This is a genomic window from Streptomyces sp. SCSIO ZS0520 (assembly GCF_025643355.1).
Classification (GTDB): Bacteria; Actinomycetota; Actinomycetes; order Streptomycetales; family Streptomycetaceae; genus Streptomyces; species Streptomyces physcomitrii.
In genome coordinates this window covers 7,723,312-7,838,654 of record NZ_CP092644.1, presented here as the reverse complement: position 1 = coordinate 7,838,654, position 115,343 = coordinate 7,723,312, and the positions used below count along the sequence as shown (strand labels likewise).

Sequence of the window (115,343 nt, the reverse complement as noted above, 5' to 3'; positions counted from 1 at the left end):
GCCCGCCTCGCCGAATGCGAGTCCGCACTCGCGGAGTTCGTGGACTGGTCGCTGACGGGAGTGCTGCGCGAAGCCGAAGGTGAGCCGTCGCTGGAACGGGTGGACGTGGTCCAGCCCGCCCTGTGGGCCATCATGATCTCGCTTGCCGAGGTATGGCGGGCCTGCGGTGTCACCCCCGCCGCCGTCGTCGGACACTCCCAGGGCGAGATCGCCGCAGCCGTCGTCGCCGGAGCCCTCTCCCTCCAGGACGGCGCACGCGTCGTCGCCCTGCGCTCCCAGGCCATCGGCCGCCAACTCGCCGGACGCGGCGGCATGATGTCCGTCTCCCAACCCGCAGACCAAGTACGCGAACGCCTCACCGCCTGGGACGGAACCCTATCCCTCGCCGCCGTCAACGGACCCGCCTCCACAGTCGTCTCCGGCGAACCCGACGCCCTACGAGAACTCCAAGAAGCCTGCGAAGCCGACGGCATCCGCGCCAAAATCATCCCCGTCGACTACGCCTCCCACTCCGCCCACGTCGAAGAACTGCGGGCCGAACTCCTCGACGTCCTCGCCCCGATCCGGGCGCAGAGCGCCGAGATCCCGTTCTGCTCCACGGTGACCGGTGAGCTGGTGGACACCGCCTCGCTGGACGCGGGCTACTGGTACCGCAACCTGCGCGAGACCGTCGAACTCGACACGGCCATAGGCGCGTTGAGCGAGGCCGGGTTCGCCCTCTTCGTCGAGGCGAGCCCCCACCCGGTGCTGACGATGCCGGTGCAGGAAGCAGCCCCCGAGGCCGTGGTCGTCGGCTCCCTGCGGCGCGGGGAAGGCGGACCGGCGCGCTTTGCCGCCTCGCTCGGTGAGGCCTTCGCACGCGGCGCCGAGGTCGACTGGACCGCGTTGTTCGCCGGAACGGACGCCCGGCCGGTCGACCTGCCCACCTACGCCTTCCAGCGCCAGCGCTACTGGCTGGAGGGCCAGGCCGCCGCCCCCACCGCGGCCGACCCCGAGGACGCCGCGTTCTGGGAGGCCGTCGAACGCGAGGACACCACCCAGCTGGCAGGCCAACTCGACCTCGACAGCGAGGCGTTGACCCACGTCCTGCCCTCCCTCGCCGCCTGGCGGCGGGGCCGCCGCGAACGCGCCGTACTGGACTCCTGGCGCTACCACGTCACCTGGGCACCGCTGGACGACACCCTCGCCTCCCCCCATACGGGAGTCCTCCAGGGCGGCGACTGGCTGCTCGTGGCCCCCGCCTCGGCGGGGGCGGAGGGCGAGCAGATCGCCGCGGCGCTGCGCGTGCACGGCGCCCGCGTACGGCTGTGGGAACTGACCCGGGAGGAGGCCGGGCGCGAGGAACTGGCCGCCCGGCTGGGGCAGTTGACGGCCGAGGGCGCGCCCACCGGGGTGCTCTCGCTGCTCGCGCTGGACGAGGAGCCGTGGACGGCCGGTGAGGCGCAGCCCGCCGGGTTCGCCCAGCATCTGGCGCTGCTCCAGGCGCTCGGTGACGCGGGAGCCGATCTGCCGCTGTGGTGCGCCACCCGCGGCGCGGTGGCCACCGGCCGGGCCGAGACGGTGGCCCGCCCGCTCCAGGCCCTCAACTGGGGACTGGGCCGGATCGCCGCGGTGGAGTACCCGCAGCGCGGGGGCGGCCTGATCGACCTGCCCGAAATCCTCGACGAGCGGGCCGCGGCCCGGCTGTGCGGGGTGCTCGCCGGGCAGGCGGCGGGCGAGGACCAGCTCGCGCTGCGCGCCTCGGGCGTGCAGGGGCGCAGGCTGGTGCGCGCCACGGCAGCCCTCGCCGCCGAGGGCTGGCAGCCGCGGGGCACGGTCCTGGTGACCGGCGGCACCGGCGGGCTGGGAGCGCATGTGGCGCGCTGGCTGGCCCGCAGCGGCGCCGCCCGCCTGGTGCTCACCAGCCGCCGCGGCGAACAGGCGCCCGGGGCGGCCGAGTTGGCCGAGGAACTGCGCGCGGCGGGCACCGAGGTGCTGCTCGCGGCCTGCGACGTGTCCGACCGGGCGGCGCTGGCCGCGCTGCTCGACCGTATCGACGAGGAGGGTCCCGCGCTGGACGCCGTGGTGCACACCGCGGGCGTCCTGGACGACGGTGTCCTCGACACGCTCACCCCGGCGAGGGCCCAGGGCGTGCTGCGCCCGAAGGTGGACGCGGCGCTGCACCTCGACGAGCTGACCCGGACGCGTGAGCTCTCGGCGTTCGTGCTCTTCTCCTCCTTCGCGGGCACCCTCGGCGGCCCCGGGCAGGGCAGCTACGCCGCCGCCAACGCCTTCCTGGACGCCCTCGCCCAGCAGCGGCGCGCCCAGGGCCTGCCCGCCACCTCGGTGGCCTGGGGCGCCTGGTCGGGCGGTGGCCTGGTGGACGAGCAGGTCAAGGCGCGGCTGCGGGCCACCGGGATGCCCGCGATGGCTCCCGACTCGGCCGTCGCCGCCCTCCAGCAGGCCCTCGACGCGGGGGACGCCTATGTGGCGGTGGCGGACATCGAGTGGGACCGGCTGATCGCCGCCACCCCCGCGCTCGGCTCCGCCCCCGTCCTCGCCGCGCTCCCCGAGGCGCAGCCCGCCCCGAACACCACGGCCACCGGCGCCGGTACGGAGGGGGCGACCCCGCTGGCCGAGCGGCTGGCCGGACTCTCCCGCACCCAGGCCGAGGAGGCGCTGACCCAGCTGGCCGCCACCGAGGTCGCCGCGGCCCTCGGCTACGCCGATCCGAGCGAAGTGGAGGCCGGACGCGCCTTCCGTGAGCTGGGCTTCGACTCCCTCACCGCGGTCGATCTGCGCAACCGGCTCAGCACCGCCACCGGACTGCGGCTGCCGGTCACCCTGGTCTTCGACTACCCGACCGTCAGCGCGCTGGCCCGCTTCCTCCTCGACGAGAGCGGCGCCGCCCCCGAAGCCGCCGCGACCACCGCTGTCGCCGCGGGCAGCAGCCCCGGCGCTCCTGCTGCCGGGGACGATCCGATCGCGATCGTGGCGATGAGCTGCCGCCTGCCGGGCGGGGTGAGCAGCCCCGAGGACCTGTGGCAGCTGCTCACCGAGGGCCGGGACGCCATCGGCGCGTTCCCGGCGGACCGCGGCTGGGACATCGAGGGCCGCTACCACCCCGACGCCGAGGTGCCGGGCACCTTCTACGCCACCGGCGGCGGCTTCCTGTACGAGGCGGGCGCCTTCGACCCCGAGTTCTTCGGGATCTCCCCGCGCGAGGCCCTGGCCATCGACCCGCAGCAGCGCCTGCTCCTGGAGACCACCTGGGAGGCCTTCGAGCGCGCCGGGATCGACCCGGCCACGGTCCGCGGCAGCCAGGCCGGTGTCTTCATCGGCGCCAGCTACAACGACTACGGCTCCCGCTTCCAGCGGGCACCGGAGGAGTTCGAGGGCTATCTGGCCACCGGCAGCGCCAGCAGTGTCGCCTCCGGCCGCATCTCCTACACCTTCGGTCTCGAAGGCCCCGCCGTCACCATCGACACCGCCTGCTCCTCCTCCCTGGTGGCCCTGCACCAGGCGGCGCAGGCGCTGCGGCAGGGCGAGTGCAGCCTCGCACTGGCGGGCGGGGTGGTGGTGATGTCGACCCTGGACACCTTCATCGAGTTCAGCCGCCAGCGCGCGATGGCCCCGGACGGCCGCTGCAAGGCCTTCTCCGCCGATGCCGACGGCGCGGGCTGGGCCGAGGGCGTCGGCATGCTCCTGCTGGAGCGTCTGTCGGACGCGCGGCGCAACGGGCATGAAGTCCTCGCTCTGGTACGGGGATCGGCCGTCAACCAGGACGGCGCCAGCAACGGCCTCACCGCACCCAACGGCCCCTCGCAGCAGCGCGTCATCCGCCAGGCCCTCGCCCACGCCGGGCTGGCCGCCGACGAGGTGGACGCGGTGGAGGCGCACGGCACCGGCACCTCGCTGGGCGACCCCATCGAGGCCCAGGCGCTGATGGCCACCTACGGCCAGGGCCGCGCGGCCGACCGGCCGCTGTGGCTGGGCGCGCTGAAGTCCAACATCGGCCACACCCAGGCCGCCTCCGGAGTGGCCGGAGTCATCAAGACGGTGCTCGCGCTGCGCAACGGCGTCCTCCCGCGGACCCTGCACGCCGAGGAGCGCTCACCCAACGTGGACTGGTCGGCCGGTGCGGTCGAACTGCTCACCGAGTCGCGCGCCTGGCCCGCCACCGGGCGCCCGCGCCGCGCCGGGGTGTCCGCCTTCGGCGTCAGCGGCACCAACGTCCACGTCGTCCTCGAACAGGGCCCCGCCCACGACCCCGACGACCTCGCCCATGACCCCGCCGAGAGCCCGGTCGAGAGCCCGGTCGAGGGCCTCGCCGACGACCCGGCCGGAGAGTTGGCCGGGGTGGAGGCGGCCTCGGTGGCCGGAGACCTCACGGTCTGGCCGCTGGCCGCCCGCACCGAGGACGCCCTGCGCGCCCAGGCCGCCCAGTTGCACACCCACCTCCAGAACCGCCCCGAACTGCAACCCCTGGACGTCGGCTACTCGCTGGCCACCGGCCGCGCCTCCTTCGCCCACCGCGCCGTGCTCGTCGGCACCGACCGGGAGAAACTCCTCGCGGACCTGGCGCACCTCGCCTCCGGCACCCGCCCGGACACCGTGGCCGGCTCCGGCCGCACCGCCTTCCTGTTCACCGGGCAGGGTGCCCAACGCCTGGGCATGGGCAGCGAGTTGTACGAGACGTTCCCCGTCTTCGCCGCGGCGTTCGACGCGGTGTGCGCGGAACTCGACCGCCATCTGGACGTCCCCGTACGGGATGTCGTCTTCGGGCAAGACGCCGAGGCACTCGACCGCACGGTGTCGACCCAGAGCGGCCTCTTCGCCCTCGAAGTGGCCCTGTACCGGCTCCTCGAATCGTGGGGCGTGGCACCGGACTTCGTCATGGGCCACTCCATCGGGGAGATCGCCGCCGCACACATCGCCGGGGTGTTCTCCCTCGAAGACGCCGCCACCCTGACCGCCGCTCGCGGCCGCCTGATGCAGGCACTGCCCCAAGGCGGCGCCATGGTGTCCCTCCAACTACCCGAAGCCGACCTCCTGCCCCATCTGGAGGGCTTCGAGGACCGGGTGAGCATCGCCGCCATCAACGGCCCGGCCTCGACAGTGATTTCAGGCGACGAAGCGAGCGTCCTTCAGATCGCCGAAGCAACAGGCGCGAAAACCAAGCGACTTCGCGTCTCCCACGCCTTCCACTCCCCCCTCATGGAGCCCATGCTCGCCGAATTCGGCAAGCTCGCGGCCACCCTCACCTACCACACCCCCCACCTCCCCGTCGTCTCCAACGTCACCGGCACCCTCGCCGACGACGACATCGCCACCCCCGACTACTGGGTACGCCACGTCCGCCAAGCCGTCCGATTCGCCGACGGCATCGAGGAGTTGGCGACCCGTCAGGTCACCCGCTTCGTGGAGGTGGGTCCCGGCGGTGTCCTGGCCGCGATGGGGCAGGACTGCCTGCAGGAGGGTGCGTTCTGGCCGCTGCTGCGCAAGGACCGGCCCGAGGCCCAGGCGCTGTTCGCCGGGATCGGTCAACTCCACGCCCACGGCGGGCGGTTGGACTGGCACCGGGTCTTCGCGGGGCGTGGTGCACGGCGGGTGGAGCTGCCCACGTACGCCTTCCAGCGGAAGCGGTACTGGCTGGACGCGCCGATGGAGTTCACCGATGTGACCTCGGCCGGTCTGGGCGCGGCCGGGCATCCGCTGCTGGGGGCCGCGGTCGAACTGGCCGGCAGTGAGCAGCTGGTGTTCACCGGGGTGCTCTCGGTGCGGACCCAGCCGTGGCTGGCCGACCACGCGGTCTCGGGGTCGGTCCTCTTCCCCGGCACCGCCTTTGTCGAGCTGGCGCTGCAGGCCGGATACCAGGCCGGTTGCGCGCAGGTCGAGGAGCTGACCTTGCAGGCCCCGCTGATCCTCGCCGAAAACGGCGCCGCCACCGTGCAGATGGTGGTGGAGGCGCCCGACGAGAGCGGGCGGCGTTCGCTGGGCCTGTACTCCCGGCCGAAGGACGCGGGCGGTGAGGTGCCCTGGCTGCAGCATGCCAGCGGAGTGCTGGCCGTGGACGAGGCCGAGGCCCCCTACGAGCTGGGGGGTGCCTGGCCGCCGCCGGGGGCCGAGCCGGTCGACGTCGCGGATCTGTACGAGCGGTTCGCGGCGAACGGCTTCGGCTACGGGCCGGCCTTCCAGGGCCTTCGGGCCGCCTGGCTGCAGGGCGAGGACGTCTATGCGGAGATCCGGCTGCCCCAGGAGCAGCAGCAGTCGGCCACGGACTACGGTCTGCACCCCGCCCTGCTGGACGCCGCACTGCACACCATCGCGCTCGGTCCGACTCTGCAGGCGGACGAGGGGCGGCTGCCGTTCTCCTTCACGGGCGTGTCGCTGCACGCCGCCGGGGCGGGCGAGCTGCGGGTGCGGCTGAGCCCGAAGGGCACCGACACGGTGGCGCTGACGGTGGCCGACGCCATCGGGCGGCCGGTGGCGAGCGTGGCGTCCCTGGTGCTGCGCAAGCGCCCCGAGCGCCTCGGCGAGAACACGGGCGGCGGTGAGGCGCTCTACCGGCTCGACTGGACCCCGGTCACCGAACTCCCCTCCGCGGACACCGAGTTCGGGAACGACGGCTGGGCGGTGCTGGGCGACGACGATTTCAAGCTGGAGGGGCTGGACGAGTTCGGGGTGCGCCGTCACCCGGATCTGGCGGCACTGCCCGACGAGCTGCCGGGCACGCTCCTGGTCCCGCTGGCTCCGCTGCCGGGTCCCACCGCCGAGGCGGTACGGGCGGCCTGCGAGCGGGCACTGGCGCTGGTGCGGGCCCACCTGGCCGAGGAGCGCTTCGCGCAGATGCGGCTGGTGTTCCTCACCCGGGGCGCGGTGGCCACCGATCCCGACGCGGAGGTGGCGGACCTGGCGCATGCCGCGATGTGGGGGCTGGTGCGCTCCGCGCAGACCGAGAACCCCGGCCGCTTCGTCCTCGTCGACCTGGACGAGCACCCGGACTCGGCGGTGGCGCTGCCCGCGGCCCTCGCCCTGGACGAACCCCAACTGGCCCTGCGCGAAGGCTCCGTACGGGCCGCCCGACTGGCCACGCTACGGCCCGAGGAGAGCCCGGAAGCCGTCTGGGATCCGGAGGGGACCGTGCTGGTCACCGGGGCCACCGGGACGATCGGCGGGGTCATCGCCCGGCATCTGGCCGCCGAGCGGGGGGTGCGGCATCTGCTCCTCGCGAGCAGGCGCGGGCCCGACGCCGAGGGCGCGGACGAACTCCTCGCGGAGCTGGCCGCCGCGGGCGCGGATGCCCGCCTGGTGGCCTGCGACGCGGCCGACCGCGGCGCGCTGGCCGAGCTGCTGGCGACGGTGGACGCGGCGCATCCGCTGACCGCCGTCGTGCACACCGCGGGGGTCCTGGACGACGGTGTCGTCTCCTCGCTCACCCCCGAGCGCCTGGAGCGGGTGCTGCGGCCCAAGGTGGACGCGGCACTGAACCTGCACGAGCTGACCCGGGAGTCGGGCCGTACCGCGCTGGTGCTGTTCTCCTCCATCGCGGGCACCTTCGGCGGCATGGGGCAGGCCAACTACGCGGCCGCCAACGCCTTCCTGGACGCCTTCGCCCAGCACTGCCGCGCCCAGGGCCTGCCGGTGCAGTCGCAGGCCTGGGGGCTGTGGGCCGAGCGCAGCGAGATGACCGGCAAGCTGGACGGCACGGATCTGAAGCGGCTGGCCCGCGGCGGCATCCTGCCCTTCTCCTCCGCGGACGGGGCGCGGCTGTTCGACACCGCCGGTGCCCTGGACGAGGCGGTGGTGCTGCCGATGCGGCTGGACACGGCCGCGTTCGCCGCGGGTCCGGTGCCGGCGCTGCTGCGCGGCCTGGTCAAGGCGCGCCCCGTACGCCGCCGGGCGAGTGCCGGGGCGGACGCCGGAGGAACGGGTCGTGCCGGGGGGCTCAAGGAGCATCTGGCGGGGCTGGCGGAGGCGGAGCGGGGCATCTTCCTGCTCGATCTGGTACGCACCACCGTCGCCGGTGTGCTGGGCTTCGAGAGCGCGGCCGCGGTGGAGGCCGAACGGGGCCTGCTGGACCTGGGCTTCGACTCGCTGACCGCGGTGGAGCTGCGCAACCAGCTCGGCCGCGGCACCGGGCTGCGGCTGCCGGTGACGCTGCTGTTCGACTATCCGACCTCCCGGGCGATCGCCGAGCACCTGCAGGCCGAGATCGCGCCCGCCCCCTTCTCCGGGGCGCAGGCCTCCTTCGCCGAACTGGACGCGCTGGAGGGCCACTTGGCCGAGGTGGCCGCCGACGAAGAGGCGCGCACCCGGCTCGCCGCCCGGTTGCAGGACCTGCTCGCCCAGCTCGGCGAGGTCCCGCAGGACGCGCTCGGCAGCCGTATCGACGCCGCGTCCGACGAGGAAGTCTTCGACTTCATCGAGAACGAACTCGGCCTGTCCTGACCCCTGCCCGCAAGCAAGAGATTTCTGACGTGAACGGCGGTAAACGGTGAGCGAGGCAAAGCTCCGCGACTACCTCAAGCGGGTGACCACGGATCTGGCGCGTACGCGCCAGCGCCTGAAGGACAGCGAGGACCGGGCCCAGGAGCCCATCGCCGTCATCGGCATGGCCTGCCGCTACCCGGGCGGGGTCGCCTCGCCCGAGGACCTGTGGGAGCTGGTGGCGGGCGGCCACGACGCCGTCTCGATGTTCCCCGGCGACCGGGGCTGGGACCTGGACGCGCTCTACGACCCGGACCCGGACACCCCGGGCACCAGCTACGCCCGCGAGGGCGGATTCCTCGACGAGGCCGCCCACTTCGACCCGGCGTTCTTCGGGATCTCCCCGCGCGAGGCCCTGGCCATGGACCCCCAGCAGCGCCTGCTCCTGGAGACCGGCTGGGAGGCCTTCGAGCGGGCCGGGATCGATCCGGCGCGGCTGCGCGGCAGCCGTACCGGGGTCTTCGCGGGCGTGATGTACCAGGACTACGCCACCCGGCTGCGGCAGGCGCCGGAGGATGTCGAGGGCTATGTCGGCAGCGGCGGTTCGGGCTCCATCGCCTCCGGCCGGATCGCCTACACCTTCGGCCTGGAGGGGCCGGCGGTCACCGTGGACACGGCCTGCTCCTCCTCGCTGGTCGCGCTGCATCTGGCGGCGCAGGCACTGCGGCGGGGCGAGTGCTCGCTCGCGCTGGTGGGCGGGTCGATGGTGATGTCGACGCCGGTGGCCTTCGTGGACTTCAGCCGCCAGCGCGGGCTGGCCGCCGACGGCCGCTGCAAGGCCTTCTCGGCGGCCGCGGACGGCACCGGCTGGGGCGAGGGCGTGGGCATGCTCCTGGTGGAGCGGCTGTCCGAGGCCCGCCGCAACGGGCACGAGGTCCTCGCGGTGCTGCGCGGCAGCGCCACCAACCAGGACGGCGCCAGCAGCGGACTGACCGCGCCCAACGGGCCCGCCCAGCAGCGGGTGATCCAGCAGGCGCTGGCCGACGCGGGCCTGGGCCCGGCCGAGGTCGACGCGGTCGAGGCGCACGGCACCGGCACCTCGCTCGGCGACCCGATCGAGGCCGGGGCGCTCCTCGCCACCTACGGCAAGGACCGCGACGGCGGCGATCCGCTGTGGCTGGGCTCGCTGAAGTCGAACATCGGGCACACCCAGGCGGCCGCCGGGGTCGGCGGCGTCATCAAGACCGTCATGGCCCTGCGCCACGGGATCCTGCCCAAGACGCTGCACGCCGAGGAGCCCTCGCCGAGCGTGGACTGGGCCTCGGGCGCGGTGGAGCTGCTCACCGAGGCCCGCCCCTGGCCGGTGGTGGAGGGCAGACCGCGCCGGGCCGCGGTCTCCGCCTTCGGCTTCAGCGGCACCAACGCCCACGTCATCCTGGAACAGGCACCCGCCGAGGAGGCGGCTGCCGACACGGCCGCACCCGAAGGGGCCGCGGGGGGAGTCGGCGAAGCGGCGGCCGCCCTGCCGCAGGACGGCACCCCCGCCACCGCGGTGGTGCCCTGGCTGCTGTCGGCGCGCTCCCCCGAGGCGCTGCGGGCGCAGGCGCTGCGGCTGGCCGAGCGGGTGGAGGCGACGCCCGAGGCGAGTGCGGCCGACATCGGGTACTCGCTGGCGCTGACCCGTTCCGCGCTCGGCCACCGGGTGGCCGTGGCCGGCGCCGGGCGGGACGAACTCCTGGGCCGGTTGCGGCAGATCGCCGCCGGCCAGGCGGAGGGCGCGGTGGCCGACGCGGGCCGCACCGCGTTCCTCTTCGCCGGGCAGGGCGCCCAACGCCTGGGCATGGGACGGGAGTTGTACGAGGCGTTCCCGGTGTTCGCGGCCGCCTTCGACGAGGTGTGCGCCGCGCTGGACACGCACCTTGCGGGGCATGTGCCGCTGCCGCTGCGCGAGGTGGTCTTCGGCGGCGACAAGGAGCTCCTCGACCGTACGGTGTACACGCAGACCGCGCTGTTCGCGCTGGAGGTGTCGCTGTTCCGGCTGGTGGAGTCCTTCGGGCTGGTCCCGGACTTCGTGGTCGGCCATTCGGTGGGCGAGCTGGCGGCCGCGCAGGTCGCCGGGGTGTTCTCCCTGGAGGACGGCTGCGCGCTGGCCGCCGCCCGGGCCCGGCTGATGCAGCAGGTCGCCCAGGGCGGGGCGATGGTCTCGCTGACCGCCTCCGAGGAGGAGGTGCTGGCCCATCTCCGGGGCCGCGAGGACGAGGTGAGCCTCGGCGCGGTCAACGGGCCCGAGGCCACGGTGATCTCCGGCGCCGAGGAAGCGGTCCTGGAGGTGGCCGCCGCGGTCGGCGCCAAGAGCAAGCGGCTCAGCGTCCAGGTCGCGGCCCACTCCCCGCTCCTGGAGCCGGTCCTTGCCGAGTTCGCCCGGATCGCGGGCCGGGTGCGCTACCAGGCGCCGCGTCTGCCCGTGGTCTCCAATGTCACCGGGGAGACGGCCGGGGCGGAGCTGGCCGATGCCGCGTACTGGGTGGCGCACATGCGCCAGGCGGTGCGGTTCGCCGACGGCATCGCTCATCTGGAGCGGCAGGGCGTGACCCGGTTCGTGGAGATCGGGCCCTCGGGGGTGCTGTCCGCCATGGGCCAGTCCTGCCTGGCCGATGCGGGGGCGGGCGTGTTCGTACCGCTGCTGCGCGCCGACCGGCCCGAGCCCGAGGCCCTGCTGAGCGGTCTGGGCCGGGCCTGGGCGCACGGTGCCACCGTGGACTGGGGCGGCTTCTTCACCGGCCGCGGGCGGCGGGTGGACCTGCCGACCTACGCCTTCCAGCGCGAGCGCTACTGGCTGGACTCCCCGGCGGGCGCCGGTGATCTGGCCGCGGCGGGCCTGGGCGAGGCCGCCCACCCGCTCCTCGGGGCCGCGGTCGAACTGCCGGGCTCCGACGCGCTGGTGCTGACCGGGCGCCTGTCGCTGGGCGCGCAGCCGTGGCTGGCCGGGCACGCGGTGGCGAACACCGTGCTGCTGCCGGGGACCGCCTTCCTCGAACTGGCCGTCCAGGCCGCCGAGCACGTCGGCTGCGCCCAGGTCGAGGAACTGACCCTGGGCGCCCCGCTGATCCTCGCGCCCCGCGGCGCGCTGACGCTGCGGGTGCGGGCGGGCGAGGCGGACGCGGACGGCCGCCGGGAACTGCACATCCACTCCCGCCCGCAGGACGCGGGCCTGGGCGAGCCGTGGACCGCGCACGCCACCGGCATCCTCTCCCCCACCGCCACCGGCGGCGGGGAGAAGCTGACGAGCTGGCCCCCGGCGGACGCGGAGGAGATCGACGTCAGCGAGGTGTACGCGCGCTTCGCCGCGGGCGGCTTCGCCTACGGCGAGGCCTTCCAGGGCCTCCACACCGCCTGGCGGCGCGGCGAGGAGGTGTACGCCGAGATCCGGCTGCCCGCCTCCCAGCGCTCGGCGGCCGGTGCGTACGGACTGCACCCGGCGCTGCTCGACGCCTGCCTGCACACCATCGCGCTGGCGCCCGCGCTGCAGAGCGAGCAGAGCCGGCTGCCGTTCTCCTTCACCGGAGTGTCCCTGCACGCCACCGGCGCCCAGGACCTGCGGATACGGCTCACCCCGACCGGCGAGGACTCGGTCGCCCTGGACCTCGCCGACACCACCGGCGCGCCGGTGGCCACCGTCGAGGGGCTGCTGCTGCGCGCGATGAGCGGCGAGCAGCTGGGCGGCGCCCGCGCCGCCGCCAGCCAGGCCCTGTTCCGCCTCGACTGGCCGAGCCGGAGCACCGAAGCCCCCGCCGTGACCCGGGCCGCCATGATCGGCGAGGACGCTCTGGAGCTGACCGAGGACCTCTTCGCGGCGGGCGTCCACCTGGAGTCCTACGCGGACCTCGACGCCCTGGGCGCGGCGGCCGAGTCCGGCACCTCGGTGCCCGCCCACACCCTGCTGACCTGCCCGCCCGCCACCGGCGAACTGCCGGGCGCCGTCCGGCAGTCGCTCGACGGCGCCCTGGCGGCGGCGCAGAGCTGGCTCGCCGACGAGCGCTTCGCCGCCTCCCGGCTGGTCTTCGTCACCCGCGGCGCCGCCGCCACCGGCCCGGGCGAGGACATCGGTGATCTGGCGCAGGCCGCGCTGTGGGGGCTGATCCGCTCCGCGCAGTCCGAGAGCCCCGACCGCTTCGTCCTGGTGGACCTGGACGAGGACGAGGCCTCGCTCCGCGCCCTGCCCGCAGCCCTGGCCACGGGCGAACCCCAACTCGCCCTGCGCGCCGGGCAGTTGCACACCCCGCGCCTGGCGCGCGCCCAGGCGGACGCGGAACAGCAGCCGGCCCGCGCCCTCGACGCAGAGGGCACCGTCCTGGTCACCGGCGCCACCGGCGGGCTGGGCACCCTGCTCGCCCGGCACCTGGTCACCGCGCACGGGGTGCGCCATCTGCTGCTGGCGAGCCGCCGCGGACCGCGGGCAGAGGGCGCCGAGCAGCTGCGGGAGGAACTGACCGCGCTGGGCGCGCATGTGACGCTGACCGCCTGCGATGTCGCCGACCGGCAGGCGCTGGAGGCGCTGATCGCCGCGGTGCCCGCCGCGCACCCGCTGACCGGTGTCTTCCACACCGCGGGCGTCCTGGACGACAAGACCCTCACCTCGCTCACCCCCGAGCAGGTGGACACCGTCCTGCGCCCCAAGGCGGACGCGGCGTGGAACCTGCACGAGGCCACCGCGCACCTGGACCTGGCGGCCTTCGTGCTCTACTCCTCGGCCGCCGGTGTCCTCGGCGGCGCCGGGCAGGGCAACTACGCGGCGGCCAACGCCTTCCTGGACGCCCTCGCCCAGCACCGCAGGGTCCGGCAGCTGCCCGCCCACTCCCTGGCCTGGGGCCTGTGGGCGCAGCCCGGCTCCATGACCGGCGCCACCCCCGCCACCGGCACCAGCCGCTCCGGGATCGCCCCGCTCAGCGCCGAGCAGGGCATGGAACTCCTCGACACCAGCCTGGCCCTGGGCACCGCCCACCTGGTGCCGATGCGCCTGGACATGGCCGCCCTGCGGGCCGGGGCCTCGGCCGGTTCGGTGCCGCTGCTGCTGCGCCACCTGGTGCGCACCCCGGCCACCCGGCGCACCACCGCCGCCGCGGCCGGTTCCGGCGCGGGCGGATCGGAGCTGCTCTCCCGCCTCGCGGGTCTGGACGAGGACGAACAGACCGCGCTCCTGGTGGAGTTGGTGCGTACCCAGGTCGCCGTCGTCCTCGGCCACCCGGACGCCTCCGCGATCGGCGCCACGCACGACTTCGTCGACTCCGGCTTCGACTCGCTCACCGCGGTCGAACTGCGCAACCGGCTCGCCGCCGCCACCGGACTGCGGCTGCCCGCCACCCTCGTCTTCGACCACCAGAGCCCCACCGAGCTGGCCCAGCGGCTGCGCACCGACCTCGCCGCGGCGCGCACCAGCGCACCCGCCGGGGACACCACCGGCGCGGTGGCGGCGCCGGCGGGTGGGGAGTCGACGACGCTGAGCGCCCTGTACACGCAGGCCTTCGCCACCGGGAAGTGGAAGGAGATCTTCGACCTGCTGCACGCCACCGCCGCGCTGCGCGACCGGTTCGCCTCCCCCGCGGAACTGCCCCAACTGCCCAAGCCGGTACGGCTGAGCAAGGGCCCGGCCCGCGAGCACCTGTTCTGCTTCTCCTCCTGCCTGGCCGTCGCGGGCATCCACCAGTACGCCCGCTTCGCGGCCTCGCTGCGCGGGCGCCGGGATGTCTCCGCGCTCGCCCTGCCCGGCTTCGGCCGCGGCGAGCCCCTGCCCGAGACCGCCGCGGCCGTGGTCGCCGCCCAGGCCGAGGCCGTCGCCGAAGCCGCCGACGGGGCGCCCATCGTGCTGCTCGGGTCCTCGGCGGGCGGCTGGTTCGCCCAGGCCGCCGCGGGCCATCTGGAGCGCATGGGCCACACGCCCGCGGCCGTCGTCCTGGTCGACACCTACGTCCCCAAGAGCAGCATCCTCAACCAGTTCGGCCTGTCCCTGATGGACGGCATGACCGAACGCGAGGGCGTCTTCGTGACCATGGACGACGACCGGCTGTCCGCCATGGGCTGGTACCTGAACCTCTTCGGCACCTGGGAGCCGGACCCCATCGCCACGCCCACCCTGCTGGTCCGCGCCACCGAGCCGCTGTCCACGGGCTCCCTGCAACTGGCCGACCTGCCGGACTGGCGCTCCTTCTGGGAACTGCCCCACGAGACCGTCGACGTCCGCGGCAACCACTTCACGATGATGGAGGACTTCTCCAGCCCCACCGCCCAGGCGATCGAGGACTGGCTGGACAGCCTCCCGCACCGCACCTGACCGCCTCCTCCGCACAGCACGGTGAACCCCCCACGGAACGCGAGAAACGAGAACCACCATGGCCCTGCCCGCCGCCGACGAAAGCCTGTGGCTGCGCCGCTTCCATCCCCGACCGAACGCCGCCGTACGCCTGGTCTGCCTGCCCCACGCGGGCGGCGCCGCGAGCTCCTACGCGCCGCTGTCCGCGCTGCTGCCCCCGAGCATCCAGGCGCTGGCGGTGCAGTACCCCGGCCGTCAGGACCGGCGCCACGACACCCCCCTGGAGAGCGTCCACGAACTGGCGCGGGCGGTGTTCGAGGCGCTGCGCCCCAGCGCCGACCAGGGGCCGCTGGCCCTGTTCGGCCACAGCATGGGCGCCAGTGTCGGCTTCGAGGTCGCCCGCCTGATGGAAGACGAACTCGGTGTCGTCCCGGCGGTGCTGTTCGCCTCCGGCCGCCCCGCCCCTTCCCTGCACCGCAGCCTGGGCATCCACCGCATGGACGACGCCGGGATCATCGCCGAACTCCAAGCCGTCAGCGGCACCGACGACCGGGTCCTGGACAACGCCGAGCTCCTGCGGCTGACCCTGCCCTCGCTGCGCAGCGACTACAAGGCCGCCGAGACCTACCGCTACCGGCCCGGCCCGAAGCTGGGCTGCGACATCGTCGGTCTGACCGGCGACGGCGACAACCGGGTCTCCATCGAGGAGGTCGCCGCCTGGAAGGAGCACACCGCCGGCTCCTTCACCCTCCAGGTCTTTCCCGGCGGCCACTTCTACCTCCAGGAGCAGAAGGCCGCCGTCGCCGGCGTGCTCACCGACACCCTGCGCGCCGCCACCCGCACCGGCGGCCACCCCCTCCACTAGAGCCCCACCCCCCGCGCCCCGACCCACCCGCACCCACCGGCGTCCGCCCGCATCCAGCGGGAGGCGCCGGGACCGGCCCAGACCCACGAAGGAAGAACCCACCCATGCGCATCCTCTTTTCCACGGTGTCCGAGAAGTCGCACCTGTACACCATGGTTCCGCTGGCCTGGGCGCTGGCCGCCGCCGGCCACGAGGTCCACGTCGCCAGCAACCCCGCGCTGACCGAAGCGATCAAGAGCACCGGCCTGACCGCGGTGTCCGTCGGCACCGACCACAACCTGCACGACATGCTGCGCGAGAACCGCGACTCGCTGGAGAACCCCCTCTCCGACTGGTCCGCGCCCTCCCTGGACACGCACTCCTGGGAGCAGGTGCTGATGAAGTTCAAGGTCAGCGTGATGTTCGCGTACCAGACCTACAACGACTGCATGGTCCACGAACTCATCGACTACGCCCGCTCCTGGCAGCCGGACCTCGTCATCTGGGACCCGGTCACCTACGCGGGCCCCGTCGCCGCCACCGTCTCGGGCGCCGCCCACGCCCGGCTGCTGTGGTGTATCGACATCTACTCCACGATGCGCGAGGTCTTCCTGGCCCGGCTCGCCGAACAGCCCGAGGCGCGCCGCGAGGACCCGCTGGCCGACTGGCTCGGCGGCATCCTGAAGCGCTACGGCAAGGAGTTCGACGAGTCCGTCGTCACCGGCCAGTGGACCATCGACCAGATCCCCACCAGCCTCCAACTCCCGCTCGCCGTCGACCGGCTGCCGGTGCGCTACCTGCCCTACAACGGCCCCAGCGACATCCCCGCCTGGCTGCACCAGAAGCCCGAGCGGCCCCGGGTCGTACTCACCTCCGGCGTCTCGGCCCGCGCCGCCCTCGGCGGCACCTTCATGCCGCTGACCGACATGATCACCGCGCTGGGCGAACTCGACGTCGACGTGGTCGCCGCCGTACCGGCCGAGGAGATCGAGACCCTCGCCTCGATACCCGACAACACCCGCCTGGTCGACTTCGTCCCCCTGCACGCCCTGCTGCCGGGCGCCGACTTGCTCATCCACCACGGCGGCTTCGGCTCCTACGGCACCGCCCTGGCCAACGCCGTACCGCAGTTCATCCCCACCATCCGCTACGCCGACTGGTGGAACAAGGCCACCAGCATCCAGGACGCCGGTGCGGGCCTCGCCGTACACGCCTCCGAGTTGACCGCCGACATCCTCAAGGACAGCGTGCAGCGCCTGATCGAGGACGCCTCGTTCAAGAAGTCCGCCGAGCGCCTGCGCGAGGAGAACCAGCAGACGCCCACCCCGCACCAGCTGGTCGCCGAACTGGAAGCCCGCACCGCGGAGCACCACGCGTGAAGATCCGCGAGCTGGCGGTGCCCGGCGCCTACGAGTTCACTCCGCCGGTGCACCGCGACGAACGCGGCGCCTTCGTCGCCCACTACACCGCGTCGAGCTTCACCGAGGCCCTCGGGCACCCCCTGCACCTGGGCCAGAACCACCACAGCGTCTCCCGCCGCGGAACCGTGCGCGGCATCCACTACGCCGACGTACCGCCCGGCCAGGCCAAACTGGTGACCTGCGTCAGCGGTGAACTCCTCGACATGATCATCGACCTGCGCGTGGGCTCACCCACCTTCGGCCACGTCGACAGCGTCCACCTCGACGCCGTCGACTACCGGGCGGTCTACCTCTCCGAGGGCCTGGGCCACGCCTTCATCGCCCTGCGCGACGACACGGTCGCCGCCTATCTCAACTCCGTCCAGTACAACCCCGCCCGCGAGCACGAGATCGACCCCTTCGACCCCGAACTCGCCCTGCCCTGGCCCCCCGACATGACCTACCTGGTCTCGGAACGGGACCGCACCGCACCCACCCTGCGACAAGCCCGCGAGGCCGGACGGCTCCCCACCTGGGAAGCCTGCCGGGCACTCCGCACAGCCCGGATCCAGCAGCCCGGGACCGGTGAACCCGGCTCCGGCTGAACCGGGTCGGTCCACCGACCGGTTGATGCCCCGTCGACCGGTCGGTGGAGGGCCCCTACTCCCCCGGAGCAGCCGATGAGGCGATCCGCGGCGGGGCAGCCCGCCCCTACGGTCTTCAGGGGTGAGCCGGCGACAAGGAAAGGACAGCCGCCGATGGCGCTGATCGAGGTCAAGAACCTGCGCAAGGAGTACCCCCAGCACGTGGCCGTGGCCGACGTGTCCTTCTCGGTGGAGGAGGGAGAGATCTTCGGGATCCTGGGCCCCAACGGCGCGGGCAAGACCACCGCCGTCGAGTGCGTGGAAGGCATGCGCAAACGCGACGGCGGCGACATCTCCGTCATGGGCCTGGACCCGCTGAAGGACCTCGCCGAACTGCGCCAGGTCATCGGCATCCAGCTCCAGCAGAGCGAACTCCCGGCGAAGATGAAGGTCTGGGAGGCGCTGGAGCTCTACAGCACCTTCTACCGCGACCCCGTCGACTGGCGTGAACTCCTCCACGAATGGGGCCTCGCGGAGAAGGCGGACGCCGCCTACGGCTCCCTGTCGGGCGGACAGCAGCAGCGGCTGTCCATCGCCCTCGCCCTGGTCGGCAAGCCGAAGATCGCCGTCTTCGACGAGCTGACCACCGCCCTGGACCCGCACGCCCGCCGCGAGACCTGGAAACTCATCGAGAAGGTCCGCGCCCAGGACGTCACCGTGCTCCTGGTCACGCACTTCATGGAGGAGGCCGAACGCCTCTGCGACCGGCTCGCCCTCATCGAGTCCGGCCGCGTCGTCGCCCTGGACACCCCCGCGGGCCTCATCTCCCGCGTCGACGAGAAGCAGATCATCCGCTTCAAGCCCTCCGTCGACTTCGAGGACAGCCTGCTCACCTCGCTGCCGGAAGTCGACAGCATCACCCGCTCCCACTCCCAGGTGACCGTGACCGGCAAGGGCAACGTCGTCTACGCGGTGATCTCCGTGCTGGCCCGCAACCACATCGTCGCCGGCGAACTGCGCCTGGAACAGGCGAGCCTCGACGACGCCTTCGTCGCCCTGACCGGCACCCACCCCGCCACCTGACCCGCCGTCGGATCCACCGGATCCACCCCGCCGCGTACCCCCCTTTCGAGGAGACCTGGTTCCATGTCCGGGCGCACCAAACTCACCTACGTCGAGACCAAGCTGTTCCTGCGGGATCCGACCGCGGTGTTCTTCGTGATCGCGCTGCCGATCATGCTGCTGACGATCTTCCACTTCGTCACCGAGAAGTCGCAGGACGACGCCGCGACCAAGGAGTCGATGGAGGCCTTCGTCCCGGCGATGGCGATATCGCTGTGCCTGACGATGCTGGCGCTGAACCTGCTGCCCACCACCCTCGCCACCTACCGGGAGAAGGGCATCCTGCGGCGGATGGCCGCCAGCCCCGTCCACCCGGCGAACCTGCTGCTGGCCCAGCTCGTCATCAACCTGGCGACCGCCACCCTCTCCGCGGTCCTGGTCCTCGTCGTGGGCCGGGCCGCCTTCGACACCCAGGCCCCCGAGGGCGTCGGCGCGTTCGTCGTCAGCTTCGCCCTGGGCACCTGGGCCCTGTTCGCGATCGGGCTGGTCATCGCCGCCGTGGCACCCGGCAGCAAGGCGGCCACCGCTATCGGCCTGTCCCTGCTCTTCCCCAGCCTCTTCTTCGGCGGCGCCTTCGTGCCCAAGGAGGACATGCCCGCCACCCTGTCGACGATCGGCGACTACACTCCGCTGGGCGCCGCGCTCCAGGCGCTGCGGGACTCCTGGGAGGGCCAGTGGCCGCAGACACTGCACCTGAGCGTGCTGGCCGTCCTCGCGGTAGTGGGCACGGCTGCGGCGGCCAAGCTCTTCCGCTGGGAATGAGCACCGCCGCCGTCGAGGAGAACCGGCGCTGGGAGACCCACTCCGACATCCTCTTCGACGCCCTGCCCTACCTCCTGTTGCTGCTGCCCACCGCCTGGAGCCTCACCCACGACCACAGCGGCGGTGGGCAGCAGCCCGTCCTGCTCGCCCTGGTGGCGGCCGCGGCCTGCTGGAGCGCCCTCACCTACACTCTGCCGACCCGCCGCCTCAGCCGCCGCCGCTACGGCACCGCCCCCGCCGCCGCCTACCTCGCCGGACTCCTCGCCCTGGCCGCCGCGCTCATGGCCCACGACCGGGTGTTCATGCTCTTCGCCGCCACCGGCTTCCTCCAGGCCCTGGTACTCCTGCCGACCTGCTGGGCCTTCGCCTGCGTGGCCGCCACCTCCTTCGTCGTCAACACCGTCCCCGCGGGCCTGCCCGAACCCACCCCGACCGCGCTGATCCCCTATGCGGGCACCATCGCCTTCCAGACCGTCCTCGTCGGCTGGATCAACCTGCTCTCCAGCAGACTCGGCCAGCAGCACAGAGACCGGCGGCACACCGTCGCCGAACTGCGCACCGCGCTCACCGAGAACGCCGGCCTCTACGCCCAACTCATCACCCAGGCCCGCGAAGCAGGCATCCACGACGAACGGCGCCGCATGGCCGGGGAGATCCACGACACCCTCGCCCAGGGACTCGCCGGGATCATCCGCCAGCTCGAAGCCGCCGAGCACACCGAGACCGACGACGAGGACCGACGACACCACATCCGCACCGCGAAGACCCTCGCCCGCGAGAGCCTGCGCGAAGCCCGCCGCTCCGCCCAGGCGCTGCGCCCCGAACAACTCGAATCGACCACCCTCCCCGAAGCCCTGGGAACCCTCGCCCGCACCTGGGCCCACGGCAAGGAGCTCCAGCTCAGCTTCGAGACCACCGGCACCACCGCCCCCCTGCACCCCGAACTCGAGGCCACGCTCTACCGCGTCACCCAGGAAGCCCTCACCAACACCGCCAAACACGCCCGCGCCACACAGATCACCCTGACCCTCAGCTACATGGACGACCTCGTGGTCCTCGACATCCTCGACAACGGCACCGGCTTCCCTCCCCCGCACGCGGCCGTCCCGGACGGCACCACCGCGGCGGGCGGCACGAACGGAGCGAACGGCACGGCCGGCGCGGGCAGTTCGGACGCGGCGGACGCGGCGGGAGGTACGAGCGATACGTCCGGCGCGGTCCAGGCGGAGGGCGCGGCCGGTGCGGGGCACGGCCTCGGGCTGATCGCGATGCGGCGCCGGCTGAGCCGGGTCGCCGGGACCCTCACCATCGAAAGCGCCCCCGGCGAGGGCACCGCCCTGAGCGCCGCCGTCCCCGCCATCCCCCCGGGAGCCGGCACATGAGCACACCCCACCCCGCGCGGACCCAGCCGATCCGTATCCTCATCGCCGACGACCATCCCGTGGTCCGCGACGGACTCCGCGCGCTCCTGGAACGCGAAAGCGACTTCACCGTCACCGCGGAGGCCCGCGACGGAGCCGAGGCCCTCGACCTCTACCGCCGAGGCGGCGCCGATGTCGTCCTGATGGACCTGCGCATGCCCCGCATGGGCGGCGTCGAAGCCATCGAGCACCTCCTGCGCCAGGACCCCGACGCCCGCATCCTGGTCCTCACCACGTACGACACCGACGGCGACGTCATGGGCGCCCTGGCCGCCGGAGCAACCGGCTACCTCCTCAAGGACACCCCCCGCGAGGAACTGACCCGCGCCGTCCGAACCGCCGCCGCGGGCCAGTCCGTCCTCTCCCCGGCCATCACCACCCGAGTCCTGCAAACCGTACGCAAACCGAGCGCGGGCCCCCTCAGCGAACGCGAACTCCAAGTCCTGCGCCTCATTGCCGACGGCGCCACCAATCGGGAAGCCGCCGCCGCATTGTTCATCAGCCAGGCAACCGTGAAGACGCACCTGATCCACGTCTACGAGAAACTCGGCGTGAAGGACAGGGCGGCGGCCGTCAGCGAAGCGCACAAACGGCATCTGTTCCCGTGAAACCCCCACCCCTGGAGAACACAGAAGAACAGCAGGTCAAGGCGGCCTAGGGGGGACCTTTAGGGGGGTCGAGGCTAGGGGTTGTTCCCCTTCACAAAGCGCCAATAGCGTTGCTCATATGGCCCCTTCGCACTATCGGCGTGCTGTTGTCATCGGCGGCACCGGATTCCTCGGACGCCATATCTGTACGGCCCTGGCCGCACAGGGACATGACGTACTGGCAATAGCCAGAAAAGCCGCGGACCCGATTCCCCGCACCGCGTTCACCGCACTCGACATCCTCAGCGCCGACGACACCGAGATCTCCGCCGCCCTCAGCGGAGCGGAACTCGTGATCAACGCCGCGGGCGACGCCTGGCAGGGGGACGAGGCCGCCATGGCCGCCTCCCACCAGCCCCTGGTCCAGCGGCTCGTGGACGCCCTCGCCGCCCACGCCCGCCGCCCCCGGCTGATCCATCTGGGCAGCGTCCACGAGTACGGGCCCCTCACCCCGCCCCACCCCGTCACCGAGGACCACACCCCGGCCCCCGGCACCGTCTACGCCCGCACCAAACTCGCCGCCAGTACGCACATCCTGGACGCCACCGAAGCCGGCCGCATCGACGGCTGCGTCCTCCGCGTCACCAACGTCTGCGGTCCCGGCCTCCCCCCGGGCAGCTTCCTGGGCCACCTCACCCGGCAACTGCGCCACACCCAGCAGACCGGGCAGCCCCTCAGCCTCACCCTCGCCGACGACCAGCGCGACTACATCGACGTACGGGACGTCGCCACCGCCGTCCTCCACGCCGCCACCGCACCCGTCACCGGCCGCATCATCAACATCGGGCAGGGCCACCCCACCCCGATCCGCGAACTCGCCCACCAGCTCATCGCGCTCTCCGGCCTGCCCCCGCACCTCATCCACACCCGGACCGCCCCGCTCACCAGCAACGGCAGCGGATGGACCAGCGTCGACACCGGCCTCGCCACCCGCCTCCTCGACTGGACCCCCCGCATCCCCTTGGACCAATCCCTCCACGACCAGTGGGCCACCCCCACCGAACCCACCGCGGAGGCCGGATCCGCCGCTCCGGCCACGCCCACGAAGCCCGCCGGGCCCGCCAGTCCAGGCGAGCCGGTTTCCTCCTCGGACGAAGGACACTGATGCGCTACACCTATCTCGGCCGTACCGCGCTCAAGGTCAGCCAGGTCTGCCTGGGCACCTTGAACCTCGGTGTCAGAGCCGGCGAGGACGAAAGCCGCACCCTCCTGGACACCGCCCTCGACCACGGCATCAACTTCCTGGACACCGCCAACCAGTACGGCTGGCAGAAGCACAAGGGCTACACCGAGGAACTCCTCGGCACCTGGTTCGCCCAAGGAGGCGGCCGCCGCGAGAAGGTCGTCCTCGCCACCAAGGCCGGTAATCCCATGGACGACTGGCCCAATGAATCAGGCCTCTCCGCCCGCCACCTGATCGCCTCCTGCGAAGCCTCCCTGCGACGGCTGGGCACCGACTGGATCGACGTCTACCAGATGCACCACGTCGACCGGCACGCCCCCTGGGACGAGATCTGGCAGGCCATGGACGTCCTGGTCCAGCAGGGCAAGATCCGCTACGTCGGCTCCTCCAACTTCGCCGGCTGGCACCTCGCCGAAGCCCAGGAAACCGCCCACCGCCGCCACACCCTCGGCCTCGTCAGCGAGCAGAGCATCTACAACCTCATCACCCGGCACATCGAGCTCGAAGTCATCCCCGCCGCCCAGCGCTACGGCATCGCCGTCATCGCCTGGTCCCCCCTGCACGGCGGACTCCTCAGCGGCGCCCTGCGCAAACTCGCCGACAACACCGCCCAGAAGACCGCCCAGGGCCGCGCCGCCCAGGCCCTCACCATCCACCACGACACCATCGCGGCCTACGAGAAGCTGTGCACCAGCCTGGGCACCGACCCCGCCGAGGTCGCCCTCGCCTGGGTCGCCTCCCGCCCCGGCATCACCGCACCCGCGATCGGCCCCCGTACCGTCGCCCAGCTCGAAAGCGCCCTCAGCGCCCTCGAACTCACCCTCAGCCCCGACACCCTCGGCGAACTCGACCGCCTCTTTCCTCCGATCGGCAACGGCGGCCCCGGACCGGAGGCATGGGCATGGTGACCAGCACCCTCCACCGGCGCCTGACCCGCTCAGCCGCCGCCCTCGACAGTCCCCAGACCCAACTGACCGAATTCCACCGGTGGTTCAACGACCGCGTGGATGCCGACAAAAGCCGCATCGACATCATCGAATTCGCCCGGCTGAACGGCTGGCACTTTCACCCCGAAACCGGAAACCTCACCCACGAGAGCGGCCGCTTCTTCACCGTCGAGGGTCTCAGCACCGATATGCCCGGAGCTCCCGTGGAGCACTGGGAGCAGCCCATCCTGCACCAACCCGAGATCGGCATCCTCGGCATCCTCGTCAAGGATTTCGCCGGTATCCCCCATTTCCTCATGCAGGCGAAAATGGAGCCCGGCAACCACGGTCCCCTCCAGATCTCACCGACCGTCCAGGCCACCCGCTCCAACTACACCCGCGTGCACCGGGGAAAGCCCGTCCCCTATCTCGAATACTTCCAGCACCCGCACCGCCATCGCATCCTCGCGGACACCCGCCAGTCCGAACAGGGCACCTGGTTCCTGCGCAAACGCAATCGCAACATGCTCATCGAGGTCTCGCCCGACACGGACATCCCGCTCCTCGACGGATACCGCTGGCTCACCCTCGGTCAGATCCACCAGCTCCTCACCCACGACAACCTCATCAACATGGACTCCCGCAGCGTCCTGGCCCTCCTCCCCCAGCCACCCGCCAATCACCGCGGAGACCCGTACCTGGACGAAGCCGACCACGAAGCCCTGCACACGATCGGCGGCGACCACAGGCGGAGGACCGACGCCCGCAGCAGACAGGACAGCGTCCACCCCGACCCCGACATCCACAGCTGGATCACCACCCAGCGCACCGAACGCACCGTCACCACCCGGCGCATTCCTCTGAAGAACCTCCCCCACTGGCACCGGACCCCGCACCGCATCACCCACGAGACCGGCCGCTACTTCAATGTCATGGCCGTCCACGTCACCACCCACAACCGCGAGATCGCCCAGTGGACCCAGCCGATGATCGAACCCCATGGTCCCGGCGTCGCCGCTTTCCTCCTCGCCCATCACAACGACACCCCGCACGTCCTCGTCCAGGCCCGCGCCGAACCCGGCTACACCGACACCGTCGAACTCGCCCCCACCATCCAGTACACCCCCCGCAACTACGCCCATCTCCCCGCCCACCACCAGCCCCCGCACCTCGACCACCTCGCGCCCTGCTCACCCCACCGGCCCCTCTACGACACCCTTCTCTCCGAAGAGGGCGGTCGCTTCTACCACGCCGACAACCGCTACCTCATCACCGAGACCACGCTCAGCGCCGACCACGAGACCCCCGACCACCGCTGGATCTCCCTGCCCCAACTCCAGCAACTCGCGCACCACAGCCACTACCTCAACATCGAAACCCGCACCCTCCTCACCTGCCTCCAGACCCTCCACCACCCCGCGGGCGGCTAGCGGCAGGCGCCGCGAAGGTGCGGTCGGTGCGGAACGGGCCCCGCCGCAGGGTCAGTTCAGAGCACCGGCGACATTGGGGTCCTGTTCGAGGAAGGCCAGGAGTTCGGTCGGGAGCTTGTCGCGGTTCTTGACGTCGAGTTTGCGGTAGATGCGGGTCAGGTGCTGTTCGACGGTGCTGACGGTGACGAACAGCCGCCGGGAGATCTCCCGGTTGCTCAGCCCTTGGACGGCGAGGGCCGCCACCCGGCGTTCGGCCCGGGTCAGATGCGCCCGCAGGCTGATCAACCGCACGTTCCCCGCGTCCGTCGCCGCGGGTGCGGCCGGTTCCTGGGGCCTGCGCTGCGGGGGCAAGGGGGCGGGAGACTCGGCGGAGGGCCGGTGCTGAGGTCGGGCCGGGGCCCGCCCCAGCGCCAGCGCCTCCATCTGCCGGGGGCGCAGCCCGGGATCACCCAGCGGCTGCGGAGTGGTCCAGTTGCCGGAGGGGGGCGGCACTACGCCCGGGGCACTCGGCTGGCCTTCGCGGGACCCGGCGGTCCCGGCCTCGGCGAGGAGCCGCTCCACCCGCTCGTGGGTGGCGGCGTCGAGCGGCTCGTGCAAGCGCAGGTGCTCGTGGACCAGGGCGGCGGCCTCCTGCCGCCGGCCGAGCGCGAGCTGCACCCGCGCCATCTCCAGCCGCCAGGGCAGGAAGCCGGGGAGGTCCAGGTTCCAGGCGGTCATCAGACCGGCGCAGTGGTGCAGATCGTCGAGAGCGGCTTCGAGGCGTCCGGTGGCCACGTGATAGCGGGCCCGGGCCATGAGGTAGGGCAGGTAGAGCGGGGTGTCGAACAGGCCCGGCGGGACGGGATAGGCCAGCAGCAGAGCGGCCTCGTCGTACTGCTCGCACTCCACGGCGCAGCCCACCAGGGTCGCGAGGAGGAAGCCGCCGGCCACGCCCCAGGCCTGGAGGGATATCTCCCGTACGGCCCGGCGGGCGTACTCGTCGGCGCGCGTCACCTCTCCCAGCCGCAGGGCCGCCTCGGCGTGGAGGGCGTGCAGGATGCTGGTCCACGTCGGTGAGCGCTGCGGTGCGAGCTGGCCGCTGTTCAGGAGCTCTCCCGTCCAGTGCAGGACCCGTTCGGGGCGCCCGGCGCACAGCAGCACCGTCAGCGGGATCAGCGTCAGGGCGCCCGCCGAGGCGTCCGCGCTGTGGCGCTGCAGGAGGTTCTCCGCCGCGGCGAGGGTCTCCTCCCCCGCGCCGGAGCCGAGCACCGTGCTCAGCAGATGGAAGGCCTCCAACTCCGGGGATCCGGCGGCCTCCTGGTCCAGGGGCACCTGGAGGGCGGGGGCCAGCGCGTCGGAGCAGCCGGGGCGGACCAGCGCGGAGAGCAGGGACATGAAGCGCAGCTGCGCCGCGGCGGTCGGGTCCGGTGCCGGATGGGCGGCGGCGCGGCAGAGCACCTCGCAGACGTCGTCGGCCTGCCCGTGCCAGAGCAGGTACGGAACGGCGGGCAGCGCCTTCCACGCGGCGCCGTCCCCGGCCCGGGCGAGGGAGAGCTGGGCGTCCAGGGAGGCCTTGGCGGCCAGCGGGTTCATCTGCCAGCGGGCCTGGACCAGGAGCTGTTCGATCTTCTCGCGCTTGGCGCAGTCGTTCTCGCAGCGGCGGGCCAGCTTCAGAAAGGCCTCGGCCTTGTCGGGCATTCCCTTGGCCGTCGCGTGCCGGGCGGCCTCCTGCAGCACGGCCGAACTCCAGCCGCGTTCCGTGGAGTCGCCCTGGACGAGGTGCTCGGCGACGACGGAGGGCCCGTTGCCGTGGTCGTAGAGGACGGACGCGACGCAGCGGTGCAGTTGCCTGCGTTCGTCGAAAGAGAGTCCGGCCAGGACGGCCCGCGCAATCGTGCTGTGCCGCAGCTGATGGGCTTCGGGTGCGGGGCATTCCGCGAGGCCGGCCCCCTGCAGCAGGGTGAGCGCCTGGACGACGAATTCCGGTGCCGTGTCGAGGAGTTCCGCCAGAATCGCCGGGTCCACCGGCCGGGCCAGTACGGCGAGGGCCTGCGCGACCCGGCGGACCCCGGGCTCCTGGCGGTACAGCGAGCGCAGCACCGCGTGGTCGAAGATGTCCACGCCCTGCGGGATCGCCGAGCCGTCCGACTCGGCGAGCAGGGACCGGTAGTGCTGGAGGGAGGCACCGGCGAGCAGCGGGTTGCCGCCGGTCGCCGCGAGGATCCGGCCCGCGGTCCTGACCGCGTCGTCGGGTCCGAACTCCTCGGTCACCATCCTGGTCAGCGCGCCCACGCCCAGCGGGTCCAGCGACAGCCAGGTGAAGTTCGACTGGCTCAGCAGCTCGGCGCGGAAGCCCGGGTTGGGCATCTGCAGCGTCGGCGACTCGGTGAGTACGACCATGATCCGGGCGTTGCGGAGTCTGCGCACCGCGTAGAGAAGGCAGTCCAGTGAGGGGCGGTCCGCATACTGCACATCGTCGACGACAAGGACGAGCGGCCCGAGTTCGGTGAATTCGAGAAGGGCACCCAGAACACTGGATGAATCACGCGGTTCGGCACCCTGGAAAAGCTGGCTGACAAGCCCGAAATCTAAGTCGGACTCCCCCGGCGAACCCGTCGCCTGGATGACGGTGCCGACCTGGTCCTTAATACCTTCGGTGAATTCCTCAAGCAGCACGGTTTTCCCGCTACCCACCGCCCCCGAAAGAAGAACAATACTCGCCTGAGCCTCCGATGTGGAGATATCGAATGCCCGGTTGAGTGCTGTCATCTGTCGTTCGCGCTGCATCAGAATCATGCCCGATGACCCTCCTACCCCGTCAGACGCCATACATATGACACGTCTTGCGAAACAAAGGAGGTTGACAGGCGTATACACAGACGTCCGCGCATGCGTGCGGATGCATCACAGAGATCCCACACCATGCGACACATGAGACCAAAAGCCACATATGACCGAAAGTGCTCTTGCTGGTCGTTCCCCCGTTATTTCATGTCGTCCCGGTCCCGGAGCGACGTTGCGCACGCTACCACTACGCGGCACCGACATGTCCGGTTTTCCCGTGGGACGTTGCCGAGTCTGCCATGCCACACCCCTTCCTGCCAGCGCAAGAAGGATCCACCGCGCCCCTATCAAACTGAGGGGTTGCTGCCAAATGATAGTGGACTACAATTTGCCCGCCTCACCCGGGGACCGTGACGTGGAGCACAAAACCTTTCGGCCCCCGGCGACGGCCGGGGGCAGACCGTACGCCGGGAGCCAAAAGGGGAGCTTTGTTCAGAGTTCGCTGTCGATGAATTGGAAGAGGTCCTCGGTGGACGCCGAACCGAGGCGTTCTTCTACAGTCGCGTCGTCCGCAGCGCCACCGCCATTCATACCGGCGAGTAGTGCGTGCAAGCGCGCTGGAATCCTGCTCTCTGCAATGTATTCCTTGGGGATCATGGTCAGCATCGCCTCGATCCTGTCCAATTCGGACAAGACCCGATCAGCGCCTTCCGGAACGCCCTGTGCCGTTTCCCCGGATGTCCCGGATTCGGTCTTCCCGACGATGTACCGGGCCAGCGCAGCGGGCGAGGGATGGTCGAAGATCACCGTGGCGGGCAGGCGAATTCCGGTGACACCGGCCAGCCGGTTGCGCAGTTCCACCGCGGTCAGGGAATCGAGGCCCTGGTCGAGGAACCCGCGGCCGCTCTCGATGCTTCCCGGGGAATCCAGCATCAAGATCACCGCCATATGGCGCCGCACGAGTTCCAGTACGTGCTGCTGACGTTCGGTCTCGCCGAGCCGGGCCAGTTCCTCACTCAGGGCCGGGCCCTGCTGCCGCGCCACCGCCTCCGGCCGTACCGTCGCGAGCCGCGACCACAGCGGATCCGCGGGGAGCGCGTTGAGCTGCAGCAGCGAGGCCAGCTGCATCGGGTGCGGCAGCCGATCGGAGGCGTCGAAGAGCGCCAGCGCCTGCGCGTTGCTCATCGGGGCGATCGCGCTGCGCGCCATCCGCGCCCGGTCCTGCTCCCCGAGGTGCGCCGTCATTCCCCCGGCCTCGGCCCACAGTCCCCAGGCGAGGCTCGTACCGGGCAGTCCCTGCGCCTGGCGATGAGCGGCCAGCGCGTCCAGATACGCGTTCGCGGCGCTGTAGTTGGCCTGCCCCGCACTGCCCAGCACGCCCGCAGCCGAGGAGTACATGACGAAGGCGGCGAGGTTGTGGTGGCGGGTGAGGGTGTGGAGGTGGTGGGCGGTGTCGATTTTGTTGGCGAGGACGGGGTGGAGTTGTTGGGGGGTGAGGGTGGTGAGGGTGGCGTCGTCGAGGGTTCCTGCGGTGTGGATGACGGCGGTGAGGGGGTGGTGGGTGGGGATGTTGGTGAGGAGGTTGTGGAGTTGGTGGGGGTTGGTGGTGTCGCAGGCGGTGAGGGTGATGGTGGTGGCGCCTGCGTTGAGGAGTTGTTGGCGTAGTTGGGTGGCGTGGGGGTGGTGGGGGGTCCGCGGCGGCTGGTGAGGTGGAGGTGTTTGATGCCGTGGTTTTGGATGAGGTGGGTGGCGAGGTGGCGGGCGAGGGGTGCCGGTGCCGCCGGTGATGAGGGTGGTGCCGTGTGGGGGTTGAGGGGGGTGGGGAGGGTGAGAGGGTGTTTTTGCCGGTGTGGCGGCCTTGGCTCATGTGGCGGAGGGCGTGGCGGAGGTTGGCGAGGGGCCAGGTGTGGTTGGGGAGGTGGGTGAGGGTGTGGTGGGTGAGGAGGGGGTGGTGAGGTGGGTGAGTATGTGGCCGGTGCGGGTGGGTCCGGCGTCTTTGAGGTCGAGGCTTGGTAGGTGGGTGGGGTGTGGGGGGTGGGGGCGGGTGGCGTGGCCGGGTTCTCGGATGTCGGTTTTGCCCATTTCGAGGTAGCGGCCGCCGGGGGCGAGGAGGTCGAGGCTGGCGTCGACGGGTTCGCCGGCGAGGGAGCCGAGGATGATGTCGAGTCCTCGGCCGTTTGTGTGGGTGAGGTATTGGTCGCGGAAGTCGAGGGTGCGGGAGTGGGCGATGTGGTCGTGGTCGATGCCCATGGCGGTGAGGGTGGGCCATTTGGTGGGGCTGGCGGTGGTGTAGACCTCGGCGCCGAAGTGGCGGGCGAGTTGGATGGCGGCCATGCCGACGCCGCCGGTCGCGGCGTGGATGAGGACTTTGTCACCGGGTTTGATCCCGGCCAGATCGTGCAGGGCGTAGTACGCCGTCAAGAACACCGTCGGCGTGCCGGCCGCATCCTCGTACGACCAGTCGTCCGGCATCGCGACGATCGTGCGCTGGTCTGAGATGGTCAGCGGCGCGAAGGCCGCCGGGAAGGTGCCGAACACCCGGTCCCCTACGGCGAATTGCTCTACTCCGGGCCCGGTCTCGACCACGATGCCCGCACCCTCGGTGCCCAGTCCCTCGTTCGACGGGGCCAGCCCCAGGGCCACCGCGACGTCGTAGAAGTTGAGGCCCGCGGCCCGCAGTTGGATACGGACCTCGCCCTGCTCCAGGGGCCGGGTCGCCCGCGGGTTGGGCGCCTTGCCCACGTTGTCCAGCGAGCCGCCGCCGAGCGCGTCCAGACGCCAGTCGGTCCCCGCACCGAACCCGCTCACCCCCGGAATCCGGCCGTCGTCCGAGGGACGGACGATCCGCGGGGCCAGAAGTCGCCCGTCTCGGTGGGCGAGTTGGGGTTCGGTGGTGGTGAGGGCGTGGGTGAGGAGGGTGGCGAGTTCGGTGGGGGGTGGGGGTTGGTGGGGGTCGGTGTCGAGGAGGAGGAAGCGGTCGGGGTGTTCGGCCTGTGCGGTGCGGATCATGCCCCAGACGGTGGCGGCGGCGAGGTCGGTGGGTGCGGTGTGGTCGGTGGTGACGGCGCCGGTGGTGTGGAGGATGAGGGTGGTGTTTTCGAGGCGTTCGTCGGTGAGCCAGGTCTGGAGGTGGGTGAGGAGTTGTTCGGCGTGGTGGTGTGTGTTGCGGCGTGGGCGGTGTCGGCGCCGGCCTCCCCATCCCCGTCTTCCTCTTCTTCCTTGTGGGTGGTGAGGGTGAGGAGGGTGTGGGTGGGGGGTGGGGTGTGGTCGAGGGTGTGTTGGAGGTCGGTGAGGGTGGGGTGGTGGGGGGTGTGGGGGAGTGGGGGTGTGGTGGTGCCGAGGGTTGTGAGGCGGATGGGGGTTGTGGGGGCTGGGTGGTTGTGGTGGTGGTGGGGTCCAGTGGAGGGGTGTAGAGGCCGTCGGGGGTGGGGGTGGTGGTGAGGTGGGTGGTGTCGAGGGGGCGGGTGTGGAGGGTGGTGATGTGGGTGACGGGTGTGCCGGTGGGGTCGGTGGCGGTGAGGGTGAGGGTGTGGTCTTCGGTGATGCGGAGTTGGACGTGCAGGGTGGTGGCGCCGGTGGCGTGCAGGGAGACACCACTCCACGAGAACGGCAACCACACGCCTTCCTGCGGGAAACCCGGGTGGAACCGCAGCGCGTGCAGCGCCGCGTCCAGGAGCGCCGGGTGCAGCCCGAACCGCCCTGCCTGCTCGGCCGCCTCCTCGGGCAGGGAGACCTCGGCGTAGACGGTCTCCTTGTCGTGCGGGTCGTGCCAGACCTTGGTCAGCCCCCGGAAGGACGGCCCGTAGGAGTAGCCGCGCTCGGCCAGGGCGCCGTAGACATCGTCGAGCGGCTCGGCGGTCGCCCCGGCGGGCGGCCAGGAAGCCAGGGCCATGAAGTCCGGCCCGGCGGCGGCCACGGGGGCATGGCTGAGGGTGGCTTGGGCGTGGCGGGTCCAGATGCCGCCCAGGCCGGTATGCGGCCGGGAGTAGACCGTGACCGCACGCCGCCCGTCCTCGTCGGGGGCGTCGACCACGGCCTGGAGCTCGACCGCACCCTCGGCAGGCAGCACCAGGGGGCTCTGCAGGACGAGTTCCTCGATGTGCCCGCACCCCACCTGGTCACCCGCGCGGATCACCAGATCCACGAACCCTGTGCCCGGCAGCAGCACCGTCCCCGACACCGCATGATCAGCAAGCCACGGATGCGTGAACAGCGAGACCCGGCCTGAGAGGACCACGGACTGCCCGTCGGCGACCTCGACAGCCGCGGCGACCAGACCATGTGCGACCGATGTCAGGCCGACTCCGGCCAGGTCGCCTCCGCTGGTGGTGCCGCGTTCCAGCCAGAACCGACTCCGGTCGAAGGCATACGTCGGCAACTCCACCCCCGCCCCCGACGACGAACCCGGCAGCACGGCGTGCCAGTTGACCTCCACGCCGTGGGTCCAGGCCTGTGCGAGAGCGGACAGGAAGGTGTCCGCCTCGGGCCGGTCGTGACGGGCGAACGGGGCGATCAAAGACGCGGGCTGATCCTGGCCTTGGTCTTGGTCTTGGTCTTGGCAGTCATGCGCCATCGCCGTCAAAACACCCCGCGGCCCGACCTCAAGCAGGATGCGGATCTGCGCCTGGGCGAGCGCGTTCACGCCGTCGTGGAAGCGGACCGTCCCGCGAACCTGACGCGCCCAATACGCAGGCGAGGTCAACTCCTCGACGGTGGCCAGCTTTCCGGTCACGTTGGAGATGACCGCGATGGTGGGCGGGTGGAAGGTGAGGGTGGAGGCGGTCTTCTCGAACTCCGCCAGCATCGGATCCATGTACGCGGAGTGGAACGCATGCGAGACCCGCAGCCGACGCGTCTTGCGCCCCTGCTCCCGCCAGTAGACGGCCACCGCCTCCACAGCGTCCGCGTCACCTGAAACGACAGTGGAGGCGGGCCCGTTGAGAGCGGCTATGCTCACCCGCTCCCCACCGGTCACCTTCGCCAGCGAAGCTTCGACTTCCTTCGCCCCGGCCTGCAGGGAGGTCATGACACCGCCCTGGGCAAGCTCCTGCATGAGACGGGCCCGCGCTCCGACGAGCGTGCACGCGTCCGCGAGCGACAGCACCCCGGCCACATGCGCGGCAGCCAGCTCCCCGATCGAGTGCCCCATCAGGCAGTCCGGACTCACCCCAGCGGCCTCCACCATGCGGTAGAGAGCGACCTCGAAGGCGAACAACGCCGTCTGGGTGTAGAGGGTCTGGTCGAGGAGTTCGGCCTCAGGGGTGCCTTCGGCGGCGAACATCACCTCGCGCAGCGAGCGCCCGATCTCCGTATCGAGGTGGGTGCAGATCTCGTCCAGCGCGGCACGGAAGACCGGCGAGGCCTCGTACAACTCCCGTCCCATGCCGGGGCGTTGAGCACCCTGACCCGAGAAGAGGAAAGCCGTCTTGATTCGGCCCTCGACCATGCCGGTGAGGGCGCCGGGCGCCTCGCCCTGGGCAGTGAACTCACCCAGCGTGTCGACAAGTTGCTCGCGCCCGGTGCCAAGTACCGCCAGCCGGTGACGCAGTTGAGCCCGCCCCGTCAGCGCATGGGCGATCTCGGCCACGCCCGCCTCGGCACCCGTACCGTTCACGAACTCGGCCAACTGCCGGGCCTGGCTGCGCAGTCCATCCCCACTGCCGCCGCTGACCAGCCACGGCACAAGCCCGCCCACCAGCACCGGAAGAGCCGACTCCCCCGCTTCCTGGCCCACGCCCGTACCGCCGGAATTCTCCGACTCCTCCTGGGGTGCCTCCTCGACGATGAGGTGGGCGTTGGTGCCACTCACGCCGAACGAGGAGATTCCCGCCCGACGCGGCTGCTCACCCCGCGGCCACGGGGACGGCTCGGTCAGCAGCGCGAGCGCGCCCGCCTCCCAGTCCACGAACGGCGACGGCTCGGCGATGTGCAGCGAACGCGGCAACTCCTGGCGCTCCAGAGCCATCAGCATCTTGATGACCCCGCCGACACCCGAAGCCGCCTGCGCATGCCCGATGTTCGACTTCAACGACCCCAACCGCACGGGCCGTTCGGCAGGACGGTTCTGCCCGTACGTCGCGAGCAGCGCCTGCGCCTCGATCGGATCCCCGAGCCTGGTCCCCGTACCGTGTGCCTCCACCGCGTCCACATCGGCCACACCCAGACCCGCATTCGCCAACGCAGCCCGGATCACCCGCTGTTGGGAAGGCCCGTTGGGCGCGGTCAGGCCGCTGCTCGCACCGTCCTGATTCGTCGCCGAACCCCGCAGCACACCCACCACACGGTGACCCAGACGACGCGCATCCGACAGCCGCTCCAGAGCGAGCAGACCGATGCCCTCTCCGGCGCTGAAGCCGTCCGCCGAGATGTCGAAGGCCTTGCACTTGCCGTCGGGGGCGAGGCCGCGCTGGCGGGAGAACTCGATGAACGCGGACGGGCCCGCGAGCACGGTGATGCCTCCGGCGAGGGCGAGGGTGCACTCCCCCTGGCGGAGCGCCTGCATGGCCAGATGGAGGGCGACCAGGGAGGAGGAGCAGGCGGTGTCGACCGAGACGGCGGGGCCCTCGAAACCGAAGGAGTAGGAGACGCGGCCGGAGAGGACGCTGGCGAGGTTGCCCATCAGGGCGTGGCCCTCGACGGTCTCGGGGACGTTGTCGAGGTCGGGGATGTAGCCGGAGGTGGAGGCGCCGACGAAGACGCCGGTGCGGCTGCCCTGGAGGTCGTGGGGGTTGAGGCGGGCGCGTTCCAGGACCTCCCAGGCGGTCTCCAGGAGGATCCGCTGCTGCGGGTCCATCGCCAGCGCCTCGCGCGGGGAGATCCCGAAGAACTCCGCGTCGAAGTCCGCCACTTCGTCCAGGAACCCGCCCCGGCGGGCGTACGACTTGCCCGGCTGCTCGGGGTCGGGGTCGTAGAGGTCCTCGGGCCAGCCGCGGTCGCCCGGGATCTCGCAGGTCGCGTCGGTCCCCTCGGCGAGCAGCCGCCACAGGTCCTCGGGGGAGCGGACGCCGCCGGGGTAGCGGCAGGCCATGCCGACCACCGCGATGGGTTCGCGGGAGGCCTCGGTCAGGCGGTGGTTCTCGCGCTGGAGCCGCTCGGTCTCCTTGAGGGAGGAGCGCAGTGCGTCAACGATCTCTTGGTTCGACGTAGTCATCCTGGAAACTCCACTCGTGCCAACAGGTCCTCGTAGGGCGGGTTCAGGACCCGTTGTCCGTGCTGCCGTCCGGGGCGGCCCTGCGGGCCATGCGGACGAGGTCTTCGATCGCCATCGCGTCGATCCGGCTGGGTTCGGCGGGCGGCGGGGTGGCGCCGGGGCCGCTGTCGGCGCCGGCGGGGGTGTCGTCCGGGGCGTCGGCGGCTTGGCCGGGGCCCGCGGGGATCAGGCTGAGCAGGTGGTCGGCGAGGGCGCCGGAGGTCGGGTAGTCGAAGACCGCGATGGGCGAGAAGCGCAGCCCGGTCTGCTTGGCGATGCGGTTGCGCAGTTCGATGGCGGTGACGGAGTCGATGCCCAGTTCCTTGAAGGCGCCGTCGGGGTCGATGTGCGCGGCGCCCGAGTAGCCGAGGACGGTGGCCAGTTCGGTGCAGACGATGTCGAGCAGGTGTGCGGGGCGGCGGGCCTCGGGCAGGGCGAGGAGCTGGGCCGGGCCGGTGTCCTCGGCGGGTGCGGCGGCCGGGGCCGGGGCGGGGACGAGGTCCTGGACCAGGGGGTGCGGGCGGGTGGCGTTGAAGCGTTCCGCGAAGCGGTCCCAGTCCACGTTGGCGATGGCGATGGCGGTGTCGTCGTGGTCGAGGGCCTGCTGCAGCGCCATCACGCCGAGGTGGGGCGTCATCAGGTCCATGCCGCCGCGGCTGAGCCAGTCGACGAAGCTCGGGTCCTCGGCCATGCCCTTGCCCGCCCAGGCTCCCCAGGCCACGGAGGTGGCGGGCAGCCCCTGGGCGCGGCGGTGCTCGGCGAAGGCGTCGAGGTAGGCGTTGCCCGCGGCGTACGCGCCCTGGCCGACGTTGGGCAGCAGGTTGCCGTACGAGGAGTAGAGGACGAAGGCGGAGAGGTCGAGGTCGGCGGTGAGTTCGTGGAGGTGGTGCACGGCCTGGGTCTTGGGCAGCAGGACGCGGGCGAGCCGGGAGGGGGTGAGCTGGGTGACGGGGCCGTCGTCGACGACTCCGGCGGTGTGCACGACGGCGGTCAGGGGCCGTTCGGCGGGGATGGCGTCGAGGGTGCGGCGCAGGGCGTCCCGGTCGGCGGTGTCGCAGGCGGTCACCGTGACGGAGGCGGCGCCGAGCCCGAGCAGTTCCTCCCGCAACTCGGCGGCGCCCGGGGCCTGTTCGCCCTGGCGGGACAGGAGCAGGACGTGTCCGCCGCGGCGGGAGAGGTGGCGGGCGACGTGGCTGCCGAGGGCGCCGGTGCCGCCGGTGATCAGGGTGGTGCCGGACGGCTGCCAGGGGCGGGCGGGGGTGGTGTCGGCCAGGGGGGCGCGGACGAGCCTGCGGCCGAGGAGGGTTCCGGCGCGCAGGGCGATCTGGTCCTCGTCGCCGATGCCCGCGAGGGCGCCGCACAGGAGTTTGCGCGCGGTGGTGTCCAGTCGGGGCGGCAGGTCGAGGAGCCCGGCGAAGCGGTGCGGGTTCTCCAGTCCGGCGACGCGGTTGAGTCCCCACAGGTGGGCCTGGAGGGGGTTGCCGAGTTGTTCGCCGGGGGCGGCGGCGACGGCACCGGAGGTGGCCGACCAGAGGCGGGCCTCGCAGCCTGCCTCCTCCATGGCCTGGAGGAGGCGGACGGTGGCCAGGAGTCCGGCCGGGACCACGGGCTGGTCCGGGCTGGGGCTCTCGTCGAGGCCGAGCAGCGAGAGAACGCCGCTGAGCGGGGTGCCGTCCTGGGTGAGGGCGTCGAGGAGGTCGTTCTGGTCGGTGTCGGCGGCGGCGACGGGCAGCAGCCGGGCGGTGGCCCCGTGGGTGCGCAGGGCTTCGAGGCAGGCGGTGACGTGCGGGTGGTCGCCCAGTCCGGCAGGGGCGGCGAGCAGCCAGGTGCCGGTCAGGCGGGGTTCCTCGGGAGGGGTGAGGGGGGTCCAGGAGACGCGGTAGCGCCAGGAGTTGACGACCGTGTTCTCGCGGTGCCGCTGCCACCACCGGGAGAGCTGGGGCAGTACGGATTCCAGCGGATTGCCCTGGGCCGCGTCGAGGCCGAGCAGGGCGGCGAGTTCCTGGCTGTCCTCGCGTTCCACGATCCGCCAGAACCGCTTCTCCTCGCGTGCCGTGGCGGTTTCGGTCTCCTCGGCGGCGGGCGCGGGTGACGGGAGCGGGGTGCGGGGGCCTTCGGGCAGCAGGGTCGTCCAGTCGACGTCGGCGCCCTGGGACCAGAGTTCGGCGGCGGCGTGGTGGACGCGGCCGACTCCGCCCTCGCCGCGGCGCAGGGTGCCGGTGACGGTGACGGGGGCGGCCCCGGGCGGCAGGTGGGTCTCGGCGGTCTCGCCGATGCCGGGGGTGAGCACCGGGTGGGCGCTGGACTCGACGAAGGCGGTGATGCCGTCGTCCAGGAGGGCGCGGGTGGCCTCGTCGAAGCGGACCGGACGGCGCAGGTTGGTGTACCAGTACTCGGCGTCCATGGTGCGGGTGTCCAGGAGCTGCCCGGTGACGGTGGAGTACAGGGGCAGTCGTGCGGGCCGGGGGGTGATCCCGGCGAGGTCCTCCAGGATGCGGGTGCGGATGCGCTCGACGTGCGGGGTGTGGGAGGCGTAGTCGACGGGGATGCGGCGGGCGCGGATGCCCTGCTCCGTGCAGGCGGCGATGAACTCCTCGCCCGCGGTGTTGTCGCCCGCGACGACGGTGGAGCCGGGGCCGTTGACCGCGGCGATCCAGAGCCGTTCGGGCCAGCGGGCCAGCGGGGCGGTGAGCTGCTCGGCGCCGGTGGCGACGGAGATCATGCAGCCCGCGCCGGAGAGTTCGGTGATGGCGGCGGAGCGGCCGACCACGACGCGTACGGCGTCGGGCACCGACAGGGCTCCGGCGACGCAGGCGGCGGCGATCTCGCCCTGGGAGTGCCCGGCGACGGCGGCGGGTTCCAGGCCCGCGGCCTCCCACATCCGGGCGAGGCCGACCATGACGGTGAACATCACCGGCTGGACGACGTCGACGCGGCCGAAGTCGGGTGCGTCCGGGGTGCCTTGGAGGACATCGAGGGGCGACCAGCCCGCGAGTTCGCCGATCGCGGCGGAGCACTCCTGAACGGCGTGCGCGAACGCGGGTGAGGAGCCGAGGAGTTCGGCGCCCATGCCCGCCCACTGCCAGCCCTGGCCGGGGAAGATCAGGGCGGTCCGGGGAGCGGCCGCGGTGCGGGTGACCAGGGTGGCGGAGCCGGTGGTGCCCTGCTCGGCGAACTCCCGTAGTGCGGCGCGCAGTTCGGTGGTGTCGCGGCCGACGGTGACCAGCCGGTGGGCGCCCGCGGGCCGCTCGGCGAGGGCGCGGGCCACATCGGCGGCCGGGGTCGCCGGGCCCGCGCCGCGGACCGCTTCGCCGACGGTGGCGGCGAGTTCGCGCAGCCGCTCGGGGCTGTCCGCGGACAGCGGCCAGGCGACGTCCTCGGGGACGGTGAACTCCTTGTACCAGTAGTCCTGGTGCTCCCAGGGGTAGCCGGGGAGGCCGACCGGGCGGCGTCCGGCGTGCCCCGGTGCCACCGGCTGGTGGCCCGCGGCGAACAGGCGGGCCGCGGTGTGGGCGGGGCTGAGGTCCTCGGCGAAGAAGTCGAGGAGGGTGTCGCAGGCGGCGGCCTCCTCGTCCCCGGCGTCGTCGGCCTCGGGGCCGGTCGTGTCGAGCAGTCGGCGCAGGGCCGCGTCGGTGTCCAGGCGCCCGGTCGCCCAGGCCGCGGTGTGGCGGCCGGGGCCCTCGCCGGTCGCGGCGGCGGGGACCAGGCCCTGGGCGCGCAGGCAGTCGGTGGCCGCGGCCTGGTGGCAGAAGAGGACGGCGGGCGCGAGCGCGGCGGGCGCGGTGGTGTACGGGTCCTGGGGCTGGCCGGTGAGGTGGGCGAGGCGTGCGGTGTAGGCGTCCAGGGCGGCGCCGTACACCGGGTCGGCGGACCAGCGGCGCAGGGTGTCGGGGCCGGGCAGTTCGGGGCCGTAGCGGAAGGCGAGGCTGCGGTCGTCGTCGTTGTCGAGGTGCCCGAGGTGGGCGGCGGTGCCCGGCTGCCCGTCGGCGGCTTCCGCGAGGGCGGTGGCCAGTTCGCGGGCGTCGGCGCCGACGACGGCGAGCCGGTGGTCGAGGGCGGCGCGGCGGTGGGTGGCGGTGAAGACGGTGTCGTCGAGTGGGTCGGGGGCGGTGCGCAGGTGGTCGGCCATGCTCCGGGCGCGGGCGGTCAGCGCGGCGGGGGTGGCGGCGGTGACCAGCAGGACGCGTTCGTGGTCGCCGCCGGGTGCGGGTACCGGCGCGGGGTCGGCGTACTGCTCGACGACGACATGGGCGTTGCTGCCGCTGAAGCCGAAGGCGCTGACTCCGGCGCGGGCGGGGCGGTCGGACCGGGGCCAGGGCTGGGCCTCGGTGGCGAGGCGGACAGGCAGTTGGTCCCAGTCGATGCGGGAGGAGGGCTTGGCGATCAGGTGCGGCGGCAGGGTCCGGTGCCGCATCGCCAGGGCGAGCTTGAGGAGGCCCACCGCACCCGCGGCGGCGCCGAGGTGGCCGACGTTGGCCTTGGCCGAGCCGATGAGCAGGGGACTGTCGGCGGTGCGGCCGCCGCCCAGGGAGTCGGCGAGGGCCCGTACCTCGATGGGGTCGCCGAGGGGGGTGCCGGTGCCGTGGGTCTCCACGTAGTCGATGTCGTGGGAGCTCCAGCCCGCGCGGGCCACGGCCTGGCGGACCACCTCGGTCTGGGCCTGGGCGCTGGGCACGGTGAGTCCGCCGCTGGCGCCGTCCTGGTTGACGGCGCTGCCGCGGACCACGGCGTAGATGCGGTCCGCGTCGCGGACGGCGGCGCTGACCGGCTTGAGGACGAGGACCACGGCGCCCTCGCCGCAGCCGAATCCGTCCGCCTCCTCGTCGAAGGACTTGCAGCGCCCGTCGGGTGCCAGGGCGCCGCTGCCGGCCATGGAGGCGAGCAGCGGGCTGGGAGCGACGATGGCGCTGGCGCCGCCGACGACGGCGACCTCGCAGTCGCCCGCGCGCAGCGCCTGGCAGGCCAGGTGGACGGCGGTCAGGGAGGCGGAGCAGGCGGTGTCGACGGTCATGCTGGGGCCGCGCAGCCCCAGGATGTACGAGAGCCGTCCGGCGAGCGCGGCGAAGGAGGTGCCGGTGCCGTGGTAGAGGTTCAGCTGGTCGTCCTGCATGTCGCGGGCGACGAGGTACTGGTAGTCGGCCATCGAGAGTCCGGCGTAGACGCCGACCGGGCGGGCGGCCAGGGTGTGGGCGGGGCAGCCCGCGTCCTCCAGGGCCTCGAAGGCGACCTCCAGGAACATCCGCTGCTGCGGGTCGAGGAGCTTGGCCTCGCGCGGGGAGATGCGGAAGAAGGGCGCGTCGAAGGCGGCGAGGTCGTCGAGGTAGGAGCCGAACCGCGGGATGGCGCTGCCCAGTTCGGACCAGATCGGGTCGGCGTGCCGCTCCTCGGGGAAGGCGGAGGCGGTGCCGCTGCCGTCGTTCAGGAGGTCCCAGAACTCCTCGGGTGAGGCGGCGCCCGGCAGTCGGCAGCTCACCCCGACGATGGCGATGCCCTCCTCCTCGGCGCTCTCGTCCCGGTCGGCGCGGCGGGTGGCGGCGGCGGGCGCGGGGATCACCGCGGCGGGCGCGGGCGCGGCCTCGGCGTTCCCCGGGCCGGGTGCGGCGGGCAGGTCCAGGGAGCCGAGGTACTCGGCGAGGGCGTTCACCGTCGGGCGCTCGAAGATGAGGGTGGTGGGCAGCTCGACGCCGAGTTCCTCTTCCAGGCGGGTGCGCAGCGCCATCGCGGACAGCGAGTCCAGGCCCTGTTCGAACAGCCCCCGGCGGCGGGGCACGGCCTGCCCCTGCGGCAGCCCGAGCAGTTCGCGTACGGCGCGGGTGACCAGCTGGGTCAGCGGAACGCTGCGGGCGGCGGGCGGAGTTGCGGCGACGGGCCCCGGCGCGGACGCCGGGGCCGGGTGCGCGGGTGCGGCCGGGGCGGTGGCGGGCGGGGTGGTGCCCGTGGGCAGGGCGTGCATCTCGCCGGTGACGCGGCCCTCGGCGTCGAGGAGGCTGAGCCGGATCCCGGCGGGGGCCGTGCTCGCGGCAGGAGCCGTGCCCGCGGCGGTGGGCGCCGGGTGCGGGTCGGTGAGGCCCTGCTCGCCGCGTTCGACGCCGGGCAGCCAGTAGCGGCCGCCGCCCCAGGACGGTACGGGAAGGGTCCTGAACTGCCGTGGCAGGCCGGTGACTTCCTCCCACCGTACGGGCACGCCGCCGACGTGGAGGTGGGCCAGCGCCTTGTGCAGGGCGAGCTGGGGCCGCTCCGCGCGGTCGAGCGCGGTCACGGCGGGGGCCCGGTGGCCGTGGAGGCGCTGGGCCTCGGTCAGCGCGGGCAGCAGGGCGGGGCGGGCGGTGATCTCGACGAGGGGGTGGTCGTCCTCGGCGAGCAGGAGGTCGACGGCCTCGCCGAGGCGCCCGGGGCTGGTGAGGTGGCGGGCCCAGTGGTCGGGGCCGAAGTCGGGGGTGCCGGCCGGGTCGGTGGCCGAGAGCAGGCGCAGGGTCGGGACGGCGGGTGACAGTCCGTCCAGGGCCGCGCGCAGGCGGGGCGCGAGGTCGGCGAGGAGCGGGCTGTGGGCGAGGGCGCCGACGCGCAGTCGTCCGCAGCGCATGCCGTGCTGTCCGAGGAGGGCGGCGGCCTCGGCGAGGGCGTCCGCGGGTCCGGCGAGGACCAGGTGGGCGGGGCCGTTGACGGCGGCGACGGTGACCGGCAGTCCGGTGGGTGCCAGGAGGGCGGTGACCTCGGCTTCGCCGCCGGTGACCGCGTACAACTCCCCGCGGTCACCGGCCTCTTCGAGGAGGGCGGCGCGGCGTACGGTCAGCCGGACGGCGTCCTCGAGCGTGAGGACCCCGGCGGTGTGGGCGGCGGTGATCTCGCCGAGGCCGCTGCCGACGACCGCGCCGGGGATGACGCCGCGGGCGGCGAACCAGCGGGTCAGGGCGACCTGGACGGCGAGTTGGGCGGGCTGCGTCCGCGAGGGGGGCTGGGGGCCCCTCTCGCGCAGGGCCTCGGTCAGGGACCAGCCCGCTTCGGCGCGGATGAGTTCCGCGCACTCCTCCAGGGTCTCGCGGATGAGGGGGTCGCTGCCGGGGAGGGCGGCGGCGGTCTCGGGCAGCGGGCCGCTCTCTCCGGTGAAGACGAACACCGGCGCGGGCACGCTCTCGGGGTCGCTGACGACGCCGGTGCGGACGCCCTCGTGGGGCCGGTCGGTGCGCAGGGCCCGGATGAGTCCGGCCCGGTCGGCGGCGACGGCGGCGAAGCGGTGCGACTCGTGGCTGCGGCGGGTGGCGGTGGAGGCCTCCAGGTCGGCGAGGTCCGGCTCCCCGGTCTGCTCGGCCAGGGCGCGCAGGGCGTCCACCTGCGCGGTGAGCCCGGGGGCCTCGGTGGCGGAGGCGAACAGCAGGTGCGGGCGCTCGCCGCGGGGGGCCTCGGCGGCGGGGTCGGTGCGGGGTGCCGATTCGAGGACGACGTGGACGTTGGTGCCGCTGAGCCCGAAGGAGCTGACCCCGGCCCGGTGCACGGTCCCGGCGGGCAGTTCGATGCCGTCGAGGGGGACGGTGAGCGCGCCCTTACGCCAGTTGACCCCCGGGTTGAGGCTGTCCACGTGCGGCTGGGCGGGGATGGTGCCGGAGGAGACGATCCAGGTGGACTTGAGCAGACCGCCGATCCCCGCGGCGGCGTCCATGTGGCCCACCAGCGCCTTGTGGGAGCCGATGTGCAGGGGGTTGTCGGCGCTGCGGCCTGATGCGTAGACCTCGCCGATGGCGTCGACCTCGATGACGTCGCCGAGGGGGGTGCCGGTGCCGTGGGCCTCGACGTAGTCGATGTCGGTGGCGGCGAGCCCGGAGCGCTCCAGGGCCAGGCGCAGCAGATCGGCCTGGGCGAGGGCGTTGGGGACGGTCAGGCCCATGCTGCGGCCGTCGTTGTTGGTGGCCGAGCCCCGGATGACGGCGTGGATGCGGTCGCCGTCGGTAAGGGCGTCGTCGAGGCGCTTGAGGACGACGATGCCCGCGCCCTCGCCGCGCACGATGCCGTCGGCGGAGGCGTCGAAGGGGCGGCAGCGGCCGGTGGGCGAGAGGGCGCCGACCCGGCTCAGGAACATGCTGATGTCCGGGGTGAGCAGCAGGCTGACGCCGCCCGCGACGGCGGTGTCGCACTCCCCCGCGGCGAGGCTCTGGCAGGCCTGGTGCACGGCGAGCAGGGAGGAGGAGCAGGCCGAGTTGACGGTGGCCACCGGGCCGTGCAGGTCGAAGGTGTAGGCCAGGCGTCCGGCGGCGAAGCTGAACTCCAGTCCGCTGATGTGGTGTTGGCCGATGCCGCGCGCGCCGAGGGTCCTGTTGTGCAGGGTCTCGTAGTCCTTGGCGAGCATGCCGAGGACGACCGCGGTTCGGGAGCCGCCCCAGCTCTCCCGGGTGCGGCCGGCGTCGCTCATCGCCTCCCAGGCGACCTCCAGGACCAGTCGCTGCTGGGGGTCGATCAGGTCCGCCTCGCGGGGGCTGATCCCGAAGAAGGGGGCGTCGAAGCGGTCGATGTCCTCCAGGAAGGCGCCGCGGGGGTTGGAGATGGCCTCGGGGCCGCTCTGGTGGCGCTGCCGGTCCCAGCGGGTGGGGGGCACGTCGGTGAGTGCGTCACCGCCGCGGGCGAGCAGTTGTCCGAAGGAGGCGAGGTCGCGGACACCGCCCGGGAAACGGCAGCCCACGCCCACGATCGCGATCGCGGTGCGGGATGCGGATTCGGGACGTGTTCCGTCGCCGGACACTGTGCTCATCTATTCCCTCCGAAGGTACGTACCCGCGAAACGGGGGATGCCGCCGACGGTGAAATCGGCCACGGCAAGAAAATTCCTTCGAAGGCTACGAGTGTGCGGTTGCGGTGTCAGCCCCTACTTATGTTCCCCCCATGTATTTACCGGGGGATTTTAGGGGTCGGTCCCGGGTGGTTGCCGCGGGGCGGCCCCTGTGACACTGAACGGTAAAGCCGATTGCGGACTTCCGGCTCGACAGGTCCGCCGCTTCCTGTTTTTCCGACGAGGGGGACAACACTTCATGCAGGACAAAGTCGCACTGGTCACCGGTGCCGCCAGCGGGATAGGGGCCGCCGTCGCCAGGGCGCTGGCCGAACGGGGCGCGAGGGTGGCCGCGGTGGACCGCGACGCCGAGGGCGTCATGGAGACGGTGACCAAGCTGCAGGCGGACGGGCTGCACGCGGCCGGCTGCCCGGCGGACGTCACCGACCCGGCCGCCGTCGAGGAGGCCGTCGACCAGGTGGAGCAGCACGTCGGACCGGTGGACTACCTGGTCAACGCCGCGGGCGTGCTCCGCCTCGGACCGGCGCACCGGCTCAGCGACGCGGACTGGAACGACACCCTCGCGGTCAACGCCACCGGTGTCTTCCTGATGTCGCGGGCCGTGGTGAGCCGCATGGTGGCCCGTTCCTCGGGCGCGCTGGTGACCGTCGTGTCGAACGCGGCGGGCACGGCGCGCACCGACATGGCCGCCTATTCCGCTTCCAAGGCGGCGGCGATGATGTACACGAAATGCCTGGGCCTGGAAGTGGCCCAGTACGGCATCCGCTGCAATCTGGTGGCGCCGGGTTCCACGGACACACCGATGCTCAGGTCGATGTGGCAGGACGATTCAGGGCCGCGCGGAACCATCGAGGGGCGTTCCGACGCCTATCGGGTGGGTATTCCGCTGCAGAAGCTCGCCCGTACGTCGGACATCGCGGATGCGGTGGCCTTTCTCCTTTCTGAACAGGCGAGTCACATCACCATGCAGCATCTGACGGTGGACGGCGGTGCCACGCTGGGAGTATGAGCGGCGCGGCGCGCCGAGTCGTTTTCCGCCCGGCCCGGGATTTCCGGGCCGGGCGTTTTTGCGCCTCTTCTCTTTTCCTTCTCCCGGGTGGATCGCCGGGGTGGCGCCTCAGGGGGCGGTGTTCATGTTGCCCTGCCCGAATCCGACGGTGTGCCGGGTGCTGTCCTCCCCCTCGCGCAGCGGGACGTACGGGACGCTCCGGTCGGCGGCGGCCAGGTGCCGGGCCCAGTCCGCGCGGGCCGGGGCGGTGCGGGCGGCGGAACCGGCCAGGGCCCGGCCCAGCGCGTCCAGGACCTCGGCCGCGGGGGCGGGGTGCAGCCCGCGCGCCGCGAAGTCGGCCTGAACGGCGGGGGGTCGGGCCTGGCTCCAGGGTCCCCAGGCGATGCTGACGGTGGGCAGTCCCGCGGCACGGCGCTGGTGGGCGAGCGCCTCGAAGAAGGCGTCGGCGGCCGCGGCCGTGCCCTGTCCGTACCCGCCGGTGAGGGCGGCGAAGGGCGAGGCCAGTACGGAGAAGTCGAGTCCCTGGGTGTCGCGGTGGAGCTGCCAGGGCGTGGCGATCTCCTGGTGCAGGGCGGCGGTGAAGCTCTCCGGGTCGTGTGCGGTGAGCGGGGTGCTCTCGCCCGCGGTGCCGAGGTGCACGATGCCGCGCAGCGGGGGCAGTTCGGCGCCCAGGCGCTGCAGGAGGGCGGCGGTTCCCGCCGGGTCGCGGGGGTCGCTCTCCACGCGGGTGACGGTGGCGCCGTCCGCCGCGGCACGCTCGGCCTGCTCGGCGGCGCTCCGGCCCTCGGCGGTGTGGGCGAGGACCAGGTGGCGGGCGCCCTGTCCGGTGAGCCAGCGGGTCAGCTCCGGCAGCGGTCCCGCGTCGCCGGTGATCAGATAGGTGGCGTCGGGGCGGATCTTGAGGGTGCCCTCGGTGGTGGCGGGCAGCGGTGCGGTGCGGATGCCGCCCTGGTACCAGCGGTCCTCGCGTACGGCGAGGCGTCCGGAGCCGCCCAGGCCCGCCGCGCGGCCGAGGACGGTGCCCGCCCCGGGGACGGCGCCGGTGCCGAAGTCGACGTGTACGCAGGGCAGTTCGGGGTGTTCCCAGGTGACCGTCTTGGCCAGGGCGGTCAGAGCGGTCTGCGGCAGCTGCGGCACCGTGCCGGGCAGCGCGACCGCCGCGGTGGAGCACAGCACGAGCCGGGGCCGCCGGTCGGCGAAGGTGTCCAGGAAGGCGCGCAGCACGGTGAAGCCCTGGCGGGCGAGGTGCCCGGTCGCGGTCGGCTCGTCCTGCGCTCCCCCGGCCCCGGGTACCTGGGCGGCGGTGTGCAGCAGGAGCCCGGCGACGGTGCTGCCGCGGCGGCTCAACTCCTCGTGCAGGGCGGCGAGTTCGGTGTGCAGGCTGCCCGGCTGGTCCGCCGGGCTCGGGCCGGTGGTGGTGGGCAGGGCGAGGGCGGGGATGCCGTCACGGGCGAGCTGGGCGCACCAGGCGCGGGTCTGCTCGGGGTCGGTGCTGTGGACCAGCCAACTGCCGTCCGTGGCACCGGGGGTGGGGTGGCGGGCGCCGGTCAGGGGCGTCCAGTGCAGGGTGTGTTCTTCGAGCCGGGCGGCGGCCTCGGCGGGGCCGGCGGGGCGCATCCGCAGTCCGCGCAGGGTCAGCAGGTGGGCGCCGGTGTCGGAGAGCAGGGCGAGGCTGAGCGAGTCGTCCTCGTGGCGCCGCAGTTGGAGGAAGGCGGTGGCGCCGAGCGGCCGGTGCACGGTGAGCCGGTCCGCGGTGGCGGGCACCTGGCGCTCCGCCCCGTCCGTAAGGCGCCCGGCGAGGTGGAGGGCCTGGCCGAGGGCGGCGAAGGCGTGCTCGGGTCCGGGTGTGGTCTCGGCGAGGAGGCGGTCGGGGCCGCTCCACAGGGCGGTGACGGGGGCCGGGCCGCGCGCCTCGTCGAGGCCGTGGCGCCACAGCCGGGCGTACCAGTCCTCGGGGTCCTCGGGGGTGAGAGCGGTGCGCAGGGCGTCCAGGTCGACGGGTTCGGGGGCGGTGTCCGGTGCGCCGCTCTCGGCCTCGAACTGCGGGGTCCAGGAGGTCCCGGTGCGGGCGAAGCCGCGGATCCGCAGTCCCTCGGGGGTCTCCTCGCGCAGGGTCTGCAGCGCGAGCGGGCCCCGCTCGGGCAGGGAGGCTCCGTCGTGGAAGCGGAGGCCGGTCAGGGCGCCCCCGGTGCCGTCCGGTCCGGGCCCGGCGGCGGCCAGGGCCCAGTCGGCCAGGGCGGCGGGGGCGAGCAGCCGGGTGCCGTGCAGATGCTCCAGGTGCCCGGCGGCGGCCGTGCCCGGGTCGAGGTCCTGGCTGAACCACTGTCCACCGGCGGGCAGTTGGGCCAGGTCGAGCGGGGCGCCGAGGAGCGGGTGCGGGGGCGCCGCCGGGCGGTGGGGTGCGTCGGGCGGGGTCAGCCAGTAGCGCCCGTACTGGAAGGGGTAGGTGGGCAGGTCGACATGGCGGGCGGGGTGTGCGGCGAAGGCGGCGGTCCAGTCCAGGTCGGCGCCGTCGGTGTGCAGGGCGGCCAGCGCGGCGAGGAAGTCCCGTGCGGTGGTGCGGGGTTGGGCGCCGACGAGGAGCAGGGGGGTGCCGGGTGCCGCGGTGGCGGCGGCGCTGCGGGCGGCGAGGGGGGTGAGGGTCTCGTCGGGGCCGAGTTCGAGGAGGCGGGTGACGCCGTTCTCGCGCAGGGTGGCGATGCTCTCGCGCAGCCGGGTGGGCTCCTGGAGCAGGGTGGTCCAGTGGGCGGCCTCCGCGAGCCGGGCGCGGGGGGCGGGGGCGCCGGTGGTGGCGGAGAGCAGGGGCAGCGCGGGCTCGTGGAAGGTGAGCCCGGCCAGCGTACGGCCGAGGTCTTCCTCGGCGGCGGGGCCCGCGGGTCCCGGGCGGGTGGGGCCGCACGGGTGGGCCGGGTACTCGCGGGTGTGCAGCCGGGCGGCGAGCGTGTCGAGGTGGCGGGCGTCGCCGTCGAGGAGGGTGGCGCCGGGTTCGTCCAGGGCGGCGATCCGCAGAGCGGCGCGGGTCTCGGGGTCCAAGTCCGCCAGTACGGCGGTGACTTCGGCCTCGGTGGCCTGGGCCCGCAGGGCGGCTTCGGGTTCGGGGCCCGCGGCGTGGGCGAGGGCGCTCGCCAGGGCGCAGGCGTCGGCGAGGTCGAGGACGCCCGCGGCGTGGGCGGCGGCGACCTCGCCCAGGCCCTGTCCGCTCACCTGGTGGACGGTGAGGGCGAAGTCGCGGGTGAGCCGGTGCAGGGCGAGGCCGAAGGCGAAGTGGGCGAGGCGGGCGTGGACGGTGGAGGGGAAGGGGCGCTCGGGGTCGAGGAGGTGCGGGTGCAGGGGCTGTCCGCCGCCGGGCCGGTGGGAGTCCAGGAGGCCGCAGATCTCGGCCAGGGCGGTGGCGAAGCCGGGGAAGGCCTCGGCGAGGGCGCGGGCGGCGCCGGGCGCAAGGACGCCCTCGGAGAAGAGCAGCGCGTTCTTGCCGCGGGCGGCGACGCCCTGGACCAGGTGCGGGCTCTGCTCCCCGTGGGCGAGGGCGTCGAGTCCGGCGAGGAGGTCCGCCGGGTCCTCGGCGAGGACGACGGCGCGGTGGGCGAAGCGGGAGCGGGCGGTGTGCAGGGCGAGGCCCGTGTCCCGGGGGTCGGCGTGGGCCCCGGCCTCGCGCAGCTGCGCGGCCTGGGCGCCGAGGGCGGCGGCCGTCCTGGCGGAGACCGGCCAGGGCACCGGGCCGCGAAGGGGCGCGGGCGGCTCCTCGGGGAGCCGGGTCCCGGCGGGCTCCTCGGCGGGGGGCTCTTCGAGGACGAGGTGCGCGTTGGTGCCGGAGAGGGTCAGGCAGGAGACGCCCGCGCGGCGGACGCGGTCGCCGCGCTTCCAGTCGGTGCCCTCGGTGACCAGGCGCACGGTGCCGGCCGACCAGTCGGCGTGCGGGGTGGGCGCGTCGACGTGCAGGGTGCGGGGCAGGTGCTGATGGCGCAGCGCCATGACGAGCTTGGTGATGCCCGCGACGGCGCCGACGGTCTGGGTGTGGCCGAGGTTGGACTTCACGGAGCCGAGCAGCACCGGCTGCTCCGGGGTGTGTTCACTGCCGTAGGTGGCGATGACGGAGCGCGCCTCGACGCCGTCGCCGAGGGTGGCGCCGACGCCGTGCCCCTCCACGACGTCGACGCTCGCCGCGCTGAGGCGGGCGTCCGCGAGGGCCTGGCGGATGACGCGTTCCTGGGCCTGGCCGCGGGGGGCGGACATGCCGTTGGTGGCGCCGTCCTGGTTGATCGCGGTGCCGCGGACGACGGCGAGTACGGGGTGCCCGAGGCGGCGGGCGTCGGAGAGGCGTTCGAGGAGGAGCATGCCCGCGCCCTCGGAGAGGCTGACGCCGTCGGCGGCGGCCGCGAAGGAGCGGGACCGGCCGCTGGGCGCGAGGGTCTGCTTGCGCTGGAACTCCAGGAGCGTGTTCGGCAGCGACATCACACAGGCGCCGCCGGCCAGGGCCAGGGTGCACTCACCGGCCCGCAGCGCCTTGACGGCCAGGTGCACGGCGACCAGGGAGGAGGTGCACTGGGTGTCCACGGTGACCGCGGCGCCGAGCAGGCCGAGGAGGTAGGCGATGCGTCCCGAACCGGCGCCGACGGAGCTGCCGAAGCCGATGAAGTCCTTGATGTCGTCCTCGGGGCGCCCGCGCAGCAGCATCGGGTAGCCGCCGAACTGCAGGCCCGCGTAGACGGCCGTACGGGTCTCCTTGGCCGACTGGGGGTCGATGCCGGCGCGTTCGAAGGCCTCCCAGGAGGTCTCCAGGAGCAGCCGCTGCTGGGGGTCCATGGCGCGGGCCTCGCCGGGGCCGATCCCGAAGAACTCGGGGTCGAAGGAGGCGGCGTCGTCGAGGAACCCGCCCTTGAGGTCCGGCAGTCGACCGGCGAGGTTCCAGCCACGGTCGGTGGGCAGTGAGGTGATGACGTCGCCGCCCGCCTCGGTGAGCCTCCACAGGTCCTCGGGGGAGCGCACACCGCCGGGGAAGCGGCAGCCGATGCCGACGATCGCGATCGGCTCGTGGCTTGCGGCCTCCTGCGCGGCGAGCCGGGAGCGGGCCTGCTTCAGCTCGGCGGTGGCCTTCCTGAGGTACTTCTGCAGCTTCTCTTCGTTTGCCGTCAAGGCGGTCGGCTCCTCACGTGAGAAGGCGGCCCCCGGTCCGTGCCGCGCGGGGGAAGGCGCGGCACGGGCCGGTGGCCGCCGGACGGTGGCCGGACGGCCCCGCCGCCGATGCCGGGGCGGCGGGGCGGGTGCCGGTGGCGGGGGTTGCTCAGAGCTCGGAGAGCGGGGTGACCGTGCACTCCTGGATGTCGTACAGCTTCCACTCGCCGTTGGCCTCGACGAAGGCGTCGAGGCGGAAGTGGGTGGCGTCGATCGGTGTGTAGGCGTCCTTGGACTTGGAGCGCACCCCGACCTCGCCGAGGACGTGCTCGCCGATGAACTCCAGGTGGTCGCCCTGCCAGCCCGGCGAGGTGGAGACGCCGAGGGTGCCCAGGGTGTCGACGTAGTACGACTCGAACTGCTGGTCCACCTCGCTCCAGCCGATGAGCCACTTGCCCTCCAGCTTGGGGGTGCCGTCGGCGTAGGTGGACTTGAGGTCCATCTGGATGTAGTGGTCGTGCATGATGCGCTGGGTCACGGCCTCCATGCGCACGCCCGTGTTGAAGGTGACCGTCATCTTGCCGAGCAGGAAGTCCAGTTCCTTCAGGCGCTCGGACGGCTTGGGGTGCTCGATGACCGGCCGCGCCGTCGGACGGTGGTTGTCCAGGTAGTCGACGAGCTTGGCGTCTTCGGGCGTCAGCGTGTTGTCCGACATTGCGGATGTGCTCCTCATGGTTGGGCGTGGTGGTACGGAACTGGATCCGGGCACGTGCACAGCTGCCCGGGGGTGCGGGTCGCTCAGGCGCCCTTGCCGGCGGTCATGTCCCGCACCATGGCGGTGATGGTCCGCACGTTCTTCAGGTCGCGGGCGTTGAGGCGGGCGGGCGGCACGGTGACACCGAACTCGCCGCGGATGTGGTTGAGCAGCAGCACGGTGTTGAGGGAGTTGAGTACGCCCCATTCGAGCAGCGGGGTGGTCTCCTCCAGCTCTCCCTTGGGGTCGCCGTCGAGGAAGCGCTCCTTGATGAAGGCGCTGATGCTCTCGCTGACGCCCTCGCTCGGGTCCTGGGCCATGGGTGTTCCTTCCGGTGCGGTCATCGTGGGGCGGCTAGCCGGACTGGGCGGCGAGGGCGGCCCGGTCGACCTTGCCGTTGCGGGTGCGCGGCAGGGCGGGCGTGCGCCGGATCTCGTCGGGGACCAGGTAGCGCGGCAGCCGCCGGGCCAGGTGGCCCGTGAGGGCGAGGGGCCCGGGGTCGGTGCCGGGACGGGCGACGACGAAGGCGGCGAGGCGGGCGCCGATGCCCTCGCCGACGACCAGGGCGGCCGCCTCGGCGATGTCGGGGTGGCCGGTCAGGGCCGCCTCGACCTCCCCGAGTTCGATGCGGTGGCCGCGGACCTTGACCATGTGGTCGCGCCGCCCCGCGTAGTCGAAGGAGCCGTCGGGCAGCACCCGGACGATGTCCCCGGTGGCGTAGGGGCCCTGGTGCGGGTCGCGGCCCCAGTAGCCGAGCATGACGGTGGGGCCCTCCACATGGAGTTCGCCCTCCTCGCCGGGGCCGAGGCGGCTGCCGTCGGGTGCCTGGGCCCAGGCCCGGTCACCGGAGCAGGCGGCGCCGATGGGCACCGGCCGGTCGCGGGCGAGGTCCGCCTGCCCGACCTCGCGGTAGGTGCACACATTGGTCTCGGTGGGCCCGTAGAGATTGAGCAGCCGGGCCGTGGTCCACCGGGCGAGCGCGCGGACCTGCGGCAGCGGGAAGGGCTCCCCGGCGAAGAGGACGGCCCGCAGTCCCTCGGGGGCGGGCCTGTCGCACAGGCCGCCCTCGCGGGCCATCAGGGTGAGCGCGGAGGGCACCGAGTACCAGACGGTGATCTGCCGTTCGTGCAGGAAGTCGACCAACTGGGTGGGCGCGTAGGCCAGTTCGGCGGGCACCGGGTGGACACTGGCGCCGGCCGAGAAGGCCGCGTACAGGTCGAGGACGGAGAGGTCGAAGTTGAGGGGGGCGTGGTTGGAGAACCGGTCCCGCTCGTCGGCGTCCAGGGTGGCGACCGCCCACTCCACGAAGGCCAGGGCGTTGCGGTGGCTCAGGCAGACGCCCTTGGGCTGTCCGGTCGAGCCGGAGGTGTAGAGGATGTACGCCAGGTCGTCGTCGGCGGCGGGTTCGTTGATCCGCTCCCCCGGCGCCTCCCCCGGCCCGGTGCCCTGGTCCGCGCTCTCGCCCAGTTCCCGGCAGAGGATGTCCTCGCCGAGGCGGGCGCGCAGGTCCTCCAGGCGGTCGGGGGTGGTGAGCACGGCGCGGGCGGCGCAGTTCTCCGCGAGGTGGGCGGCGCGCTCGGTGGGTGCGGTGCCGTCGGCGGGTACGTAGGCGGCGCCGAGGCGCAGTACGGCCTGCATGGCGACGACGACCTCGGGGGACTTCTCCGCCCAGAGCACCACGCGGTCGCCGCGCTCCACGCCGAGGTTCCGCAGGTGCCGGGCCAGGAGCTCGGCGCGCAGGTCGAGTTCGCGGTAGGTGAGGGTGGCCTCGGCGGTGACGAGCGCGGGGCGTTCGGCGTGCTTGACGGCGGCGTCGATGACCAGTTGGTGGAGCGTCACAGCCCGAGGTCCTTTGCGATGAGTTCCCGCTGGATCTCCGTGGTGCCGGAGAAGAGAGTGCTGGGCAGGGCGTCGCGCAGCTGCTCCTCGGCGCCGCCGCGCAGGTATCCGACGGCGCCGGAGAGGTGCACGGCGTCCAGGGAGTTGGCGACGGCGGCCTCGGAGACGGCGATCTTGGACAGGGCGACGGCGGCGGTGTGGTCCTGGCCCGCGTCGAGGAGCCAGCAGGCCCGGTAGAGCAGCAGCCGGGCGCTCTCCAGGCGCTGGCGCATGGCGGCGATACGGTGCGAGACGCCCTGGAACTCCCCGATACGGCGGCCGAACTGGCGCCTGCGGGAGGCGTGTTGGACGATCTGGTCGAGCTGACGCCGCATCAGGCCGAGGTAGATCCCGAAGAGGGCGGCCCGCTCCCAGGCCATCGAGTGCTGGAAGACGGCGGCGCCCTGGCCCTCCTCGCCGAGCAGGCAGGAGGCGGGCACCGCGCACTCCTCGAAGCGGATCCGCCCGGCGTGGCAGCCCTCGAGTCCCGTCTTGGCGAGGGCCGGTTCGCGTATCAGGCCCGGGGTGTCCGCGGGGACCGCGAAGGCGGAGACGCCGAGGAACCCGGCCTTGGCGTCGGTGATGGCGTAGGTGACGACCAGGTCGGCGACCGGGCCGTTGCTGGCCCAGGACTTGCTGCCGTTCAGGACGTAACCGCCGTCCACGGGGCGGGCGGTGACCGACAGGGCGCTGATGTCGGAGCCCGCCTCGTCCTCGGTCATCGCGTTGGCCGCGATCATCTCGCCGGAGGCGAGGGCGGGCAGCAGTGCGGCGCGGGACTCCTCGGAGGCGAAGTCGCGTACCGGCACGGCGCAGGCGAGCAGGTGCGCGGCGACGGCGAAGGCCAGTCCGGTGTCGGCACTGCCGCGGCCGAAGGCCTCCAGGCACTGGGCGGTCTCCAGGGCGCCGAGACCGCTGCCGCCCGCCTCGGCGGGCAGGCACAGTCCGGTGAGGCCCGCCTTCCCCGCGGCGCGGAAGTCCTCCCGGACCTCCTCGGCACCGGGCACGGCCCGGCGCTCGCCCCACAGGGCGTGCGTCTCCTCGTAGATGCGCGCACAGCGTTCCTGCTGTGCGGCGGGGATTTCGAAGTCCATAGCTTTTTCGGGCCTCATCCTGGGAGTTGCTTCACCGGGCCGACTGGCGGGTGACGAGGAAGATGCGGAGCGAAGGCCCGAAAAGCGAAGAGGGGCATCAGAACGCTTCCCGCACGAATGTCGTCACGGCGATTCAGATTAGTGAGGCGCCCGCGGGCATGTCACCCCCTACAAATCCCCTACGGAACAGGTGATTCCGCGGCCGCGGTTTTTCCGATTGAGGGGCGGGTGCCGTGAGCGCGGTCACACCCGTAATTCGTCTCCCCCTAGGTGCCGCCGACGGCATGCGCCGACTTAGGGGTTTCCCCGTGCGGCCCGGAGCATTCACCATGAGGTGCGATGACGGAAGAATGACTGCCCCGGATAACCGCGGTTCAACCGGGCGGATACCGCGCGGATACCGCTCCCCATGTTTTTCTCCGCATCATTTCGAAACCCGGTTTCCACGACATCGGTGTGACGCGACGAGAGGCCACAATGCAGCGGGGGACGGATCATCACCTCTTCCTGAGAGGCAAGCGGGCACAGCAGCAGCCCGATTGGGCCGACACGGCACAACTGGCCCTCGTCAGGGAGGAACTGGCGACATGTCCCGGGCTGGTCCTGCCCGCCGACCTCGCCCGGCTGCGCGCCCTGCTCGCGGATGTCGCCGCGGGCCGCGCGCATGTCATCCAGGCCGGCGACTGCGCCGAGGACCCCGCCGAGAGCTCGGGCGACTACGTGGCCCGCAAGGCGGGGCTGCTCGACGTGCTGGCCGGGACGATGCGGATGAGCACCCGCCGCCCCGTGCTGCGCGCCGGACGCATCGGCGGCCAGTACGCCAAGCCCCGCTCCCGGCCCACCGAGACCGTCGCCGGGCAGGAACTGCCGGTCTACCGCGGCCACTTGGTCAACGGGCCCGAGCCGGACCCGAAGCTGCGCGCCGCCGACCCGATGCGCATCCTGACCTGCTACCACGCCGCCCGCCAGGTCCATGAGCACCTGGGCTGGACCGAGGCGGAGCACAGCTGGGAGCACACCGCCCCGCTGTGGACGAGCCACGAGGCGCTGCTGCTCGACTACGAGGTGCCCCTGGTGCGGCGCGACGAGACGGGCCGGCTCTACCTCGCCTCCACCCACTGGCCGTGGATCGGCGAGCGCACCCGCCAGCCGGACGGCGCGCATGTGGCACTGCTCGCCGCGGTCAGCAACCCCGTCGCCTGCAAGGTCGGCCCGCTGATGAGCACCGGCGACCTGCTCGCCCTGTGCTCCCTGCTCGACCCCGGCCGCGAGCCGGGACGGCTGACCCTGATCGCACGGATGGGCGCCGAGGCGGTCACCGACCGGCTGCCCGGCCTGGTCAGGGCCGTGCACGAGGCGGGCCACCCGGTCATCTGGCTCACCGACCCGATGCACGCCAACACCGAGACCACCGCGGCCGGGCTGAAGACCCGCCGGGTGGGCGCGGTGCTCCGCGAGGTCGAGGCCTTCCAGTGCGCGGTGCGCTCCGCCGGGGCCGTCGCGGGCGGACTGCACCTGGAGATCACCCCGGACATGGTCACCGAATGCCTCAGCGACGGCGGCTCGGAGGAGCAGGTCGGCGAGAAGTACACGACGCTGTGCGATCCGCGCCTCAACCCCCGGCAGTCCGTCACCGTGGCAGGCGCCTGGCGCGCCTGACCCCGCTTCCGCCCCCGCCTTTTCCGCCGCCGCCCCAGAGCACGAGGTCAGCCATGCCGGGTATCCCTCCCATCACGCCGTACACCCCGCCCACGCGCCGTGAACTGCCCGCCAACACCGCCGAGTGGACCCTCGATCCGGCCCGGGCCGTGCTGCTCGTCCACGACCTGCAGCGCTACTTCCTCAAGGCGTTCCCGGCCGGGGAGCCGCACGACACGCTCCTCGCCAACACCGCGCGGATCCGGGCGCGTTGCGCCGCCTCGCGCATCCAGGTCGCCTACACCGCCCAGCCCGGCGGCATGAGCGAGGAGGAGCGCGGACTGCTCAAGGACTTCTGGGGCCCGGGCATGACCGTCTCCCCGGCCGACCGCGAGATCGACCCGCGGGTGGCGCCCCAGGACGGCGACTGGACCCTCACCAAGTGGCGCTACAGCGCCTTCGTCCGCTCCGACCTGCTGGAGCGGATGCGCGCCGCCGGACGCGACCAGCTCGTCCTGTGCGGGGTGTACGCGCACGTGGGCGTGCTGATGACCGCGGTGGAGGCCTACAGCCAGGACATCCAGACCTTCCTGGTCGCCGACGCCGTCGCCGACTTCTCCGCCGAATACCACCACTGGGCCCTGACGTACGCGGCCGACCGCTGCGCCATGGTCGTGACCGCCGACGACGTCGTGGCCGCCCTCGGACAGGAGCAGCTCACCGCGGGACGAGGCCCCGCATGAGCGCGCCCACCACCCCCGGCGGCGGCGCGCAGGCCGCGGAACTGCTCGCCGCCCTGCTCGCCGAACCCGCACCGCCCTTCGCCGTCCTGCACCGCGCCGACGCCCACGACGGCGAAGTGCTCGACCTGCTCAGCGGACCGGTGCGGTCCTGCGACTCCCTGGCCGAACTCCCCCTGCCCGCCGCAACGCCCACCGGAACCCCCGGCCACGACCTGCTGGCCCTCATCCCCTACCGGCAGATCCGCGAACGCGGCTACGCCTGCGCCGACGACGGCACCCCGCTGCTCGCGATGACCGTGCGGCGGCAGGCCACCCTCTCCGTCGCCGCCTTCTGCGCCCAGCTGCCCGACCGCGAGGTCACCGTCTCCGCGGGCGCGTTCGACATCCCGGACGACGCCTACGCCGATACCGTACGCAAGATCATCAGCACCGAGATCGGCGACGGCGAGGGCGCCAACTTCGTCATCCGCCGCTCCTTCGTCCTCGACATCACCGACTTCACCCCGCACGCCGCCCTGATCGTCTTCCGGCGGCTGCTCCAGCACGAGTCGGGCGCCTACTGGACCTTCTGCATCCACACCGGCGAGCGCACCCTCATCGGCGCCACCCCCGAACGCCATGTGACCCTGCGCGAGAGCACCGCCGTGATGAACCCCATCAGCGGCACCTACCGCTATCCCGCCTCCGGGCCCACCCTGGCCGGCCTCCAGCAGTTCATCGCCGACCAGAAGGAGACCGAAGAGCTGTACATGGTCCTCGACGAGGAACTCAAGATGATGGCCCGCATCTGCCCCGAGGGCGGCCGGGTCACCGGCCCCTATCTGCGGCAGATGGCCCGCCTGGCCCACACCGAGTACTTCATCGAGGGCGAGAGCGACAGCGACGTCCGCGACATCCTGCGCGAGACGATGTTCGCCCCCACCGTCACCGGCAGCCCCCTGGAGAGCGCCTGCCGGGTCATCCGCCGCCACGAGCCCGAGGGCCGCGGCTACTACAGCGGAGTCGCCGCGCTCATCGGCCACGACGCCGGCGGCTGCACCAGCCTGGACTCCTCCATCCTGATCCGCACCGCCGACATCGACCCCACCGGCCGCACCCGCATCGGCACCGGCGCCACCCTCGTCCGCCACTCCGACCCCGAGGCCGAGGTCGCCGAGACCCGCGCCAAGGCCGCCGGACTGCTGGCCGCCCTGGGCACCCCGGCCGCCCCGCGCCTCGCCGACCACCCCGACATCCGCACCGCCCTCTCGGCGCGCAACCAGACCATCGCCTCCTTCTGGCTCGACCAAGCGGACCGGCTGAACGGCACGGACCCCGATCTGGCCGGTCTGCGCGTACTGGTCGTCGACGCCGAGGACACCTTCACGCAGATGCTCGGCCACCAGCTGCGCTCCCTGGGACTCGACGTACGGATACGCCGCTTCGACGAGGCCCACAGCTTCGACGGGCACGACCTCGTCGTCATGGGCCCCGGCCCCGGCGACCCCAACGACGGGACCCGGCCCAAGATCGCCCATCTGCGCGGCGCCGTACGCACCCTGCTCGACGAGCGGCGCCCCTTCATGGCCGTCTGCCTCAGCCACCAGGTCCTGTGCCGCGAACTCGGTTTCACGGTCGCCCGGTGCCCGGCACCCCACCAGGGACTCCAACGCGAGATCAACCTCTTCGGCTCCCCCGAACGCGTCGGCTACTACAACACCTTCGCCGCACTCAGCGACGACGACAAAGCCGACTGCGGCGAAAGAGGAACCGTCGAGGTCTGCCGCGACGAAAGCACCGGGGAAGTGCACGCCCTGCGCGGGCCGCATTTCACCTCCATGCAGTTCCACGCGGAATCCGTACTCACCCAGGACGGACCGCGCATTCTCAGCTCCGCCCTGAAAGGACTCCTGAAGAACCCCTGAGGAGCCCCTGACGGAATCCCGCAGAGCACCCTGCCCCTCCCGGCACCCGAAATTCACAGACCGCGGATCGCGCACCCCAGGAGAAGCCACCCGTAATTCAGCGCTCCCGGGCACCCGAGAACCCGCACCAAGCAACCACAGCACCATGCTGCTTCAGGAAGGCTGGACTGATCTCGATGGCGGACGAGCAGAAAGCCGTTGAATACCTCCGACGCGTCACCGCGGACCTGCACAAGACGCGCCGTCGCCTGAACGAGGTCGAGGCCGGCATGCTGGAGCCGATCGCCGTGGTCGGCATGGCCTGCCGCTACCCCGGCGACGTCCGCTCCCCCGAGGACCTGTGGCGGCTGGTCACCGAAGGCACCGACGCCACGGTCGACTTCCCCACCGACCGCGGCTGGCCCGAGGACCTCTACGACCCCGACCCGGAGCGCTCCGGCAAGTCCTATGCCCGCCGCGGTGGCTTCCTGGACGAAGTGGCGGACTTCGACGCGGAGTTCTTCGGGATCTCCCCGCGTGAGGCGCTGGCGATGGACCCGCAGCAGCGGATTCTCCTGGAGACCGCCTGGGAGGTCCTGGAACGCGCCCGCCTGGACGCCTCGGCGCTGCGCGGCACCCCCACCGGCGTCTTCATCGGCGCCTCCACCTCCGCCTACGTCGCCGATCTCGACAACGTCCCCGAGACCGTCGAGGGCTACACCCTCACCGGCAACCTCGCCAGCGTCCTGTCCGGCCGCCTGTCGTACTCCTTCGGTTTCGAGGGCCCCGCGGTCTCCGTCGACACCGCCTGCTCCTCCAGCCTGGTCGCCCTCCACCTGGCCATGCAGTCCCTGCGCCAGCGCGAGTGCACCCTCGCCCTCGCCGGCGGCATCGCGGTGCTGGCCAGCGCCACCCCCTTCATCGAGTTCTCCCGCCAGCGCGGCCTCGCCCCCGACGGACGCTGCAAGCCCTTCTCCGCCGACGCGGACGGCACCGCCTGGGCCGAGGGCGTCGGCCTGCTGGCCCTGGAGCGGCTGTCGGACGCGCGTCGTCTGGGTCACCGTGTGGTGGGTGTGCTGCGGGGTTCGGCGACGAATCAGGACGGTGCGAGCAGCGGCCTGACCGCGCCCAACGGTCCTTCGCAGCAGCGGGTGATTCGTGCTGCGTTGGCGAATGCGGGTCTGGGTGTGGCCGATGTGGATGCGGTGGAGGCGCACGGTACGGGGACCAGGCTCGGGGATCCGATCGAGGCGCAGGCGCTGCTTGCGACGTACGGGCAGAACCGTCCTGCCGAACGGCCCGTGCGGTTGGGGTCGTTGAAGTCGAACATCGGGCATGCGCAGGCGGCTTCGGGTGTCGGCGGGGTCATCAAGATGCTGATGGCTCTGGAGCGCCAGGAGTTGCCGCGTTCGTTGCATATTGCCGAGCCGTCGCCGTTCGTGGACTGGGAGGCGGGTGCGGTCGCGCTGCTGACCGAGCCGTCCCCGTGGCCGCGGGGTGAGCAGCCGCGTCGGGCGGGAATCTCCTCGTTCGGCGTGAGTGGCACCAACGCCCACCTCATCGTCGAGGAAGCGCCTCATGAGGAACCGGCCCAGCAGGGAGCCTCGGACACGAAGACTTCCGGCTCGCAGGCTGCTGGTACAGGCGCGGGTGAGGAGGCCGGGAAGTCCGCTCTTCCGGTGCTGGAGGGCGGGCTTGTGCCGTGGCTGGTCAGCGGCGGCAGCGGGGGTGGACTCCGCAGCCAGGCCCGGCAGTTGGCCGAGTACGCCGCTGACGCCGAGCAGCACTCCCCCGGTGACATCGCCCAGGCATTGACGGAACGTGCCCAACTGCGGCACCGGCTCGCCGTACTCGGTACCGGCCGCGCCGAACTCACGGACACCCTCAGCGAGTTCGCCAAGACGGGCACCACGACGCCTCACGCCCTCACCGGTACCGCCGATGGTGAGGCCAAGACGGCTTTCCTGTTCTCGGGTCAGGGTGCTCAACGCCCCGGCATGGGACGGGAGTTGTACGAGGCCTCGCCGGTCTTCCGTGCCGCGCTGGACGAGATCTGCACCCACCTCGATACGGAGATCGGGCGCTCGCTGCGCGAGGTGATGTTCGCCGCCGAAGGCACCCCTGAGGCCGAACTCCTCGACCAGACCCTCTACACCCAGACGGCGTTGTTCGCCTTCGAGGTCGCTCTCTACCGCATGGTGGAGGCCGCTGGGGTGAGTCCGGACTGCCTGATGGGGCACTCGATCGGGGAGCTGGCTGCCGCGCATGTGGCCGGGGTGCTGTCGCTCGCGGACGCGTGCACGCTCGTCGGAGCGCGGGCCCGTCTCATGCAGGAGCTTGCCCAGGGCGGTGTCATGACCTCCCTGCAGGCCGGGGCGAAGGAAGTCGAAGCTTCGCTGGCGAAGGTGACCGGTGGGGAGCGGGTGAGCATAGCCGCTCTCAACGGGCCCGCCTCCACTGTCGTTTCAGGGGACGCGGACGCCGTGGAGGCGGTGGCCGTCTACTGGCAGGAGCAGGGGCGCAAGACGCGTCGGCTGCGGGTCTCGCATGCGTTCCACTCCGCGCACATGGATCCGATGCTGGCGGAGTTCGAGAAGACCGCCTCCACTCTCACCTTCCACCCGCCGACCATCGCGGTCATCTCCAACGTGACCGGAAAGCTGGCCACCGTCGAGGAGTTGACCTCGCCTGCGTATTGGGCGCGTCAGGTTCGCGGGACGGTCCGCTTCCACGACGGCGTGAACGCGCTCGCCCAGGCGCAGATCCGCATCCTCCTGGAGGTCGGGCCGCGGGGTGTTTTGACGGCGATGGCGCATGACTGCCAAGACCAGGACCGGGATCAGCCTGCGTCTTTGATCGCCCCGTTCGCCCGTCACGACCGGCCCGAGGCGGACACCTTCCTGTCCGCTCTCGCACAGGCCTGGACCCACGGTGTGGAGGTCAACTGGCACGCCGTGCTGCCGGGTTCGTCGTCGGGGGCGGGGGTGGAGTTGCCGACGTATGCCTTCGACCGGAGTCGGTTCTGGCTGGAGCGCGGCACCACCAGCGGAGGCGACCTGGCCGGAGTCGGCCTGACATCGGTCGCACATGGTCTGGTCGCTGCGGCGGTTGAGGTTGCCGATGGGCAGTCCGTGGTCCTGTCCGGGCGGGTCTCGCTGTCGACGCATCCGTGGCTTGCTGATCATGCGGTGTCGGGGACGGTACTCCTGCCGGGGACAGGGTTCGTGGACCTGGTGATCCGCGCAGGTGACCAGGTGGGGTGCGGGCACATCGAGGAACTCGTCCTGCAGAGCCCGCTGGTGCTGCCTGCCGAGGGTGCGGTCGAGCTCCAGGCCGTGGTCGACGCCCCCGATGAGGACGGGCGGCGTGCGGTCACGGTCTACTCCCGGCCGCATACCGGCCTGGGCGGCATCTGGACCCGCCACGCCCAAGCCACCCTCAGCGAGCGCGTGGTGCCCGCTGGTGCCGGGCCCGCTGCCTGGCCACCGGCCGGGGCGGTGGCCGAGCCGGTCGAGGACGTCTACCAGGCCCTCGCCGACCACGGCTACTCCTACGGACCCGCGTTCCAGGCACTGGACGCTGTCTGGCGCGATGCCGACAGCGGTGCGGTCTTCGCCGAGGTCTCGCTGCCCGAGGACCTCGCCGAACAGGCGGGCCGCTACGGCCTGCACCCCGTGCTTCTTGAGGCGGCGCTGCACGCGCTGCGCGCCACCGAGGAGTTCGGCGGCCGGGAGGTGTGGTTGCCGTTCTCGTGGAGTGGTGTCTCCCTGCACGCCACCGGCGCCACCACCCTGCACGTCCAACTCCGCATCACCGAAGACCACACCCTCACCCTCACCGCCACCGACCCCACCGGCACACCCGTCACCCACATCACCACCCTCCACACCCGCCCCTCGACACCACCCACCTCACCACCCACCCCCACCCCCGACGGCCTCTACACCCTCCACTGGACCCCCACCACCACAACCACCCCAGCCCCCACAACCCCCATCCGCCTCACAACCCTCGGCACCACCACACCCCACCTCCCCCACACACCCACCACCACCCACCCTCACCGACCTCCAACACACCCTCGACCACACCCCCACCCCCCACCCACACCCTCCTCACCCTCACCACCCACAAGGAAGAAAAGGAAGACGGGGACGGGGAGGCCGGCGCCGACACCGCCCACACGCCGCACACCACCACGCCGAACAACTCCTCACCCACCTCCAGACCTGGCTCACCGACGAACGCCTCGAAAACACCCCCCCTCATCCTCCACACCACCGCGCCGTCACCACCGACCACACCGCACCCACCGACCTCGCCGCCGCCACCGTCTGGGGCATGGCCCGCACCGCACACAGACCGAACACCCCGACCGCTTCCTCCTCCTCGACACCGACCCCCACCAACCCCCCACCCCCACCCAACTCACCACCCTCCTCACCCACGCCCTCACCACCACCGAACCCCAACTCGCCCACCGACACGGCCAACTCCTCACCCCACGCCTTGCGGTGGCGAGCGCGGAAGCACAAGAGGCCGGTGCGCAGGCGGAGTTCGGCCCCGAGGGCACGGTGCTGCTGACCGGCGGCACGGGTGTGCTGGGACGGCTGTTCGCCCGCCACCTGGTGACGGAGCATCAGGTACGGCACCTGGTGCTCGCGAGCCGGCGCGGACTTGAGGCCCCGGGTGCGGCGGAACTCCTTGAGGAGCTGTCCGGTCTGGGAGCGCAGGCGCGGATCGTGTCCTGCGATGTGACCGACGAGGCCGCGGTGAACGCCGTACTGGGGCAGATCCCGGCGGCGCAGCCGCTGACGACGGTCGTGCACGCGGCCGGTGTCTCGCACAGCGCACTCCTCGACGCGCTGACGCCCGGTCAGCTGGCCGAGGTGATGGACGCCCGGGTGCGGGGCGCCCTGCACCTGGACCGGGCCACCCGGGGGCTGGACCTGTCGGCGTTCGTGGTCTTCTCCTCGGCGACCGGTGTCCTCGGCGGCGGCGGGTACGCGGGGCTGGCCTCGGCGGGCAGCTTCCTCGACGCCTTCGCCCGGCACCGCAGGGCGCAGGGGCTTCCCGCGCTCTCGGTGGCCTGGGGTGCCTGGGACCTCGGCGCCGGGGAGGCGGGCGCGGCCTCGGTGGACCGGCTGCGGCTCTCGCGTGAGGGTGCCGTACCGCTGTCCGCCGCCGAGGGGCTCGCGCTCTTCGACACCGCGCTGGCCACGGCTGCGGCCGAGGTGACGGTGACCCGGGCCGATGTCTCGGTGCTGCGGGAGCGGGCGATGGCCGGGGTGCTCTCCCCGCTGTGGTCCGGGGTCATCCGTACGCCGCTGCGGCGCTCGGCGGCCGCCGGAGGCGGGGCGGGCCTCTCGCTGGCCCGGCAGCTGATCGGGCTGCCGAAGCAGGAGCGGCACCGGGTCGTGCGCGAGCTGGTACGCGGCCATGTCGCCGCCGTCCTCGGACACGACGGTGCCGCGCGGGTCGACGAGAAGCAGGGCTTCCTCGACTCGGGCATCGACTCGCTGACCGCGGTGGAGCTGCGCAACCGGCTCAGCGCGGCGACCGGTCTGCAACTGCCCGCGACGCTGGTGTTCGACTATCCGACACCGGCGGCGCTGGCCCTGCACATCACCGAGGAGACCCTCGGCGCGCAGGCCGAGGCCCAGGTGAACGAGCCGGCCCGCATCCGGATCGACGAGCCCATCGCGGTGGTCGGCATGGCCTGCCGCTATCCGGGTGGGGTGCGCACCCCCGAGGACCTGTGGCGGCTGGTCGCCGAGGGCGTGGACGCCACCGGGGAGTTCCCCACCGACCGCGGCTGGCCGGGCGACCTCTACGACGCCGACCCGGAGCAGCTGGGCAAGTCGTATGTGCGCCGGGGCGGTTTCCTGGACGATGTCGCCGGTTTCGACGCGGAGTTCTTCGGGATCTCCCCGCGCGAGGCGCTGGCGATGGACCCGCAGCAGCGGATCCTCCTGGAGACCTCCTGGGAGGCGATGGAGCGCGCCGGGCTCGACCCGCTGGCGCTGCGCGGCAGTGCGACCGGGGTCTTCGTCGGCGCGGGCTCCTCCTCGTACGTCTGCGATATGAACAAGGTGCCGGAGAGCATCGAGGGCTACGCCTTCACCGGCAACACCTCCAGTGTGGTGTCCGGCCGGGTGTCGTACTCCTTCGGTTTCGAGGGCCCGGCGATCACCGTCGACACCGCCTGCTCCTCCTCCCTGGTCGCCCTCCACCTGGCGATGCAGGCGCTGCGGCAGGGCGAGTGCGGTCTCGCGCTGGCCGGTGGGATCACGGTGCTGGCCAGCCCCGGCGGCTTCATCGAGTTCTCCCGGCAGCGCGGCCTCTCCCCCGACGGACGCTGCAAGGCCTTCTCCGCGGACGCCGACGGCACCGCCTGGGCCGAGGGCGCGGGCATGCTGACCCTGGAGCGGCTCTCCGACGCACGTCGTCTGGGCCACCGTGTCCTGGGTGTGCTGCGCGGCTCGGCGACCAACCAGGACGGTGCCAGCAGCGGCCTCACCGCTCCCAACGGGCCTTCCCAGCAGCGGGTGATCCGCGCGGCCCTCGCCAACGCGGGCCTGCGCGCGGCGGATGTGGACGCCGTTGAAGCACACGGCACGGGCACCAAGCTCGGCGACCCGATCGAGGCCCAGGCACTCCTGGCCACCTACGGCCAGGGCCGACCTGCCGAACAGCCCGTACGACTGGGCTCGTTCAAGTCGAACATCGGGCACTCGGTGGCCGCAGCGGGCGTCGGCGGCGTCATCAAGATGCTGATGGCCTTGCAGAACGAGGAACTCCCCCGCACCCTCCACGCAGAGGAGCCCTCCCCCTTCGTGGACTGGGAGGCGGGCGCGGTCGCGCTGCTGACCGAGGCGTCCCCCTGGCCGCGCGGCGAACACATCCGCCGCGCGGGCATCTCCTCCTTCGGCGTCAGCGGCACCAATGCCCACCTCATCGTCGAAGAAGCGCCCGAGGACGAATCGCAAGGCGACCACCACGGCGGGACCGACACTGACCCGGAGGCCGGGAAGCCCGCGCTGCCGGTGCTGGAAGGCGACCTCCTGGCGTGGCCGATCAGCGGCGGCAGCGGCGGTGGACTCCGCACCCAGGCAGGGCAGTTGGCGGCGTTCGTCAACGGCACCGACGCCCCGGCGGGCGTGGCCGAGGTCGCCCATGCGCTCACGGGACGTGCCCAACTGCGCCACCGGCTCGCCGTACTCGGCACCAGCCGCGCCCAACTGGCCGAAGCCCTGGACGACTTCGCCACCACCGGCGGCACCTCGGCCCACACCGTGACCGGCACCGCCGACGGGGACGCCAAGACCGGTTTCCTCTTCTCGGGTCAGGGCGCCCAACGCCCCGGCATGGGACGCGAATTGTACAAAGCCTCGCCAGTCTTCCGTACCGCCCTCGACGAGATCTGCACCCACCTCGACCCGAACCTCGGCCGCTCCCTACGCGAAGTGATGTTCGCCGCCGAAGGCACCCCCGAAGCCGAACTCCTCGACCAAACCCTCTACACCCAGACCGCGTTGTTCGCCTTCGAAGTCGCCCTCTACCGCACCGTCGAAGCCACAGGCCTCACCCCCGACTACCTGATGGGCCACTCCATCGGCGAACTCTCCGCCGCCCACATCGCAGGCGTACTCACCCTCCCCGACGCCTGCACCCTCGTCGCCACACGGGCGCGTTTGATGCAAGACCTCCCCCAGGGCGGCACCATGACCTCCCTCCAAGCCGGAGCAGAGGAAGTCGAAGCCTCCCTGGCGAAGGTCACCGGCGGCGAGCGGGTCAGCATCGCCGCCCTCAACGGGCCCACCTCCACCGTCATTTCAGGTGACGCGGACGCTGTCGAGGCGGTGTCCGCGTACTGGCAGGAACAGGGACGCAAGACCCGCCAGCTCCGCGTCTCGCATGCCTTCCACTCCGCCCACATGGACCCGATGCTCGCGGAATTCGAGAAGACCGCCAGCACCCTCACCTACCACCCGCCCACCATCCCCGTCATCTCCAACGTCACCGGAAAGCCCGCCACCACCGAGGAGTTGACCTCACCCGCCTACTGGGCACGCCAAGTCCGCGGCACCGTCCGCTTCCACGACGGAGTGGAAGCGCTCACCCAGGCTCAGATCCGCATCCTCCTGGAGGTCGGACCCCGCGGCGTCCTCACCGCCATGGCCCACGACTGCCAGGAGAGCGAAACCCCCCAGGACGAGGAGCAGGAGCAGGCTCAACCGTCCGTACTCATCGCCCCGTTCACCCGGCACGACCGGCCCGAGACCGACACCCTCCTGTCCACCCTCACCCAGGCCTGGACGCACGGCGTCGCACTCGACTGGACGACCCTCCTCCCCGCTCCGAACCCCGACACCCAGGTGGAACTGCCCACCTACGCCTTCGACCGGACCCGCTTCTGGCTGGAGCAGGGCACCACCGGCAGCGGGGATCTGGCCGAGGTGGGGCTTGCCTCGGTCCCGCACGGTCTGGTGGCCGCGGCGGTCGAGGTCGCCGACGGGCAGTCCGTGGTCCTGTCGGGGCGGTTGTCGCTGGCGACCCACCCCTGGCTCGCCGACCACGCCGTCGCGGGAACCGCGCTGCTGCCCGGGACCGCCTTCGTGGACCTGGTGATCCACGCCGGTGACCACGTCGGCTGCGGGCACATCGAGGAACTGCTGATCCAGACCCCGCTGTCGCTGCCCGCCGAGGGCGCCGTGGAACTCCAGGTCGTGGTCGACGCCGCCGACGCGGAAGGACGGCGTACCGTCACCGTCTACTCGCGTCTGCACAGCGGCTTCGGCGGCAGCTGGACGCGGCACGCGGAGGCGACGGTCGGTGAGGCGCGGACCGGCACGGCGGGGTTCGGTGCCTTCGAGGCCTGGCCGCCCGCCGGGGCGGTGGCGCAGCCGGTGCGGGAGTTCTACGGGGAGCTGGCCGAGCGCGGCTATGGGTACGGCCCGGTCTTCCAGGGGCTGAAGGCCGTCTGGCGGGATGCCGCGGATCCGCAGGTGCTGTTCGCGGAGGTGGCGCTGCCCGCCGAGGCGGCCGAGCAGGCGGACCGGTTCGGGCTGCACCCGGCGCTCCTGGACGCGGCGCAGCACGCGCTCGGCTTCCGCGAGGGCTTCGGTGAGGAGGGCGTGTGGCTGCCGTTCTCGTGGAACGGTGTGTCGCTGCTGGCCTCGGGGGCGACGAGTCTGCGGGTGCGGATCCGCACCACGGGTGACGACACGGTCGCGCTGACGGCCGCGGACCCGGCGGGCAAGCCGGTCCTGATGATCGAGACCCTGCGGATGCGGGAGATGGATCCGGCCCAGTCGGAGGCCCAAGGGCCGGGCGTGGACGGCCTGTTCACCCTGGAGTGGTGGCCCGCCGCCGTGGCTCGGGAGGTCCCCGCGCTGCCGGAACCGGCGCTGCTGGGTGCGGGCCTGCCCACCGGTCTGCCCGGCACCCCGTACGCGGATGTGGCCGCCCTGACCGCCGCGCTCGACGAGGGCGCGGAGCTGCCCGGGTGTGCGGTGGTGGCGGTGACCTCACCGGGTGACGGTCAGTCGCCCGAGGCCGCGCACCAGGTGGCGGAGGAGCTGCTCGGGCTGCTGCAGGCCTGGCTCGCCGACAGCAGGCTGGAGTCGTGCCCGCTGCTGGTGCTGACCCGGGGCGCGGTCGCCGCCGGGCGGGAGATCTCCAACAATGTCGCTGACCTGGCCTCCTCGGTGGCCTGGGGCATGCTGCGTACCGCCCAGTCGGAGCACCCGGACCGCTTCCTGATCCTGGACATCGACGCGGACGCCGACGCGGACCGGGAACCAGCCGCCGGTGCCTGGGGCGAGCTGCTGGCGCAGGCCTTTGCCAGCGGGGAGCCGCAGCTCGCGGAGCGTGCCGGGGTGCTGCTCGCGCCGCGGACGGTGCGGTCCACCGGCAGTGGCCAGATCCCGGATGTCGCCGGATTCGGTGCGGGTACCGACTGGCGCCTGGACGCGCTCGGCGGCGGCTCGCTGGAGAACGTCGGCAAGGCGCCCAATCCGCGGGCGACCCGGCCCCTGGAGCAGGGCGAGGTCCGTGTCCAGGTCCGTTCGGCCGGGATCAACTTCTACGATGTCGCGGTTTCGCTGGGCCTCGCCCCGTCGGTGGACGGGCTGGGCGCCGAGGGCGCGGGCATCGTGGTGGAGACCGGCCCCGGAGTGGAGCAATTCGCCGTGGGCGACCGGGTGTTCGGGTCGTTCCCGGCGGCCTTCGCGCCGCTCGCGGTGGCCGATGAGCGCATGATCGTGCCGCTGCCGGAGGACTGGTCCTTCGAGCAGGGCGCGGCGATTCCGACGGTGTTCTTGACGGCGTACTACGCCCTGCACGATCTGGCCGGGATCAAACCCGGTGACAAAGTCCTCATCCACGCCGCGACCGGCGGCGTCGGCATGGCCGCCATCCAACTCGCCCGCCACTTCGGCGCCGAGGTCTACACCACCGCCAGCCCCACCAAATGGCCCACCCTCACCGCCATGGGCATCGACCACGACCACATCGCCCACTCCCGCACCCTCGACTTCCGCGACCAATACCTCACCCACACAAACGGCCGAGGACTCGACATCATCCTCGGCTCCCTCGCCGGCGAACCCGTCGACGCCAGCCTCGACCTCCTCGCCCCCGGCGGCCGCTACCTCGAAATGGGCAAAACCGACATCCGAGAACCCGGCCACGCCACCCGCAACCACCCCCACACCACCTACCAAGCCTTCGACCTCAAAGACGCCGGACCCACCCGCACCGCCACATACTCACCCACCTCACCACCCACCCTCCTCACCCACCACACCCTCACCCACCTCCCCAACCACACCTGGCCCCTCGCCAACCTCCGCCACGCCCTCCGCCACATGAGAGCCAAGGCCGCCACACCGGCAAAAACACCCTCACCCTCTCCCCACCCCCCTCAACCCCCACGGCACCACCCTCATCACCGGCGGCACCGGCACCCTCGCCCGCCACCTCGCCACCCACCTCATCCAAACCACGGCATCAAACACCTCCACCTCACCAGCCCGCCGCGGGACCCCACCACCCCCACGCCACCCAACTACGCCAACAACTCCTCAACGCAGGCGCCACCACCACCATCACCTCTCACCGCCCTGCGACACCACCAACCCCCCACCAACTCCACAACCTCCTCACCAACATCCCCACCCACCACCCCCTCACCGCCGTCATCCACACCGCAGAAACCCTCGACGACGCCACCCTCACCACCCTCACCCCCCAACAACTCCACCCCGTCCTCGCCAACAAAATCGACACCGCCCACCACCTCCACACCCTCACCCGCCACCACAACCTCGCCGCCTTCGTCATGTACTCGTCCGTGGCCGGTCTCCTCGGCTCCCCCGGACAGGCCAACTACAGCGCGGCCAACGCCTATCTGGACGCCCTGGCCGCCCACCGGCACGCACAGGGCCTGCCCGGTACGAGCCTCGCCTGGGGACTGTGGGCCGAAGCCGGGGGTATCACGCGGCACTTGGGCGAGCAGGACATGGCGCGGATGGCGCGCAGTGTCATCAGCCCGATGAGCAACGCCCAGGGCCTGGCGCTCTTCGACACCTTCGGCCGGTCCCACCGGCCGGTGCACCTGCTCTCCGTCCTCAACTTCGCGCATGTGCCGCCGCATCCGGTGTGGTCGCGCCTCGCGACGGTGCGGCCGACCGCCGCCGCGGCCGACGGCGGTGCCCAACTCGCCGAGCGCCTTACGCAGTTGAGCGGTCCCGAGCAGCGGCAGCACGTACTGGACCTGGTACGGGAGCAGATGGCGACCGTGCTCACGCTGGACTCGGCCGGGGGTATCGACTCCCAGCGCGGCTTCCTGGACCAGGGCGTCGACTCGCTGACGGCGGTGGAGCTGCGCAACCGGCTCACCGGGGCCACCGGCGTCCGGCTGCCCGCCACCTCGATCTTCGACCACCCCACCCCCGCGGCCCTGACCGGCTATCTGCTCGGCCAACTCGCCCCCGCGCAACCGCAGGAGGGCGCCGACGCCGGGTCCCCGGGTGCGGTCGAGGACGAGGCGCTCGTCCGCCGGGCGCTGGCCGCGATCCCGCTGGCGCAGCTGCGGGAGGCCGGGCTGCTGACCGCGCTGATGCGGCTGGCGGACGGGCAGGGCGCGCCGCAGCCGGTGGGCGGGACGCCGGAGGAGGACGCGCAGGAGTCCATCGATGCGATGGCTCTCGACGATCTTGTCCAGTTCGCGCTCGGCGACGAGTCCTGAACCGACGGAAAGCGGAAAGTGACCATGGCTGCATCGAATGACGACATTGTCCGGGCGCTGCGGGCCTCGCTGAAGGAACGGGACCGGCTGCAACGCGAGAACCAGCGGCTCGCGGACGCCTCCCACGAGCTGGCCCGCTCCTTCCGGGAGCCGGTCGCCGTGGTCGGGATGGCCTGCCGTTTCCCGGGCGGGGCGAACTCGCCCGAGGGTCTGTGGCAGGTGGTCGCCGGGGGCGTGGACGCCACCGGGGAGTTCCCCACCGACCGCGGCTGGCCGGGCGACCTCTACGACGCGGACCCCGACCGCTCGGGCAAGACCTATGTGCGCCGGGGCGGTTTCCTGGACGATGTCGCCGGTTTCGACGCGGAGTTCTTCGGGATCTCCCCGCGCGAGGCCCTGGCCATGGACCCGCAGCAGCGGCTGCTGCTCGAACTCTGCTGGGAGGCGCTGGAGCGCGCGGGCCTCAACCCGCCCCAGCTGCACGGCAGTCGGACCGGTCTGTACATCGGTTCGCAGAACTCCGCCTATCTGCCGGACATGGACCATGTCCCGCAGAGCATCGAGGGCTACGCCTTCACCGGGAACACGGCGGCGGTGCTCTCCGGGCGGGTCTCGTACTCCTTCGGCTTCGAGGGCCCGGCCGTCACGGTCGACACCGCCTGCTCCTCCTCGCTGGTCGCCATCCACCTGGCGATGCAGGCGCTCCGCCAGGACGAGTGCGAACTCGCGCTGGCCGGTGGCATCACGGTGCTGGCCAGCCCCGGCGGCTTCATCGAGTTCTCCCGGCAGCGCGGCCTGGCCCCGGACGGCACGTGCAAGCCGTTCGCCGCGGGCGCCGACGGCACCGCCTGGGCCGAGGGCGCCGGGGTGCTGACGCTGATGCGCCTGTCGGCCGCGCGGCGCAAGGGGCTTCCCGTCCTGGGCGTGCTGCGGGGTTCGGCGGTCAACCAGGACGGCGCCAGCAGCGCCCTGACCGCTCCCAACGGGCCTTCCCAGCAACGGGTGATCCGCGCGGCCCTCGCCAACGCGGGCCTGAGCGCGGCGGATGTGGACGCCGTCGAGGCACACGGCACGGGCACCAAGCTCGGCGACCCGATCGAGGCCCAGGCACTCCTGGCCACCTACGGCCAGCACCGCCCCGCCGAACAGCCCGTACGGCTCGGCTCGTTGAAGTCCAATATCGGGCACTCGGTGGCCGCGGCGGGCGTCGGCGGCGTCATCAAGATGCTGATGGCCCTGCAGAACGAGGAACTGCCCCGCACCCTCCACGCCGAAGAACCCTCCCCGTTCGTGGACTGGGAGGCGGGCGCCGTCGCACTGCTCACGGAACCCGCCCCCTGGCCACGCGGCGAACACATCCGCCGCGCGGGCATCTCCTCCTTCGGCGTCAGCGGCACCAACGCCCACCTCATCGTCGAAGAAGCACCCCGGGAAGAACCGCAGCGGGAAGCACCGGAGAAGGACGGCGGAAGCGGGTCGGGCGCGGACCAGGAATCGGCGGCGCCCGCGCTCCCGGTACTCCAGGGCAAGCTCGTTCCGTGGCCGATCAGCGGCGGCAGCACCGGCGGACTGCGCACCCAGGCCGAGCAGTTGGCCGGTTTCGCCGCCGGGATCCTGGAGCGGGGCACGGCGACCCCGGCCGATCTGGGCCATGCCCTCACCCGGCGTTTCGGACTGCGGCACCGCCTGGCGGTCCTCGGCGCCGACGAGGGCGAACTCCTCGACCGGCTGCGGACCTTCGCCGCACAGGAGTCCCCTCTCCCCGGCACCTTCACGGCCGCGGCCGGCGAGGGCATCAAGACCGGCTTCCTCTTCTCGGGTCAGGGCGCCCAACGCCCCGGCATGGGACGGGAGTTGTACGAAGCCTCGCCCGTCTTCCGTACCGCGCTGGACGAGATCTGCACCCACCTCGACCCGAACCTCGGCCGCTCCCTACGCGAAGTGATGTTCGCCGCCGAAGGCACCCCCGAAGCCGAACTCCTCGACCAAACCCTCTACACCCAGACCGCGTTGTTCGCCTTCGAAGTCGCCCTCTACCGCACCGTCGAAGCCACAGGCCTCACCCCCGACTACCTGATGGGCCACTCCATCGGCGAACTCTCCGCCGCCCACATCGCAGGCGTACTCACCCTCCCCGACGCCTGCACCCTCGTCGCCACACGGGCGCGTTTGATGCAAGACCTCCCCCAGGGCGGCACCATGACCTCCCTCCAAGCCGGAGCGGAAGAAACCGAAGCCTCCCTGGCAAAGATCACCGGCGGCGAACGGGTCAGCATCGCCGCCCTCAACGGCCCCACCTCCACCGTCATCTCAGGCGACACGGACGCCGTCGAAGCAGTAGCCGCGTACTGGCAGGAACAAGGACGCAAGACCCGCCAGCTCCGCGTCTCGCATGCCTTCCACTCCGCCCACATGGACCCGATGCTCGCGGAATTCGAGAAGACCGCCAGCACCCTCACCTACCACCCGCCCACCATCCCCGTCATCTCCAACGTCACCGGAAAGCCCGCCACCACCGAGGAGTTGACCTCACCCGCCTACTGGGGACGCCAGGTCCGCGGCACCGTCCGCTTCCACGACGGCATCACCGCACTCACCGAAGCCCAGATCCGCATCCTCCTGGAAATCGGACCCCGCGGCGTCCTCACCGCCATGGCCCACGACTGCCAGAGCCAGGACCAACCCGCTTCCCTGATCGCCCCGTTCACCCGGCACGACCGGCCCGAGGCCGACACCCTCCTGTCCACCCTCACCCAGGCCTGGACCCACGGCGTCGCACTCGACTGGACAACCCTCCTCCCCACCCCGAACCCCGACACCCAGGTCGCACTGCCCACCTACGCCTTCGACCGGACCCGCTTCTGGCTGGACCGGGAGGCGGCGGAGGTGGCGGACCCGGCCGAGCGGGAGTTCTGGGAGGCGGTGGAGCGCCAGGACGTCTCGCAGCTGGCTTCGCTGGTGGGGCTCGCCTCGCCCGAGGCCGCCTCCTCCCTTGGCGCGGTGGTGGAGCCGCTGGCCGTCTGGCGTCAGCAGCAGCGGGCGAGCAAGGCCTTCGAGGAGTGGCGGTACCGCGTCGAGTGGCAGGAGCAGACGGCGGGCGCGCTGTCGGCGGGGCCGCTCGCGGGGACCTGGCTGGTGGCGGTCCCCGCCGAGCCGGCGCAGTCGGCGCCGGTGGCCGCGGTGCTCGACGCGCTGGAGGCGCACGGCACCCGTACGCGGGTGGTCGAGGTGGACACCGGCGGCGAGGACCCGGCCGTACTGGCGGAAACGGTCTCCCTGGCCCGTGCGGACGGGGAGTTGGGCGGGGTGCTCTCGCTCCTGGCGCTGAGCCCGGCACCGCATCCGCGGTATCCGGAACTGCCGTCCGGCGTGGCCGCGACCGTGCTCCTGGTGCGGGCCCTCGCGGGCACGGGCGTACGGCTCTGGTCGCTGACGCAGGGCGCGGTCGCCGCACGCGCGGACGAGGTGCCGTCGAGCCCGCAGCAGGCGCAGGTGTGGGGGCTGAGCCGGGTGGCGGGTCTGGAGGATCCGCAGCTCTGGGCCGGTCTGATCGACCTTCCCGAGGTCTGGGACACGGACACCGGCGGGCAGCTGTGCGCGGCGCTGGCCGGTATCGGCGACGAGGACCAACTCGCCCTGCGCGAGGGCGGGGTGCGGGTGCGGCGGCTGGTTCCGGCGCCGCTGCCGACGCCCGCCGCGCCGCTGTGGTCCCCCTCGGGTACGACGCTGATCACGGGCGGTACGGGCGTACTCGGCGGCCATGTGGCGCGCTGGCTCGCCCGGTCGGGGGCGCCGCGTCTGCTGCTCCTGAGCCGTTCGGGCCCGGCGGCCGAGGGCGCGGACGCCCTGCGGGAAGAGCTGCTGGCGCTGGGCGCGGGGGCGGTGAGCCTGGTCGCCTGCGACACCGCGGACCGTGCGGCGCTTGCCCGGGTCCTCGACGAGATCCCGGCGGAGCAGCCGCTGCGCGCGGTGATGCACGCGGCCGGAGTGGTCGGTGAGGCCGGGCCGGTGGCCGGGATGGAGCTGGCCGAGTGCGCGCGGGTGCTGTCGGCCAAGGCGGCGGGCGCGCGGCACCTGCACGAACTCCTCGCGGACATACCGCTGGAGGCCTTCGTCCTCTTCTCCTCCAGCGCGGGGGTGTGGGGCAGCGCGGGCCAGGGCGGTTACGCGGCGGCCAACGCCTATCTGGACGCGCTGGCCGGTGCGCGGCGCGGGGCGGGGCAGCGGGCGACCGCGGTGGCCTGGGGCGCCTGGGCCGGTGGCGGGATGGCCGAGGACCCGGAGTACGTGGAGTGGCTGCGGCGCAGCGGGATGCGGACCATGCCCGCGCAGGCCGCGATCGGGGCGCTGCACGCGGCCGTGAGCCAGGACGAGACCGCGGTGACGGTCTCGGACATGGACTGGCGGCGCTTCGCCGAGGCCTACAGCGCGGCCCGGCCGCGGCCGCTGCTTGCCGCCCTTCCGGACCGGCTGACCGGTGCCGGGCAGCAGCCGCAGGGGCAGACGGCCGCGCCGGAGCAGTCGGCGTGGGCGGTGAAGCTCGCCGAGGCGGGCGCCGCGCAGCGCCACCAGGTGCTGCTGCAGGCGCTGGGCGCCGAGGTGGCGGCGGTGCTCGGGCACGCGGCGCCGATGGACCTCGAACCGGACCAGGACCTGTCGTTCGTGAAGCTGGGCTTCGACTCGCTGACCGGGGTGGAACTGAAGTCCCGGCTGGCCGCGGCGAGCGGGCTCGATCTGTCCGGGACGCTGATCTACGACCACCCGACCCCGGCCGAACTCACCGCACACCTCCTGGAACGCCTGGGCGTGGCCGAGCGGTCGCCCGGGACGGCGGTGCTCGACGGGCTGCGGGAGCTGGAGCGCGCGCTCGACGCGGGCGGCACCGACGAGGACCTGCGCACGGACGAGAGCCTGCGCGAGGAGATCACCGGGCGGCTGCAGACCCTGCTGTGGAACTGGCAGGAGTCCGGGCGCCCCGCCGCCGGTGAGCAGGGCGGACAGGACGCGGCGGCCGACCTGGAGACCGCCTCCGACGAGGAGATCTTCGACTTCCTCGATGAAGAGTTCGGCGCGAGCTGACCGGGCCCGCGGACTGACAAGGGCAGAAGGGCATCGTCATGGCGCACATACTGATCGCGGGCGGAGGCATCGGCGGGCTCGCGGCCGCGCTCGGCCTCACCGCGAAGGGGCACCGGGTCACCGTGCTGGAGCGCGGGGAGGAGTTCACCGAGCTGGGTGCGGGCATCCAGCTCGGGCCGAACGCCTTCCACGCCCTGGACCGGCTGGGGGTGGCGGAACAGGTGCGGGCGCGGGCGGTGTTCATCGACGCGCTGCGTCTGAAGGACGGCACCACCGGTGAGCTGATCAACGCCATGCCGCTGACCGAGGGCTACCGGGAGCGCTTCGGCAATCCCTACGCGGTGGTGCACCGTATCGACCTGTACCGGCCACTGCTCGACGCCTGCCGGCGGACGCCCGCCGCCGAACTGCTCACCGACAGCGGGGTGGTGGAGTACACCCGGCACGAGGACACGGTGAGCGTGCGGCTCGCCGACGGGCGCCGCCTCACCGGCGACGCGCTGATCGGCGCGGACGGGATCCGCTCGGCGGTCCGCGGCCAGTTGGTCGGGGACGGCGAGCCGCGGGTGTCCGGGCACACCATCTACCGCTCGGTGATCCCGATGGACGAGGTGCCGCAGGAGGTGCGTTCCCCGGGGGTGACCCTGTGGGCGGGCCCGCGATGGCACTTCGTGCACTACGCGATCAGCGGGGGGCGGCAGTTGAACATGGCGATGACCCTCGACGACGGCGCCCGCGAGGCCGTCTCGGGACGTCCCGCCACGCTCGCGGAAGTACGCGGCCGCCCGTATCCGGGGATGTGCGAGGGCACCCGGCGGTTGCTGGAGCTGGGCCGCGACTGGCGGTGCTGGGTGCTCTGCGACCGCGATCCGCTCGACGTGTGGGTGCAGGGCCGGGTCGCGCTGCTCGGCGACGCGGCCCACCCGATGCTCCAGTACGCGGCACAGGGCGCCTGCCAGGCCCTGGAGGACGCGGTGGTCCTCGGCGGACTCCTCGACGGCTGCCCGCCCGCCGCGCTGCCGGGGCGCCTGCTGCGCTACAACGCCGTACGCCGGGACCGTACCGCCCGGGCGCAGTTGGTGGCCCGCGAGATGGGCCGGCAGGTCTACCACCCCGACGGTGTGGCCGCCAAGGAACGCAATGTCGCGCTCTCCGCGCTCTCCCCGACCCAGCTGTGGGACAAGGTCGACTGGCTGCACGCGGACCGGGACTTCTTCCGCTCGGCCTGAACTCCCTTTGCCAGCACAGGATTTGAGCCTGCCGGGCACATGAGTCCGCTGCCCGCTTCAGACGGCGGACTCCCCGGCTCCGGCACGTTTCCCGCCCGTACGGCCCGGGGCCTCTTACGGTTCCGGGCCGCACGCGTGCGCCGATCCGGGCCGGAAGCGGGAACGGCCGTTGTCGTCAGGGCGGTCGGTGCGCTCCGGCGCTCGGGTCCAACTCCCGCCGCCCGAGCGGAGGTCGCGTACCGCCGACGCGCTCCTGCGAGACACCCGGCCCGAACGCCTGACCGCCCCGGTACCGGCCTCCGCGGTGAAGCGGGGGCGGGCCCGGGGCGGTCGTCATCATGCCGCTCGGGGGAGCCGACTCAGATGCGGACCCGGTCCTCACCGGGTTCCGCGGGGGCGGGAACTTGCGGGTTGTCCCCGCCGCCCTCCAAGTCGACATGCGGCATGGTGCGGTCCAGCCAGCCCGGCAGCCACCAGGCCCGGCGGCCGAGGACGGCCATCAGCGCGGGCACGATGGTCATGCGGACCACGAGGGCGTCGAAGAAGACGGCGGCGGCCAGCGAGAAGCCGAAGGCCTGCATCATCGTCGACTCGGAGAGCATGAAGCCGCCGAAGACGCTGATCATGATGAGCACGGCGGCGGTCACCACGCGGGCGCTGTGCGCGAAGCCCTCGGTGACGGCGTCCTTGGGCGCGGCCCCGCGGACGTAGGCCTCCCGCATCCGGCTGACGAGGAAGACCTCGTAGTCCATGGCGAGGCCGAAGACCAGGCCGATGATGATGACCGGCAGCAGGTTCACGATCAGGCCCGGCGACTGCACGCCCATCGCCTCGGCGGCCCAGCCCCACTGGAACACCGCGACCATCACGCCGAAGGTCGCCGCCAGGCTGAGCAGGAAGCCGAGGGCCGCCTTCAGCGGCACGAGCACCGAACGGAACATCAGCATCAGGAGCAGGAAGGCGAGGCCGACCACGACCGCGAGATAGGGCAGCAGGGTCTCGGCAATGCGCTGGGAGATGTCGATGTTCAGCGCCGTCGTCCCGGTCACCGCGACCGAGGCGTCCGCCCCGTCGGCCACCGCCCCGGCCTCGTCGCGGATCTTGCCGACGAGGTCCTCGGTGTCCGCGCTGGCGGGCGCCGAGTCCGGCGTCACCTGCATCACCGCGGTGTTCTTCCCCTTGCTCTCCAGCGCCGGGGAGACCCCGCTGACACCCTCCAGGTCGGAGACCCGGGCGATCACCTTGTCCGCCACCCGCGCCGCGCCCTGCTTGTCGCCGGTGTCCACCACCACGGTCAGGGGGCCGTTGAAGCCGGGGCCGAATCCGTCGGAGACCATCTCGTACGCCTTGTACTGCGTACTGTCCTTGGGCTCCGCGCCGTCGTCGGGCAGGCCGAGGCGCAGGTCGACCGCGGGCAGCGCGAGCACCACCAGGGCGGCCAGCGCGGCGGTGAGGAAGAGCACCGGGCGGCGCACCACCAGGCGCACCCAGCGCATGCCCAGGGTCGGCTTCGCGGTGGCGGCGCTTTCGGGGGCGGCGGGGGTCTGTGGCGCCGGGGTGGTCTCCGTCGTGCCGGTGGTCCCCGTCGTACCAGTCTCCGTCGGCCCGGCAGTGTCCGTGCCCGGTGCCGGAGCGGTGGCCCGCTTGCGGGCGCGGCCCAGGATCCGGTTGCCGGCGAAGCCGAGCAGGGCGGGCAGCAGGGTGAGCGCGATCAGGACGGCCACGGCGACCGTGAAGGCGGCGGCCACACCGATCTGGGTGAGGATCGGGATGTTCACGACCGAGAGGCCCACCAGGGCGATGATCACGGTCAGGCCCGCGAAGACCACCGCCGATCCCGCCGTGGAGACCGCGCGTCCGGCCGCCTCGGCACGCCCGTCCGCCTCCTCGGTGCCGTCCGCCTGTGCGGCGAGGAGTTCCTCGCGGTAGCGGAATCCGATGAACAGGGCGTAGTCGATGGAGACCGCGAGGCCCAGCATCAGCGCCAGTGCGGGGGTGTCGGAGTTCAGCTCCAGGAAGCGCCCGCTGATCTGGACGGCGCACAGGCTGACGGCGACGCCCATGATGGCGGTCACCAGCGGCAGCCCGGCGGCCACCATCGAGCCGAAGGTGATCACCAGGACGATCGCGGCGATCACCACACCGACCAGTTCGCCCGCGCCCTGCTCCGGCGCGCCCTTGGCCGCGTCCCCGCCGACCTCGACGGTGAGCCCGGCCTTCTCGCCCGGCTCCCCGGTCGCGAACAGGGCCTCCCGGTCCTCCTCGGTGAGATCACCGCGGGGCTTGCCGTAGTCGGCCTGGATCAGCGCGAGCCGCTTGTCCTCGGTGAGGGCCTTCGCCTCGAAGGGGTCGGCGACGTCGACGACCTCGGGGGCCTTGCGCAGCCGCGCGACGACCTCCTCGACGGCCTCGCGGTTGCCGCCGTCGGTCACCTTCTCGCCCGCGGGCGCCTGGACGACCACCCGGGCCACCGCCCCGTCCGCCGCGGCCTGCGGGAACCGCTCGCCGAGCAGGTCGATCGCGCGCTGGGACTCCGTACTGGGGATGGAGAAGGTCTCCACCGTCGGCTGCGAGAGGGTCGCCGCGCCCGCGCCGAAGACCACGAGCAGTCCCAGCCAGATCAGCGATACGAGGCGGCGTCGTCTGAACGACGACCGCCCCACCCGGTACAGGAACTCTTTCATGACGGTGCACCCTCTTTTGCGAGTCGACTCTCAGTTGATGGCCACTGTACTCTTGGGGGCAGCCAACTGAGAAGGCCATGAGGGGTGAGGGCGCGAATCGCTGGAGCCCGCCCCTCACCGAGGAAGCCGGAGTATCCAGAAATGAGCCCCGCGAAAACGGACCACAGGCCCGCCGGACTGCGTGAGCGCAAGAAGGCGAAGACCCGTGAGGCGATCCAGCAGCACGCACTGCGCCTCTTTCGCGAACAGGGCTACGAAGCCACCACCATGGGGCAGATCGCGGACGCCGCGGAGGTCTCCCCCAGCACCGTCTTCCGGTACTTCGCCACCAAGGAGGAACTCGTCGTCTCCGACGAGCAGGACGCCTTCTTCACCCGCGCCTGGCGCGCCCAACCGGCCGACCTGCCGCTGATGCAGGCCCTGCGCCGGGCCGTGCACGACACGATGAAGGAGCTCTCCCCCGAGGAACTCGGCGCCCAGCGCGACCGCGGCGTGCTCATGGTCACCGTGCCGGAGCTGTGGGCCGCCAACCTGGCGAACGTCACGCACACCCGGCAGACGGTCACCCATCTCGTCGCCGAGCGCACCGGCCGCTCCCCCGACGACGCGCAGGTCCGCGCCCTGAGCGGCACCATCTTCGGGATCCTCCTGGACGCGATGCTGCGCTGGGGCCAGGAGCCCGAACAGGACATCGCCCAGTCCCTCGACGACATCCTCGCCTTCCTCGACAACGACCACTTCAACCAGCTCGCCGCACCGCCTGACGGCTCCTGAACTCCCGGCAGGCATACGGCACTTACGACCGCGGGCCGCCCCCTTCCCGTCGCAGGGGGCGGCCCGCGGCCGTGGTCGCCGCACGGGTGCGTCAGGTGCCGGTGGCCAGGCCGTGCGGCTCCTCCTGGCGGCCCTTGCCCGGGCCGCCCGCACCGCCCGTACCGGTCCCGGCGGCCGCGGTGTCCGGGGTGGCCCCGGGCTCCGCTCCCGCGGCGGGGCCGGAGGTGCGGCCGGGCAGGAAGAGCAGCGCGGCGACCAGGCCCACCAGGGCGAAGCCGGCCGAGACGAGCAGGCCGCGGTCCAGGCCGTGGGTGAAGGAGTCCCGTACCGAGTCACGCAGACCGGTCGAGCCGTTCTCGCGGGCGACGAGCAGGCCGCCGAAGACGCCCGAGCGGGTCTCGTCCGCCTGCGCGGGCGAGAGGCCGCCGAGGTTCAGATGCGACTGGTACGCGGCGAGCAGAACGCTGCCCACGACCGCCGAACCCAGCGGCGCGCCCACCTTGTTGACCGCCTGCAGCACACCGGCGGCCACCCCGCTGCGCTCCTCGGGGACCCGGGAGAGCACCGCGGAGGTCGCGGTCGCCATCGCCAGGCCCATGCCGAAGCCGGACAGGGCCATCCAGCTCGCCAGGAAGCCCTCCCCGCTCGTCGGCCCGGTGCGCGAGCCGAGCAGCAGACCGGCGGCGATCGCGGCGAACCCGGTGGCCACCGCCAGCCGGGCGCCGAGCAGCCGCGCGATCCGGTCGGCCGGGACCGCGCCCGCCACCAGGCCGCCGATCAGCGGCAGCAGCCGCACCCCGGAGCCCATCGCGTCGGTGCCCTGCACCGCCTGGAAGTACTGCGGCATCGCGAAGATGACCCCGATGTTGGCCAGCGCCACCACGCCGATGAGGATCACGCCCCAGGTGAAGGAGGCGGACTTGAACAGGCCCGGGTCCAGCATCGGACGGCGGCCGGAGGCGCTCAGGCGCCGCTGGTGGGCGAAGAAGACGACCAGGACCGCGAGTCCCGCCACGATCAGCACCCACGCGCCCGCGTCGTCCCAGCCGAACTCGCCCGCCCGGATGAGCCCGTAGGTCACGCCGACCAGACCGGCCGTGGACAGCAGGGCGCCGATCGCGTCGAGCCGGGGGCGTTCGGCCGCGCGGGAGTCGGGCACCAGCGCCCACACCACGAGGACGCCGAGCACCGCCACCGGGGCGTTCAGCAGGAACACCCAGCCCCACCAGAAGTGGGTCAGCATCCAGCCGCCGAGCAGCGGGCCCAGGGGCAGCGCGAGGAAGTTCGCCGCGGACCAGATGCCCACCGCCTTCGGCCGCTCCTCCTCGGTGAACAGCACCGTCAGGGCGGAGAGCGCCATCACGATGATGCCCGCGCCCGCGACCCCGAGCACACTGCGCGCCGCGATGAACTGCCACGGCGAATCCGCCCAGGCGCAGGCCATCGAGGCGAGGGCGAACAGCAGCAGCGAGCCGATCAGCGCCTTCTTGCGCCCGTAGCGGTCACCGAGCAGCCCCACCGGAAGCATCGCCGCCGCGAGGAAGAGCAGATACGAGGAGGAGAACCACTGGAGGTCCGTCTCGGTGGCGTGCAGCGCGTGCGAGAGTTCCGGCAGCGCCACGCTCAGGATGGTCCCGTCGAGCCCGACCGCCAGCATCGACAGGCTCAGCGCCGCCAGCGCCCACCACTTCTGTTGCCCCGCTGCAGGCACGGCCCCACTCCCTCACCCGTAATGAAAGCTGACTTTCTTTTGAATGCTAACTCCTGATTGAGGGTACGGCCCACCCCGGGCAGTGAAACGCCCCGCCGCCCGGACGGCACCGCGCCCCTCCCGGTGCTGCGGGAGGGGCGCGGTGCCGTGCGGGGACGGGGCAGGGAGCGGTCGTTCAGGGGCTGGGCGCGGCGATCAGGGCGGTGGTCTCCACGGGCAGCGCGGCCACGCGTTCCACCTCCAGACCCGCCCGTTCGAGCAGTGCGGTGAAGTGGGCGACGCTGCGATGCCGCCCGCCGTTGGTCATCAGCAGGTGCAGGTCCCACAGGGCGGGCAGCATCGCGGAGCCCTCCTCCTCGACGACCCGCTCCAGGATCAGCAGCCGGGAGGAGGAACTCGCCATCGCCCGGCGGCAGGCGGCGAAGACACCGACCACGGCCTCGTCGTCCCAGCCCGCGAGCACCCGGCACAGCAGATAGACGTCGCCGCCCTGGGGAACGGCGGTGAACATGTCCCCGCCCTCCAGCCGGACCCGGTCGGCCATCCCCCGGGACTCCAGATAGGCGCGCGCGGCAGGCATCACATGCTCGCGGTCCAGGAGGGTCCCCTTGGCGTCGGGCACCGCCTCCAGGAGCGCGGCGAGCAGGTGCCCGGTGCCGCCGCCGACATCGACCAGCTGCTTCCCGCCGGAGAAGTCGAAGATCTCCGGTACGTGCTCGAAGAAGAGGCTGCCCGCCCGCATCGCCTGCTGGAACCGCCGGGAGACGTCCTCGTCCTGGCCGAGGTAGGCGTACAGCGGCTGCCCGTAGGCCGCCTCGAATCCCGAACCGAGCGTACGGAAGGTCTCGGAGGCGTGCCCCCAGGCCGTGTAGAACTCCTCGCCGTACAGCAGGCACATCTCCCGCAGCGAGTGGGGTCCCGAGAGCAGCGTCCGGCTCAGCGCGGTGTTGCGGTAGCCGTCCCGCTCGCCGCCCTCGAACACGCCCATCGCGACGAGGAGGCGCAGCAGTCGGCGGACACCCTCCGGCTCCGCCCCGCACATTTCGGCCAGTGCGGCGCTGGAGGCTTGCCCGGCCTCCAGGTGGTCCGGGATCCCCCACTTCACCGCCGAGTAGAGGGCCTGGGCGCGCCAGCCGCCGGTGATCAGCTCCACCGCCCGCTCGGCGGCCTCCAGGTCCATCGGCCCGGGGCCCCGCATTTCGGGCCCTTGTGCATCAGCGCCGTGTGTTCCGGGCTCCGGCGTCATGAGGTGGGGATCTTTCCCCGGTTGATCACCGGGATGTCGATTCCCAGCGCATAGAGCTGATTGAAGGGATTCATGAACTCCCGCTGTTCCTCGATCAGTCCGTCACGCAGCCGGAAGGCATGCAGGAAGTGGTTCTCGTAATACCCCTCGGGATATCCCGGGTAGCAGATCTTCCCCTTGCCGTCGCACTCCACCCAGAAGCGGTTCGGGTCCTGCGTCTCGAACACCTCGATGTTGTACCAGACCCAGTCCGGGAACATCTTCAGCGACCATTCCCCATGGGCCTTCAGTACCGCGTGTCCGCGGGAGACGACCGGCTTGCGCGTATCCGCCGTGTACAGGCCCGCGCTGCCTTCCTCGGTGAAGAGCAGATAGCGGTCGAGCCGCCCCTCCCCCTGCCGGCTCAGATAGTCCTCCACCACCGCGCGCTGGCGACGCCTCAACTCCACGTCACCTTCCCCATCGCCCTCGAACACACCCACCACCCCTTCCGGTCGCGGAGCACCAAAAAGCCGACCCTCCTAAGCAACCAACCACCCGGCCCCAGCGTCAACACACCTCGGCCGCCCGCACACCGCACACGGACCGGCGCCCCAACTACCGCATCCCCGCCCGCCGTTCAACCGCGGAAACCTCGCACTCGCACAAGCCGCCGCCGCCCGCCTACCCTCACCCCCGGCCCCCTCCGCAGCGAAAGCGAACCCCTCCGCGGACGACGGAAACGGCAATCGACAAGGCAAAGGAAAAAGGCCCATGACGCCACCCGGCCAGGAAAACCGAGCGGGTACCGGTAACGGCACCGATTCCGGCACCACCGCCCGCGCCCGTACGGCGATTGTCATCGGCGGGGGAATCGCGGGGCCCGCGGTCGCCATGGCGCTCAGAAAGGCGGGTGTCGAGGCCACGATCTACGAGGCCTATGACACCACCGCCGACGGAATAGGCGGCGGGATCAGCATCGCCCCGAACGGCCTCGACGCGCTCGGCGCCATCGACGCCGATGAACCGGTGCGCGCCATCGGGACACCGCTCTACGGCAATGTCATCACCAACGCCCAGAATGTGAAGGTGGCGGAGCTGGCGCTCCCCGAGGAACTGCCGCCGCTCCATTTCGTCTGGCGTACGGACCTCTACCGGACGCTCCACGACCAGAGCAGGGAACGCGGCATCACCACCCACCGCAACAAGAAATTCCTCACCGCCGAGGAATCCCCCACCCATATCACCGCGCACTTCGCCGACGGCAGCACCGCGCAGGCCGATATCCTCATCGGCGCGGACGGCATCCGTTCCACGGTCCGCACGCTCATCAACGCGGAGAATCCGCCGCCGCATTACGCCGGTCTGCTCGGCTTCGCCGCGCCGCTCGCGGACACCCGCACCCCGCCCACCGGCGGCAAGCTGCACATCACCCACGGCAAGCGGGCCTCGTTCGGCTATCTCAGCCAGGAGGACCGTTCCGGCGGCTGGTTCGCCAATCTGCCGCATCCGGAGCACCTCACGCTCCAAGAGGTCCGCAAGACCACCCCCCAGGAGTGGCTGCGGACGCTCCGCGCGGCCTATACGGACGACGACTCCCCGGCCGTCGCCATGCTCGACCTCACCGACCCGGACCAGCTGCTCATGACCGGCCCCCTGGAGCTGACACCCCCGACGCCCACCTGGCACCGGGGCCGGATCGTGCTCGTCGGGGACTCCCTGCACGCCACCTCGCCCACCAGCGGGCAGGGCGCCAGCCTGGCCCTGGAGAGCGCCGTGCAGCTGGCCCGGTGCCTGCGCGACCACCCGCACCCCGAGGCCTTCGCCGCCTACGAGGCGCTGCGCCGCCCCCGGGTCGAGGAGATCATCGAGCAGACCGACCAGGCCAATCAGACCAAGGCCAGGCCCGAGGCCCGCAAGACCGACCCCCGGCACCACAGCGCCACCTGGCATCTGCACCATCACATCGACTGGAACTCGCCCACGTAGCAGGGCGGTTGCCCCGTAGGCCCGCTCCGATGTCCCTCACGTACCGCCGCTAGCGCAGGAGTTCGGCCGCGAGCTCGGCGTACGCCTGCTCGGTGCGCGGCTTCAGCCGCCGCAGCTCCCGGAAGCCCGGCGAGGCGAGAGCCGGGTCGAAGGGGATGAGGTGGACGGCCTCCTGGGCGACGCGCAGGTGGTCGGAGTGCGGTGGCGAAGGGGGGCGAGGGGGGAGGGCGTCGAGGGCACCCTCGGAGGGGGCGGCGAGGAGGGCCCAGCGCCACGGTGGCGGTGGAGCGGCCGCTGTGCGGGTGGGCGTCGACCGGGGCACTCGCCGGCTGGGCGGCAGCGCCGTCCTCAGCTCCGCCGACCGGGCCTCCGGGGCGGCGCCGAGCAGCCAGGGTGCGTGGCGTCCGGCGAGGCGCCCCCGCTCCCCCGCCCGGAAAACCCGCTGCCGCGCTCCCCCGCTCTCGGTTACAGTGGCCGGGTCCTGTTGTCGGAGATAGAGGTGGACGTTGCGCATCTGAGGTTCGCGATCATCGCGCGGTACGGCTCTCGGCCGTACGCCGTCACGTCCGATCGGCGCTGTCGCCGTCCGTGACCCCGCGTGCATGCGACCTCGGTGCCGAGCCGCCCGCGCTTCTCGCAGGGACTCGCCCCTCTCCGTCAGTCGTCGCCCGGTGTTCGCCTGAGCAGCCCCCTTCCCACCGCGCTCCTGACCGGGAGATCCCATGCCCCATTCCGCCACCCCCGGCGCCGCTGTGACCTGCTCCGCCCTGTCCTTCCGCTGGCCGGACGGCACCACCGTCTTCGACTCGCTCTCCTTCACCGCGCCCCGCGGCCGCATCGGTCTCGTCGGCGGCAACGGCGCGGGCAAGTCGACGCTGCTGCGGCTGCTCGCCGGAGCCCTGCGCCCCGCCGAGGGTTCGGTGACCGTCGGCGGGAACCTCGCCCATCTGCCGCAGGACCTCACCCTCGACACGGGGCTCCGCGTCGAGGAGGCGCTCGGCATCGCGGACCGCCGGGCGGCGCTGCGGTGCGTCGAGTCCGGCGATGTGCGCGAGGAGCACTTCGAGACGATCGGCGAGGACTGGGACGTCGAGGAGCGGGCGCTGGCCACCCTCGGCTCGCTCGGCCTCGGCGGGCTCGGACTCGACCGGACCGTCGGCGAGATGTCCGGCGGCGAGACCGTACTGCTGCGCCTTGCCGCCCTCCTCCTGGAGCGCCCCGACGTCCTGCTCCTCGACGAACCCACCAACAACCTGGACCTGCTTGCCCGCCGCAGGCTGTACGAGGCGGTCGACTCCTGGCGCTCCGGAGTGCTCATCGTGGTCAGCCACGACCGGGAACTGCTGGAGCGCGTGGACCGCATCGCCGAGCTGCACGCGGGCGCGGTGAGCTGGTACGGCGGCGGCTGGAGCGCCTACCAGGAGGCGCTGGCCGCCCAACAGGAGGCGGCAGGGCGGACGTTGCGGGCCGCCGAGGCCGATGTGCGCAGGCAGCGGCGGGAGTTGGAGGAGGCGCAGGTGAAGGTGGCCCGCCGCCAGCGGCACAGCAGGAAGATGGACGCCCAGCGGCGCGCGCCGAGGATCGTCGCCGGAGAGCGCAAGCGGTCCGCGCAGGAGTCCGGGGACAAGCTGCGCGGCCTGCAGGAGGACCGGCTCCAGCAGGCGCGCGAGCGGCGCGAGGAGGCCGCCGAGGCGATCCGTACCGACGCCGAGATCCGGGTCGGCCTCCCGCACACGGCCGTGCCCGCGGGCCGCGGAGTGCTGAGCCTGAGCGGACTGCGCCCGCGCTTCGGGAAGCTGCGCGAGGGCAGCCTCGAGGTGCGCGGGCCGGAGCGGATCGCCCTGGTCGGACGCAACGGCGCGGGCAAGACGACGCTGCTGCGCACCCTCACGGGCGAGCTGGAGCCGCTGGCCGGTGAAGCCCGCACCTTCGTTCCGCTGCGCTTCCTTCCCCAGCGACTCGACGTACTGGACGAGGAGTTGAGCGTCGCCGCGAACGTGGCCCGCAGTGCGCCGGGCGTCTCCGAGAACGAGATCCGCGCGCAACTGGCCCGCTTCCTGTTCCGGGGCGCCCGTGCGGAGCAGCCCGCGGGCACCCTCTCCGGCGGCGAGCGGTTCCGGGCCGCCCTCGCGGCGACGATGCTGGCCGCCCCCGCCCCGCAGCTGCTGATGCTGGACGAGCCGACGAACAACCTGGACCTGGCCAGCGTCCGGCAGCTGACGAGCGCCCTCGACTCCTACGAGGGGGCCCTGCTCATCGCCGGCCACGACCTCTCCTTCCTGGCGGACGTGGGCGTCACCCGCTGGCTGGTCCTCGGCGAGACGATCGAGGAGACGAGCGCCGAGGAGGTGCGTGAGGTGCTGGAGGCGGCGGAGGGCAGCTGAGACCGGCGGGGAGCGGCCGGGACCCGCGGGGAACGGAGAGCGGTGTTGACCCTGCTCCCGGTACGGGATTACGATCCGAACCGGTTCGGATCGTAATCAGTCTCGGCCTCGGCACGGCGCAGCCGCGCGGCGGCCGTCCACGCTCGCGACCCGTCCGTGCCCGCCGCCCCGCTCGCCGTACCGCCTCTTCGAGGAGTCCTCATGCGCGTCACCGGCTTCGACCATCTGGTGCTCAATGTCAGCGATGTCGAGCGCTCCCTCGACTTCTACTGCGGTCCGCTCGGCCTGGCGGGCGAGCGGGTCGCGGAGTGGCGGGCCGGGAAGGTGCCGTTCCCCTCGGTGCGGGTGAGCCCGGACACCGTCATCGACCTCTTCCAGGGCCCCCGCGGCGAGTCCAATGTGGACCACATCTGCCTGGTCGTGGAGCCGCTGGACTGGCAGCAGGTCGTCGATTCCGGGGAGCTGCGCGTGCTGGAGGGCCCGGTCGGCCGCTGGGGCGCCCGCGGCGAGGCCGAGTCGGTGTACGTGAGCGATCCGGACGGCAACACCGTCGAGCTGCGCTGGTATCCGCAGGACGCCGGGCGGTGACGGCCCGGACCGCCGCCGGGCGCCCGCGCGACCCCGCGATCGACGCGGCGGTGCTCGGCGCCGCCGTGGGCCTGCTCGGCGAGGCCGGGTACGCCGCCTTCGCGATGGAGAAGGTGGCGGCGCGGGCCGGGACGACGAAGGCGGCCATACGGCGCCGCTGGCCGGTGCGGCAGCGGCTGGTCATCGACGCGCTCGCCTCGGTGATGGTGGCGCCGCCGGTGCCGGACAACGGCTGCACCCGCTGCGATCTCCACCAGAGCGTGCAACTGCTCGCCGAGGCGCTCGACGAGCGGCTGCCGCCGGGGGTGCTCGCCCCGCTGCTCGCCGACTGCGCGGCGGACCCGGAACTCCACCGGCAGCTGGTGGAGCAGCTGATCACACCGAGCCGGAGCGCGGCGGCCACCGCGGTGCGCCGCGCCGTCGACCGGGGCGATCTGCTGCCCGGCACCGACCCGGCCCTGCTCACCGATCTGCTGGCCTCGGTGGTGTACCAGCGGGCCCTGCTCGGCGGCGCCCCCGTGGACCGGGCGGGGGCGCGGGCGCTCGTGGACCTGCTGCTGCGGGGCGTGGCCGTCGACTTCGCACGCCTGGTCCGCATCAGCGAGGAGCGCGACCGGGACCACCGGCACTGAACCGGGGCCACCGCGCCGAGGGGGATGGAGCCGCTCCGCCGCCGGGCATACCGCCGGGGAAGCTGCGAGGCTTGGACGGGCGGGCCTCGTCCTCACCCTTCCGGATGAACATACGGATCCCGCGCGTGGGCAACGATTCCCCCGAGCGATGGGAGACAGACATGAGTGGATTTCTCGACCGGGCCAAGGAGCAGGCGCAGAGCGCGCTGAACCAGGGCAAGCAGAAGGTCGACGAGGTACAGCAGCAGCGCGCGGGCAACGACCTGCTGCGCAAGCTCGGCGCCGCCTACTACGCGGAACGCCACGGCACCGGCACCCCGCAGGCGACCGGGGACGCGCTCAACGCCCTGGAGGCCCATGTCGCCCTGCACGGGGACGGGTTCCTGCACAGCTCCTGAGGGCAGGGGCGCGCCCTCGGTGCCTCAAGCGGTGGCGGCCCGGGTCCGCGGAGACGGTTTCTCCGCGACCCGGGCCGCCGCCGGTTCCGCGTACGTACGAGCTGCCGAGGGGTACGGGCTACGGCAGTCCGTGGACGTGCGGACCGACCGCGCCGGACCAGGAGTTGCCCGCCGCGGCGTCCCAGTTCGTCGACCAGGTCATCGCGCCGCGCAGCCCCGGGTAGGTCTTCGAGGGCTTGAAGGAACCGCAGTTGGTGCCCTGGGTGAGGCAGTCGAGGGCGTTGTTCACCACCGAGGGCTCCACATAGCCGCTGCCCGCGCCCTTGGTGGAGGCCGGCACGCCGATCCCGACCTGCGAGGGGTCGAGACCGCCTTCGAGCTGGATGCAGGCGAGGCCGGTCAGGAAGTCGACGGTGCCCTGGGAGTAGACCTGGCCGTCGCAGCCGAGCATCGAACCGCTGTTGTAGTACTGCATGTTGACGACGGTGAGCAGGTCCTTCACGTTCAGCGCCGTCTTGAAGTACTCGTTCTCGGTCGACTGCATGTCGATGGTCTGCGGCGCCATCGTCAGCACGAAGTCCGAACCGGCCTTCTCGCCCAGGGACTTGAGCGCCTTGGTCATGTACGTCGAGTTGAGGCCGTTCTCCAGGTCGATGTCGACACCGTCGAAGCCGTACTCCTGCATCAGCGCGTACACCGAGTCGGCGAAGGCGGTGGCGGAGGCGTCATCGGTGACGCTGACCGTGCCCTTCTCGCCGCCGATGGAGATGATCACGGACTTCCCGTCGGCCTGCTTGGCGGCGACGTCCTCCTTGAACTGCTCGACGCTATAGCCGCCGAGGCCCGCCGAGTCGAGGTTGAAGGTCACCTCGCCCGGGGTCCCGGTCGCGTCGGCGAAGGCGACGGCAACGATGTCGTAGTCGTCCTGCACCTCGGCGAGGGTCTGGACGGTCGCCCCGTTGTCGAAGTTCTGCCAGTAGCCGGTCACGGCGTGCGCCGGGACAGCGGCCGGGCCCGCCTTGCTGCTGACCAACGGCGCGGCCTCCTGTGCGGCGCTCACCGTGGGGGCGGCGAGGCCCGCGGCGGCGAGCACCCCGGCGACGAGAACGGCTTTGAGCGTGCGGGGACGTACTCTGCTGTGCACTGCATGGCCTCCCGGAAATGCGCTCCGCACCGGGCGGGCAGCGTCGACTGCGCGCCCCGTGCGGGAACTTGGGTGTGGGGGTCGGTGGCCACCGATGAACGTACAAGCTGGTCCAGACCATTGTTCCTGTCAAGGGTGCGCGCAGGAGTCGGGCCGCCTCGGCGGGGCCTCTCGCCCGCGCCGGACGGCCGGATGCGCGGCATCGCCGCCGGTCACCGCCGTGGCGGACCGCCCGCGGCGCAGCGGCGGATCAGTCGGGGACCGCGGCCGTGAAACCCGCCGGGAACGGGTTGGCGAGCGCGGTGGCCCAGTAGTCGGCCCCGCGGCTCGCGAACTCCTCGGCCGGGATGCTCTCCTCGTCCGGCAGCGCCCAGGACGGCGGGCCGAAGCCGGCCTCCGCCAGCGCCCGGGCGTAGACGTCGGCATCCCAGCGGGACATCGACAGCGGGATGTCGGCCTCCGGGGCGATCAGCGCGATACGGAGCCGGTGCCGCCCCTCGGCGGGCTCGGCGCGGTGCACCCGCAGGCCGTACCGGGTCCAGTCCGGGCCGTGCACCTCGTAGCCGGGATTCACGGTGATCGCGACCAGGCGTCCCCCGGGCCTTAGCGCCCGGCGCGCGCTCGCGGCCATCGCGGTCAACTCCGCTGGTGAGTCGGCGTAGTTGAACAGCCAGACGGCGGTGACCGTGTCGAAGCTGCCGAGGTCGGGCAGGTCGCGGGCGTCACCGACGTGGAAGCGGACCGCCGGGTCCCCGGTGGCCGACTCGGCGCGTCGGACCATCTCGGGCGAGAGGTCCACGCCGACGACCTCGGCGGTGCCGAGGCCGTGCGCGGTGCGGGCGTAGAAGCCGTACCCCGTGGCCAGGTCCAGGACCCGCTGACCCGCCACGTCCCCGAGGAGCCGCAGGAAGAGGCCCAGTTCGGGGACGGGGGCGGTGGCGGACATCTTGTACTGGCGGTACAGGTCGCCCACGCGGTCGTACTGCGGGTCGTCGCCGGCCCGCCGGGGTGCCTGGCCGGCCTGCCCGGGATCGTCGCTGTCCTGCTGTGGGTCGGTGTGCGCCATGGCGTGCCCCGCGGTCAGGTGCGGGGGCCCGCGGTGCGCATGCTGCCGCAGAGTGCCCAGATCACGAAGCCGTCGATGGCGACCGCCACGATGGCCCACACCGGGGAGTACGGCAGCCACATGAAGTTGGCGATCAGATGGAGCGAGGCGATCACCACGCCGAGCGTGCGCGCCCAGGCCACTCCGCTGAGGATGCCGAGGCCGGTGAGGACCAGCACGATGCCGAGGATGAGGTGGGTCCAGCCCCATGCGGAGACATCGAACTCGTACACGTAGTTGCCGACGCGGCCGTAGACGTCGTCGTCGGAGATGCCCGCGATCCCGGTGAGGATGGCCAGCACTCCCCCGACGAACATCAGAGTGCCCGCGAACATGGTGCCGCCCGTGATCCACGCGCCGCCGGACGGGTCGCTGCGCGAGCCTCCCGGCCTGTTCACCGTCTGCGCCATGACCGGACTCCTTCACTCGGGTGGACGTCATACCGAGCGTGGGCGGGCTCCGCCACCGCGGCCATCGGCCAGGGGCCATTCGGGTGAAGCCCCGAGCGGCGGCCCCCGGAGCCGGGGCGTGACAGAGCGTGCCGGTGCGCTTCCCCTGTCGGGGCGCACACCGGCACGCTCGGGTGGAGACGGGTGGAGACGGATCGAGGTGGCGGGTGGATCAGTACGGTCCGTCGACGTTGTCGATCGAGCCGTAGTTGTCGGCGGCGTAGTTGCACGCGGCCGTGATGTTCGCGACCGGGTCGAAGATGTCCGTCGAGGTGCCCGGCACGTGGTACGCCTCGAAGGTCGGCGGAATGACCTGGAGCAGGCCCTTCGACGGGGTTCCGGCCGCCGCGTTCGAGTCCCAGTTGTTGACGGCCGAGGGGTTGCCGGAGGACTCGCGCAGGATGTTGCGCTCAATTCCCTCGTAGGAGCCGGGAATTCCGTGCTCGGCCATCACCGCGAGCGATTCTTTGATCCAGCCGTCGAGGTCGTCGGAATACGTGGCGGGTTCCGCGGATTCACTCGACGAAGTCTTCGAGGCCGTGGTGTCGGAGGCCGGCTTTTCCTGGGACTTCGACGTGGCCGGGGCGTTGATGGTGAGCTTCAGGCCCGGGCGGATCAGTGACGGGTCGTCACCGACGGCCTTCCGGTTGTCCTGGTAGAGCCGCTTCCAGCCGCCGTCGACGGACTGGTCCTGAGCGATCTTCGAGAGGTAGTCGCCGGCGACCACGGAGTACGTGGCGGGGGCGTCCTTCTTCTTCTCGGACTTCTCGGCGGTGGCGGCCGCGCTGCTCTTCTCGGGAGCGGACGACTTGGCCGAGTCGGCCGCGTTCGCGCCGGTCGCGGCCATCATCGGCAGGACGAGAGCGGCGCCGCCGGTGCCCGCGGCGACGACGGAACGGGTGAGCGAACTGCTCTTCGGACGACGGTGCTTGCCCTTTTTGGCCATGGTGGATTCCTCTCCGTCGCCTGCGAGGTGAGCTGTCGGGTTCGGGCTGGAGATGCCCGGCCGTGGCGCGCACGACTTCACCCCGAGCCGTTCCGTTTCGGACCGGCGGTGATATTGGGTTCCCCGCTCCTGCCTGGCGAGTGAGTGCGGTGACCGGACAGCGGCAGGATTAGGCGTCCATCCGGATTGCGGTGACGCTAAGCGAATCCGGCGGCAGGGAACAAGTCCCTGATTAGCGGATGCAATCCACGACGGGAAAACCGGGAGAGTTCCGGAGTGGCGCAGGCCTCAGCGGGCAGCACAACTCGGCTTCCGGGAAAGGGAAATGGGCTTGGAGATCACTCCGCGATATCCGGCGGAGAGTGACGCATGTCACTGGCTCGCGGTGCAACCATTCGCCGTGCGGCGACTCAGGCAAGGGATACAAGGCGAGTTATTTCGCGCAAAGAGCGGTGATGGTGATGAGACAGGGAAAGAGGCACTAATTCCCGCCAAAACGGTCACCGGTTCTCGCGCCAGGAAGGCGGGCGGCACGCATACGACTGCTGCGGCACCCGATGTGCACGGATGCCGCAGCAGGAGGGACAGCGGGCGGAGCGGCGTGTACGGCCCCGTCGACGCCGGGAGGGGGCTCAGCTCTCCGCGGTGGAGCGGCGGGTGAAGCGGTGCCACCAGTGCGTACGGCGCGGGTGCAGCGCCCGGCTCACCCGGCGGCCGAGGAGGAGGTAACCGGCGAGCGCGCCCGTGGTGTTGAGCAGGACGTCGTCGACGTCGAAGGCGCGCCCGGTCACGAAGGCGCCCTGGGTAAGCTCTACCAGGAACATGACAAATGCGGTCAGAAAGGCGATCCGCAGCAGCCCGCGGGTCCGCGGCGCGAGGACCGGAAGCAGCAGGCCGAAGGGGACGCCGAGCAGGAGGTTGCCGCCGAGCTGCTTGACCGTGTCGCGGAAGGCGGGCCGGGCGAGGTAGTCCCGGATCGAGCTGCCGGGGCTCAGGTTGTTGTGGGTCAGCGCCTCCGAACTGGCCGAGGGCTCCAGGGTGAGGCGGGCGAGTACCACCGCGAAGCCGACCATGAGCCCGAAGGCGAGCAGCATCACCAGAACCCGCAGGAACATCGGCGCCGGCGCCCCGCCGTTCGCAGGGACGGTGCCCGCGTCCTCCCGGGGACCCTTGTCGTCCGTACCGCCCTTGGCGCCCTTGGCGCTCTTGCCACGTGCCTGCTTCATCGGTCCTGCCTCCGTCTTTCCCGGTGCTCCGGCGTGCGAGTTCCGCTACCCGCTTCGGGAGGCCGCACGCGCAGAGCACCGGGATCCGGCCACCGGTTCCGGTACGGAAGGGCGTGCTCCGGGACAGCGGCGGGAGGAGGCGGCCGAGGACGGCTCCACCCCAGGGGCCTGGCCTGTCCACCCCGGGGTGCTCGACCGGGGTGGACAGGCCAGGCCGCAAAGGGGCAGGGCTCAGCAGCCGTTGAGGACCGAGCTGAGCGCGCTCTTCTCGGCGGAGTCGACGCTCAGCCCGTAGTAGTGCTTCACCTGCACCCAGGCGCGGGCGTAGGTGCACTTGTAGGCGGTGCGGGAGGGCCACCAGTCCGCGGGGTCCTTGTCGCCCTTGGACTGGTTGACGTTGTCGGTGACCGCGAGGAGCTGCGGCCGGGTCAGGTCGTTGGCGAGCTGCTGGCGCTTGGCGGTGCTCCAGTTCCAGGCACCGCTGCCCCAGGCCTCGGCCAGCGGGATCAGGTGGTCGATGTCGACGTCGGAGGCGGCGCTCCAGGTGGCCCCGTCGTAGGGCGAGTACCAACTGCCGCTGGTGGCCTTGCAGGAGGAGTCGGTGACGACCCCCGAACCGTCCCGCTTGAGGATGGTCTCGCGGGTGTCGCAGGCGCCGCTGACGGTGATCCAGTGCGGGAAGAGGTCCCGGCTGTAGCCGCTCATGGAGTGCTCGGCGGTGGCGCTCATCGAGGACAGGTAGGAGCGGGCGGTGCTGGCCGCGATCGGGGTGGGCAGCGCCGCCTCGGCGGGGGCGGTGGCGAGCAGGGTCAGGGCGGTCGTGGCGGCGGCGGTGAAGGCCGCGGCGAGGGCGCGTGCGTGCTTGCGCATCAGGTCTCCCGGCAAGTGGAGGAGCAGGGGATGGGGGGCGGCCATATGGTGCCGCGCCCGGCTCTATGCGGGTAGATGCCGGAGTGAAATTCCCGTGACGAGCGCACAACAGGCCGGATATTGCGGGTGGTTGGTGGCTCTTGCACCCCTCTGGCCACCCCGGCCGCACGGGTCGCCGAGCGCGGATCCCGGCCCGGCGCGACGGCCGCGCGGGAGCGCCGCGACCCGCGCCGCGGACCCGACCGCTATTGAGCAATGCTCAGGAGCTGCCCTAACCTCGGCAGGGTCGACGTCTGGGAAAGGACAATGCGGATGCGCGCGGTGCGGGTGGTACGGCTCGAAGGACCGGATGCGGTGGAGGTCGCGGAGATCGGCCCGCCGGAGCGCCAGGAGGGGCAGGTCCTGATCGACGTACGGGCGGCGGGGGTGACCTACCCGGACGTGCTCCTGACCCGGGGTGCCTACCAGCTCAAGCCCGAGCCGCCGTTCGTCCCCGGTTCCGAGGTGGCCGGGGTGGTCCGCGAGGCCCCGGCGGGCTCCGGCTTCACCGCGGGGCAGCGCGTCGCCGCCTTCCCGGGCTTCGGCGGCTTCGCCGAGCAGGTGGCCGCCGATCCCGCGATGGTCTTCCCGCTGCCCGAGCGCCTGTCCTTCGCGGCCGGTGCGGGCCTGCCGATGAACTACCTCACCGCCCACTTCGCCTTCGTCCGGCGGGCCGGGCTGCGCGCCGGCGAGACCGTGCTCGTGCACGGCGCGGCGGGCGGCGTGGGCACCGCCGCCGTCCAGCTGGCCGCGGCCCTCGGCGCCCGGGTGGTGGCCGTGGTCTCCTCGGAGGCGAAGGGCGAGGTCGCCCGCAAGGCGGGGGCCGACGAGGTGGTGCTCGCCGAGGGCTTCCTGCCCGCGGTGAAGGAGCTGACCGGCGGCCGCGGGGTGGACGTGGTGGTCGACCCGGTGGGCGGCGACCGCTTCACCGACTCGCTGCGCAGCCTCGCCCCCGAGGGGCGCCTGCTCGTCATCGGCTTCACCGGCGGCGAGATCCCGACCGTGAAGGTGAACCGGCTGCTGCTCAACAACATCGACGTACGGGGCGTCGGCTGGGGCGCCTACTGGCTGGCCCGCCCCGCGTATCTGCAGGAGCAGTGGCGGGACCTGCTCCCCCACCTGGAGGCCGGGCGCCTGGACCCGGTCCTCGGCGGCTCCTACGCCCTGGACGACGCGGCCGCGGCCCTGCGCGCTCTGGACGACCGCACCGCCTCCGGCAAGATCGTCCTCGACGTGGGCTGAGCGGACGGCCACCCGCGGCGACGGGGGCGAGGAGGGCACCGGGAGGCCCGCCTCGCCCCCGTCGCCATGACCGGTCCGGAGCGGCGGGAGCGAACTCCCGGCAGAGCAGACGGCGTTGACCCGCGACCGTCCCGGGCCCCGGCGCAGGGCTCCTGCGGATACTCACCCGGAGACAAGTCAACGGGCCCGCCCTACTGGCCCGTTGACAAGAACCGAGCCCCGGCCGCGGCAATGCGCGCTGTTCGGCAATTCCTTATTGCCCGCCAGGTTACCCGTGTGTAACGTCTGGCCGGCGAGCCCGCAGAACAGGCGAGTTCAGCCCCCTTTCCCTCACTTCCCGCGCAGTGTGAGCGTGTTCGCGTTTCTGCTCCTGATCGTGTTCGTGTGTTCGTGTGTTCGTGTCGTAGGAATTCCGTGTCCGGGTCCGGCCGCCGCTGTGCGCGCTCTGGCCCGCGCCGCCTCTCCCGTACGCGGAAGTGCTCCGCAAGGCCGTATCCGTACGCGCACCGCTCGCCGCACCGCCTCCCGCGCACCGCCTCTCCGCACCCTCCTGGAGCCGTGATGAAACCCTCGACGTCCACCTCGCACCGGGGCCGAAGAGCCGCCCTCCGTACCGCCCTCGCGCTGGGCGCCACCGCCGCGCTGATGACCACCACCACGGGCGCCGCCCATGCCGCGCCGGTCCGGCTCGACTATCCCCTGTCGGGCACCACGCATCTGAAGGGGACCGACTCCGACCTCACGCTCGGCCCCGGGACCCTGGAGGCGACGGCCGACCTGGCGGCGGGCACGCTCAGCGCGAACACGAAACTCCCGCCCGCGAAGGGGGAGTTCCACATGATCGGGATCGTGCCCGTCTCGGTGACGACGGAATTCATCGAGTCCGAGCCCACCAAGGGCACCATCGACAACAAGACCGGTGCGGTCGAGAGCACCACGAAACTCACCCTGCGGCTCAAGAATCTCAAGGTCGCGGGAATTCCCACCCCGATCGGGAACTCCTGCCAGACCGAAGTCCCCGCGGTACTCGACCTCACCAGCGAGCCGGGCTTCAATCCGCTCACCGGCGGCACCCTCTCGGGCGAGTACACCATCCCGAAGTTCGAGCACTGCCTGCTCGCGACGCCGCTGATCAACCTGATCATCCCGGGCGACGGCAACAGCGTCAGCCTCAAGCTCGGCCCCGCCCAGCGGCCGCCCGCCTGACCCCCGTGAAAGGGGTGCCCCCGCAGACCCGCCTGCGGGGGCACCCGTACGTGCGGAGGTCCAGGCTCCGTGGCGAAACCGTGCTCTGGGGTTGCGCCTGGCCGAATAGGGGTCCTAGGGGCTCGGGTTGCCGTCGCGCCGCGGGCCTCCCCTGCCACAGTGGGGCGCATGCGTCTACCACGACTTCTTCCGGCCGCTCCGGCTGCCGCGGCGAGCCTGTGCCTGCTCGCGCTGAGTTCACCCGCCACCGCCGCGGAACCCGCCGCCGCCTCCGCGGGCTCCGCGGCGACGGCGGCCGAAACCCCCGGGCTGCGGGGTGTGCGCGGGGGCCACATCCCGCTCGCGGGCACCGTCAACACCCGTGATCTGGGCGGCCTCGGCACGGTGTCCGGCCGCCACATCCGCGAGGGCCTCCTCTTCCGCTCGGACTCCCTGGGCAAGCTCACCGACGAGGGCGTGGAACAGCTCGCCGGGCTCGGGCTGCGCTCGGTCGTCGACTTCCGGACACCCTTCGAGATCGAGTACGACAAGCCCGACCGCCTGCCGCCGGGCGTCACCGGCACCGCCCGCCCGGTCAGCGACAACGGCTCGTACAAGCTGCTGATGGACGCCATCGCCTCGCGCGATCCGCAGAAGCAGCAGGAGCTGCTCGGTGACGGCAAGGCCGAGGCCGCCATGCACGACATCTACCGCACCTTCGTCACCGACCCGGACAGCCGGGCGGCCTTCGGGGCGACCCTGCGCGACCTCGCCCGGGGGGACAGCGGGCCCGTCCTCTTCCACTGCACCTCGGGCAAGGACCGCACCGGGTGGATGACCTACGTACTGCTGCGCGCGCTCGGGGCGTCGAAGGCCACCGCGGAGAAGGACTACCTCTACTCCAACACGCTGCGCGCCGAGACCGACAAGAAGGCCCGTGACTACCTCAAGGAGTCCGGGGCCATGCAGAACCCGGACCTGATCATCCCGCTCCAGGAGGTCCGCACCGCCTACCTGGACACCGCACTCGCCGAGATCACCCGCGGCTACGGCAGCTTCCCGGTGTACCTGGCCAAGGGGCTCGGCCTCGACCCCGCGGCCCAGGCGCGGTTGCGCGCCCGGCTGCTGAACTGACCGCTCCCCGCGGCCACTTCGCGGCACCCCGGGTCCCGGTTCTCCGCGCGGAGAGCCGGGACCCGCTTGCGTACAGGGGCCGGTTGAGGGGCGCCTCCCCCTAAGTACCCTTCCGGCCCCCCTGGCTCGATGGGCAGGGGGGTCCGCAATCCGGCCCGCTCTGCATGACTGGGGGACACGTCACGCCCGTATTGCCGGAGGCATCACCGTGAAGGACATCCTGGCCGCGATCCAATCGCCGGACACCAAGCCCGCTGACTTCGCGGCTCTGCCGCTGCCCGAGTCCTACCGCGCGGTGACCGTGCACAAGGACCAGACGGAGATGTTCGAGGGGCTGGCCAGCCATGAGAAGGACCCCCGCAAATCGCTGAACGTGGAAGAGGTCCCGCTTCCCGAACTCGGCCCCGGCGAGGCCCTGGTGGCCGTGATGGCCTCCTCCGTCAACTACAACTCGGTGTGGACCTCGATCTTCGAGCCCCTGCCCACCTTCGGGTTCCTGGAGCGGTACGGCCGCCTCTCCGAACTGGCCAAGCGCCACGACCTGCCCTACCACGTCATCGGCTCCGACCTCGCGGGCGTCGTGCTGCGCACCGGCCCCGGCGTCAACACCTGGCACGCGGGCGACGAGGTCGTCGCGCACTGCCTGTCCGTGGAGCTGGAGTCCTCCGACGGGCACAACGACACCATGCTCGACCCCGAGCAGCGGATCTGGGGCTTCGAGACGAACTTCGGCGGGCTGGCCGAGATCGCGCTGGTCAAGTCCAACCAGCTGATGCCCAAGCCCGACCACCTCAGCTGGGAGGAGGCCGCCGCACCCGGCCTGGTCAACTCCACCGCCTACCGCCAGCTCGTCTCCCGCAACGGCGCCGGCATGAAGCAGGGCGACAACGTCCTCATCTGGGGCGCCAGCGGCGGCCTGGGCTCCTACGCCACCCAGTTCGCCCTGGCCGGCGGCGCCAACCCCATCTGCGTCGTCTCCAGCGAGGACAAGGCCGAGATCTGCCGCAAGATGGGCGCCGAGGCCATCATCGACCGCAAGGCCGAGGGCTACAAGTTCTGGAAGGACGACACCACCCAGGACCCCCGCGAATGGAAGCGCTTCGGCAAGCGCATCCGCGAACTCACCGGCGGCGAGGACGTCGACATCGTCTTCGAACACCCCGGCCGCGAAACCTTCGGCGCCTCCGTCTTCGTCACCCGCAAGGGCGGCACCATCGTCACCTGCGCCTCCACCAGCGGCTACACCCACGAATACGACAACCGCTACCTGTGGATGAGCCTCAAGAGCATCATCGGCTCCCACTTCGCCAACTACCGCGAAGCCTGGGAGGCCAACCGCCTCATCGCCAAGGGCAAGATCCACCCCACCCTCTCCAAGGTCTACTCCCTCGAGGAGACCGGCCAGGCCGCCTACGACGTCCACAAGAACCTCCACCAGGGCAAGGTCGGTGTCCTCGCCCTCGCCCCCGAAGAAGGACTCGGCGTCCGCGACCACGAACTGCGCGCCAAGCACCTGGACGCCATCAACCGCTTCCGCGTCGGTACCGGCTGAGCCGATGAGCCACCCCGCGGAGCTCACGCGCTTCCGGGACACGGACACAGCGGGTCAGGGGACGGGCGGACCGCTCCCCTGGCCCGCCGGTCAGGTCACGCTCGCGCAGGCCCGGGGCGAGCGTTCGCTGACCGCGCTCTTCCGTGCCGCCCTCGCCGACGTGAGCACACCCGAACCGCCGCCGGTGCCCGCCGGAGGCCGCCTGACCTGGACGACCGGCACCTTCACCCCGGAGCCGCCCTTCTGGCCGGACGGCGACATCGGCCGCCTGGCGGTCTGCGCCACCGTCAACGCCCTTGCCGCCCAAGGCGCCCGCCCCCTCGCCCTCAGCCTCACCGCGGTGGTCGAGGCGGGCCTGCCCCTGGAGCGCCTGCGCGCCCTGAGCACCTCGGTACGCGAGAGCCTGGCCGAGGCGGAGGTACCGCTCGGCGGCTTCGACCTCGGCGTCGTCCGCACCGGCGAGGCCGACCAGCTCTACCTGACGGCCACCGGTACGGGCCTGCTGCCGGCCGCCGCCACCACCGCACCGGCCAGGCCGGGCGACCGGCTCTGGCTCACCGGCCCCCTCGGCAACCACGGCACCCACCTCCTGGCCACCCGCCACCAACTCGGCTACGAGCAGCTGATCCACGCCCGGCTGCGGCCGCTCACCGGCCTGTTCACCCGCCTCCACCGGGGCCATCCGGAGGCTCTGCGCGGCATCCGCCCGGTGAGCACCGGCGGTCTGGCCGCGACGCTGACCGCCCTGGCCGAGGAGACCGGTCTCTCCCCCGCCGTCGACCCGGACCTGCTGCCCCTCGCCCCCGACACCCAACTCGCCATGAGCGCCCTGGGACTCGAGCCCTGGACCACGGCCAGCGAGCCCACCCATCTCGTGGTCGCCGCCCCCGACCCGGCCCTCGAAGCCACCCTCGACCGCCACACCCCCGAGGGCGCCGCCACGCTCATCGGCACCCTGCGCGAGCCCCCCGCCGCTACGCTGCCGGAACACCCCGTACTGCTGTGCCCGGCCGGGCAGCCGCCGGAGGCCCTGGTACTGCCGACCGCACCGCCACCGGCGCGGCAGACCTGAGCAGCCGGGCCCGTACGCGAGGAGGAGGATCCGCCCGCGTACGGGGCGCCGGTGGCTCGCCGCGCGCCTTGGTGAAACAACCCTGACAAAAACCGTTTACGGCACTTTTGGTTTCTCCGTACCGGCCGCGCGGGCAGTTCCCCCACATGCCCCCGGCCCAGGCACACCCCGAGGCCCACCGCGACCGGCCCTCCGCACCCGCGCACCGGCGGACCCGCTCCGCCTGCCACCGGACCGGGGACCGGCGGCGGCCTCCCCTCGGCGGCCCGGCGGGCGGGTGGACAAACCGTCACCGCAAAGGGAAAAGAGGAAAGCGGTCCGGTTTTGCGAAAGTACGGGAAACCCGGCAACAAAACTCACGGGTAATCAGGGCCCGGCCCCGCGCGGGGGCTTGCGGGACGGCGGTCCCGTACTCCCCGGCACATGCCCCGGAAGCGGACCCGGACCCGCCTCCGTACCGGCGCAATCACTTTCCGCTAAACGGAATTTACAGTTCCACCGGGGCTTCGGGAAGGCGGGACAAAGACCCGGCCAACTTGCCGTGCCCACAGTGGCCTTACCCACACCTTGCGGAGGCCGGGCATTTACGCAGCGGAGGCGGAGAAACAGTCAGTGACCGCACGAGCATGCTCCTTACCGAAACCCGCCAACCCAATGCCGGTGACGTAAAGTTGTCAGGCACGATGCACTTTCAGCCGGGGGAGAGAACCAGGGATGTCCGAAACCGACCCGAATAGCACCACCCGTGCCCCCACGGAGCAAACGGACAAGCCCGCCCATGCCCTCACCACCGGCCTCTCCCCTGACGCGACCGCGAGCCCGGTCGGCCACCGCTCCGCGGGCGGCACCCCAGCCGCCCCCGGGACGCCCACCCCCCACACAGAAGGCGCCGAGGACACGAACCCCAGCCGGCACATGGACGACGCCCAACCAGCCCCCCGCTCCCAGCCCGTGCCCCACCCCGCCGATCAGGACCACCCGGCGGCCGGCCCCGGCGCACCGGTCCCCCAGGCGCGCTCCCCGCACGAGTGGAGCGGCCCGCCCTCCTCCGGCCGCCCGCAGGCGCACACCGACCGCGAGACGGCGGACGCCCTGCAGCACACGCTGCACACCCCCACGCTCGACCACCTCGACGACCTCACCGCGAGCGCCTACCGGCACGCCGTGCTCAACGGCCGCTACCAGGCCGACCACATCAAGGAGGTCCTCGGGCTGACCGCCGAGCAGACCGAGGACATCACGCACACGCTCACCCAGCTCCACCTCCTGAAACCGGTCCCGGGCCAGCCGCGCACGCTGATCCCGCTCAGCCCGGACGCGGCCACCGCCGAACTCCTCGCCACCACCGAGCACCACATCCAGCAGTTGCAGAAGGCGGTCACGCACACCCGCAACCGGATGCAGACGCTCCAGCCGCTCTATTACGAGAGCAGGCAGCACCGGAATCACACCGAGGCGTTCGACATCATCACAGATATCGCCACGCTGCAGAAAACACTCAACGACCACGGGCTGAACGCCACCAAGGAAATCCTCACCGCCCAGCCCGGCGGCCCGCGGCCCGCGGACATTCTGGAGAACGCCCGCCCGCGGACGCTCCACAATCTTCAGCGCGGGCTCACCATCAAGCACCTTTACCAGCACACCGCGCGCACCGATCTCACCACGGTCAACTACATCCGTACGATCACCGATCAGGGCGCCCAGGTCCGCACCACCGACCAACTCATCGACCGGATCATCATCTACGACCGCGAAACGGTGTTCCTGCCCGAGCAGAACATCACCCACCGGCGGCCGGGCGCGGCCCTGATCCGGGAACCCACACTGGTCGCCTTTCTCTGCAAGACCTATGACCACCTGTGGAACAACGCCACCCCCTACACCCCCACGACCCAGGCCACCCCGCACATCACGCACAATCTCAAGCACGCCATCATCAAACTCCTCGCCCAGGGCCACAAGGACGAGAATGTCGCGCGGAAACTCGGCATGAGTGTCCGCACCTGCCGCCGCCATATCGCCCAGATCATGGAACAGGCGAATGCCACCAGCCGTTTCCAGACCGGCGCGAATCTGGCCCTCGCCGGTTATATCTCCCATGAGCCGGATTCCCTCCAGGAAGGCCACCGCCAACCGGCAGCGGACGGCCAGGACCGCGGCACCGGTGACCCCGGCCGTCCCCCCTTGGAGGCGAACTCCCGTGCCCGCGAGGACATCTGAGCGCCGGGCCCCCTGACGCGCCGGTCCGCCTACTCCTGCCGGGTGGCCGAAAAGGGTGGCTCGGCGGCGATGTCAGTGCCGGGCTCTATAAGTGGTGACCATGACCGCAACTCCCGTGCACTGGAAGCTCGTCGTCGACACCCACGACCCGCATGCGCAGGCCGCCTTCTGGGCGGCCGCGCTGCACTACGAGGTCGAGGACCACAGCGTGCTCATCGGCAAGCTGCTCGGCCTCGGCGCCATCCCTCCCGAGATCCTGCTCGACCACGACGGCCGCAAGGCCTGGCGCGACGCCGCCGGGGTGCGCCATCCCGAGGACCCCTACGACCCCGAGAGCGGGGCGGGTCTCGGGCGGCGGCTGCTCTTCAACCGGGTGCCCCCCGAGGAGCGGAAGACGGGCAAGAACCGACTCCATATCGACCTGCACGGCCCGGCCGGGGAGCGGGAGGCGGAGGTGGAGCGCCTCAGCTCCCTGGGCGCCCGTGTCCAGCGGCATGTCCGGGAGCCCGCCGGGGAGTGGGTGATCATGACGGACCCCGAGGGCAATGAGTTCTGCGTGCACTGAGGCTGCCCGCGCGACGGCCCGGGACCCCGCCCGCCGCGCGGACTTGGCATCCTGGGGGCATGTCCTCAGACGCGCTGGTCCCCCAGGTCGATGCCCTGCTCGACGGTCCGCTGCCGCTGCCGATCGTCGCCGCGGGCGATCCCGTGCTGCGGCGCCCGGCCGCAGCGTACGAGGGGCAGCTCGGTGCGCGCCGGTTGGAGCGGCTGATCGAGGCCATGCGGGAGACCATGCACGCGGCGCCCGGCGTCGGCCTCGCCGCGCCGCAGGTCGGGATCGCGCTCCGGCTGGCGGTGCTGGAGGACACGGCCGAGGTCCCCGAGGAGATCCGCCGTGCGCGCGAGCGGGAGCCGCTGCCCTTCCGGGTGCTCCTGAACCCGGTCTACGAACCGGTGGGTGACCGCCGGGCGGCCTTCTTCGAGGGCTGCCTCAGCGTGCCGGGCTGGGGAGCGGTGGTGGCCCGGCACGCGCGGGTGCGCCTGCGCGCGCTCGACGCGGCGGGCGCGGCCGTGGACGAGGTGTTCTCCGGCTGGGCCGCCCGGATCGTCCAGCACGAGACGGATCACCTCGCGGGCCGGCTGTACCTCGATGTAGCCGAACCGCGCTCGCTCTCCAGCGCCGCCGCCATGGCCGAACGGTGGAACCAGCCGACCCCGGAGCGCGCCGCCGAGGCCCTCGGCTTCCCGCTGCCGTAGCCACCGCACACCCGCTGCCGGGCGGCTGCCGCCCCTCTGCCGGGCGGAACAACCGGTCGTCAGCGCCGAGTTGGGGCCCCGCGGCCGTCCCCGGACCCCCGGCCGGGCGGTGAACTGCGCCCGGTTCCGGCCATGCTGACTCATCGGCAGTCCACGCCGGAAGGGCCCCGCCGCGTGCCGAGGCGTCCACACGCGGCGGAACACGCGGCCGATCGGGGGAACCCTCCCCGGCCGTGCAACCTCGGCGGCTGCTCGGCCGTCACTAGTGGTATCCGGCTCGTACGGGGACCCAGCTTCTTCCTCCGGTGCAGCGCGCGAGCCGCGCGCCGACCGGGCACACGAGCCCTGACCACGCTTTTCGAACAGGGGAAACACATGCGCGCTCGTTCCATCCTCGCCGCCTCGGCGGCGGTCGCCGCGCTCGCCGCGACCGCGCCCGCGGCGTGGGCAGGCGGCCCGGCCGCCTCCGGCGACACCACCTGCCGGGAGAACCAGCTGACCGTGCGGGCCACCGGTACGGAGCTGCCGGACGTCCTGCACATCAGCGTCACCAACCGGGCCACCCGTGCCTGCGTGGTCGACCAGATCCCGACGGTGACCTTCGGCGACCTGGACGGCGCGGCGCAGCCGGTGCCGCCGTCGGAGAGCGCCGCGTACCGGGTGAAGGCGGGCGCCACCGCGTACGCCTCGGTGCGGACGACCAGCAAGCTCGACAACCCCGATGCCCGGGTCGTCGACTCGGTGACCGTCGCCGGTGACCCCTCGCACCAGGGCCGCAGCTTCCCGGCCGCCTCGCTCGGCGCGCCGGACGGTGTGGTGGTCTGGGAGCCGGTGACCACGCTGTGGAAGTCGTCGGCGGCCGCGGCGGACAAGGCACTCTCGGACGCCGTCAACGGCGGCTGACGGCACCACGCACACGGCGGCCCCGCGACCGGCTCCACGCCCGGCCTCGCGGGGCCGCGCCGTTTCCGCGTTTCCGGAGGCGGCGGGCTCCGCGGGCCGACAAGCTGGTGGCATGAGCGGTACCGAAGATGCTGCCGGGACGCTGCGGCTGTCCTCCGCCCGCGGGCGCGGGGTGCTGGTCTGCGTGGTCCTCGCCTCCGGGATGGCCATGCTCGACGGCACGGTCGTCAACGTCGCCCTGCCGCGGATAGGGCGTGATCTGGACGCCTCGCTGTCCACCCTCCAGTGGGTGGTCAACGCGTACATGCTGACGCTCTCGGCCCTGCTGCTGTGGGGCGGGGCGATCGGCGACCGGATCGGCAGACGCCGGGCGCTGCTGCTCGGGGCGGGCTGGTTCGCGCTCGCCTCGGCGCTGTGCGGACTCGCCCCGGACGAGGGCATCCTCATCGGCGCCCGCGCGCTGCAGGGCATCGGCGGCGCCCTTTTGACGCCGGGCTCGCTCGCCCTGGTGCGGGCCTCCTTCCACCCTGACGACCAGGCCCGCGCGGTCGGTGCCTGGTCGGGCCTCACCGGGGTGGCCGGGGCGCTCGGGCCCTTCCTAGGCGGCTGGCTGATCGACGGGCCCGGCTGGCGGTGGATCTTCCTCATCAATCTGCCGCTGGCCGCCGTGGTGCTCGCGCTCGCCGTCAAGTTCGTGCCGGAGAGCCGGGACGAGGGCGCCCGGCAGCGGCCCTTCGACGTCCGGGGCGCGGTCCTCGCGGCGCTCTTCCTCGGCGGGGTCAGCTACGCCCTGATCGGTGCCTCCGCCCACGACTCCGCGCTCCAGGTGGGTCTCTCCGCGCTGCTCGCGCTCGCCGCCGGGCTCGCCTTCCTGACCGTGGAGCGGCGGCGGGCGGATCCCATGCTCCCGCTCTCCCTCTTCCGCTCCCGGCTGTTCAGCGCGACCAACGGCATGACCCTGTGCCTGTACGCGGCCATCGGCGGCATGCTCTTCCTCCTGCCGGTGCAGTTGCAGACCACCCTCGGCTACGACGCCCTCCAGGCCGGGATCGCCACCTTGCCGATCACCGCGCTGATGCTGCTGCTCTCCTCGCGCACCGGCGCCCTCGCCAAGCGGATCGGCCCGGCGCCGCCGCTGATCGCCGGTCCGCTGGTCGGGGCGGCGGGGGCGCTCCTGATGCTGCGGGTCGGCCCGGGCGCCTCGTACCCGACGGAGGTGCTGCCCGCGGTGGTGGTCCTCGGCCTCGGGATGAGCCTGTTCGTGGCGCCGCTGACGGCCACCGTGCTCGCCTCGGTGGACTCGGCACGCGCCGGTCTCGCCAGTGGCGTGAACAACACCGCGGCCCGGGTGGCGCAGTTGCTCATCGTGGCCGCGCTGCCCCTGGTGGTGGGGCTCTCGGGGGACGCCTACACCTCGGCCTCGGCGGTGGACGCCTCCTTCCGGCGGGCCGCGCTGCTCACCGCGGGGCTCTTCCTCGCCGCCTCCGCCGCGGCGGCCCTCTTCGTCCGGCCGAAGTCGATGCGCCCGCGGCTGCGGCGCGCCCCGCGGCCGATGTGCCGCTCCTACCTCGCCGTCAACTGCCCGCCGCTGGAGCCCGGTTCGGCCCCCGAGCGGCGGGAGGGCGTGTGATGAGGGTCATGCACCGGGGAGCGCTCAGAGCACCCCGGTGACCGTCACGCTCACCGCGACCCGGGCCTCGGGCACCCCGAGCAGTGCACCGGCCGCGGCCGTCGCGGCGGTGCGCACCGCCCGGGTGACGTCGACGGCCCGGTGCCCGGTCAGCGTGGTCAGCTTCACCTCGACCTGCCAGGTGCGGCGGTCGGCGCCGAGCCGGACGCGGACTCCGGAGACCGGTTCCGGCCCGGCGGTGCCGTGCACCAGGCGGGCGGTGCGGGCGCGCAGCAAGCCGGTGAGCCCGGGGCGCAGATAGGCGACGCCCGGGACCCCGGCCACCGCCGCGGCGACCGCCTCCTCCACCTGCCTGCGGCTGCTGCTGTCCTGGGTGGTCATCCGCGGTCTCCCCCGTCCGGTGCGTCCTCGTCGTCCAGGATGTCGATCACGGCGACGTCCACGGCCCGTACGTCGAGGCCGAGGGCTTGCGCTGCGGCCGAGGTCACGGCGGTGCGGACGGCCTCGGCGACGTCCTGGAGGTTCCAGCTCAGCGCGGCGGCGACCTCCAGGCGTACGGTCACCGGTCCGCGTACCCGACCGGCTCCCGGTGTCAGCGGGAGCACCTGGCAGCTGCCCGCGCGCACGCCCGGGACCGCGTCGGCCGCCGCCCGGAAGGACTTGGCGGCCGCGGCCTCCACGATCCACAGGTCCTCGTCCGCCTCGCCGAGCGGGAGGCTGCGGCCGGGGCGCAGTTCGAGGCGGACGATGTCCATCACGCGGGCGGTCAGCCGGGCGGGGTCGGCCGCCGCGGTGTCGTCGTCGGCGGAGCGGGCCTGGCGGACCAGGTCGTCCAGGGCGTGCAGTTCGCGCAGGGCAGCGGCGCAGTGCGGGCACTGGCGCAGGTGGGGGTCGGGTGGGCCCTCGGCGTCGTGGACGGCCCAGACCGACTCCAGGCTCCGTCCGCAGTCGAGGACTTCCGTGTCGGGCAGGTCGTCGTCCGGCGGCACCGGGTTCGCGTTCAACGCCATGCTCCCATCGCCTCCGTCAGATGGCGGCGTGCACGGAAGATCCGGCCGCGGACCGCCTGGTGGGTGATTCCGACCGCCTCCGCGATCTCCTCGTAGGACTGATTGTGCAGTTCCCGCAGGACCCAGCAGGCCCGCTGTTCGGGGGACAGCTCGGCGAGGGCGGTGCCGAGCGCCTTCATGGCCGCCGTGGACTCCGCGGCTCTCGCGGGCGAGGCCTCGTGCTCGGGCGCCGCGGGCTCGGGCACCGCGTCGAGGTCGGCCGCGGGGCGGCGCGAACGCAGCTGGTTCAGGCAGCGGTTGGTGACGATGCGGTACATCCAGGTACGGAAGGCGGCCTCCCCCCGGTACTCGGGGAGCCGGCGCCAGGCGCTGACGAAGGCCTCCTGGACGGCGTCCTCCGCCTCGGCGGTGTCGCCGAGGATCCGGGCGGCGAGTTTGAGCAGGGCGGGGCCGTGGCGGTGCACGAGGGTCTCGAAGGCGCCCTCGTCGCCCTCCCGTGCGCGCGCGGCGAGCAGTTCGTCGCCGGGCCCGGCGGCAGGTCCGGACGGGGTGGGTCCGGAGGTGTGGTTCCCGTCGCCGGGCAATCGACCGCTCCTCTTCGACTCTGGTGGGCGTAACCGTTGGACACGGCCCGGCGCGAAACGTCACGCGGGAGGGCCGGATTTCTTCTCCTGCCACCTACGGCGGGAAAATCTCCGGACTGTCGGAAAAAAATCCTCGAACGCGCGTGACATCCGGCTGCCGTGCCGTGTCCAACGATCAGACACGGCCACACGTGCCGAGGGATTCCAAGGAGAGACCCGCATGACCACCACCCAGGAAGTCTCCACCGTCGCGAGCGATGCCTCGAAGCCGCAGCGGCGCGCCGCAGGCGACAACTCCACGACCGTCGCGAGCGGGACGAGCGGGGTCGCCGAACCCGCCGCGAACCGCGGCAAGACCTCCATCGCCGATGTCGTCGTCGTCAAGGTCGCGGGCATGGCGGCCCGCGAGATCCCCGGTGTGCACGACATGGGCGGCAGCCTCTCCCGCACGCTCGGCGCGGTGCGCGACCGGGTGCCGGGCGGGCGGCCCAATGTCGGCCGCGGGGTGAAGGTCGAGGTCGGCGAGCGGCAGACCGCGATCGACATCGACCTGGTCGTCGAGTACGGGGTGCCCATCACCGATGTCGCCCGCGATGTCCGCGAGAACGTCATCGACGCCGTGGAGCGCATCACCGGACTGGAGGTCGTCGAGGTCAACGTCGCCGTGAACGACGTCCACCTGCCGGGCGACGACGCGGAGGGCTCCCCCGTCGAGTCGCGGGTGGAGTAGCGGGCAGCCGAGTCGCCGCCGCGCCGGGCCGCTCGGCCCGGCGCGCGGTGCGTGCGCGGCCGGGCGGCCCAAGCCCGGCGGTGGGTCGAGGCGAGTGAGTCGAAGGGGAGAGGAAGAGGGATGAGCAGAGCGGTGCTTGGCATGGCGGTGGGCATGGCGCTCGCGTTCGCCGGGTGGTTCGGGGGCTTCGGCGCGTTCTTGCTGGTGGCCGCCCTGGGGGCGGTCGGCTTCGTGGTCGGGCGGCTGCTCGACGACGGCGTGGACCTGCGGGAGTTCCTCTCCGGGCAGGGGCGGAGGCGCTGATGGAACCCGCCGCCGAGCGGGGGGCGACCGAGGTCGCCGACCGGGTGGTGCGCAAGGTCGCCGAGCGGGCTGCATCGGAGGCCGTCACCGCGGCGAAGACCGCCCGCAAGGTCAGCCTGTCCCGGCGCGGGCGCACCGCCCATCTGGCCCTGGAGGTCCGCCTCCCCTACCCCTCGGACCTGCCGGAGTCCGGGGAGCTGATCAGGCGTCATGTCACCGGCCGTACGGAGGAGTTGACCGGCCTCAGGGTGCCGAGCACCCGGGTGACGGTGGCCCGGCTTGCCACCCCCGGCGAACTGGGACGGCTCGGTGAGGCGCCGCCGCGGGCGGCGGAGGCGTCGGACACCAGCCGGCACCGCACCCGGCGGCCCTGGTCCCCGCGGCGGATCCCGTCCGCGCTGGTGGCCCTGCTGCTCGCGGGCGCGGCGGGGGCAGTACTCGCCGATGTGGTGGCGGTACGCGCCGGACGCCGCGCGGCCGAGTGGCGGGCGCACGCCTTCGACCGGCTCGCGGACGCCCGGGTCGCCGACACCTGGGTCTCCTGGGCCGGGGCGGGCACCGCTCTGCTCGGGCTCCTGATGGTCTTCCTGGCGCTCACTCCCGGACTGCGCGGACGGCTGCCGCTCGACTCCCCCGCCGCACGGCTCGCGGCCACCCTCGACCGCCCGGCCGCCGCGCTCGTGCTGCGGGACGCGGTGCTCGCCCAGAACGGCGTCGGCTCGGCCCGGGTACGGCTGGGCCGCAGGCGGGCGCGGGTGCATGTCCGCGTCGGCTTCGGGGAGTTGGAGCAGGTGGGCGAGGACGTGCGGCGGGCCCTCGCCGAGGCCGTGGCGGGGTGCGGCTTCGCCCGGCCGGTGAAGTGGCGGCTGCGGCTGGTCGCGGACGAGAACTGGCGGGCCCCCGGCTCCGCCCCGCCCGTACCCGAACTCGTTCCCGAGCGGCCGGAGTTGCCGTACGAGCCGACTCCGGACGCGGCCGGTGGCGGGACCCGCGAAGAAGGGCGGGAAGGCACCGGTTCGGCGGCGGACCCCGCGGTCGTGCAGCCGACCCTCCTTCTGCACAAGGACGTTGAGCGGGACGACCCGGGCGGCCCGGAGCGGGAAGAGGAGGGCGGTCGATGATGCGCACCGCGGTGAACCGGGTCCTGCTCGGTGTTCTCGGCCTGGCCCTCGCGGGCACCGGCGCCTGGTTCGCGGTCAGCGGCTTCGCCGAGGAGCGGCTGCCCGGCTGGTGGCGCGGCCCCTCCCCGCGGTCGCGGCTGCTCGAGAGGGAGCGCTGGGCGGATCTGCAGGCACGCGGCTGGTGGGACACCGCCGTGATCGGCGCTCTGGCGCTGCTGGTGCTGCTCCTGCTGTGGTGGTTCTTCGCGCAGGCCGCCACCGGCCGCAGGCGCGTCCTCCATCTGCCCCGGCCCTGGCTGCGGTTGCGCACCCGCGCGCTCGCCTCGGCGGTGGCGGAGGAGTTGGAGCGCCACCCCGGGGTGGCGGCCGGGAGCGTACGGATCGGCGGCGGACGCAAGGGACGGCTGCGGGTGCGGGTGACGCTGCATCTGAGCGCCCAGGGTCAACCGGGGCCGCTGCTCGGGGAGTTGGCCGCCGGGCCGCTGGAGAACCTGCGCCGGGCCACCGGTGCCGAGGAGTTGGACTCGGCGGTGCGGCTGCGGCACGGCAGCCGCCGGGCGGCGCGGGTGCGCTGAGGTCGGGGGCGGCTGGAGCACCGCCCCCGACCCTTCCGTGCGTACCGCGGTCTCCGGCCGGGCCGGGCGCGGTCAGTGGCCGCGGGCGATCCACTCCTCCAGGTGCGGGGCCTCGGCCCCGATGGTGGTGCTCTCCCCGTGGCCGGTGCGGACCTCGGTCTCCGGCGGCAGTGTCAGCAGCCGGGTGCGGATCGACTCGACGATGGTCGGGAAGTCGCTGAAGGAGCGTCCGGTGGCGCCGGGGCCGCCCGCGAAGAGGGTGTCCCCGGTGAAGACGGTGCCGAGGTCCGGCGCGTAGAGGCTCACGGCGCCGCGGCAGTGCCCGGGGGTCTCGATGACCCGCAGGACGGTCCCGGCCACCGTGATCTCCTGCCCGTCCGCCAGCTCGCCGTCGGGTGCGCGCCCCGGGTGCGTCCGGTCCCACAGCTCCCGGTCCGCGGGGTGGAGCAGGATCGGGGCGCCGGTGCGCTCGGCGAGCGCGGGTGCCACCCGTACGTGGTCGTCGTGGGCGTGGGTGCACACGATGGCCTTGAGGGTGCGGGAGCCGACCGCCTCGGCGATGACCGCGGCGTCGTGCGGGGCGTCGAGGACCACGACCTCCTCGTCGTCGCCCACGATCCAGACGTTGTTGTCCACGTCCCAGGTGCCGCCGTCGAGGGAGAAGGTGCCCGAGGTGATGAGGTGCTCGATCCGCGCGGCCATCAGAACTGCACCACCGAACGCAGCACACGGCCCTCGTGCATGCGCGTGAACGCCTGCTCCACCTCGTCCAGGGCGATGGTCTCGGTGACGAAGGCGTCCAGGTCGAGCCGTCCCTGCCGGTACAGGTCGATCAGCATCGGGAAGTCGCGGGAGGGCAGGCAGTCCCCGTACCAGGAGGACTTGAGGGAGCCGCCGCGGCCGAAGACGTCGAGCAGCGGGAGTTCGAGCTTCATCTCCGGGGTCGGCACCCCGACCAGGACCACGGTGCCCGCCAAGTCCCGGGCGTAGAAGGCCTGTTCGTAGGTCTCGGGGCGGCCGACCGCCTCGATGACGACATCCGCGCCGAAGCCGCCGGTCAGCTCGCGGATCCTCTCCACGGCGTCCTCCTTGCGGGAGTTGACGCTGTGCGTGGCGCCGATCCGGGTGGCCGTGCGCAGCTTCTCGTCGTCGATGTCGACGGCGATGATCTTCTCGGCCCCGGCGAGCCGGGCCCCGGCGATCGCGGCGTCGCCGACACCGCCGCAGCCGATGACGGCGACCGAGTCGCCCCGGCCGACGTTGCCGGTGTTGATCGCGGCGCCGATGCCCGCCATGACGCCACAGCCGAGGAGCCCGGCCGCGGCCGGGGAGGCCGAGGGGTCGACCTTGGTGCACTGCCCGGCGGCGACCAGGGTCTTCTCCGCGAAGGCACCGATGCCGAGGGCGGGGGTGAGTTCGGTGCCGTCGGCGAGGGTCATCTTCTGCTTCGCGTTGTGGGTGTCGAAGCAGTACCAGGGCCGTCCGCGCCGACAGGCACGGCACTGGCCGCACACCGCACGCCAGTTGAGGATGACGAAGTCCCCCGGCGCCACGTCGGTCACCCCCTCGCCGACCGACTCGACGATCCCGGCCGCCTCATGGCCGAGCAGGAAGGGGAACTCGTCGTTGATGCCGCCCTCCCGGTAGTGCAGATCGGTATGGCAGACGCCGCAGGCCTGCACTTTCACCACGGCTTCGCCGGGTCCGGGGTCGGGCACGGTGATCGTCTCGATCCGGACCGGCTCGCCGACCGCGTGCGCGACAACTGCCTTCACCTGCTGCGCCATGGGGCCTCATCCTTCGCTCTAGCGGTGCGTGTGTAACGCGTATGGGTGTATGTGGGCGCGGGGCGGGCGCGGCTCCGGGCGCCGGCGCGGGGCCCGGTACCCGTCCAGGCCCTCGTCCCCGCCCGGATTCTCGTCCCCCGGCCGTCTTCCGTGCCGTACCGCGCCCGTGCCGCGTGTCCCGTGCGGGGCTCCCTGCCCGCCGCGGCACCCGTTCAGTCGTGCGGGAGCGCGGCGCCGCAGCGGGCGCAGTAGCGGGCGTCCGACTCCCCGGCGAGCCTGCCGCAGTCGGCGCAGACCCGGTGCAACTGGCAGGCCGCTTCGCCCCCTTGGGCCACCCCGGCCGGGCCGGTCCCCGCTCCCCCGATGCTGAGCCCGGGCCGCCGGGGGTGCGCGGTGAGGTACACCAGGCCCGTGGCCCCGGCCGAGAGCGCGCGCTCACAGCCGCGGGGCAGCCAGACCACGGTGCCCGGGGCGAGCGGCTGCTCCCGGCCGCCGCTGAGCAGGGTGCCCTCGCCCTCGGCGACGTAGAGCAGCACGTCGAGGACCTGCTCGCGGTGGGCGCCGACGCCGCCGTGCGGGGCGATCCGTACCAGGTTGGCGTCCAGCTGCCGCGGCTCGGCGGCCAGCCGCCACAGGGCGCCGCCGCTGTTCTCGGCCGCGGCGGCGAGGATCTCGGGCAGTCGGGCCGGCACATCGGCTGTCGCGGGCACGCGTCGTCCTCCTGCTCGTCGGCTTCGGCGGTAGGGATGTTACCCGTGGTCAGAGCCGGTGCGGGCACCTGGTGGGCGCGGGATCGCCGCACCGGGAACCGATCGGGGCCGCCGCTCGTGGAAAGGGGCGAGGACCAGTCGTACGGAGGGACACAACCGGTGGCGGAATCGGCGCGGATCGACCAGAACACAGTGGTGCTGCCGGGGAAGGTGCGGGTGCGCTTCATGCGGACGCTGCGGCTGCCGGAGACCGGGACGCATCCGCTGCCGCCGGGGCTCGGCGAGTTCCCGGTGCGCGCGGTCGCGGACTATCCGCAGTCGGCGCCGCCGGAGTGGCTGCGGCGCGGCGGGGTGATGCTGCCGGTGTATCTGCGCGAGGCGATGTGGCTGAGCTTCGGCGTGGACTCGGGCGAACCGGCCGCCCTCCAGGTCGGCGTCGGCAAGGTGTGCGCGGTCTCCGGCAGGCCCTGGTCGGACACGCTCGACCGGTCGCCGCAGAACTACCTCACGCTGCCCCGCCAGCCCTGGCTGGACGGCATCAACTCCGGGAAGGGCACGGTGCGTCAGTTCGTCGCGGTGCCGCTCGGCATGGGCGCCACCGTCGAGGGGCAGCTGACCGGCGAGGAGACCTGGGGCGGACTGCAGCTCCAGAGCTTCACCCTCCGCCCGCCGGTGCTGGACGCCTGGCGGGCCGAGGAAGCCGCCCGCCGGGCCGAACTGGCCCGCGGCGCCGTCGAGTTCGGCGGGTGGGGTGCCGCCCCGCCGCCGGCACCGGGCGGCGCGGCGCCGATGGCCGCGGCGGGCGCCGCCATGGGCATGGGCGCGGGCGGCACCATGCGCCAGGAGGTGTACGAGGACGAACGGCCGCCCACCGACTGGGAGTCCAGCGCCGCGGGCCGGGTCTTCGTCCACCTGGTGACCCCGCCGCAGTGGCGGCTGATCACCGGCGAGGAGCCGCCGCCCTCCCCGGTCGACCGCGCCGCGTACACCCGGGCCGGTCTGCCCTGGTACGACTACTACGACGAGAGCGGCACCGACCTCGCGCCCTCCGACGGCCTCGCCTCGGTGAAGCCGGTCGGCGAGTGGCTCGGCGAGGACCACACCCCTTGGCAGCAGCCCTCGCCGCACCAGGTGAAGCCGCTCGGCGACGCTCCGGGGAAGCCGGTCTCGGACGGGGACTGGTGACCGGGGCGACGGCGACCTCGAAAAGGCCCGCGGCGGGACCGCCCGTACGTCCTGCCGCGGGGCTCAGCCGAGGAGGGCGAGCAGCGCCTCGGTGGTGTCGGTCTCGCCGAGGCGCGGGAAGATCTTGGTCAGCGCGTGCGTGTGCGAGGCCTCGTCCATGTCGGTGACGGCGTCGGTCGCGATCGTCACGTGGTAGCCGTGCTCGTGTGCGGCGCGCGCGGTGGACTCGACGCCGATGCTGGTCGCGATCCCGGCGAGGACGATCTGGGTGACCCCGCGCCTGCGCAGTTCCAGGTCGAGGGCGGTGCCGTGGAAGGCGCCCCACTGCTGCTTGCTGATCCGCAGGTCGCCGTCCTCGGCGCCGAGCCCGGGCACGAGCTCCGCCCAGTCGGCGGGCCGTTCGCCACCGGCGAGTTGCTGCTCGGTGCGGCCGGGCGCCCCGCCGGTCACGTTGACCAGGACGACCGGGAGCCCCTTGGCGCGGAAGGCCTTGGCCAGGGCGGCGGAACGCTCCACGATCCGCTCGGCGGGCTGCGCC

The 115,343-nt window shown here is 72.6% G+C and carries 65 protein-coding genes, 7 pseudogenes and 1 riboswitch (2 of these 73 only partly in view); of the genes and pseudogenes, 42 read left to right on the top strand and 30 right to left on the bottom strand.

The features are described 5' to 3' along the window. The 12 genes and pseudogenes from MID12_RS32025 to MID12_RS31970 form a co-directional block, all read left to right on the top strand. Positions 1 to 8,430: the 3' portion of a type I polyketide synthase gene (locus MID12_RS32025; RefSeq protein ID WP_411577087.1), read on the top strand. Its footprint begins 1,836 nt before the window's first position; the window shows 8,430 of its 10,266 coding nt (coding positions 1,837-10,266); its start codon lies beyond the left edge, outside the window; it ends in the stop codon at positions 8,428 to 8,430. Between the two features lie 46 nt (positions 8,431 to 8,476). Continuing rightward, positions 8,477 to 14,737: pseudogene (locus MID12_RS32020) on the top strand (type I polyketide synthase); the annotation flags it as partial. Positions 14,738 to 14,795: 58 nt separating this feature from the next. After that, positions 14,796 to 15,581 (top strand): thioesterase II family protein, encoded by a 786-nt coding sequence (locus MID12_RS32015; RefSeq protein ID WP_263172732.1) that lies wholly within the window; start codon positions 14,796 to 14,798, stop codon positions 15,579 to 15,581. Positions 15,582 to 15,685: 104 nt separating this feature from the next. Then, positions 15,686 to 16,939: an activator-dependent family glycosyltransferase gene (locus MID12_RS32010; protein ID WP_263172729.1), complete on the top strand. Its 1,254-nt coding sequence runs from the start codon at positions 15,686 to 15,688 to the stop codon at positions 16,937 to 16,939. Then, on the top strand, positions 16,936 to 17,565 hold the full coding sequence (locus tag MID12_RS32005) for a dTDP-4-dehydrorhamnose 3,5-epimerase family protein (RefSeq protein WP_263172728.1): 630 nt from the start codon (positions 16,936 to 16,938) through the stop codon (positions 17,563 to 17,565). Before MID12_RS32010 ends, MID12_RS32005 begins: the two co-directional genes overlap by 4 nt. Before the next feature lie 153 nt (positions 17,566 to 17,718). Beyond that, the gene (locus MID12_RS32000; RefSeq protein ID WP_040255765.1) at positions 17,719 to 18,627 is read left to right on the top strand and encodes an ABC transporter ATP-binding protein; all 909 of its coding nucleotides are present in this window, start codon (positions 17,719 to 17,721) and stop codon (positions 18,625 to 18,627) included. 63 nt (positions 18,628 to 18,690) lie between these two features. Then, entirely contained in the window at positions 18,691 to 19,428 is a 738-nt protein-coding gene (locus MID12_RS31995; RefSeq protein ID WP_040255764.1) for an ABC transporter permease, read from the top strand. Continuing rightward, positions 19,425 to 20,810: a sensor histidine kinase gene (locus MID12_RS31990; RefSeq protein WP_263172726.1), complete on the top strand. Its 1,386-nt coding sequence runs from the start codon at positions 19,425 to 19,427 to the stop codon at positions 20,808 to 20,810. Before MID12_RS31995 ends, MID12_RS31990 begins: the two co-directional genes overlap by 4 nt. Then, positions 20,807 to 21,457: a response regulator gene (locus tag MID12_RS31985; RefSeq protein ID WP_263172724.1), complete on the top strand. Its 651-nt coding sequence runs from the start codon at positions 20,807 to 20,809 to the stop codon at positions 21,455 to 21,457. Before MID12_RS31990 ends, MID12_RS31985 begins: the two co-directional genes overlap by 4 nt. Before the next feature lie 118 nt (positions 21,458 to 21,575). Beyond that, complete coding sequence (locus MID12_RS31980) at positions 21,576 to 22,601, top strand: NAD-dependent epimerase/dehydratase family protein (RefSeq protein ID WP_263172722.1); 1,026 nt, start codon at positions 21,576 to 21,578, stop codon at positions 22,599 to 22,601. After that, entirely contained in the window at positions 22,601 to 23,587 is a 987-nt protein-coding gene (locus MID12_RS31975) for an aldo/keto reductase (protein WP_263172720.1), read from the top strand. Before MID12_RS31980 ends, MID12_RS31975 begins: the two co-directional genes overlap by 1 nt. Then, positions 23,581 to 25,035, top strand: a complete 1,455-nt coding sequence (locus MID12_RS31970; protein ID WP_263172718.1) for an NDP-hexose 2,3-dehydratase family protein — start codon at positions 23,581 to 23,583, stop codon at positions 25,033 to 25,035. The genes MID12_RS31975 and MID12_RS31970 overlap by 7 nt, the downstream gene beginning before the upstream one ends. 51 nt (positions 25,036 to 25,086) lie before the next feature. Here MID12_RS31970 and MID12_RS31965 read toward each other — a convergent pair whose 3' ends face one another. The 7 genes and pseudogenes from MID12_RS31965 to MID12_RS31945 all read right to left on the bottom strand — a co-directional run bounded on the left by MID12_RS31965 (position 25,087) and on the right by MID12_RS31945 (position 43,727). Next, complete coding sequence (locus MID12_RS31965; RefSeq protein WP_263173586.1) at positions 25,087 to 27,783, bottom strand: helix-turn-helix transcriptional regulator; 2,697 nt, start codon at positions 27,781 to 27,783, stop codon at positions 25,087 to 25,089. Positions 27,784 to 28,290: 507 nt separating this feature from the next. Beyond that, positions 28,291 to 29,427, bottom strand: a complete 1,137-nt coding sequence (locus MID12_RS31960) for a beta-ketoacyl reductase (protein ID WP_263173584.1) — start codon at positions 29,425 to 29,427, stop codon at positions 28,291 to 28,293. Positions 29,428 to 29,661: 234 nt separating this feature from the next. After that, positions 29,662 to 30,219, bottom strand: coding sequence for a zinc-binding dehydrogenase (locus tag MID12_RS31955; protein WP_263172716.1), 558 nt, complete (start codon positions 30,217 to 30,219; stop codon positions 29,662 to 29,664). A gap of 171 nt (positions 30,220 to 30,390) precedes the next feature. After that, positions 30,391 to 30,894 (bottom strand): annotated as a pseudogene (locus MID12_RS32550) (SpnB-like Rossmann fold domain-containing protein); the annotation flags it as partial. 358 nt (positions 30,895 to 31,252) lie between these two features. Beyond that, positions 31,253 to 33,157: pseudogene (locus MID12_RS32545) on the bottom strand (acyltransferase domain-containing protein); the annotation flags it as partial. A gap of 162 nt (positions 33,158 to 33,319) precedes the next feature. Next, positions 33,320 to 34,939, bottom strand: a pseudogene (locus tag MID12_RS32540) (type I polyketide synthase); the annotation flags it as partial. Between the two features lie 52 nt (positions 34,940 to 34,991). Next, positions 34,992 to 43,727 carry a type I polyketide synthase gene (locus MID12_RS31945; RefSeq protein ID WP_263172712.1) on the bottom strand — a complete coding sequence of 2,912 codons (8,736 nt, stop codon included), beginning with the start codon at positions 43,725 to 43,727 and terminating at the stop codon, positions 34,992 to 34,994. Positions 43,728 to 44,004: 277 nt separating this feature from the next. Here MID12_RS31945 and MID12_RS31940 point away from each other — a divergent pair, with 277 nt between their 5' ends. After that, positions 44,005 to 44,775, top strand: coding sequence for a 2,3-dihydro-2,3-dihydroxybenzoate dehydrogenase (locus MID12_RS31940; RefSeq protein WP_263172709.1), 771 nt, complete (start codon positions 44,005 to 44,007; stop codon positions 44,773 to 44,775). Positions 44,776 to 44,883: 108 nt separating this feature from the next. Here MID12_RS31940 and MID12_RS31935 read toward each other — a convergent pair whose 3' ends face one another. The 5 genes from MID12_RS31935 to MID12_RS31915 all read right to left on the bottom strand — a co-directional run bounded on the left by MID12_RS31935 (position 44,884) and on the right by MID12_RS31915 (position 53,613). Continuing rightward, positions 44,884 to 49,908, bottom strand: a complete 5,025-nt coding sequence (locus tag MID12_RS31935) for a polyketide synthase (protein ID WP_263172707.1) — start codon at positions 49,906 to 49,908, stop codon at positions 44,884 to 44,886. Between the two features lie 148 nt (positions 49,909 to 50,056). Continuing rightward, the gene (locus MID12_RS31930; RefSeq protein ID WP_263172706.1) at positions 50,057 to 50,602 is read right to left on the bottom strand and encodes a DUF1579 family protein; all 546 of its coding nucleotides are present in this window, start codon (positions 50,600 to 50,602) and stop codon (positions 50,057 to 50,059) included. 83 nt (positions 50,603 to 50,685) lie between these two features. Beyond that, the gene (locus MID12_RS31925; RefSeq protein WP_263172704.1) at positions 50,686 to 50,961 is read right to left on the bottom strand and encodes an acyl carrier protein; all 276 of its coding nucleotides are present in this window, start codon (positions 50,959 to 50,961) and stop codon (positions 50,686 to 50,688) included. A gap of 34 nt (positions 50,962 to 50,995) precedes the next feature. Further along, a complete protein-coding gene (locus MID12_RS31920) occupies positions 50,996 to 52,480 on the bottom strand; it encodes an amino acid adenylation domain-containing protein (protein ID WP_263172702.1) in 1,485 nt (494 codons plus the stop codon). After that, entirely contained in the window at positions 52,477 to 53,613 is a 1,137-nt protein-coding gene (locus MID12_RS31915) for an acyl-CoA dehydrogenase family protein (RefSeq protein ID WP_263172700.1), read from the bottom strand. Before MID12_RS31915 ends, MID12_RS31920 begins: the two co-directional genes overlap by 4 nt. A 477-nt stretch (positions 53,614 to 54,090) precedes the next feature. Between MID12_RS31915 and MID12_RS31910 the strand changes: the two genes are divergently transcribed. From MID12_RS31910 to MID12_RS31880, 8 genes and pseudogenes are all read left to right on the top strand, one after another. After that, the gene (locus MID12_RS31910) at positions 54,091 to 55,272 is read left to right on the top strand and encodes a 3-deoxy-7-phosphoheptulonate synthase (RefSeq protein WP_263173582.1); all 1,182 of its coding nucleotides are present in this window, start codon (positions 54,091 to 54,093) and stop codon (positions 55,270 to 55,272) included. 53 nt (positions 55,273 to 55,325) lie between these two features. Beyond that, entirely contained in the window at positions 55,326 to 55,994 is a 669-nt protein-coding gene (locus MID12_RS31905; RefSeq protein ID WP_263172698.1) for an isochorismatase family protein, read from the top strand. Then, on the top strand, positions 55,991 to 57,898 hold the full coding sequence (locus tag MID12_RS31900; RefSeq protein ID WP_263172696.1) for an anthranilate synthase family protein: 1,908 nt from the start codon (positions 55,991 to 55,993) through the stop codon (positions 57,896 to 57,898). Before MID12_RS31905 ends, MID12_RS31900 begins: the two co-directional genes overlap by 4 nt. Before the next feature lie 176 nt (positions 57,899 to 58,074). Next, positions 58,075 to 68,754, top strand: a pseudogene (locus MID12_RS31895) (SDR family NAD(P)-dependent oxidoreductase); the annotation flags it as partial. Continuing rightward, positions 68,646 to 69,305, top strand: a pseudogene (locus tag MID12_RS32535) (KR domain-containing protein); the annotation flags it as partial. The pseudogenes MID12_RS31895 and MID12_RS32535, both read left to right, overlap by 109 nt. Positions 69,306 to 69,386: 81 nt before the next feature. Next, positions 69,387 to 70,130 carry a phosphopantetheine-binding protein gene (locus tag MID12_RS31890; protein WP_263172692.1) on the top strand — a complete coding sequence of 248 codons (744 nt, stop codon included), beginning with the start codon at positions 69,387 to 69,389 and terminating at the stop codon, positions 70,128 to 70,130. A gap of 147 nt (positions 70,131 to 70,277) precedes the next feature. Next, positions 70,278 to 75,209, top strand: a pseudogene (locus tag MID12_RS31885) (type I polyketide synthase); the annotation flags it as partial. A 38-nt stretch (positions 75,210 to 75,247) separates the two neighbouring features. Further along, a complete protein-coding gene (locus MID12_RS31880; protein WP_263172688.1) occupies positions 75,248 to 76,438 on the top strand; it encodes a 3-hydroxybenzoate 6-monooxygenase in 1,191 nt (396 codons plus the stop codon). A 359-nt stretch (positions 76,439 to 76,797) separates the two neighbouring features. Here the strand turns inward: MID12_RS31880 and MID12_RS31875 are convergent, their stop codons facing one another. Further along, complete coding sequence (locus tag MID12_RS31875) at positions 76,798 to 79,122, bottom strand: MMPL family transporter (RefSeq protein ID WP_263172686.1); 2,325 nt, start codon at positions 79,120 to 79,122, stop codon at positions 76,798 to 76,800. A gap of 141 nt (positions 79,123 to 79,263) precedes the next feature. Here MID12_RS31875 and MID12_RS31870 point away from each other — a divergent pair, with 141 nt between their 5' ends. Then, entirely contained in the window at positions 79,264 to 79,896 is a 633-nt protein-coding gene (locus MID12_RS31870) for a TetR/AcrR family transcriptional regulator (protein ID WP_040255759.1), read from the top strand. Positions 79,897 to 79,987: 91 nt separating this feature from the next. Here the strand turns inward: MID12_RS31870 and MID12_RS31865 are convergent, their stop codons facing one another. The 3 genes from MID12_RS31865 to MID12_RS31855 form a co-directional block, all read right to left on the bottom strand. Then, positions 79,988 to 81,607, bottom strand: coding sequence for an MFS transporter (locus MID12_RS31865; RefSeq protein ID WP_263172684.1), 1,620 nt, complete (start codon positions 81,605 to 81,607; stop codon positions 79,988 to 79,990). A 175-nt stretch (positions 81,608 to 81,782) separates the two neighbouring features. Continuing rightward, positions 81,783 to 82,805 carry an acetylserotonin O-methyltransferase gene (locus MID12_RS31860; protein ID WP_263172682.1) on the bottom strand — a complete coding sequence of 341 codons (1,023 nt, stop codon included), beginning with the start codon at positions 82,803 to 82,805 and terminating at the stop codon, positions 81,783 to 81,785. A 44-nt stretch (positions 82,806 to 82,849) separates the two neighbouring features. Further along, positions 82,850 to 83,329: a PhzA/PhzB family protein gene (locus tag MID12_RS31855; RefSeq protein ID WP_244296383.1), complete on the bottom strand. Its 480-nt coding sequence runs from the start codon at positions 83,327 to 83,329 to the stop codon at positions 82,850 to 82,852. Between the two features lie 277 nt (positions 83,330 to 83,606). On the opposite strand from MID12_RS31855, the gene MID12_RS31850 reads away from it, so the two are divergent. After that, positions 83,607 to 84,821, top strand: coding sequence for an FAD-dependent oxidoreductase (locus tag MID12_RS31850; protein ID WP_263172679.1), 1,215 nt, complete (start codon positions 83,607 to 83,609; stop codon positions 84,819 to 84,821). Positions 84,822 to 84,870: 49 nt separating this feature from the next. Here MID12_RS31850 and MID12_RS31845 read toward each other — a convergent pair whose 3' ends face one another. Continuing rightward, entirely contained in the window at positions 84,871 to 85,335 is a 465-nt protein-coding gene (locus tag MID12_RS31845; RefSeq protein WP_263172677.1) for a hypothetical protein, read from the bottom strand. 208 nt (positions 85,336 to 85,543) lie between these two features. On the opposite strand from MID12_RS31845, the gene MID12_RS31840 reads away from it, so the two are divergent. The 4 genes from MID12_RS31840 (at position 85,544) to MID12_RS31825 (ending at position 88,823) form a co-directional block, all read left to right on the top strand. Continuing rightward, on the top strand, positions 85,544 to 87,205 hold the full coding sequence (locus MID12_RS31840) for an ATP-binding cassette domain-containing protein (protein WP_263172674.1): 1,662 nt from the start codon (positions 85,544 to 85,546) through the stop codon (positions 87,203 to 87,205). Positions 87,206 to 87,406: 201 nt separating this feature from the next. Next, complete coding sequence (locus MID12_RS31835; RefSeq protein WP_040255756.1) at positions 87,407 to 87,793, top strand: VOC family protein; 387 nt, start codon at positions 87,407 to 87,409, stop codon at positions 87,791 to 87,793. Continuing rightward, the gene (locus MID12_RS31830) at positions 87,790 to 88,425 is read left to right on the top strand and encodes a TetR/AcrR family transcriptional regulator (protein WP_263172672.1); all 636 of its coding nucleotides are present in this window, start codon (positions 87,790 to 87,792) and stop codon (positions 88,423 to 88,425) included. Before MID12_RS31835 ends, MID12_RS31830 begins: the two co-directional genes overlap by 4 nt. Positions 88,426 to 88,586: 161 nt before the next feature. Continuing rightward, a complete protein-coding gene (locus MID12_RS31825; protein WP_040255754.1) occupies positions 88,587 to 88,823 on the top strand; it encodes a hypothetical protein in 237 nt (78 codons plus the stop codon). Positions 88,824 to 88,941: 118 nt separating this feature from the next. Here the strand turns inward: MID12_RS31825 and MID12_RS31820 are convergent, their stop codons facing one another. The 6 genes from MID12_RS31820 to MID12_RS31795 form a co-directional block, all read right to left on the bottom strand. Beyond that, complete coding sequence (locus tag MID12_RS31820; protein ID WP_078845352.1) at positions 88,942 to 89,967, bottom strand: chitinase; 1,026 nt, start codon at positions 89,965 to 89,967, stop codon at positions 88,942 to 88,944. 250 nt (positions 89,968 to 90,217) lie between these two features. After that, positions 90,218 to 91,033 (bottom strand): class I SAM-dependent methyltransferase, encoded by an 816-nt coding sequence (locus tag MID12_RS31815; RefSeq protein ID WP_052482932.1) that lies wholly within the window; start codon positions 91,031 to 91,033, stop codon positions 90,218 to 90,220. A 14-nt stretch (positions 91,034 to 91,047) separates the two neighbouring features. After that, entirely contained in the window at positions 91,048 to 91,482 is a 435-nt protein-coding gene (locus tag MID12_RS31810; RefSeq protein ID WP_040255752.1) for a hypothetical protein, read from the bottom strand. A 211-nt stretch (positions 91,483 to 91,693) separates the two neighbouring features. Beyond that, on the bottom strand, positions 91,694 to 92,467 hold the full coding sequence (locus MID12_RS31805; protein WP_040255751.1) for a transglycosylase SLT domain-containing protein: 774 nt from the start codon (positions 92,465 to 92,467) through the stop codon (positions 91,694 to 91,696). Positions 92,468 to 92,471: 4 nt separating this feature from the next. Beyond that, positions 92,472 to 92,653: riboswitch (cyclic di-AMP (ydaO/yuaA leader) on the bottom strand. 446 nt (positions 92,654 to 93,099) lie between these two features. Next, positions 93,100 to 93,693, bottom strand: coding sequence for a VanZ family protein (locus tag MID12_RS31800; protein ID WP_244296382.1), 594 nt, complete (start codon positions 93,691 to 93,693; stop codon positions 93,100 to 93,102). 231 nt (positions 93,694 to 93,924) lie between these two features. Further along, positions 93,925 to 94,563 (bottom strand): HNH endonuclease family protein, encoded by a 639-nt coding sequence (locus tag MID12_RS31795; RefSeq protein ID WP_263172668.1) that lies wholly within the window; start codon positions 94,561 to 94,563, stop codon positions 93,925 to 93,927. Positions 94,564 to 94,875: 312 nt separating this feature from the next. On the opposite strand from MID12_RS31795, the gene MID12_RS31790 reads away from it, so the two are divergent. The 10 genes from MID12_RS31790 (at position 94,876) to MID12_RS31745 (ending at position 106,800) form a co-directional block, all read left to right on the top strand. Then, entirely contained in the window at positions 94,876 to 95,844 is a 969-nt protein-coding gene (locus tag MID12_RS31790; protein ID WP_263172666.1) for an NADPH:quinone oxidoreductase family protein, read from the top strand. 561 nt (positions 95,845 to 96,405) lie between these two features. Beyond that, positions 96,406 to 97,050 (top strand): hypothetical protein, encoded by a 645-nt coding sequence (locus MID12_RS31785; protein WP_052482930.1) that lies wholly within the window; start codon positions 96,406 to 96,408, stop codon positions 97,048 to 97,050. Between the two features lie 168 nt (positions 97,051 to 97,218). Further along, positions 97,219 to 98,163: a tyrosine-protein phosphatase gene (locus tag MID12_RS31780; protein ID WP_263172663.1), complete on the top strand. Its 945-nt coding sequence runs from the start codon at positions 97,219 to 97,221 to the stop codon at positions 98,161 to 98,163. Between the two features lie 208 nt (positions 98,164 to 98,371). Further along, on the top strand, positions 98,372 to 99,715 hold the full coding sequence (gene ccrA, locus MID12_RS31775) for a crotonyl-CoA carboxylase/reductase (RefSeq protein ID WP_263172661.1): 1,344 nt from the start codon (positions 98,372 to 98,374) through the stop codon (positions 99,713 to 99,715). A gap of 4 nt (positions 99,716 to 99,719) precedes the next feature. Beyond that, positions 99,720 to 100,787 carry an AIR synthase-related protein gene (locus MID12_RS31770; protein ID WP_052482928.1) on the top strand — a complete coding sequence of 356 codons (1,068 nt, stop codon included), beginning with the start codon at positions 99,720 to 99,722 and terminating at the stop codon, positions 100,785 to 100,787. Between the two features lie 714 nt (positions 100,788 to 101,501). Beyond that, complete coding sequence (locus MID12_RS31765; RefSeq protein ID WP_263172657.1) at positions 101,502 to 103,010, top strand: hypothetical protein; 1,509 nt, start codon at positions 101,502 to 101,504, stop codon at positions 103,008 to 103,010. A 100-nt stretch (positions 103,011 to 103,110) separates the two neighbouring features. Continuing rightward, complete coding sequence (locus tag MID12_RS31760; protein ID WP_263172655.1) at positions 103,111 to 103,575, top strand: VOC family protein; 465 nt, start codon at positions 103,111 to 103,113, stop codon at positions 103,573 to 103,575. Between the two features lie 59 nt (positions 103,576 to 103,634). Next, complete coding sequence (locus MID12_RS31755; RefSeq protein ID WP_263172652.1) at positions 103,635 to 104,267, top strand: peptide deformylase; 633 nt, start codon at positions 103,635 to 103,637, stop codon at positions 104,265 to 104,267. 375 nt (positions 104,268 to 104,642) lie between these two features. Then, complete coding sequence (locus MID12_RS31750; protein WP_263172651.1) at positions 104,643 to 105,170, top strand: DUF4232 domain-containing protein; 528 nt, start codon at positions 104,643 to 104,645, stop codon at positions 105,168 to 105,170. A 112-nt stretch (positions 105,171 to 105,282) separates the two neighbouring features. Beyond that, the gene (locus tag MID12_RS31745) at positions 105,283 to 106,800 is read left to right on the top strand and encodes an MFS transporter (protein ID WP_263172649.1); all 1,518 of its coding nucleotides are present in this window, start codon (positions 105,283 to 105,285) and stop codon (positions 106,798 to 106,800) included. Between the two features lie 24 nt (positions 106,801 to 106,824). Here the strand turns inward: MID12_RS31745 and MID12_RS31740 are convergent, their stop codons facing one another. Genes MID12_RS31740 through MID12_RS31730 form a run of 3 tightly spaced genes read right to left on the bottom strand, consistent with a single transcriptional unit; the run spans position 106,825 to position 108,394 of the window. Continuing rightward, positions 106,825 to 107,181 (bottom strand): Asp23/Gls24 family envelope stress response protein, encoded by a 357-nt coding sequence (locus MID12_RS31740; RefSeq protein WP_263172647.1) that lies wholly within the window; start codon positions 107,179 to 107,181, stop codon positions 106,825 to 106,827. Then, entirely contained in the window at positions 107,178 to 107,810 is a 633-nt protein-coding gene (locus MID12_RS31735) for an Asp23/Gls24 family envelope stress response protein (protein WP_052482923.1), read from the bottom strand. The genes MID12_RS31740 and MID12_RS31735 overlap by 4 nt, the downstream gene beginning before the upstream one ends. Next, the gene (locus MID12_RS31730; protein ID WP_052482921.1) at positions 107,801 to 108,394 is read right to left on the bottom strand and encodes an RNA polymerase sigma factor; all 594 of its coding nucleotides are present in this window, start codon (positions 108,392 to 108,394) and stop codon (positions 107,801 to 107,803) included. The genes MID12_RS31735 and MID12_RS31730 overlap by 10 nt, the downstream gene beginning before the upstream one ends. A gap of 220 nt (positions 108,395 to 108,614) precedes the next feature. Between MID12_RS31730 and MID12_RS31725 the strand changes: the two genes are divergently transcribed. The 4 genes from MID12_RS31725 to MID12_RS31710 all read left to right on the top strand — a co-directional run bounded on the left by MID12_RS31725 (position 108,615) and on the right by MID12_RS31710 (position 111,123). Continuing rightward, a complete protein-coding gene (locus tag MID12_RS31725; RefSeq protein ID WP_040255736.1) occupies positions 108,615 to 109,124 on the top strand; it encodes an Asp23/Gls24 family envelope stress response protein in 510 nt (169 codons plus the stop codon). A gap of 120 nt (positions 109,125 to 109,244) precedes the next feature. Further along, complete coding sequence (locus MID12_RS31720; protein ID WP_040255734.1) at positions 109,245 to 109,427, top strand: hypothetical protein; 183 nt, start codon at positions 109,245 to 109,247, stop codon at positions 109,425 to 109,427. Then, entirely contained in the window at positions 109,427 to 110,548 is a 1,122-nt protein-coding gene (locus MID12_RS31715) for a DUF6286 domain-containing Asp23/Gls24 family envelope stress response protein (protein WP_263172639.1), read from the top strand. The genes MID12_RS31720 and MID12_RS31715 overlap by 1 nt, the downstream gene beginning before the upstream one ends. Next, positions 110,545 to 111,123: an alkaline shock response membrane anchor protein AmaP gene (locus MID12_RS31710; protein ID WP_263172637.1), complete on the top strand. Its 579-nt coding sequence runs from the start codon at positions 110,545 to 110,547 to the stop codon at positions 111,121 to 111,123. Before MID12_RS31715 ends, MID12_RS31710 begins: the two co-directional genes overlap by 4 nt. Positions 111,124 to 111,195: 72 nt before the next feature. On the opposite strand, the gene MID12_RS31705 is transcribed toward MID12_RS31710, so the two are convergent. The 3 genes from MID12_RS31705 to MID12_RS31695 form a co-directional block, all read right to left on the bottom strand. Then, positions 111,196 to 111,825 carry an MBL fold metallo-hydrolase gene (locus MID12_RS31705; RefSeq protein WP_040255729.1) on the bottom strand — a complete coding sequence of 210 codons (630 nt, stop codon included), beginning with the start codon at positions 111,823 to 111,825 and terminating at the stop codon, positions 111,196 to 111,198. After that, positions 111,825 to 112,910 (bottom strand): S-(hydroxymethyl)mycothiol dehydrogenase, encoded by a 1,086-nt coding sequence (locus tag MID12_RS31700; protein WP_263172634.1) that lies wholly within the window; start codon positions 112,908 to 112,910, stop codon positions 111,825 to 111,827. The genes MID12_RS31705 and MID12_RS31700 overlap by 1 nt, the downstream gene beginning before the upstream one ends. Before the next feature lie 212 nt (positions 112,911 to 113,122). After that, positions 113,123 to 113,620, bottom strand: coding sequence for a cupin domain-containing protein (locus MID12_RS31695; protein WP_263172632.1), 498 nt, complete (start codon positions 113,618 to 113,620; stop codon positions 113,123 to 113,125). Positions 113,621 to 113,779: 159 nt separating this feature from the next. On the opposite strand from MID12_RS31695, the gene MID12_RS31690 reads away from it, so the two are divergent. Beyond that, positions 113,780 to 114,805: a hypothetical protein gene (locus MID12_RS31690; RefSeq protein WP_040255723.1), complete on the top strand. Its 1,026-nt coding sequence runs from the start codon at positions 113,780 to 113,782 to the stop codon at positions 114,803 to 114,805. 63 nt (positions 114,806 to 114,868) lie between these two features. Here the strand turns inward: MID12_RS31690 and MID12_RS31685 are convergent, their stop codons facing one another. Beyond that, a protein-coding gene (locus tag MID12_RS31685) for an isochorismatase family protein (protein WP_040255721.1) crosses the window boundary here: on the bottom strand, positions 114,869 to 115,343 show its 3' portion. Its footprint extends 77 nt past the window's final position; only the last 475 of its 552 coding nucleotides appear in the window; the start codon falls outside the window, past its right edge; the stop codon is at positions 114,869 to 114,871.

Coding starts and splice junctions, on each gene's coding strand:
- MID12_RS31710 (WP_263172637.1), top strand. CDS start 110,545: ATGATGCGCACCGCGGTGAACCGGGTCCTGCTCGGTGTTCTCGGCCTG.
- MID12_RS31990 (WP_263172726.1), top strand. CDS start 19,425: ATGAGCACCGCCGCCGTCGAGGAGAACCGGCGCTGGGAGACCCACTCC.
- MID12_RS31740 (WP_263172647.1), bottom strand. CDS start 107,181: ATGACCACCCAGGACAGCAGCAGCCGCAGGCAGGTGGAGGAGGCGGTC.
- MID12_RS32015 (WP_263172732.1), top strand. CDS start 14,796: ATGGCCCTGCCCGCCGCCGACGAAAGCCTGTGGCTGCGCCGCTTCCAT.
- MID12_RS31785 (WP_052482930.1), top strand. CDS start 96,406: ATGAAACCCTCGACGTCCACCTCGCACCGGGGCCGAAGAGCCGCCCTC.
- MID12_RS31915 (WP_263172700.1), bottom strand. CDS start 53,613: ATGGACTTCGAAATCCCCGCCGCACAGCAGGAACGCTGTGCGCGCATC.
- MID12_RS31880 (WP_263172688.1), top strand. CDS start 75,248: ATGGCGCACATACTGATCGCGGGCGGAGGCATCGGCGGGCTCGCGGCC.
- MID12_RS31745 (WP_263172649.1), top strand. CDS start 105,283: ATGAGCGGTACCGAAGATGCTGCCGGGACGCTGCGGCTGTCCTCCGCC.
- MID12_RS31770 (WP_052482928.1), top strand. CDS start 99,720: ATGAGCCACCCCGCGGAGCTCACGCGCTTCCGGGACACGGACACAGCG.
- MID12_RS31780 (WP_263172663.1), top strand. CDS start 97,219: ATGCGTCTACCACGACTTCTTCCGGCCGCTCCGGCTGCCGCGGCGAGC.
- MID12_RS31965 (WP_263173586.1), bottom strand. CDS start 27,783: ATGACAGCACTCAACCGGGCATTCGATATCTCCACATCGGAGGCTCAG.
- MID12_RS31795 (WP_263172668.1), bottom strand. CDS start 94,563: ATGCGCAAGCACGCACGCGCCCTCGCCGCGGCCTTCACCGCCGCCGCC.
- MID12_RS31755 (WP_263172652.1), top strand. CDS start 103,635: ATGTCCTCAGACGCGCTGGTCCCCCAGGTCGATGCCCTGCTCGACGGT.
- MID12_RS31810 (WP_040255752.1), bottom strand. CDS start 91,482: ATGGCGCAGACGGTGAACAGGCCGGGAGGCTCGCGCAGCGACCCGTCC.
- MID12_RS31715 (WP_263172639.1), top strand. CDS start 109,427: ATGGAACCCGCCGCCGAGCGGGGGGCGACCGAGGTCGCCGACCGGGTG.
- MID12_RS31705 (WP_040255729.1), bottom strand. CDS start 111,825: ATGGCCGCGCGGATCGAGCACCTCATCACCTCGGGCACCTTCTCCCTC.
- MID12_RS31845 (WP_263172677.1), bottom strand. CDS start 85,335: ATGCGCAACGTCCACCTCTATCTCCGACAACAGGACCCGGCCACTGTA.
- MID12_RS31815 (WP_052482932.1), bottom strand. CDS start 91,033: ATGGCGCACACCGACCCACAGCAGGACAGCGACGATCCCGGGCAGGCC.
- MID12_RS31945 (WP_263172712.1), bottom strand. CDS start 43,727: ATGAGCACAGTGTCCGGCGACGGAACACGTCCCGAATCCGCATCCCGC.
- MID12_RS31900 (WP_263172696.1), top strand. CDS start 55,991: ATGAGCGCGCCCACCACCCCCGGCGGCGGCGCGCAGGCCGCGGAACTG.
- MID12_RS31840 (WP_263172674.1), top strand. CDS start 85,544: ATGCCCCATTCCGCCACCCCCGGCGCCGCTGTGACCTGCTCCGCCCTG.
- MID12_RS32010 (WP_263172729.1), top strand. CDS start 15,686: ATGCGCATCCTCTTTTCCACGGTGTCCGAGAAGTCGCACCTGTACACC.
- MID12_RS31905 (WP_263172698.1), top strand. CDS start 55,326: ATGCCGGGTATCCCTCCCATCACGCCGTACACCCCGCCCACGCGCCGT.
- MID12_RS32000 (WP_040255765.1), top strand. CDS start 17,719: ATGGCGCTGATCGAGGTCAAGAACCTGCGCAAGGAGTACCCCCAGCAC.
- MID12_RS31970 (WP_263172718.1), top strand. CDS start 23,581: ATGGTGACCAGCACCCTCCACCGGCGCCTGACCCGCTCAGCCGCCGCC.
- MID12_RS31750 (WP_263172651.1), top strand. CDS start 104,643: ATGCGCGCTCGTTCCATCCTCGCCGCCTCGGCGGCGGTCGCCGCGCTC.
- MID12_RS31735 (WP_052482923.1), bottom strand. CDS start 107,810: ATGGCGTTGAACGCGAACCCGGTGCCGCCGGACGACGACCTGCCCGAC.
- MID12_RS31760 (WP_263172655.1), top strand. CDS start 103,111: ATGACCGCAACTCCCGTGCACTGGAAGCTCGTCGTCGACACCCACGAC.
- MID12_RS31995 (WP_040255764.1), top strand. CDS start 18,691: ATGTCCGGGCGCACCAAACTCACCTACGTCGAGACCAAGCTGTTCCTG.
- MID12_RS31835 (WP_040255756.1), top strand. CDS start 87,407: ATGCGCGTCACCGGCTTCGACCATCTGGTGCTCAATGTCAGCGATGTC.
- MID12_RS31765 (WP_263172657.1), top strand. CDS start 101,502: ATGTCCGAAACCGACCCGAATAGCACCACCCGTGCCCCCACGGAGCAA.
- MID12_RS31870 (WP_040255759.1), top strand. CDS start 79,264: ATGAGCCCCGCGAAAACGGACCACAGGCCCGCCGGACTGCGTGAGCGC.
- MID12_RS31725 (WP_040255736.1), top strand. CDS start 108,615: ATGACCACCACCCAGGAAGTCTCCACCGTCGCGAGCGATGCCTCGAAG.
- MID12_RS31825 (WP_040255754.1), top strand. CDS start 88,587: ATGAGTGGATTTCTCGACCGGGCCAAGGAGCAGGCGCAGAGCGCGCTG.
- MID12_RS31700 (WP_263172634.1), bottom strand. CDS start 112,910: ATGGCGCAGCAGGTGAAGGCAGTTGTCGCGCACGCGGTCGGCGAGCCG.
- MID12_RS31860 (WP_263172682.1), bottom strand. CDS start 82,805: ATGCGGGGCCCCGGGCCGATGGACCTGGAGGCCGCCGAGCGGGCGGTG.
- MID12_RS31850 (WP_263172679.1), top strand. CDS start 83,607: ATGACGCCACCCGGCCAGGAAAACCGAGCGGGTACCGGTAACGGCACC.
- MID12_RS31790 (WP_263172666.1), top strand. CDS start 94,876: ATGCGCGCGGTGCGGGTGGTACGGCTCGAAGGACCGGATGCGGTGGAG.
- MID12_RS31985 (WP_263172724.1), top strand. CDS start 20,807: ATGAGCACACCCCACCCCGCGCGGACCCAGCCGATCCGTATCCTCATC.
- MID12_RS31800 (WP_244296382.1), bottom strand. CDS start 93,693: ATGAAGCAGGCACGTGGCAAGAGCGCCAAGGGCGCCAAGGGCGGTACG.
- MID12_RS31805 (WP_040255751.1), bottom strand. CDS start 92,467: ATGGCCAAAAAGGGCAAGCACCGTCGTCCGAAGAGCAGTTCGCTCACC.
- MID12_RS31980 (WP_263172722.1), top strand. CDS start 21,576: ATGGCCCCTTCGCACTATCGGCGTGCTGTTGTCATCGGCGGCACCGGA.
- MID12_RS31910 (WP_263173582.1), top strand. CDS start 54,091: ATGCAGCGGGGGACGGATCATCACCTCTTCCTGAGAGGCAAGCGGGCA.
- MID12_RS31720 (WP_040255734.1), top strand. CDS start 109,245: ATGAGCAGAGCGGTGCTTGGCATGGCGGTGGGCATGGCGCTCGCGTTC.
- MID12_RS31930 (WP_263172706.1), bottom strand. CDS start 50,602: ATGTCGGACAACACGCTGACGCCCGAAGACGCCAAGCTCGTCGACTAC.
- MID12_RS31975 (WP_263172720.1), top strand. CDS start 22,601: ATGCGCTACACCTATCTCGGCCGTACCGCGCTCAAGGTCAGCCAGGTC.
- MID12_RS31875 (WP_263172686.1), bottom strand. CDS start 79,122: ATGAAAGAGTTCCTGTACCGGGTGGGGCGGTCGTCGTTCAGACGACGC.
- MID12_RS31940 (WP_263172709.1), top strand. CDS start 44,005: ATGCAGGACAAAGTCGCACTGGTCACCGGTGCCGCCAGCGGGATAGGG.
- MID12_RS31925 (WP_263172704.1), bottom strand. CDS start 50,961: ATGGCCCAGGACCCGAGCGAGGGCGTCAGCGAGAGCATCAGCGCCTTC.